This window comes from Ignavibacteria bacterium (genome assembly GCA_025612375.1).
In the GTDB taxonomy this organism is placed as follows: Bacteria; Bacteroidota; Ignavibacteria; order Ignavibacteriales; family SURF-24; genus JAAXKN01.
In genome coordinates, this window is record JAAXKN010000013.1 from 1 (window position 1) to 109,397 (window position 109,397).

Genomic DNA, 109,397 nt, shown 5'->3' on the forward strand with positions numbered 1-109,397 from the left:
ACTTTTTATTTACCTGCAAAAAATTCAGGGGAACTTGACTTTGCACATTTCCTGCATTGTCTGGTTATGCTGTTGCAATTAGTTAAATATTTTTATTTCTTATAGTACTAAAAGAGACACTAAATCAGGAGATTATCTTCATGGAAACTATCAGTGCTCTTATGATCGAAGACAGCCTTGGCGACGGTCATTATATCAGCCAGATTATTCAGGAAGAGGAAAAGATTAAGATAACTGTTGAACAGACCTTCCGGCTTTCTACGGGACTGGATAAGCTGAGTAAGCATAAATATGATGTCATACTCCTTGACCTTTCACTGCCTGACAGTACAGGCCTGGCTACGCTTACACGACTTCTTCAGGATGCAAAGAATACACCGGTTGTTGTGATGACTGGTTTGGAAGACGAGGAACTGGCCCTGAAGGCAGTTAAGCTCGGTGCTCAGGATTACCTTATAAAATATCAGATCGACTGCCGTACACTGGTCCGCTCAATTTGTTATGCTATTGCAAGACAAAATACCTCGAAGATTTCAGCGGAGACCTGCCTCTGAAGAAACTTTTACTTTCCGGGCCTTTATAAAGACTGTTGGCTTAAAAAGAAAAAAGCCCCGCCTTTTAATGACGGAGCTTCTGATTCTTAATGCAAACAAAGCAGAATCTGCACCGCAATAAACCTTCGTTTATGTGCGCCTGCATTCCTGTTTCCTTAGCTGTAAGAACCTGATAAGAAGTACGTTTTCATGGCTATAATACCTCATAGTATGGCCTTCATCAATGTATAAAAATCTCCATTCCCTGATTTGTCTCCTGCTTTTAAGATTCTTGCCTGCCGGATTAAAAAATGGATTATTTGCTATTTAAATTTCAATTTTCCTTTCGATAATAATGCGATATTTACTATTTCCTTGCTTAAATGCGAAAACAACTAATCTGAGCGGAAAATGAGCAGAATCCCCAAATCTGATGTTGAAATCTTAAGCGACCTGTTTAATAATATTCCTATCGGGGTGTATATGACTACACCGGGCGGGAAAATATTAAAAGCAAATAAAGCCCTTATGCAGATGATGGGATATGATTCTTATGAGGACTTTTTAAGATTGGATCTGGAGGATGAAGCGTCTCTTAATCACGGCTATTCGAGGAAACAGTTCCGCGAACTCCTGGAGAAAAATGGGGAAGTGATCGGGCTGGAAAATTCCTGGCGCAAAGAAAACGGCGAACTCATCTATATACGCGAAAATGCCCGGATCATTAGGGACGATGATGGCAGTATTGTTTATCAGGGTACTGTTGAAGATATAACAGAACGCAAAAACCTTGAAATGAATCTTTTGGAAAAAGAGGTCCGTTTCCGTACTTCAATTGAGAACATGCTGGACTGTTTTGCCATTTTCGAGCCTGTAAGAAATGAAAGCGGCTTAATTACAGACTTTATATTTGAGTACGTGAACGAGGCAGCATGCCGCTTCAGCGGAAATTCACGCAGTGAACTTATCAATAGCAGGCTTTTTACAAAATTCCCTGACAGCAAATCTTCAGGCCTTTTTATGAATTACTGCAGCGTGGCCGATTCCGGCAGGCCTTTTATGAAGGATTCCTTTCCTATCGGAAACCCTGCTGAAGGCAGAGCAATCAGGTATTTTGATGTCAGAATAGTCAGACTTGGCTCCGGGATTGCTGTAACCTGGCGTGAGGTGACAGAGAAAATACAGGCTGAGAACAGCCTCCGTCAAAGTGAATCACGCTACAGAACGCTGGCCAGCAACTTCCCGAACGGTGCCGTAGTACTTTTTGACCACGACTTCCGCTACCTCCTTGCTGAGGGAAAAGAAATTGAAAATGCCGGATTTTCGAGGGATAAGCTTCTGGGCAAAACAATGTCTGAAACCTTCAGCCCCAGGGTTTGTGCCATACTTAATGCCCCTTATAGTGCAGCCATAAGGGGTGAAACAAGCATGTTTGAACTGGATGGAATTGCAGGGGACTGCTATCTGGTTTATACTGTCCCGATCAAAGATGATTTGGGTGTGGTTGTGGCAGGTATGGCTATGTTTCAGAATATTACACACATGAAAAACATTGAAAAAGAGCTCAAGGAGATAAACGCCAGCAAGGATAAGTTCTTTTCCATTATATCACACGATCTTAAAAGCCCCTTTAGTTCGCTTCTTGGATTTTCGGAATTCCTGGCCAGCGATTTTGAACAGCTTTCCCCTGAGGAGGTTAAAACATTTGCGCAGAATATTTATAAATCGGCCAAAAGCGTTTTTGACCTGCTGGAAAACCTCCTCCAGTGGTCCAGATTGCAGACGGGCGGCATGGAGTATTCACCCGTAAGATTTAATCTTGAAGAACTGATTGACGACATATATAATATTTACGAAATAAGCGCTATTAGAAAAAAAATCAGGCTTAACATTAATACTTCGGGGCCAGTTGAGGTCTATGCCGATAAGAATATGATTGAAACTGTTTTAAGGAACTTAGTCTCAAACGCTATAAAGTTTACAGGGGCAGGCGGTGAAGTGGAAATTAAAGTTGAAAAGTCGGACCTTAAAGCCCTGGTTTCCGTAAAAGACAGCGGTGTGGGAATAAGCCCTGAAAACCAGAAGAAGCTTTTTGAAATCGGAGAAAAACTTTCCACTCCCGGCACCGACAGGGAAAGGGGAACTGGCCTTGGACTTATAATCAGTAAAGAGTTTATAGATAAAAATAATGGCATTCTGAATGTAAAAAGCGACCCGGATAAGGGCTCCTGCTTTAGTTTTGCCCTACCCGAATTCCGCCGGGAAATAGAACTTAAATTCTGATTAAGAACTCTTCCTGCCGCCACTTTTCTCATCGAAAAATGGGATTGACTATTAACCCCCGAATGTTATTTTTCAAATGTAACATCTCAAATTTCCACATCATCTTGACAAAACCTTTCAATTAAAAAACGGAGGGAGCGATGTCAGAGGAATTCAAATCCACAGAGGAACTGCTTCTTGAATGCAACAGGCTGGCTGAATACCTGGGTGTACATCCTTACTGCTATCAGGATGAAAAGCTGGTCCAGATTAACAGGAGGCCGGATCCCATTTCCACGAGCCATATAGAATGGACGCCCGGAACGCGCAGGATCGTCACAAACATCAAGTACTTTACAGAACTCTTCCCATACTATGAATGGGAGGCAAAGGAGGTCTCGGAGATGTACTTCGAGGAGGCCTTACGCGTGATGTTCCAGCGCATTAAAGCTGACGCGGTAATTAAGGCTAAAAGTGAAATCCCCGATTCTGTCTTAAACCAGATTGCGGCCGACAAGGTGGAACATATCTTAGAGCAGAGGTGAAAATTACAGTGTGAAACCACAACTGCCGGGGAAGCCTTTTGAGAATTCTCCGGCAGCTGCAGTCTTAAAGATAAGTACTACTACTTCAAGAGCATCAGTTTTCTGGAGTAATTGAATTCTCCAGCCTGAATTCTATATATGTATACTCCGCTCGGAAGAAGCGAAGCATTAAACTGAAGAGTGTAGCTTCCTGCTTCTTTATATTCATCTACAAGAGTTGAGATTTCTTTGCCCAGCATATCGTAAATCTTTAGCCTTACAAATTTCCCTTCAGGAATAGTATACGATATTTTGGTCGAAGGGTTAAATGGGTTCGGGTAATTCTGCTCCAATGAAAAATGACCCGTAACTACCTGCTTATGAGGCTTTATATCCGTCAGATTAACTCCAGCCTCATTGAAAGCCGATAACCCGGTTTCAGTTGCAATCCACATGTTGCCAAGCTTATCAATGTCAATTGAATTTATGGAATTACCCGCAATTCCGGAGTTAAAGATATTATAAGCCTTCCAGTTTGTACCGTCAAATTTTACGAGCCCATTTTTACCGGTGCCGATCCATTTGTTGCCCTGCGGGTCAATTTCAATTACTCTGATTAAGTTTTCCGGCAGTCCGGAATTTGACGTGTTGTAGATTGTCCATGATGTATCATCGAACTTTGCAAGCCCCTGGTCAAATGTGCCGATCCATTTAGTGCCATTTTTCTCAATTGCAATGGAAGCAACAGCATCGCTTTTAAGTTCTGAATTATATTTATCATACCAGGTCCAGGTCTTACCGTCATACTTTGTAAGAGCGCCTTTCATCGTGCCAAACCACTTATTGCCGTCGTGGTCTACAGCAATGGCAGTTACCTGATAATCGGGCAAGAGGGAATTCTGGGGAGAATAGATAGTCGATCTGCCTGAAGCATATTTTACAACTCCGCCTGCTGTCCCAATCCATTGGTCCCCATTTAGGTCAAATGCCATTGAAGAAATTCCACCATTGGGTAAAGTTACATTCAGCTGTGTATATGTTTGTCCGTCATATTTAACGATACCCGGCCCACAAAGCCACACGTTCCCCAGAGAATCTGTCATTAAATTATTTATTGGAAAGTAACCCACATGTGGAGTAGTACTTTTGCAATCCGTAAAAGACTGTCCATCGAACTTATAAAGATCGTCATACTCATATCCCAGCCATTTAATTCCCTTATCGTCAGCTGCAACTGCACTTATAGCGTTCCAGGGGAGTCCAGTGCTGGTAAAATAAAAGTCCTTCCACGTCTTTCCGTCAAATTTTGTTATTCCGCCGGGGTGCCCGAAGTACGCATTCCCGTTTTTATCAAATGTAATTGATTTACAGAAGTTGAATTTGGAATCTGTGTTGGAACTGTTAAAGAAACTCCAGGCTGAATCTTTGTATGCCGCAATTCCTTGGTTATGGCCAACCCAAATAGTTCCGTCCGGGCCGATTGATACAGCCATAACAGAAAGCATGGGCAAAGGCGAGTTCTCATGAGTTGAAACGGTCCACGTGGAGTCGTCAAACTTGGAAAGTCCCTCGAGATATGATCCTGCCCATTTGTTTCCCATGGAGTCAATTGCTACAGTCTCCATAAAATCGTATCTCAGGCCGGAATTTAAAGTGTTATAATTTGTCCACGTCGAATCATTGAATTTTGCAAGGCCGTAAGTAGTTGCCAGCCATTTATTTCCCTTACGGTCGATAACAATTGAACAGACATAATCGCCTGGAATCTTTGAATTTGAAGTGGTGTAATTTGTCCAGTTTAATCCATCGAACTTAAATAGACCATGTTCAGCTGTCCCAAACCATTTATTTCCTTTTGCCTCTACGGCAATTGCCAGCACCTGACCAAAGGATAATCCGGATTTTGGACCTGATATGCTATTCCATGACTTTCCGTCAAAGGTAAGCAGGCCTTCTTTTGTCCCAATCCATTTTGTACCGTTTAAGTCAACAGCAATTGCAGAAACGGCAATGCCGCTTTTTATAATTTCCATTCTACATGTCATTGTATTGAACCTGGCTAGGTATTCCGGCGTACCGACCCAGATATAGTTACCTTCCGAGACTTGGCAGGCCGTTGAGGAATTTGCGTAGTAATTGATCCACTGATCCGCCTGCGCCGAAATAAGGCAGGGGAATATGAAAAAAAGATAGAGAATCCTGAAAAATTTCATAATTATCTCTTCATTAGTTGTCGGGGAAGATTATTTAATTAAGATCTATAAATACGGGCTTAATTCTTATGCATAAGAAGGTAATAAATAAAATACTGTGAAAGGATCTTTTCACTCCGGCCCCTTTTATTAATACTGAAATTCCCATAGATGCACTACTTTGAAATTAAACATATGCAAATACGGGTGAAATATCAATTATTGGAAAATGGAAAAGAAAAAATAAAATGGATAAAAAGGAAAATTAAGCTTATAATAAAATAAGCTAAGAACAGATGATTAATTAATGATTGAAGGGCAAAAAGCAATTGTGCAGAGGCAAATGAGGAATGACTGAGGTTACAAATACTGCTAAGAATTCTTTTACAGAAAAAATTAAAAAGCTCCAGGAGTACTCTTTCCTGGTTGCTGATATATTCAGGCTTTCTCCCACTGCAGCCCAAAACCGGAGGACGATTCTTTCTGAAATGTACCTCATTGGTACACAGGCGGTTCTGCTGGTTCTGGTCGGGGGACTATTCACTGGCATTATTCTCGCCATCGAGACAGGGCATAACCTTGAAAAGTTCGGCGCAACGTTTATGATCAGCCGCACTGTTTCATACGGTATGATAAGGGAATTGGGCCCTGCTATTACCGGACTTTTGCTTGCCGCTCGTACGGGAGCCAAAAACACCTCGGAAATAGGAACCATGCAGCTGAGTGAACAGATTGATGCCCTGAGAGCTTTTGGCCTGAACCCCGTGGTTAAACTTGTCATTCCAAGAGTGGCTGCCGCACTCATTATGTTTCTTCCTCTTACAATGATTGCAGATATGGCGGGGATCTTAGGAGGAATGTTTATTACAAAAATGACATTTAATATCGACCTGGCTTACTTCTGGAATACGGCAATTAACATCCTTGCCTTCAGGGATATATTTGTCGGGACCTTCAAACCTATTTTCTTTTCTTTCTTTATCTCAAGCATCAGCTGCTTCTATGGGCTTATAACAAGAGGGGGCACTGCAAACCTGGGGAAAAATGCTATTAATTCCGTCGTGATCTCTTCAATGGTGGTAATACTGCTTGACTTTATTTTCACCAAGGTTATCTGGGAAATTATGTGAAATGATCGAACTGAAAAACATATTCCTCAACCTTAACGGCAAGACGATTCTCGAAGATGTTTCTCTGGAAGTTGAACACGGGCAGACACATGTTATTCTGGGGCCAAGCGGAGCCGGCAAGAGTACAATATTAAAGGTTATTCTGGGGCTTGTGAAAATTGATGGTGGGGAGGTGGTTATTGATGGAAAGGAAATTTCATCGCTTCCGGAAAAGGAGGCCATTGCAGCAAGACGCCAGATGGGCGTCGTCTTCCAGGGAAATGCACTCTTTGATTCCCTTAGTGTCAGGGATAATACCGCCTACTTCCTTAAGGACTCCAACATGTTTTCAAAAAAAGAAATTGATGAAAAAGTTGAACGGGTGCTCTCTTTCGTGAATCTGGACGGGACGGAGGATCTTTACCCTGATCAGCTAAGCGGGGGCATGAAAAAACGCCTCGCTGTTGCCCGCGCACTTGTGAGCACGCCCAAGATAATTCTTTATGATGAACCCACAACCGGTCTCGACCCGATAAACTCAAAAGCTGTACTGCACCTGATTCAGAGACTTAAAGGCACAGGTACAACTTCTGTTGTGGTAACGCATATAATAAATGATGCAATTATGCTCGGCGATACATTGACCATTATAGAAAATGGTAAAATTATTGAATCCGGGACAATTAAAAAAATTCTCCAGTCGGAAAATAAATTTGTTAAGGATTTCTTTTATGAGGTTTTCCAGGATTCTTCGGTATTAAATGAAATTGAAACCAGAAAACAATGAGTAATGAAAAAAACATCAGCTTAAGGGTCGGATTTACTGTACTGGCGGGACTCATAGTGCTTTTTATTTTTGCAATTCTGGTCGGCACCAATGAGTTTCTCTTTTCCAGAACATATACTCTTTATATTAAACTTAGTAATACTGCGGGGCTTGTAGCCGGGGCACCGGTTACTTTGGCAGGTTATAAAGTAGGGGATGTAAGGGCAGTTGAGTTCGTTGTAATGAATAATCAGCCTGTTATACGCGTAAACCTGAGAATTAAAACTGAATACAAAGAACAGATCCGTTCAGATTCAAAAGTAAGAATTACCAGCATTGGAATTTTAGGCGATAAATTTGTTGATGTTTCTCTGGGAAATCCCGGCGCCAGGTCAGTTCCCGAAGGCTCTTTCCTCGAAGTAGAACCAACCTTTTCACTGGACAATCTGGCTAAGAACATTACCCCCAATATTGAAAAGTTTAATTCAATTATTGACAATATTAAATCGGTAACTGATTCAATTTCAAAAGGAAAGGGGACACTTGGCGAACTGATAAATAACCGTTCTGCAATTGCCGGAATAAATGATGCAATAAAAAGAATAGATCTTGCACTTATCGCTCTTGAAAATAAAAAGGGATCTTTAGGCAGGCTGCTTCATGATTCAACACTCTACAATGGCCTTTCTTCAACGGCACTTAACCTGAAAAAGCTCACCGAGGGGTTAAACCGCGGGAAGGGCACGCTGGGAAAAATGATTGCAAGCGACTCTCTTTATAGCAGCCTTGTAAATTCCTCAGGACAGTTAAACCGTTTCATCAGCAAAGCCCAGAACGACAGTACGGTTTTTGGCGGGCTGGTGGGAGACAAAAAACTGTACCGCGATATAAACCTCCTGATCCAGGAACTCAACTCGCTCATCTCGGACATTAAAACTCACCCGGAAAAGTATGTTAAAGTATCAGTATTTTAGAATTGAATGCTTGACCAAAAATCTGGAACATTAATCTCTAGACAGGTGTAGAGAGGAACCTGTCCTTACTTTTTGGGCATGGTAAAATAAAATGTCGTGCCTTTTCCCCTCTCAGATTCCACCCAGATCCTTCCCTGGTGCCTTTCTACAATCTTCTTACATACAGCAAGCCCTATTCCTGTTCCCGGATATTTATCCCTGTCGTGCAGGCGCTGGAAGATAATAAAAACCCGGTCATAAAATTCCGGGTCAATTCCTATTCCATTATCTTTCACAGAGAAAATCCATTCGTTGTCTTTTTCTTCAAGGCCAATATGAATTTCCGGTGTTTTTTTGTCGCAGAATTTGATTGAATTGCTTAAGAGGTTCTGGAAAAGCTGAACGAGTTGTGTTTCATCGCCCCGTATAACCGGGAGGCTGTCAAAGGTAATACGGGCGCCCGATTCTTCAATGCTGATCTGAAGGTTGTCCAACACGTTTGACATTACCTCCATACAGTCAACAGGTTCAAATGGCTTTCCTCTTGTTGTAACTCGTGAATACTGCAGGAGGTCGTTTATCAGCTGCTGCATGCGTTTTGCTCCCCCTGTAATGAAATATAGGAAATCATCTGCACTTTCATCCAGCTTCCCCTCGTATCGTTTTTCTAGGAGCTCGGCGTAACTGTGCATCATGCGCAGCGGCTCCTGAAGGTCATGTGAGGCAACGTAGGCGAACTGTTCGAGCTCAACATTCGACCTTTCAAGCTCTTTAAGCGTTTTTTCGAGTCTTGTCTGAGCCAGCTTCCTCTCGGTAATATCTAAAATAGTACCATATACCTTCAACAGGTTGCCGGAGCTGTCATAAACTGGCTGGCTTATTGTTGCAACATGCCTTATTCTGTTTCTTGCCGTAAAAATCCTGTATTCAGCAGTCATGGCATTCTGTTCTTTAACTGCATCATCAATTGCTTTTAGAACAGTTGCCCGGTCGCCGGGGTAAAGGTGCTCCATCCAGTCATTAATTGAAAGTGCCGGCTGTCCGGGATCCATTTCAAATATCCTGTAGACTTCTTCAGACCACTCCACTTTATTGTTAAGGGCATCAATATAAAAGCTTCCCATATGGGCGAGGCTCTGTGCATTCAGAAGGTTTGTTTCGCTTTCCCTTAATTTGGACAATGCTTGCTGAAGCTCCTGCTGTATAATTTTTTGCTCATTAATGTTTGTTGAACTGCCGAACCATTTTATGATTCCGTCTCCTTCCTTCATTGGAACGCTGCGGGTTAAAAACCAGCAGTATGTATCGTCTTTCCTGCGCAGCCTGTGTTCAATTTCGTAATCTTTCCCGCTTGAAAGCGCGTAAAGCCATATCTCTTTGGTCCTTTGCTGATCCTCCTGGTGGATCAGATCAAGCCATTTCCACCCCTGGCTTTCTTCCAGGCTCAGTCCTGTAAATTCCGTCCACTTTTGGTTGTAATATGTATGCCATCCATCAGAATCTGTTGACCAGATTATCTGCGGCAGGCTGTCTGCCAGAAGGCGGAAGCTTTCCTCACTCTGGCGCAGGTTTTCTTCAATTATCCTGCGGTTTGTAATATCCATTGCCATGCTGATAACAAGACGCCTGCCGTCGGGCAGGTTTCCAAGCGGGGCGGAGTAGAACTGCCATATGAGCTGCTTTCCGAAGCGTGTTCTGACCTTCAGTTCCAGGTCGACATTTTTACCTTTAAGGTTATATAAGCTTTTAATGAAGCTTTCTACCTCATAATTTTTGCTCCCGTATGCTTTTTTCGTCCAATCTGGGATTGTAGGAATATCTTCCCGACTGTAGCCGCTTAACTCCGTCCAGGCTTCATTTACAAGCGTTATCTCACCGTCCTCAGCATGTATCATTATGGGAATCGGGGAATCCTCAATTGCACGTCTGAATCGCTCCTCGCTTTGCCTGAGAGCCTCCTCATAGTTTTTGCGGACAGATATATCCTCAATTGTAGTGATATAAAATTTGAAATTCCCTTCGGAATCGTACGCTCTTGATTTTGTATTAAAGCACCAGAGGAGGCTCCCGTTCTTAAGAACAAATCTTTTTTCAATGGAATATAATTCAATTTCCCCGGACTGCAGCTGGTGAAAGAAGGGGAGTTCTTTTTCCAGATCCTCAGCGTAGGTGATATCATAAAATGTCCGGGCGTAAAGCTCTTCGTGAGTATAGCCAAGTATATCGCAATACTGGCGGTTCAGCCGTAAATACCTGAGGTTTTCCCCAATATGCCCGGTTCCAATATAAGACTGTTCAAAAGTGCTCCTAAAGAGGATCTCGCTTTCTTTTAGCCTGGAATTTGCCTTCTTTCTCTGAATCTGCAGATAGGCTATTGTCCAGATCGTTATAAGATAAAGGGATACATTAAAGAGAATAGAGCCTGGATCATACGGATTAAAGGTAAGCAGAGACTTTATAAGTATAAAAACAGTATCTGCCGCAGCTACTGAAATTACATAAACTACTGTAATATCCTGCGCCGAAAGTACCAGAAGGGGGATTATGTACAAAAGCCAGATGCTGTGTCCAAAAGAAGCATTAATGTCTACGAGAAATACTGCAATAATGAACAATACATTAAATAATATTGTAAAAAAGTAAGCTTTGTGTTTCATACATTATTTTGTCTTTCGGAATTATTTATACTCCTTGCTTCCGGCTAAGAAAGTCCTCTCACTATCAATTTAACTCCTAAATTGTGGGGAAAATAGGGAAATTTTCATTCATGACGGATTTATCCCTTGGGGAATCTCCTTAAAAAGTATACTGAAAATTCTGCCCGGTTATCGCTGCATTGCCAGATCGTGAAGCCCCCAATTTTGAAGACTGTCTTTTCTAAACTACACCTCCAGTCCTATTAATTGTACATACAATTCGTGTTAATATGGAAATGGGGCATTATTTAAGGGATAAAAAAGGGCACGGAAATTGCCCCTATATTAGCGGCAACATAAAGTGTATATTTGCCGGGAGGGAAATCTAAAGGGCGGTTTATGCTTCCGTTATTTGAATACTATTTTTGTAAGTTATTAATTTAGCAGTCTTTAGGAGAGTCGTTATGAAAAGTAAACATCTTATATTCGTCTTTACTTTATGCGCTGGTATAAGTGTAAACGCCCAGCAAATTGATGCCGGAATTTCAATCGGCGGCGGACAGAACAGTTTTTACCTGTCAATCGGTAATTATTTCCGGGTTCCTGAAAGGGAAGTAGTTGTTGTCAGGGAAAGAAGGATTCCGGATGAAGAGATTCCTGTAGTATTTTATATAGCTCAGAGAGCAAGAGTTCCTTATCGCGATATTATCGGATGCCGCCAGAGAGGGATGTCCTGGATGGATATCACATACCATTACAATCTCGGACCGGATATCTATTTCCCCGGAGAGGTACAGGGACCTCCTTATGGAAAGGCCTGGGGACACCGTAAAAAAGAAAGAGCAATGTACAGGGATTATGAGATCGTCAATGCCGTTAATTCAAGATTTATGTCGGACTATCATCACTGCTCGCCCTCTGAAATAACCCGCCTGAGGGGCCAGGGAGTCTCTTACGTCCAGATAAACGACAGATATGTCGGAAAACGGGATCACGGACACGGAAAGGATAAGCATTATGAAGTTATCGACCGCTCAAACGGGCGCGGAAGGGGTAATGGAAACGTGGTAATCGAACGCTCAAATGGAAAAGGGTATGACAAGGTTTTTGACAATGATGAAGGCCACGGACATGGAAATGGTCATGGTAATGGAAATGGTCATGGAAATGGTCACGGAAAACATAAATAACTGTCTCATTTGATGTAATTTGGCTGGAATTTCTTCACCTCCCGGCTTTTGCTCCACAACCAGAAGCCGGGATACTGAACCTTGAGGGCCTCCCCTTACCCTCAAGGTTCTTTTATTTTTAAATAAATTCATATTTTTCCAAAAAAAATTCCGAAAACGTGTGCCGTCACCATATTATATATTAAGAGAAATTTTGGAGCTTTAATGAAGTTAACTCGAAAAAGAGGCAGGCGGTCACGTCTTTTGCTTAAAATAGCACTCCAGGAGCAGCAGATTGCTGAAATGAGGCTCTATATTGAAGAGATGAAGAAGCTTATGCATGAAAGAATGAGAGGCATGAATTGTAGTGATAACTAGGCCTGCAGTCTTATAATCTGCCCGCAGGCTATTTTTCTATAGTCAACTCCGGAAATTTACCGCTAAATTCTGATTAAATGTGAGCTTTATACTCCGAATACTAATTTCTAGCTTTTCATTATTTGTTTCCACAACTGAGTACCATGCTGGTTTTATTGCCAACTATTAAGAGACAGCACAGAGAGGGGAATCTAAATAGCAATAAAAAGCAGATAATAGATCATTCCCGAGATCAGTGTGATAAAAAGAGCGTCAAAAAAGAAATGTTTCAGGGTTTCACGTCTCATAATTTCTCCTTCTTATACATATATATATGGTGACGGAAGGCGAATTCGGAAAAATTTTTGAAAAAAAATGAAAAAAATAAAATTTTCTTTTAAAGTACTAAGATTTTGCACCACTGAGATATATTAAATACCGGTATGAGCTCATTAGGGCTGCACTTACAGCCCGTGACGGGAAATAAAAGCAGGTCTTAATTCTTTACAAGAAATTCCGCTACATCGGCTGTTCCGTTACTCAAACGTGCCTTTTCTATGTTAATGAGGTAGGATTGGTAAAACGCTTCATCTTGGAGTAGCTTTTTCACCACTTGCGGGAGTTTTTTCATATTCTTTTCATACACTCCCAGTCTGTTTTTCACAAGAAATTCTACGTTCCCTTTTTCCTGCTCCCAAATGTAGTCGTTTACAACTGGTATCTTTCTAGTCATCAGTATCTCCATGAACGTGGATGCCCCGCATTTTGTAATTACCACATCCGAAACACTTAAAAGGTTGTAAACAAAACTGATATATCCATAAACCTTCAAATTCTCATAATTTCCTTTCTTCTTCAACTCCAAAGCAAATTCGTACAGGCTTTTATTCTTGCCGCACACAATTGCCAGACAAACCCCCGGGAGCTCCTCAAGCAGGTTTTTCAGTATTATCTCACCCTTTGGGATCCCGTCACCGCCGCCCATAATGAGGACAATTTTTTTAGTTACTTCAAAACCCAGCCTCTTTTTGAGAACCGGTATTTCCTCTCTTGGCATTGGAGCAGAATACTTTTCATCGAGTATGAAAGGGAATACATGAACCTTTTCATGTGGTATATTTTTTTTAAGAGCGTAGTTTTTCAGCTGCTGGCTGAAGACAATCATTGTCTGCTGCTTGTTAAGGAACCATATAGGGTGTGCTATATAGGGGTCTGTAACCACGGTTACAACCGGTATATCAAGCTTGTTTTCCTGCAGAATGTCGTAAACCGGTTTAATTAGAAAAAAATGGAAGATAACAATTTTGCACGGCTTCTCATTTAAGATTTTCTCTTTCAGATATGGTTTTATTCTGTCTGAAACCAGGAGTGAATTGTACTTAGCTATGCCGATAATTTTATTAAGTGCGTACAAAAGTTCATAGTACCACTTTGCTTTGCTTTGGAGTATGCGGTATCCATCCTCAACTATAAACCGTGCATATGAGGGAGCCTCAGCCAGGCCGTCAATCAGTACCGGCTCGATCTTATCTGTATAATTTTGCTGTATGTAATTTGATACAGACTTAGCCGGAGCCAGGTGTCCGCCTCCGGTTTTAAGATAGAGCATCAGGTATTTACATTTATGTTCTTCGTGTTCCATTTTATGCGGCATCAATCCCAAAACTGTAAGTTATTTGTTTAATAATCATTACTTCCCCTAAACCTTGATCTCAACCTGCTTCCTTCTGTCCTTACTTTTTAATTTTTCATTTTTAATTTTTAATTGACTTCACCTGAATACAGGCGATACTTCCTTTTCCATTTTCCCGGTTTCCAGCACCTCCAGAATTTTGTATGTGCCAAGTTTCCTGGCCTTCAGGAATCCGGACCATGCAGCCTCGGCCAGGCGTCCGCTATCCAGAAAGTCGAAGAGCCACTGGTCGGTATAGTCCGGGTCTTCCTGTCTGATCCCGGCATTAATTTCAGTGAGCCACTCCCTGTTGAAAATCTCCTGAGATCCGAGGGCAGGAGTCATAACAATAGGAAGACCAAGTCCGCTGTAGAAGGAGAGTTCGCTCGGCTTTGTCCAAAGTATATCAGTCTTCCTTACAGTATCATTGAACTGCTTGAAGTAGATTTGTATGTCAGGATCATAAATAATTTCAATGCTCTTTCTTGCATCCGGTAGCCGGTCTGCAACGTGATCAAAATATTCTTTTACCTCTTTTCTGATTCCGGCAACGAGGTTAAGTTTAATTTCTCCAGCGGCAAGTTTTTTCCTGAGGCTAAAGGCAATTTTACCCCCGATTTCCTTCTGTGCTCCGGCGCCTCCAACGCCGTAAGTAATTGTCAGCTTGCGGTCCTGCCTGAACTCGCAGTTTTCTTTGCCAAGAAAATATTCCACATTCCTTCCGTGCATATGGTGAAATCTGCCTTTGGGATCCAGATAAAAAAGCCTTTGCCCAAGATCCGACCTTAAAGTAGGAAGGTCTTTACCTCCTAAGAGGTCGTCTGAAACAGGAAAGCCAGTCAGGAATATCCTTTCATCTGGTACGCCATATGCTTTAAGCCTCTGGGCTGCCTTGGCGCAAGGAGCGAAATATTCAATGCGGCTGTCAAAAGGATTTTTTGAAACCCACACCCTGTTCAGGTCCGCATCGCAAATGATGCAGTAAATTTTATCATACCCATTCAGGTCCGCCGCAATAGCAGGGGCATAGAAGGAGGTGAGAAGAGGGAGGTGTTTCTGCCGTATCTTTTCGAACATACCAAGGCACAGACCTTTTCTAATTGCTGACAAGAGCATTGAAACCTGCAGAGTACCCCGCGAAAGGTCTCGCATTGGATAAAAAGAAGGTATATGAAGAAAAGAGTCCAGTATTCCGAAAATTGGTTTTCCGACAACAGGGATGCCTCTTGCACGCGAGAACAGTTCATATGTGCCAAGCATCCTCCTCCAAAGTTTCCTCTCCGATGGCGCAGAGAGATCTGTTGCACCCACTGTAATAATTCCGTTCTCGGCAATATATTTAAAAGGGTATACCGCCCTCTGATGGCCGTAGCCCATATCGGCCGAAACTACCCACGCTTTTACATTTGTATCCAGCATCGCCCTGATTATTTATTTAATCTAAAATACATAAAATATAAAATAATTTTCCCGGATTCTTAAAACAAATATTTTTTGTGAAATTCACCGGCTCAGCTAAAATTTAACCTTGAAATTTGGGCCAAACATCAAAATCTTTATAATAAGAAAGAAATGGAGGAATGGATGAGAAAAGATTTGAAACTCGACAGCGCACAACTGGCATCCAAAATTGAAGCGGATAAATTCATGCTTTACCTGGGTGTTGAATCTGAGCTTGACAGCTTTTTGCATAAACTCATTGAACTGGGTGACCTGAAGAAAGGGGACGATTATATAATCTATGAAGATCCCGTAGAAGGCAGAACTATAAAAGAATATTTTATCGGCTTTAACGCCGTGGAATTCCTTCTCAGGCTTATTAAAGGTGAGGCGGGAATTACAAACGTAGAACTTTACAGGGATATACACTCTAATCCCCGGACAGTTGATAAAATCTCTGATTACTTTAATAATCTCAAAAGAAAATACCCCGAATTAAAGGAGGGCTATATCCCTTCTGCCGGCCAGAAGGAGAGGATTCATGAACTAAAGAGCCAGGCAGTTAAAGAGTTAAGACACATAATCGATATGGAACAGGGCTGATAAGCAGAATAAATTCAAAATTTTTAGGACTAAAATAAAGAACAGCCCCGTTTTACAACGGGGCTGTTCTTTATTTATTTGTCTTTCTAGAACGTTACCCTGTTTCTCAGGTTGTCTATTACGTCTCTTGAGATGCCGGGTACATTGTTCAGATCATTCCAGCTTCTGTATGGACGATGGCTTACTATATCCTGAGCTTTATCCCTTCCTACATTTGGAAGACTTGCTAACTCATCAACACTGCAGTTGTTGATATTGATCATGTTCTGAGAACCTTTTCCTGGTGTTGCCATAGTTTTATCCTCTTTTTGTTAAACAAATAAGTTAACGTTTAGAACTACTGTTGCTCCTGCCAAGGCAAAGAGCAACCTTACGGATGTTTGAGGTATCCGCCGGCCTTTCTAAAGAAAGAATCTCCTGGGGGAGGTTTATTTTTCCGGAGCCTTCCTTAAATCTAAAAGGCACTTTATTTCTTGCCTTTAGAAAAAGAAATACGCCATTAATATTTAAAATTCAAGGGGCAAAATTATTGGGAATGACGGGAAGGGAAAAGAATAAAACAGAATTTTAATTAGCTGATATTAAACATTTTTAATTGAAAAAAATATCCGCCCATCTGACTTAAAATTAAAGGATTGCAAGTACAATTTCCCGCTCTGGAAATGTGAATGAGTACTGCCGCAGAAGACGCAATTTTGAGGTGCATAAATTTTTCCCGGAAAAATCGCATAATTTAATGACGTACCGATATAAATCTCCTCCAAAAAAATCTTCATTTATCAGTACTTGTACTGATTCTTTTTATTAGTTTTTAATTTATATTTGACCGTCCAATTAAAATGTCAAAACAGCCTTATTGCCTTATGGCTGATTGCCGGAAAAAGGATGCTTCTTAATATTTATAGTCTGATGAACGCTGTATTTTTATCTCCTCTGACTATGGAGGAGTCCGGAAATTTATTTTGTATTCAATTCCATAGATAATTTCTGTTTTTTAAGATGTAGTTCAGTATCAGGATTGAGGGGAAAGCAAATGGACAAAAAGCTGCTTAAGAAAGCTCTAAAGGAAGTGCTTAATGAAAATTATGTTTTTTCAGAAGAATACCAGGATAAGTATTATCTCTCAAGAGAAATTTTGGAAAAACTTCCGTCTCTTAATGAGAAGCAGGTGTATGGTGCGATAGATTTTGCAAATGGAGTGGTTAGTCCTCCCAGGAAAACAGGGCGCTTTATTGACGCTTTTATTTCTTTTATACAGGAATAAATATGCTTGCTGCTGTATATGCTATTAACAGCGTTCTGCTGGAAGAATTAAAAGAATACTTCAGTGTATTTAAGGATTTTAACAATCCAGTTTATTCCTCCATACTGGTGGCGTTGATTATAGTAACAGTCCTGTATATTACAATGCGCAGCATCGTTTTTCCGCAGAGGGTAAAACACTCTCTTGAGAAGAAAAATCTCAGCCTGCAGAACACTCGCTTAATGGCTCTATTTGCCGATCTGGATCCCGATCCGGTTATAAGAGTTGATTCCACGGGGAAAATAATTTTTCTCAATCCTGCTGCATGTGCAAACGGGTTTGAGGAATATATGGGGAAGATTGTAACCGAAGTATTTCCTGATCTTTCAATTGGGTGGGACGAATTTATTTCACAAAATGGTGTTATTTCACTTTATGATTGTTTTAAGGATAAGCATTACGCAATCCACATAAATGGCATAAATAACCTGGAGATTGCACAGGTTTATATGCACAATGTTACTGAGCTGAAACTGAACCAGCAGGCACTCGAAAACTCAGAGCGTGAACTAAGAAATTTTTCCAGGTACCTGCAGGTCAAGATTGAGGAAGAGCGGCAGAGAATTTCAAGGGAACTGCACGACGGTATCGGACAAAATCTTATTATCCTAAAAATGAACCTTCAAAAAAGCATTGCGGAACTTACAGGGAAAGAGGATTCTCCTGTCTACCTCAGCAATGCCCATATTATAGAACAGGCCATTACGGACCTGAAGAGTATGGCTTACAGTCTTAAGCCGCGGGTTCTTGAGGAAATCGGCCTCGTGCCGGCTCTTATATCTCTTGTAAGTACAATACAAAAGCAAAGTTCAATACACGGAGCAATCGACTTTATAAACCTAAAAGAAAGGCTTGAGCACGATCTGGAGACGTCAATTTACAGGATTACACAGGAGGCGCTCAGTAATATTGTTAAATATTCGAACGCCGAAGAATTCAACATACAGCTAATAAATAAAAATGACTCGGTCCGGCTGATCATTTCCGATAACGGGGATGGATTTGATGCGGACAATTGTAATAAAGGAATGGGAATTAAAAATATGAAAGAAAGAGCTGAAAGCCATATGGGAAACTTCCGCATCAGTTCTTCAAAAGAAGACGGAACGGTACTGGTAGCCGATTTGACAAAGGAGGCTTTGTATGCCGGGTGATATAAGGATACTGGTTGCCGAAGACCACAATATCGTCCGTGATGGAATAATTGGCCTGCTTGAAAACATGGCCGGACTATATGTGGTCGGCGAGGCGGCAAATGGAAATGATTTGGTTGAGAAGTACTCTATGCTTGTCCCTGACGTCGTAATCTCAGATATTTCAATGCCGGGTATGTCCGGCATTGACGCCGTGATTGAGATCAGTAAAAAGTATCCCGATATAAAGGCTCTTTTTCTCTCGATTCATGAAGGCGAGGAATTTATTTTCCACGTCCTGAAAGCCGGCGGGAAGGGGCTGCTGAGTAAAAATATTATTAAAGGCGAGCTCATCTATGCAATCAAAGTTGTAGCCCAGGGAGGAAAATACTTCGGGAGCGGATATACGGAAGAAAAGCTTAAGGAGATTCTTGAAAGGAATACACCTGCAGATCCGGCTGCTGTTTTCCAGTTTACAGATTTAAGCCGCAGGGAAATTGAAGTGCTGAGACTTGTCTGCGACGGCTACAGCAGCTTTGAAATTGCTGAAGCCCTGGAGATTGGAAAAAAAACTGTGGATACCCACCGCTCCAGTATCATGAAAAAGCTGGGTGTGGAAAACACCTCCCAATTGATCAAGTTTGCCGTTAAGAACAGGCTGGTGATCTGAATGAGCAAAGGAATATTTTCTGTTTTTTTCAAAGACGACTATTTTGCTTTGAATTTAAGGAAATGCATGAGCTGGAGATCAGGAAATCTTCAAACAATTAAAATTCAGGAAATATTTTTCAATAATAAAACACACTATTTATGAATGTCATACAAATAATTAAATATACTTCATCAGTTATATGGGCCCTTCCACCATTCAGACAGTATAAAGGAAATTTCTTTTACTACTTTTTGTTTGTTGCACTTTCTGATCCTATAGTGGTGTTGCTTCGTAGTCACCTGCGCTTGGTGCCTTCAAATATTTATTTTGTAATTACCTTTTTTGCAGCATTGGTTTCTATAATCTCAATTAATAAAAAGATTAAATGGCAACTTGTAATACCTGTTCTTATTGCAGTATTAACTCTTGGCCTTTCTATTCCAAACTGGGATATAGCATATATTGTGTGTATAATTCTTGTCCTTATATTGTATTATTCCATTCGCCATACAATTGTTTATTCTGGAAAAAACAGGTATGTCAGTCTTTTTCATTTCCTTTTTCTCATTTATAATGCATCATTGCTTTTCAAGCTTGTAAATGCAATGATGGATCCCATCAAAGGGGCAACATATTATTTTTCCACAACTATCTTTGAAATTATGCTTGGAATACTCTTCTGCATTTTCAGAGAAGAGGATAAGCGCTTTGCCTTAAAACTGAGTAAATAATAGAGCTCCGGCTCCCAAGGCCCAAAGTAAAAGTAAATAAACTGGGGAAAACTTATGAATATTGGTTATATAATTGTGGATTTAGCATGGTTTGTGTGGCTTCTTCCGCCTTTCAGACAATACAAGGGAAATTTCTTCTACTACTTTCTTATTATGGGGTTGTCTGATCCTGTTGGCATGTTTTTGCGTTACTTGCATATATCATATCCTTATGCATTATATGCATTTGTATCGGGTGTATTGCTGGTCTCTGTGATTGCAATAAATAATAAAATCAGGTGGGCTGTGATACTTCCTTTTCTTGCGGGAACTTTAGCCCTGGGATTATTCTATCGCCAAAGAGATATAGGCCTGATTACAGCAGCAAACTTTATTATTCTATTTTTCTATGTGATTCGCTACGTAACAGTTTTTGCTTCCAAATACAGGTATGTAAGTTTTTTCCATATTCTTTTATTAGTCTATAATGCATCCTTGATTTTCAAGATGATCAATTTTGTTTTAGACTATCAAAAAGGGCTGCTTTATTTCTTTTTTTCATCTGCCTTTGGAATTGCCGTGGCCATTCTGTTCTGCATTTTCAGAGAAGAAGATAAACGATTTTCCGTTAAATTGTCCGGACCTGAAGAAAGTGAAGTAATGTGACATACTGAGCAATAGTAATAAACGGGTAAAGAATGATAAAAGAAAAGGCAGAAGTAAGATTTCTGCCTTTTCTGTTTTAAATTACAAACAGCTTAACATTTATTCCAGAATCAGGCTCATCGTTTCATAGTTTAGCGTCATTCTGTCGAATTGTCCAATTATATCCTTCCCTAGATTGCCGTAAAAATACTGGTCGTTTTCATCCAGCGGTTCGGTAAGGACAGTCACCTGTCCGAGTCCCGCATTCCGGCCTGAAATGTTTATATTGAAGTTCTTAAGCCTGTAAACAGTTAGTTTCCTAGAGCCCCCGGCGCCAGCCAGTTCCTTGGTCTGCATTTCTGAATTTTCTTTAATGCTTTGTTCGTAATTCCGGAAGAACGACTGGTAGAGCACAGAATTCTTGGCTCCCGTATCCAGGTTAAAAGAAAGTTTTTTGCCGTCAAATTCTCCAAGAATTATGGGGGATAGACCCGACAGGCACATATTCTGAAGCATATGCCTTCCGGCCTTTTCCGGAATTATCAGGCTGTCGGTTCTGGTAAGTGTTACTTCACCCAGGCTTTCAATTACAGGGAATCCGATTATACCGTTGCACTGGTAGTTAAATGAAGGAACAGAAAGGTCGCTGTCGTTAAATACCAGAAAAACCGAATTTTCTATTACCGCATTACCGATCTTGATAGCCGGGGCAATACCGAGCGAGGCGTAAACCGTGTTTCCTGTAAAAGCATTTACTGCAATTGAATCACCAACAATTTTGAAATTGAGCATCCGCGCGTAGGATTTTGTTATGCTAGAAATCCCGGCACCAGTGTCAAAAATAAAATCAAGCTTATCGCCGTTTATCTCAACAGGAATATTTGTCAGACCGACCTTATCCTTTTCAGTCTTTATTTTTGTATCGCCCTTTAAGCTTACCGACTGGGGAGGGACCTCACTAAATGCCTTCCAGAGCCTGACGGAATTCCTTATGTCCTCGATCTTTTCCTCTTCAAGAAAGGAGGTAAACCTGTCCAGCATTACCTGGTAGCTTTCAGCTGCTTTTTTGTATTGGTAAGACTTGACATAATTATCGGCTAGTATATCATAGCTTTCTATCATATACTCGGCGTTTGAATTATTGCCCGTTATATCAATGTACTTTTTTATATAACTAATCGATTTGTCGAGCTGATTAAACTTGTTACTTACGGCACCCTTCAAAAATAGTATTAAAGGGGAATCTTCTGAAGTATCCTTTTCCAGAGAATCCCTCAGTTCAAAATATTTTTTGCTTTCAAACAACTTTTTAAGATCGGATAGGATTCAACCCTATGCGGAAGAGCTGCGGACAAAAGGAGTAACAAGAGCCCTGAAAATAAAATCCTTAAGTTCATTATTTCTCCCCCTGAGTTTTGCAGTATAATTTAAGTATTTAATTGCGCTTTGGGTATAGCCTGAAAGCGGAAAAATCCGTACCGTTAAAATTCATTACATCGTGGTTATTTAAAATGCAAAAACCCTGAAGGTTTCTTACATATTTCCTTCAGGGTTTTGCACTTTTCTTGTGAGTACAGTTTCTTACCGTTCTTTCCAGAGTTTGTCGCCTGCAGCTCTTTGGAGCTGATAGCGGCTCATGATGTTTTTATAGATAATCTGCAATTCCGAGAGTCTTGCCTCAGTAAGACCCGTCTGCGCATCTAGAAGGTCCAGGTTGCTGATCACGCCGTCTCTGTACTGAAGTTCTGCTTTTTGCAAAGCCTTCTGCGCGTGAAGCACCTGAATTCTTACAGTTTCAAGCTGCTGCTTTGCCGCATTGATGTCTGAAACTGCACGGTTAACCTCGGCCCTTATGCCAAGTGCAACGTCACTCGTATGGGCAAGTGACGACTGTAAGTTTGCTTCTGCCTCTTCAAGCAGGTAACGCGAGCGTTCGCCGTTATAGATCGGATACCTGAATATGACCGCGGCAGTCCAGTTACCCCTTAATACATCAAGATTTGGGATATAGCCGTTCTTAAAACCGTATGCAGCTCCTAAACTTACCGTAGGTTTATCCGACATACGGGCTACATTTTTCTGCTTGTCTGCACTCATCTGGAGGTCGCGTGCAAGCTTTACTTCGCCTCTTTGATTAATCGCAACATTTATCAGTGAATCGGCTTTAATGGTTTCAGGTACAAAGTTAAAACTTCCTGAAACGTTTACAGGAGCATTCTCCTGAAGCCCCATGAGGCTTCTAAGAATAATTTCCTGTTTGCTGATTTCATTTAAGATGTCTGTTTTCTGATTCATGGCAGACGAAACCCTGACCTCTGTAGTCGAAACGTCGAAATCAGTTGCCGTTCCGGAGGAGACCTTTGCCTGCGTTACCTGCAGGTGGCTGTTCAGATCAGCTATCTGCTGGTCTTTTACGGTCAGGCTCTGCTTCAGGAATAATAGAGAATAAAATGCCTGTACGGTCTGATAGGATAAATTTGTTTTAATGACTTCGAGGTTGTCCTGAGCCGAATATTTATACGAAGCCGTCAGGTCACGCACAGCATCACGCTGTCCGAAATCATAAACCAGGTATTTGCCGCTTAAGTGCGCATCATAATTGTTCTCTGGATAGAGCTTTGCAGAAAGGCCTCCAAACTGGAATGAAGGCACAGGGCCTATCCTGGTGTAAGAGGCATCAGCTTCCACTTCAGGCTGATAGGAAGTAGACTGTTGTTTAATTCTTGCCTCAGCTGTTCCGATAAGGCTTTGGGCCTGTTTAATAGCTGGATGATTCTGCAGCGTAAGCTCAATTGCACTTGTTAAACTAATAGAATCCGCAGAAACACCCTGCGCATTGGTATTATGTGCAAAAACAAAAATTACAAGTAATGCCAAAAGTGTATTTTTCATCAATTTCCTCAAAACTAAAATATTCCGGTTTAAGTAATTAAGGCAGAGGGAGTTCTTATAAATGCTCTTCTTTACCTTTACCTCTTCCTTTACTTTTCTTTATTCCATTGCCGCAACGTGTTCGCCCTTTTCGCCTTTTTTCTTTTTATATCTAAGAAAGAACAGGGGAATGAGGCAAAGAAGTGTTATTCCTGCAGCCAGAAGAAAGTCATCATTTATTGCCTGAACAAATGCCTGATTTGCAATGTGCTGTACGATGAGCGCCTGCGATCTGTTTGCAACTTCACTGCCTGCCCCGCCAACGGACTGTTGTACAAAATGTCCCACGCCATATTGTACCTGCTGAAAAGTTGGGGAATAGCGGTTTACAGATTCTCCAAGTGCCTGTGTATGGAACAGTATCCTGCGTGTGAGCATTGTTCCAAAAATGGCTACTCCGAAACTTCCTCCAATCTGTCTTATAACATTAAACAATCCCGATGCCTGAGCCATTTTTTGCTTTGGTATATCTGCCAGCGCAATAGTGCTTAATGGAGTAAACATCATTCCCATTGCAAGACCTCTTATATAGAGGGGCAGCATTATCTGTGCATGTTCAGAAAAAAGGGAAAGAAAATTGTTAAGATAAAGACTGAAGGCCAAAAGCATGAGTCCAATGAACGCCGGGATCTTTGGATTAATTTTATCGGCAAGAAATCCGGAAATAGGAGACATTACCGCCTGGAGCACTCCGACGGGGAAAAAAACAAGTCCTGCCTGAAGCGCCGTATAGTCAAGCGAATTCTCCAGGAAAAGCGGCAGCAGGAATGTGCTCCCGAAAAGTCCCATACCAAAGATGAACAATATTGCATTAGTAACCGAAAAGTTAAAATTTTTAAGAAGATTTAACTCGATCAAAGGATGCTTCGCTGTTAAATCTGTTGCCAGAAATACAGTAAAGCCAATAATTGACAGGGCAAAACAGATGAGTATAAATGAGGAAGTCCAGCCTCCCGTATTCCAGGATGCATTCCCGTTTGAGAGTGCTAGCAGAAGGAATGTAAGAAACACCGTCATGGAAATAAATCCCAGAAAGTCAAAAGAGCGTGTATGTTCAGTCTTGTATTCTCTCTGGATTATATAAGTTGCAGCCATACCGAGAATTCCAACGGGAATATTCACGTCAAAAATTGAATGCCAGCTGTAATTGTCAATCAGATATCCGCCTATCATGGGCCCTAAGGACACCGAAGCCGCAGCAGCAATTCCCCAGAATCCAAGTGCAATGCCTCTTTTCTCCGGCGGGAATTCGCGCGTTACGATTGCCATGCCAACCGGCATCAGAAATCCTGCACCTGCTCCCTGGACGAGCCGGAAGGCAATGAGCGCGTTTTCATCCCAGGAGAGGCTGCACAAAAACGATCCGAATGTAAAGAGAAACAGAGCCAGAAAGTACGTCCTCTTGTATCCAAAGTGATCTGCAACCCAGCCTGAAGTGGGCAGCATGACGGCAAAAACCAGAAGGTAAGCAGTCAGGACCCATTCAATTTTGTCCACGCTGGTCCCGAATGCCGTCATAATCTTTGTCAGTCCCACGTTCACGATCGTTGAATCCAGCACTGCCATGAAAGTGCCGACCATGATATTTGCAAGTACCCACCATTTATAAGAAGGATGCTCCTGATCAAGCTTCAGGAAGCCTTTCTTCCTGTGTCTAAGCTGATTCTGAGCCATGTTATTTCACACCGCCTTCCTTTATTCTTACCTCAACGCTCATTCCCGGAAGAAGAGAGAGTTTTCCCACAGGGTTCCTGGAATCCTTTGTCCTTCCGTCAATTGAAATCTTGACAGGAACTCTCTGTGTTACTTTTGTAAAGTTACCGGAGGCGTTATTAGGCGGGATTAGCGAAAACTGGCTTGCAGTGTTAGCGCCAATCTGAAATACCTTGCCATTAAACTTCTGATCGGGATAGGCATCAACGTCAATTTCCACATAATCGCCCGGCTTTATGCTTGAAACCTTTGTCTCTTCAAGCTGAGCCGTAATCCAGATATTCTTCGTGTCATATATTGTATAAATCGGCTGCCCGGGTTGTACCACGTCTCCGGCCAGTACCCATCTTTTGGATATTACGCCATTCATAGGGGATACAATTACTCCGTTCTGCAGGTTGGTCTTAATTATACCAAGCTGTGCCTTGGCAGTTCCAACCCTGGAGACTGCAATATTATATTCTGCCTGTGCTGCCTCAAGGGCTCTTGCAGCGTGATCATACTGCTCTTTCGGTATAATGCTGCTCTGGAATTGCGATTTGGCTCTCTGGAAATCGTCCTTTGCCCTTTCAAGATTGACTTTTGAAAGCGTAATGCTTTCCTCGGCATTGTTAATTGTTGCAGCGGCTGAGTTTTCCTGTGCCCTGAGATCTGATGCATCCAGTATAACCAGCTTTTCATCGGCCTTAACAGTATCGCCTTCATCTGCTGCAAGCGAATCTATTCTTCCCAGCATCTTTGAACTTAAGGTTGCCCTGTTGCCGTCAATATAGGCGTCGTCTGTTGATATATAACCCTGCTGTCCCATGTACCAGTAAACGCCTGCTGCGATAAGGACAAGGAAAATGAACAGGGGGATCAGTACTCTTTTCTTTTTATAAACCGGCGTTGACTCTACAGTCTCTTCGCCGTCGTCCTGTATGTTTTGTCTGTGTCTATTTACTTTTACTTGTTGCATATTGTCTTCCAACTCTAAATTCTCCTTCATTCTAAAAAATTATGGCCTGATCCCTGATATAAAAATGTCAATTGTCAGTAGCATTTCATCCCTGAGTTCACGGTACGTCTTATTGTCCATAGTATTTGCCCCTGCAATAGTGCGTACCATTCTGAGCCTCAGTCCGTGGAGGACGTGAAGCAGAATTTCCGGAACGCGTTCATCCATATCTTTTTTGAATTCACCCGACGATCTCCCTTCATCAATGATATACCGCATAATCCTGAGCTCCTGGTCACCGAATTCATCAAAAAGATTTCTGAAAATGGACTTTTTCTCAAGGAACGAATGAACGGTCAGTGTTCCTAAGTTTACCAGTTCCTGGAAGAATTTAAGCCTCTCTTCCACATAGGTGTGGAGTTTACCGACTGCCGAATTCTGTTTTTCAAGTATTTTCTCAACTTTTCTTACAAATTCATCTTTCTCTTCAGCCATTGCGGCCTTAAAAAGACTTTCTTTAGTGGGGAAGTAATAATAAAGCGAGGCTTTTCCCATCTCCACGCCTTCGGCTATGTCTTCCATGGTGGTCTTGGAAAATCCGTAGCGCGCAAAGGTCTGCCTTGCCGCCTTCAGGATCTGCTGTTCTTTTTCTTTTGTTAAAGTTTCATTCATTATGCTATTCGACTATTTTACTTGAATAGTCGAAAAATATAAAATAATTGCCAATTAATCAACAATGTCCGGTTTTGACTCCTGATGGCAATATTCCTGGTGGAAAGCTGTTAAATTAAGTCTTTATTGGGATCTTGAACTATTGTGATTGCAAAGGGGAAGGGATGTTAATATAAAGGCTTATTTCAGAGGGGAAGTCACAGAAGGGCTTCCCCAAAATTCAAACTGGACTAGCCGTGGATTTTATAGCGTTTGCTTTCATGCCCTTCGTGCTCATTGCTTCCGGAAAGATCCGCGGCATAGTGAACAAACTCCGTATAGGCTTTAACATAACTGCGTCCTGCCTCAAGGTCATTTATGTCGAAGTGCTTCTTTGACAGGACTTCTTTCAGTCTATTTTCAATTTCTTTTTTATCCTGCCCCTTTGAGAAATATTTAAGAAGCTCATTCTTGTTTCCTGTCTCAATTGCAAGATCGGCAGCATGAATTACTGGCGGGACATCCTTATCTGTAATCTTAAGACCCTCATACGGCTCTCCCTCGCCATTGCGGTGCAGACGGACGAGAGTTTCAAAGAAGTACATATCTGCAAGTTCACGGGCATCCGTGGAAAGTTTTCTTACTTCCACCGACTTTTGAAAAAGATTCTTTATAGCTTCCTCATTATCCTTTGAAACCCATATCAGGGCATAATTTACATTTCCTGTTTCAAGAGCTTTTTTTGCTGAAATCACAACCGGCCCCTTGATTCCGTCGCAGTGGGCATACAGGTCTTTACTTAAAAAGCTTGAAATCAAGAGCATCATGAATAAACCTGATGCAGCAAATTTTATTATTTTCATTTTCTCCTCCTTTTACATTTAGGATTCCGGCAGCCCCTAAAACCTGACTTAATAAACTTCGTACTTAAAAAACTTTTTGCTTAAAAACTTCATATTAAACTGCCTCATAAATAATTTAATTCCGCAATGGATCAGATCATTTGACTTAAGTCAAAAGAGTCAGGAATCCATGGAACTGGCGGTGCCTTAGTGAATCCGAGCAAATTATCTATAAGTCTTAAGAAGGTTTTTAGCGGCAGAATAAGCTGCATCATAACGGAAAAGTAAAAGTGCTTACATAAAAAAAGCAGGCAATATGTCTGAAACTTTGTCTTCAGCAAAAAAAGAATAAGATACGAGGTTCTGTTGCAATTTAAAGAAGGGATAATTAACTTTAAAACTCGAAATATTACTAAAATCGCTACTAATTTTGGGGATTCATTATGCAGCTTAGACGCGTCTCTTTTGTAGTTGTTTTTTCACTGTTTTTTTGTTCTCTTATCTTCGCTCAGCAGCCATGCACATCGAAGTCCAAGACCACACATAGAAAAAAAACTGTGCTCACCAGATACAAAACTACTGCCAATATTTCTTCATGGCAGATGGAAAAACTCAAATCGCGTGAGAAATTTACCACAGACTGGATTAACCGTCTGGAAAAAGAACTTGCCCGCTACAAGCAGGAAAGGTCCGAAATACGTAAGGATATAAAGAGTCTTATAGCACAGGATGTAAAAGAAAAGCTGGATGCAAAGGCAAAACTGGAAAAAGATCAGAAGGAACAGCTCTACTCCAGGGATAAAGAAATTGAAGCCCTTCAGCAGCTGAGTAGTGAAATAGATACGACGAAGTAAATTTTAATTACCGGCTTTTATGAAACCCCGGGCACCACACCTGGGGTTTTTTTTATCCCGTTATTATCAAAAATCTGATATCTCCATCAGAAATCTGATATCCCTGGAGTGGAAAATTAAAATTATTTCAGATTAAATAAGTCATATCCTCCCGGCACGCATCTTGTACCTCACAGGCTGAATTCTTCTATTCTGCTACAAATATTGGGCACTAAAATGAAAAAGTCTATTGTTTCATCTGTAACTATTTTCATCTTCATTCTGTTCTATAATCCCAATTACGGCCAGGAAGCAGGCATCAGTTTCGGCAACAGTGTCTTCCCGCCTGCCTTTCTTGAGCAGTCCTACTCATACTATGATCTTGTCCCAATGGATCCTATTTACAGTATTGCCGCTGCCCCGGCAAAGGAGCTGATGTTCCATTTCTCTTATTATCTCAATTCAAATGTCAGACTTGATTTTTCAACAGGTTACGGGTTTGGCAATACTAAAAAGGAGTGGAAGACGGTCTATACTAACCAGACACAGGGTAGTGAGATGGTTTTAACAAATTCAAAGGAATTAGATACAGATGGATTCCCGGGACTCATAGAACTGCAGTTTTTTGCACCGTTAAATGAGTCAGGCACGCTGGTCCCTTTTATGGGTATTGGGGTGGGCTACTGTTCCTATAAAACAAAAGTTTCTGATAAGAGCAGCTCTCTTACAACTAAGACCGACCTCAGTACAAAAGGTTTCGGGCAGTACGTTTCGGCAGGATTAAGTATCAAATTCATGGAAAGGGCTTCCGTGTTCTTCCAGATGCAGAAGATTTTAATAAGCAGCGTGAAAACAGAAAAGTCCAACCCTGTGCGCTTCCCACCCGATGCGGGCATTCCTATTGAAACTTCTTCAATTGAGCAACCTGTAAAGCCAGGCTTAGGTGATATTGGCCTGTCGGCCGGGGTAAGGTTTTATATGGGTAAACAATAATATTAATCAGGGAATTTAACAGGACGGTGAAAACATGAAAAAGATATTATTCTTTCTGCTGATCATTCCGGCCTTATGTTCAGCACAATACTATGGGGAAAGGGCGGCCGAAAAAAGCTTCCAGAATTCAGACATGTACTTTAAGAGCCATTATCTCAATACCTTTGCCCTGCCTGCATTTAGGCAGGTAGCAGCTGGCTTTGTGCGCGATCCGTTTCTGGACCTTTTCAATAATCCGGCCAGCCTGCCCGACCTGAACGGGAAGGAAATAAAGTTTTACATGGATTTCAGGGGCGACAGGGAAGTCCCCTCAATTGTAGGCAGCTATGTGCCGCTTAACTTCTATGCTCCTGCCGACATAAGCTTACCGGACCGGCGCTGGATCTCTACGGCAAGAATGGAGCCTGAACCCGTTGTCTCAATCGGGCTCCTGACATACCCTGTCAAGGAGATTAATAAAAGTTTCTTCCTCGGGGCTACTTATCAGCTCATACACAGGGAAGAGAAATATTATTCAATGCCTTATTTTATTTACACTTCACGCTACGGCTACGATGCATTTAATGCAAAGGTTGCATCTCCAGCAAGCGATATTCCAATAATTGACCGCGAGGCTAATACTGACGAGATGCTGACCTCGGGGCATCTTTTCAGTGCGTTTATGGGCTTCAGGGTGCTAAGCAACCTTACTTTCGGGCTTTCCCTAAACGGTGTCTCCCACTCCAGAGCGGGGGAGTATCTTAATCTAAATAATAGCGAGTACGGCAATACGAGCCAGACAAAATACAGTAACTCCAGCTCCGAGGCTAAGGATGAGAAGTACCGCCACCTGGATATTTCTGCGGGCGTAAGCATGGAGGTCTCTCCGCTGCTCACGCTCGGCCTAAAAGGAGGTTTTCTTTCCGGGAAAGCCGACCAGGCATATAATGAGGGAAGTTCATATTTCTACCAGTATAGGGTGACAGGACAGCTCCCGGACTGGTCTTACAATATGTCAAACTCTGTTACAGAGCAAAGCTGGAGCCATAAGGGAACAACAAAATACCTCGGAGTAAACTTTATAAAAAGGCTGCCTGAAGGCAAAGAAATTGCAGGGTTTTACAGGTATAACCATAGCAATATCGATCTTTCCAGCCTGTCGGCGATAAATGATACATCTTACAGCGATTCCAGGTGGGTATATAATTACGACAGCAGCGTCTACATCTCACACGGTTATTCTTTTGTGCACGACAGCCGTACAGGTTCGGGAGAAAAAACAGTGAACTCACACGAGGCAATGATTAATTTTAAGTGGGATCTGACCCAATCAAATACACTGCTTGCAGGGTTTTATTATAATTATTCCAAAAGCTCAGTTTTAGATAATGAGCCGGTTGTGGCCGGCAGGTACTCTGAATATACTTATAACTCCAGGAACTATAATAATTTCTATATTAACGGCCTGAAGGAAAATAAGATCCTGAATTGGAATTATACGGCTGAAGAGTGGACCTTGCAGATCCCTGTCCTCCTCTATTTTAAGCTGCATGAAAAGTTCGGCCTCTGGCTCGGTGTAAACAGAATTCTGCGCGACTGGGAGATTCATGATGTGACGGTAGCATATTTTAACTCAAGGGAGCGCAATGAAAACGGGGTAAATGGAAAGGAGACAAATTTCGGTGAAAGATACACTGAACCGGCAAAAAAGCTGACTGAAAACACCACGGATTTTATTACAAAGTTCGATCTGAATATATCTCCTGACCTGAAAATAAACCTTCTGCTGGATCCTGATTATGAGGGGGCCTTCCATCTGGCACAGTGGTGGCTTAGCTTTGAGGCAAATTTATGATAATACCTCATTTGGCGATATTGACTATTTCGGTTCAAGCTTTTACTTTTAATCTGCATATTAATAAACCATTAAACTTTTTCGGCAAGGATGAGTCTCTTAAAAGGCCTTATTGAAAAATCATACTACAAGATCAGAATTATTTTTACCTTCTGTCTTGTGACTTCAGCCCTCGTGCTGATTACTTCGGCAGTTAGTTACCGCTTTATAAAAGAGCTTTATCTTGGTGAACTCAGCCGGCAGGTAAACGTTTCCACTCAGCTCCTTTCCAGGCAGTTTGATAAAAAATACCTCGACATACTCCACTTCGGTCTTCCGGAGAAAAGCGTGGGGGATTACTTCAGGGACATTTTTCAGCTCTTCCTGGACCCGGACCTGCAGAATGAAGCCTTCATCTTCGACAGGAATTTTACGGTCATGGTCCATTCAGCCTCAAAAGCCTTCGAAGGTACACAGGACGTGCGGCTCATGCTTAACCGCAAAGAAATTTCAGAGATTAAACCGGGCCAGTCCGTCTCTTCTCTCCCTTTTAAGGGGGATGACGGGAACTGGTACCTGTGGAGCTTTTGCCGCCTGGATGATTCCTTCTGGCTTGCCCTCAGGGAAAATGCACTGCACCTTGAGAAGGTTGAGGATTTTTCTTTGATTTTCCTTTATATAGGTCTGGGCGGACTTATTGTCTCCATACTCCTGGGTTTACTGCTCGCAAGGTCGGTTTCAAGGCCGCTTGACCGTCTGGCTGCCTTCAGCCGCCAGATCGGCGGCGGGGACCTGCTGGCTCCGGAGCCTGAGAAAATGTACGGAGAGATAAAGGAGCTTTCCTCATCCATGAATAAAATGAGATACGGCCTGGCCAGAATTCAAAGTGAAAAGGAAGCCATGCTGGCACAGATTGCCCACGAGATCCGTAACCCTTTAGGCGGCATTGAACTCCTGGCGGGACTGCTGAAAGAGGATATGCTGAAGGAGAATAAAAGCCCGGCTTACCCGGATAAAATCCTGGGCGAAATTAACGGCCTTAAGTCTCTTATTACGGCATTTTTAAGCTACAGCCGCCCGATGCCTTCGAACCCCTCATGGGTCAATACTTCTTTGGTATTTGGAGAAATAAGGGACATTTTCTGCACAAAACTAAAAGAAAAAAAAGTATGCCTGAGTATAAGTGATAATCTTGGACGCATATATTTCGACGCTGCACAATTGCGTAACATTATAGTAAACCTGATTGCCAACAGCCTGGAGGCCCTCCCGGAAGAAGGACATATTGATCTTATTGCAGAAAAAGATGGCAGCGCCAGCCTGATCGCAGTCAAAGATGACGGACCGGGCATACCAAAGGAAAATCTGCCTCAGATATTTGAACCCTTCTTCTCTACGAAAAAAGACGGTACAGGCCTCGGCCTTTCAATAAGCAAAAAGCTCTGTCTTGAAAATAATGCCAGGCTCATGGCCGGAAATAACCCTGATAAAGGTTCTGTTTTTACAATTATCAAAAAGAACAGTTTATGAATAGTAACAAAGTAATTGTGGTTGAAGATAATGATATAATGAGGCTTGGTATAACTGAAAGCCTTTCACGCGAAGGCTACGAGGTCCATGCATTCAGCAGCGGCCCCGAGGCGGAGGAATTCTTCAGGAAAGACTCTATTCCAGTTGCAGTTATTGACCTGAAAATGGAACCTATGGATGGAATTGAGGTCCTGAGACGCTTTAAGGAGATTAACCCCTCAGCCGAGGTCCTCATGATCTCGGCATTTGGTACAGTGGAATCGGCTGTACAAGCAATAAAGCTTGGAGCAGCCGATTTCCTGACCAAACCCTTTGCTCCCGAGGAACTGCGGATAAGAGTCAAAAAACTCTTTGAAAAATATACCAGTACGAGCAAGATTACTTTTCTTATGGAACAAAACCGGCTCTTAAGCGATGAGATAAGCCGCGGCTACGAAGAGATAATTGGCCATTCGGCCCCGATGAAAAGTGTATTTTCCATTGTTGACCAGGTGGCCCTCAGCGACTCCACAGTTCTTATCGAGGGGGAGAGCGGAACGGGGAAAGAACTCATTGCAAGGGCAATCCACAGGAAAAGTAACAGGAGCCTAAACCCTTTTATTAAAATAAATTGCGGCGCCTTAAATGAGAATCTGCTTGAAAGCGAACTCTTCGGCCATGAAAAGGGATCTTTTACCGGAGCATATAAGCTTAAAAAAGGGCGCTTTGAGCTTGCCGACAGCGGCACATTGTTTTTAGATGAGATTGGCGATGTTTCTCCTTCGATGCAGGTAAAACTTCTGAGGGTTCTTCAGGAAGGGGAATTTGAACGCGTGGGCGGGGAAGTTACAATTAAGACAGATGTCAGAATAATTGCTGCTACAAACCGCGACCTCAAGAAAATGATTCAGGAAGAGAAATTCAGGCAGGATCTTTACTACCGCCTGAGCGTGATTCCGGTAACACTTCCTCCATTAAGGGAAAGAAAAGAAGATATACCGCTCCTTGCGGATTTCTTCCTCAAAAGGCAGAGCCAAAGGTATAAACAGCCCTTCAAAACTATTTCTAATGAAGGCCTAAGCCTCATGCTTAACTATTCCTGGCCCGGAAATATACGTGAACTTGAAAATTTAATTGAAAGGCTCTTTGTAATTTCCACGGCAGAGGAAATTGATACTTCACTAATAGGGCATTACCTGTGCGGAAATAACCCCCTTAAGGCTCCTTATGAGGCTCTTCCACTTGAAGATGCCCTCTATGAACTTGAAAAAAATATGATTACAGATGCAATGAAAAAAGCCGGCGGGGTTAAAAATCGCGCGGCCAAAATTCTTGGAATAAGTACTAGCGTACTTTATTATAAACTTGAAAAATTTGGGCTCTTATGAAAAATTTTATGATATTTGTATACCTTGCTGCTTTGCTCTTTACCTTTTGCAATCTGAAGGCACAGGACATTCAGTCACTGGAAAAAAAGTACAACTATCTTGCTGAAAAACTTCAGCAGGAGGACTCGATTCTTACAGTGCTGAAGAATTCCTTGAGTGACAGGGCAAGACAGATAGATTACGAAAAAAAGAAAAGCAGCGCCGACAGGAATAAAATTACAAGCCTCATGTCCAACTCCATTAACCTTTCCTCGCAAATCGAACATCAGCAGAAAAAAGTGCAGAATATTTTCACAGAGCTTGAGGCCGTAAAACATTCTCTTAACTCAATTTACGGGGAAAACCTTGAGAAGCTTCAAAGCCGTAAAAAAGCGGCAAAGAATTCACAGGAAATCAGCTCCATAGATAGCGAGATACTGCTTCTCATGGGCAAAAAGCTTGCTGTAATGCCTTATATGCCGAAGTTCTCTTCTGATCCGGGCAGAATTAAGTCTCTGGAAATCAGTGGCTTAAGCGGAAAGGAAAAGGATATTTATGACGCTTATCTGAAGACGGCCTTAAATGAAACTGAGACTCAGCTTAACCAGGTGAATATTGTATACAGGGAAACCGAACAGGTTCTCAAGCTCCGGAAAAAGACGCACAAGTTCCTTCAGGAAGCTGAGATGGAAAGGGGAATCCATCCGGCGGGAAAAGTAAATAATTCAACTGTCGCAGGCGTTTCCGGTGAAAAGGATTCGCACGTTTTCCCCGGCTATGAAAGCTCTTCGGCTCAAAGAAATACGACTGATATGATCCAGTCGCAGGCTTTACTTTTTAGCCAGCTCAATCCGGAACGCTCACGCGAAATTGAGCGAAGCCTGAAGACGATAATCGACACTTCGGGGAAAAAGTTTTCTCTTAACGCGTACTTCAATTTGCTCAAGGATCTAAAACGAAGCCTGGAAGATTACAGAAATATGCTTTTAAGCAAAACCGGCAGCTCTAGATGAGGCTCGCCGTTATTTTTATTGCAGGACTTGTCCTGTTCTCCGGCGCTGCCTTCTGCCAGCTAAACTCAAGGCTGGACCTGGAAGCCGGGTATTTTAACAACCATAACCCGGCTCTTAAGGGCGAGGAAGATATCCTTCTGCGGGCAGAAGGGGAACTCTCATATAACTACCCGGATGCCGGGAACGGCTCTTTTAATGCTAACCTCAGGCTTAGGCCCGAATGGTCAGGCGTTGAAACTGCCCTCAGATCTGTAAAAATGGGCGCCCAGGCGGGGTATTTTTATGAAACAGAAGTATTGGGCCTGGGCTTTACGGCAGCGGCTAAAAGAAACCTGTATAACTCTTATAAGCCTCTTATTACTCACGACCTTTTAAGCCTTCAGGGGGATGTTACTTATAGCCTTCCTTCTGAAGTAACTTTACGCCTCAGCCCCGGCTATTTTAGACAGATAATAAACTTTGAGAACAGGCAGACAACTGACCTGTTGTCACTGAAACTGTCGGCAGGGAATTCTCTTTTAGGCCCGGTTAATGGCGAAGAGGGGATCTATGCGGAATTCTTTACCATAAGGGAATTGCCAGGCAAAATAGCCCCGCAAAAGGAAAGCTCTCTTCCGGGCTGGAAAATCGGGCCTGAACTTAATTTTACGTACTCTGAGGAAAGTATCCTTACCTTTCAGTACCATTTCCTCCTTGTAAATTCAGGAAGTACAAAATTTCCTTCATATGAGCAGATGGTAAGATTTATGGCCGGGATAATGCCTGAAGAAAACATATCAGTTATGCTTATGGCTGACTACTTCTGGCACAATATTAAAGTCCGTAAGAGCGCCTCTTATGAAGAAGCCGCAACTCTGAACTATTCGTCATTAAATTATGAAAACCGTATCCTGCTTAAAATCGGCTACGATGTAACTGAGGATGTTGAGGTATATTTAAGGACAGGTTATTCCAAAGAAAACCTTATTAACGACATTTTCTCGGAAAAATCCTGGTCCATAATGGCTGGTTTCAGTTTTACAAGGTAAGGCCTCAGGCCCCAGTAGGGAAATACTTAATTAAGAATACCACGCGGTATATAGCTTCAATTTCCGACTGCTTTGCAGTAATGGGCTCCTCGTTGAAGTCAGGCGAATAGAACTGTACCCACTCTCCGGGGAGTTTGCGGTAGTACCTGATAAACTGTTTTTGCGCCTTCAGCCTGCAGGCGACAATTGAACCGTTGGCGTATCCTGCTTCAATATCAATAAGGACTTTATCCCCCTTGTTTAAAATGCCGTCCATTCCGCTTTCGGCCATTATTGCAAAGCAGTTTGTCTTTTGTGTATAGGGAAGCCTGATTGTCCCGATGATGTTCTGCGGGTGAAATATATCCTGCCCTGAAAGGATTTCACTGACTATAGGGAATTCATTGCCGTCGATTCTGAAGAGTTCCAGGTTTTTATGTGAAACGTTCTGTGTATAACGGACTCTGTTAGTGTCTGAATCATCAATCTTAATGTCCAGAGCCTCTTCGAGCTTTCTTATTGTAGTCTGACGGGGTCTTAAGGTGGAGCCCTTCTTAAGGCTGTAGATAACGCTTCTGCTGATGGAGGTTTTCTTCTCCAGTTCAGCGCCGCTTATTCTGAATTCCTTTTCCAGACGGAGTATGAAATTCTGCCAGTTCATAGTATTTATAAATTGTTAAGGAAAAGTTATCCAAAAGAATTCTCATTGGCAAGCGTCATTTACCGCTTTTCGTAAAATCCGGCTGCAGCCGGCGATCTCTTTCTTTCTGCCATTTCTTCCTGCCTTGAAAAATAAACCTCTATTCCGTAACTATTTATTAATGCCATTTTTCAGTCATTTAGAAAGGGTAGGGAAATATGAAATTTAGTTTCAAGGGAGCCTGGGAGGTAACAAAACAGGTAATAGATGAATACAGCGACAATAAAACTCCAAAACTTGGGGCGGCACTAGCCTATTATACTGTCTTTTCTCTGGCCCCGCTTCTGGTTATTGCAATTGCTGTAGCAGGCCTGGTATTCGGACCTGATGCCGCTGCGGGCAGAATTAACGAGGAGATGAGGGGGCTTGTTGGACAACAGGGCGCAGAACTGATGCAGACTGCAATTCAAAAGAGTTATAACTCCAGTGCCGGAATTCTGGCTACAATTCTGGGTGTGGTAACACTGGGAATAGGAGCTACAGCGGTTTTTATAGAGCTGCAGGATTCGCTTGACATCATCTGGAAGGTAAAGTCCGTTCCCTCGAATGCCATCTGGGGCTTTGTCAAAACCCGTCTTGTCTCATTTGCGCTTGTTGTTGCAATGGGTTTTCTTCTTCTGGTCTCGCTGCTCATCAGTGCCGCTCTTACGGCCCTGAACCAGTTCATGACAAAGCTCGGGTTTATTCCGGTCTTTGTGCTTCAGATAATAAATATTGTTATCAGCCTGGGCGTCATTTTTGCGCTATTTGCACTTATTTATAAGGTGCTTCCTGATGTTGAGCTGACATGGAAGGAGGTTCGTTTTGGTGCTTTGGTAACAGCTGTGCTCTTTCAGGTCGGGAAATATCTGATTGGGCTCTACCTGGGGAGCAGTTCAATCAGTTCCACCTACGGCGCTGCAGGAAGCCTTGCCGTTCTATTAGTATGGATCTACTACTCCTCACAGATCCTATTCCTTGGAGCTATTCTGACATATGTCTATGCAGTAAGGGCCGGAGCAGGCATTCAACCCTCAGCGCATGCCGTAAAACTGCAGACTGAAACAAAAGAGATCAAACCCGAAGATGTGCAGAAGGATGATGAAAAGCATAACATCAGGTCCAAAGCCAGCTGATAAAAAAAAGAAAAGGCAAGAGTAAGGGGTAAAAATCACCTTGCTCTTGCCCTATTTTCATCAACCTAAATACATTCTGATTGAAGCGCTGTTGGATCTGATTTTCAGTTTCCTGATCGCTTTATCCTTAATTTGTCTTATTCTTTCTCTTGTAAGACCCAGCATGTCTCCGATCTCCTCAAGTGTAAGAGGCGTATCGCGGTCAATCCCGTAATAGCATTTTACAATTAAAGCCTCTCTTTCAGAAAGCCCTTTTAAGGCAAGGCGCAGGTCCTTTTTAAGCGATTCCTTCATAATTGAAAAGTCCGGCAGCGCGTCACCTTCAAGAGGGATCGTATCCATCAGGCTGCTGTTGTTCATGTCGTCCTGGAAGACGGGCATATCAAGAGAGACATAGCGTCCGGAATTTTCCATGATGCTGTCAATATCCTCAACATGCATATTAAGCTCGTTTGCCAGTTCCGACATACTGGGCTTGCGCTCCATTTTCTGCTCCATTGTATTGGCTGTCTTTAAGACCTTGTTCAGGTCGCCAATCCTGTTGGCCGGAAGCCTTACGATCCTGGCCTGTTCTGAAATGGCCTGCTGTATTGACTGTCTGATCCACCATACAGCATAAGAAATGAATTTGAATCCGCGGGTCTCATCGAACCTTTCTACGGCTTTGATCAATCCCAGGTTTCCCTCACTGATAAGATCGGGCAGGGAAAGGCCCTGGTTTTGATACTGCTTGGCTACGCTGACTACAAACCTTAAGTGCGATTTTATAAGTGCGTCAATTGCATCCTTATCACCATTCTTTATCCTCATGACAAGCTGTAGTTCTTCCTCTGAGGAGATAAGTTTTGCTTTACCAATTTCCTTTAGATAGGTATCGAGAGAGTGATCTCTGTGCAGGGCATACTGTCTTCTTATCTTCATCTACTCCCCTCGCTGTTAATTATTCAATTTGTATTTAAAAGAACAATAATATTAACGGACAATAACCAGAGTACGAGAGCCTCTATACTATTTTAATTTACTAATTTTCAGCTGAGATGCCATTAAATTCTGACGGATAATAGTAAAAAAGCTCACGTTTTTGAAGAATAAATTACAGCAGTAAAATATATCACAATTTTATGCACGGGCAAGTCATTTACCTACCCACTTTAGGCTTAAAAATGGGATTGAATGCCACTGTTCATTGCAGTATAATATATATTAGCCCAGGGAATTAAAACATAGTTTGAGCCTGGAATTTTTCTCCGGTTTATCAAATAGCAAGAGACAAAAATGTTATTCTTCAATTCCGGCATTTTTTTGTGCAGCGGATTGTATAACATGAAAGGATAACGTGTCATGTGGTTCATAATTATAGCGTCATTAGTTGTTCTGATTGCAGCTGGTTTAACGGCTTTTTATATCATAGGCAAGAAAACATTTGAAGATGAATACCCGATAATATGATCATAAAGGTTCTTACAGACCTTCACCTATGGATTAAAGAAAGGCGGAAAGTATCTGACTACTTTCTGCCTTTGCTTTAATTGTTCTCTTTCTTAGATTTGCTCCGTGTTCTGACCTTTTACTTTTTAATTTTTAATTTATAATTTTTAATTGTACTGATTTTAGGTTTTACTTAACGCATAACTTTGAGTAAATTTGTGTATTAATCCATAATTTGATTTAAGGAGTCAGTTTAAGTGCCAGACAGCAATGATATGTTGGAACAGAAGAACAGCGGCAATTCAGATTCTATGAGCAGGGCGGGTGAGAACCAGGAGAATTTCCAGCCCCAGACTAATACGGATGCCGAGGGAAAAAAAATGCTCGTCTTCCAGGATCCTCTTTATTCTCGTGAGAAGAAAAGCGTCGTCAATTACGCAGTTTTCAGGGGAAAATGGGAATTTGAGAATATGGAAGAACCGGATGACATAGATCCTGAAAAATGTGCCGTAAAATTCACCCCTACGACCGAGGGGGCACAGTTTATTATTACTTTCAAGTCCTATAAAGACAGGCTTGAATTTATGGATTCCATATATAGTGAAAAGGAATTAAAGCAGACTGGAAGCGGCGTTCAGCTTGAAAACCTCGCCAATTCAAAGGTTCTTAAAACTACAGGAGGCCTTATAGGTCTTTCAATTGCAGGTTATGGCCTCTATAAACTCTTCGGTAAGAAAAACAGCGATTAATTCAGTTTAAGATAAAAAGGGAATAGTACCGGATCCGGACTTTCCCTTTTTTAATTTTTCCTTTATCTTACTTTTAATTTTTAATTGACTCTGCCTCCGGCCTAAGAAAGTTTCATCAGCGTCTTTCTTAAGAAAGATTTGACAATTGAATTAAAATAATTTATATTTGTGTGTCGTAACACGGAAAAATAACTCTAATGGGCGAAAAGCTTAAACAAAGACTAAAGCAGGATAAATTCACGGGTATAGAGCACGAAGCGCTGCTGAACCTGTTCCTGGCAAACAACTTCATTAAGAAAAAGATGGATGACGTATGCCAGGCCTCCGGTATTACCAGTGCACAGTATAACGTCCTCCGCATTTTAAGGGGAGCGTACCCCGAGGGTTATCCGCGCTGCGAAATAATCGTCAGAATGATCGACCAGGCACCTGACGTTACAAGAATAATAGACAATCTTGAGAAGCAGGACCTTATTTTAAGGGAAAATTCTCCTGAGGATAGGAGACTCTCTATAACCAAAATTACAAAAAAGGGGCTTCTTCTTATCGAGAATATGGGGCCTGAGGTCGATTCGCTGAATAAATATTTACGGGATTCCTTATCGGAAGCAGAAATAATTCAGCTCTCTGAAATTTGTGAGAAAATTTACCCCCACGGGAAATAAAAAAATTTAACAATGTGTGTGTTATAACACTAAAAATATATAATAAAGAAAGGTTCAATACATGTTATCCAGGTCAATTAACAAACTTTTTAATACAGATGAAAACAATTATTCACTCCTGTTTTTGAGGATTATCGCCGCTATAGCAATTTTCCCGCATGGGGCTCAGAAACTCCTGGGCTGGTTTGGGGGAGCTGGGCTCCAGACCACATTAAATACATTCTCTGCTTACCTTGGAATACCTCCATATCTGGCAGTCCTGGCCGTACTGGCTGAATCAGTCGGCGCAATACTCCTTGTCCTGGGACTCTTTAGCAGGGTCTCTGCTTTCGGCCTTGCTGTGACAATGATTGTTGCCGTTTTTACAGCACACATCCATAACGGATTTTTTATGAACTGGGCAGGAACCGCAAAAGGTGAGGGTTTTGAATACCATTTAATCTATTTTGCCATCGTAATGGTAATTGCGGTTAAAGGCGCTGGTGCCTTTGCTCTGGATTCTCTGCTTTCTAAAAAAACAGCAGGTGAAAAAAGAAAGGAATTTGAACTTCAGGGAAGCAACTGATTTTTTACTAACGAAGTAAACTAAAAAGGGACTTTACTGCATTGAGCTGTAAAGTCCCTTTTTTTTAATTTCAAATGACCTTTTCTGTTTTTATGATCCGATCAGCTGAAGCGAGTTTGTGGTTTCCATGTCGTCATTTCTTACAGCCTTCATAGGGCCGCGCGGGCCTCTTGAAGTCTTTACTGTAACAGACATCTTCATCTTTGTGGATGTTTTGGAATTCTGCACGCAGCCTTTTGAAAAGTTAAAATAGATCTTTCCGCTTCCCTGAGCCTCAGGGTTCTTAAAATCGTAATCAATGCCCCTGTCGCTTACCTTATTTTTTCCTTTAGGGACAATCTGCAATCCTGCCTCAATTACGGCCAGCTTATTGTCGTTGCTCAGCATTTTTTCAAAATTGACCAGCTTATACTGCGCTATATTCTTAATATCAAATACTCCCATTCTGCTGGGATAGTCAAAGTGCCAGGTCGAATCCTTTGCTACTTTATTCTGCGGCAGTGTCCTGAATACCTGCTGGATAAGAGGCTTTAAGGCCCCTTCAGAGATATTTCCCTGGAACTGGTGCTTCTGTTCATTGTTAACTGAATCTTTTATTCCCTGAATTTCCAGGTATTTGTCCACTATTTTGTCTACGCGGTAGATCTCAAGAATCTCTCCCTTGGGGTTCATTCTGAAGTAGAACGGATTGTTGAGCACGGCTTCATAATCAACGAACTTTGCAATTTCCTTGGGATCTTTCAGTTTCCCCGATTCATAGGATAGCTTCTGTCCGTTAGCCTCACCGTCAAGCTTTGCCCATTTGATTGTGGCTTTTATATCCATGACGTTATCATTGTCTACTTCTCTGACATCCATATCGATAATGTATGATACCGTCTGCTTTGCAACCTGCTTTAATGTTGTGTCGGATACAACAGACTGTGTTTGTGAAGAAGTGCTCGTAAGCTTATAGGAAAGGTGCTGATCCTTCTTCAGCATATAAACCAGGTTCACATCTTTAGGCGGTGCATCGTCAGGCACTGTTTTCAGTACGGAAGACGTATCATTCATTGCGGCAGTCTGTTTATTTTCGTCTTTTTTCCCGCAGCCGAAAACGAAAAGTGAAATAAACAATAATAAAAAGATATTTTTCATTTAACCAATTCCTTAAAAATTTTACAAAATCCGGATGACCTCAAAAATCCGTTCTTTCTCTTTCTTTCTGTGCATCCACGGGTTTTCCGGTCAGTTAAACATTATATTATCCGGTATTGTTTCAGATAAATTGCCGGGACTAATAAAGCAGGTACTTCTTTCTTAATCCCTTAAACTGATTTAATTCCTTCTGCCAGCCTTTAATTATCTCATCGGCAGTTTTATTTGCTAAGATTTCTTCTCTTATAGACTTGTCTCCCGAGAGGCGGTCAAATCTCGCATCGCTGAATTTGAATTTACCGGGATAAAGCTTATGCACGGCATAGATCAGCTTTATGCCGAACTGCACCGGTTCAAATTCATTCCTATCGGTTACCCTGATCTGAAGGCCGTTTACATTCTCTCCCTGAAACTTGGGCTGGCTGGCCATATTGGGTATTTCAACCGGTTTATATTCTGCTTTCTCAAATTCGGCCCCTTTAATCCCCAGCTTCTTTAACTCACTGGTCAGCTCTTCGGAATTTATAAAAGGAGCTCCGAAGGTAAGAAAAGGCTTATGTGTGCCGCGCCCTTCCGAAACGTTTGTCCCTTCAATAAGGCACATGCCGGGGTAAACGATTGCGGTTTCAAGATCGGGAATATTTGGTGAAGGCCTTACCCATTTTAGGCCTGTTTCATCGTAGTAGTAATCTCTTTTCCAGTTCTCCAGCTTAACAACGGTCAGTTTAGCCTTAAGATTTTTTCCCAGCATACCTGATTCGTTAAAAAGCGTGGCCAGCTCGCCTATTGTAAGCCCGTGCATAACTGGAATAGGAGCTATGCCTACGAATGATGAAAGTTCTTCTTTCCTTATGGGGCCGCCAACCTTAATGCCTGTAATCGGGTTTGGCCTGTCCAGCACAATTACAGGAATATTGTTCTCAGCCCCGGCCTGTACGGTATAAAAAAGTGTTGAAATAAACGTATAGAACCTGGCTCCCACGTCCTGGATGTCATAAATAAGTACATCAACATCCTTAAGCATATCCTTTGTAGGTTTATAGACTTTTCCATACAAAGAGTAGACTTCAAGACCCGTTTTTGCATCTTTGCCGTGTGATATTGTTGTGCCGTCAGGAGCATCGCCCCTTATGCCGTGTTCCGGGCCGAAGAGAGCCGATATTTTAACGTCTTTTCTGTGGAAAAGTGTATCTACCAGGTGTGTCCCGTTTGAAAGCAGGGCAGAATGGTTGGTAACAATGCCAAGCCGTTTGCCCTTAATAAGATTCATGCGTTTGGCCAGCAGTACGTCCGCTCCCGCAACTGTTTTATTTTTTTGTGAAGGTACTGCCGGATAAATAACAGATGTAATGAATATTGAAACAAAAACATAAAGCCAAATTTTCATGTTGAATGAGCCTTCTAAAAGAACTAAAAAAAAGTGAATTTGTATACTATTATTTTGTTAAATACTTTCTTGCAAGCATCCATGCCGAAAGGCTTAATCCGTCCCAGATGAAATTACTTTCAATGAGCTCCTCAATTTCGGAGTACGTATTCTCTACAAGCTCAAACTCCTCTGTCAGATCCGCCTGCAGGGGGGCAGGGGAGAGTCCGCGTGCAATAAAAACCGTGCACATTTCATCGCTTGCACCGGTATAGGGAGAAAATTCGCCGGCTTTTTCGAGCCTTTCGGCCGTAAATCCGGTTTCTTCTCTTAATTCCTTGATGGCATTCTCTTCAGCTGTCAATCCTTCTTCAACCGAGCCGCAGGGAAATTCAAGGCTTTCCTTCTGGTTCAGGTACCTGAACTGCTTTACCATCAAAATCCTGCCTCCATCAGTAAACGGAATGACCATCGAAGAGCCGCAGGTGTGTACATAGTGATATTCCCCGCGGCTGCCGCCTTCAATTTGAAACTCATCCAGGCGGTAACTCCAATGGTCATTTTTTATTACTGTTCTTTCGGAAATTTTCTTCCAGCGTTTAAGAGGCATCAGTCGTTATAATTTTCCAATAATTCTTTTCTTGAAAAGAAATGCGCAATTTCCTTTGCTGCATTCTCGTCCGAATCAGAACCGTGCACTATATTGAACTGCTTGCTCTCGGCAAAGAGCTTTCTGATTGTGCCCTCGGCTGCTTCTGCCGGATCGGTTGCACCGATCAGTTTTCTAAAATCGGCAACTGCATTTTCTTTTTCAAGCGCAATCGGAACGCATGGGCCGGAGATCATAAACTGCACGAGGTCGTTAAAAAACCCGCGCTCTTTATGTACTTCATAAAAGCCTTCAGCTGATTCTTTTGTCAGGCGCGTCATCTTCATCGCTTTTACCTTAAAACCAGCTTCAGTGATTTTTGTAATTACTTCACCAATAAGATCCTTCCTGACGCAATCAGGCTTCAATATGGCAAGTGTCCTGTTAGTCAAATTAACTCCTTTTTATATAGGTTTCTTCTTTTTGTTATAGGTCGCTTATTTCTTTCTTGAAACTGCTTTAGGCTTTAAGGCTTTCTTTGCTTGTCCTGCCGGCTTTGACTTTGCCCTGGCAACTACCGCAGTTTTGGGCTTTGCCGTGGCTTTTGAGGCTGTTTTGGCCTTAGAGACAGTTTTAGGTTTCGCCGGTGCTTTTACTGCTGCCTTAGCTTTTACAGCAGTCTTAGCTTTTGCTGCAGGTTTTGCCTTCAGGCCGCCTTTGGGAGTACTCTTTAAGGGCGATTTAGAAACCTGCTTTGCCTGTTCTAAAGCCTTCTGCATTGTAATGCCAATTTCTGCAGGGGATTCAACGACTTTAATTCCTGCTTTTTTCATAACTGCCATCTTTTCAGCTGCAGTGCCCTTGCCGCCGGAGATGATGGCGCCTGCGTGTCCCATTCTTCTGCCTGCCGGCGCGGTACGCCCTGCAATAAAACCGACAACTGGTTTTTTAACAAATTTCTTTATGTACTGAGCCGCTTCTTCTTCTGCGCTTCCGCCGATTTCACCGATCATTATTATGCCTTCGGTTGCGGCGTCTTCATTAAAAAGTTTGATTATATCAATAAACTGGGAACCAACAACGGGGTCTCCTCCTATTCCAACGCATGTAGACTGCCCGATCTTAAGGTCAGTCAGCTGCTTTACGGCTTCATAAGTCAGAGTGCCGCTGCGTGAAACAACGCCTACTTTACCGGCTTTATGGATAAAACCGGGCATAATACCGATCTTTGCCTTTCCAGGTGAAATGACCCCGGGGCAGTTCGGACCGATAAGGCGGACATCCTTGTTTTTTATGGAATTGTATACTTTGACCATATCTGCGGCAGGAATTCCCTCGGTAATGCAGATGATCAGTTTAATACCGGCCTGTGCAGCCTCCAGAATGGCATCTGCTGCAAATGCAGGCGGAACAAATATCACTGATGCATTTGCTTTCTGCGCTTTAACTGCATCTTCAACTGTGTTATAAACCGGAATATTATCAAATTTCTGTCCTCCCTTTCCGGGTGTTACTCCAGCCACTACATTGGTACCATACTGAACCATTTGCTGTGTGTGGAATGAGCCTTCACCCCCGGTTATTCCCTGAACTACAAGACGTGTTTTGTTATCAACAAGTATACTCATTTTGTTTCCCTTATTATGTATAACAAACTTGTATTTGATTTCAGTAAAGATAATGATTATCAGACATAAATGCTAAAGGTTCTGCGCAGTGATTGGGACGAAAAACTCCCGGATTCTTATAAAAACCGGGCTTAATCTTCATCCTGGGCCCCTTCTGATATTCAATTCCCGGTAGTGCACTTATCCCTTGCAGCACTGCATTTTAAGGCTCCGCATAAAGAAGAGCAGGGCCAGGGTGATTTACATCAAGAGAAATTTTATTTTGAAAAAAAATAGTCCATGTAAGAATATCTTCTTGCATTTTATTCAATAAATACTAATTTACTAAAGGGAAAGCAGCCGGTTCATGTTTTATTATTAAATTAACCAATTCACTAGTTTTTGAGGGGAGTAATGAGTGAGGTAGCAGCTGGTGTGGAAAAGGGGGGATCTGAAATTCTGCATTATTACTATTTCAGAAGCACCTCTGTTAAGCTTGTCAGAAATGACGGCAAGTATTTAGTTATAATGAAAAAGTATATTCTTTATCTTTTCAAAAAGATAAAAAGATTTGAATATTCAAGCTACAGCGATGCTGAAGACAAATACCTTGAAATTAAGTCGATGCTTCAGTATCAGGGGAGGCTTAATTAGCTCAAAGGCTTGAATTAAAAAAAGCTTTATTTCTGTCTGATAATTCCGGACAGGGAGTATTCTTCGTCTGTGTTTTCTTTCGAAGGCAGAGATTTTTTTATCACAAAGTTAAATTTCTTCAGATATATAACGGCACATCTTCATAATCGTCAATTCATCAAACTGATTGGCCATGAGCTGCATTCCAATGGGCAAACCCTGGCTGTCAGACCCTACAGGTAAACTAATTCCTGGAATGCCTGCAAGATTTGCCGAAGTGGTGTAGATATCGTTTAAATACATTTCGAGGGGATTACTCGATTTCTCTCCCAGCCTGAACGCCGTTGTCGGGGCTGTGGGGGTTAAGATCAAATCTGTTTCACTAAAAACCCTGTCAAAGTCATTCTTCAAAAGCCTGCGCACCTTTTGTGCCTTCCTGTAATAGGCATCATAATAGCCGGCTGAAAGAACGTAGGTCCCGAGCATAATGCGCCTTTTCACCTCGGTTCCGAACCCCTTGGACCTTGAATCGGTGTACATATCCTGAAGTGTGCGGCTCTCAGGGCTTCTAAAGCCGTATCTGGCTCCGTCAAAACGGGCAAGATTTGAGGATGCCTCAGCCGTAGTTAAGATATAATATGTAGCAATTGAATAGGGAGTATTGGGAAGACTTACTTCCCGGACATCAAAGCCGTGCGATTTTAACTTTGAAATCACACCTTCAATTACACTTTTAACCTCGTCATTTAAGCCTTCAGAAAAGTATTCCTTTGGAATTCCGATGCGCGGCTTCCCCGAATAGCCATCTTCGGTAATATCCACTTCAGACAGAAGACCTGAATACTCAGGGACTTCTGCTCTTGCACTTGTTGCATCGTTGATGTCACGGCCCGAAATTACTTCCATAACAAGAGCTATATCTCTGATGTCTTTCCCGATGGGGCCTATGGAGTCAAAAGATGAAGCAAAGGCGGTTAGCCCGAACCTGGATACTCTGCCATAAGTTGGTTTCAGTCCCATAACGCCGCAGAATGATGCCGGCTGGCGTATGGATCCTCCGGTATCGGTGCCTATTGAAACGTCACACAGCCCTGCTGCCATGGCTGCTGCCGCCCCGCCGCTGGAGCCGCCCGGGACGCGTGATGTGTCGGCTGGATTTAAGACCGGTCCGAATGCGGAATTTTCATTTGAGGAGCCCATGGCAAACTCGTCACAGTTAGTCTTGCCAATAATTATTGCGTCTTCTTCAATAAGTTTTTTTACTGCCGTTGCAGTATATAAAGAGGTGAAATCCTTCAGCATGCCGGAAGAGCAGGTAAGAGGCCTGTCCTTAAGGGCCAGAACGTCCTTTATGGCTATAACCATCCCTGCAAGCTTCCCGAAGGAGCCTTGCTTAATCTTTGCTGAAACTTTTTCTGCCTGCAGGAGAGCATCTTCATGAAAAACAAAATTAAATGCATTAAGATGTTTTTCTTTTTCGATCCTGTCGAGGAAATAAAGCACGTTCTCTTTAAGAGAAAGCTCTCCCTTTTTCAGCTTTTCGATTTTTTCGAAGTAGTTCTTATATTCTATTGAGTCTGATGTCATAATCGGGAAATGAAAATCAGGATTTTTTCTCTTCTTTGTTTTCCGGGGTGCTCTTTACATCCTCGTCAACATCCTTCAGCGCCTTCTTGAATTCCTTCATCCCTTTACCGACACCCTGTGCCAATTCCGGAATCTTCTTTGCCCCGAAGAATATGAGAATAACCAGGACAATAATTATTATTTCGCCGGTCCCTAAATTGCCAAACATCTTTTTGCCTCGTTTTGTTTGATTTGGAAATACCGCAAAAGGTAAAACACTTCGCAGTATACCCCAGTTAATAAATTAAAACTGCCTGCTTCTGAAAAGATATATTTTTTCTTGCAAATATCTTCGTCTTATTTTTCTTCGGGAGCTTTGGTTTGCTCTTTCTGTATTGCAGGAATCTGTACACCTTCAGATTTTGGCTCAAGAGTTTTTGCAGGGGCAGGAGCCGTGTCGTTTTTTAAGCCATCTTCCACGTCACGCATTGCTTTTTTAAACTCCCGCATTCCTTTACCGATTCCCTGTGCAATCTCGGGGATTTTTTTAGGTCCGAAAAATATTAGTATTACCAGTACTATAAGTATTATTTCGCCAGCGCCAAGATTACCAAACATAATTCTTAGTTCCTTAACTTGTAAGTTATTTTTATATGGCGGCAGTTCCGGTTTTTGTTCCTTGAATCAGCGCATTACTGCAGCCCTCGGTTGATTTTTGCTAAACGTTCACCATGTGTTCAGCTACTGATTGAAATATAAAAGTTCCGTCAGTCTTCCCGAGCAGGGGATCGCAGGCCCTTTCAGGATGAGGCATCATGCCCAGCACGTTGCCGCGCTTGTTTATGATTCCGGCTATGTTAAGCTGGCTTCCATTGGGATTTAATTCTTCTGAAACCAGGCCATCGGCTGAAGAGTATCTGAAAACTATCTGATTATTCTCCTCAAGCTCCTTCAGTGTATCCGTCTCGGCAAAATAATTACCCTCGCCGTGTGCTACAGGGATTTTTAAGGCTCTTTTTTCAGCCTGAAAACTTGTAAATATAGTATCCGGGTTTTCAACCTTAAGATATACATCTTTGCAGACAAATTTCAGTGAATTATTCTTTACCATAACGCCGGGAAGCAGACCTGCCTCAAGCAGTATCTGGAATCCGTTGCATATGCCGATTACAATGCCGCCGTTTTGAGCAAAGGAAATTACTTTTTCCATAATAGGGGAAAACCGCGCAATTGCGCCGGTCCTCAGATAGTCGCCGTAGGAAAAGCCTCCCGGCAGAATAATGGCATCGCTGTTCTCTAAATCCCTGTCTTTATGCCAGAGGAAAGTAACATCGTATCCAAGCTTTTTTTTCAAAGCGTAATATGCGTCATGGTCACAATTAGAACCCGGAAACACCACTACACCAAATTTAGGTTTCATTTCACCTCTTCTAAAGTAAACTCAAAGTCTTCCATTATCGGATTTGAAAGCAGCTTCGTCGAGTATTCATTAAGCTCTTTTTCTGCCGTCTGTCTGTCATCCACATTAACAAAAAATTCAATATATTTTCCAATTCGTGTCTGCTGTATGTTATTGAATCCAAGCATTTTTGCGCCCTGTTCGACGGCTTTTCCCTGCGGATCAACAATCGAAGGCCTTCTTTTTACTATAACAGTCGCTTTATACAATTTGTTTCCTCATTTGTTATACTGTTTTGTCCGGAATAGGTATTTTCGGCGCATTTCAGTCCAGCTTATCTCTTAGTTCTTGCCGGCTGTTTCCTTAGGGCTTACCTTGTGCCCTTTGCCGGTCCTGAAAGCCAGTGAAAATGCATGTCTGAAAATACCAATAAGAATCATCAAAATAAATACATAGAAGAGGGCTTTCCCTTCAGTGGCAATAATAATTATAAGAGAAATTACCACAAATGCAAAAGAATAAGGCCTCTCTTTTATCCCTTTCCCTGAAAATTTCGGAAGAGTCTCATACCTGATCTTACTTACCATGAGCAGTGAAAGCAATATGACGAGCGGGATTATATATGTATCGAAAGGCTCCTGATAGGAATTTCCGTTGAAGTATACCAGAACGTAGGCCGCAATTGTAATAGCTGAAGAGGGGATTGGCAGCCCCGTAAAATATGATTTGTCGAAGCCTACGAGCTGCACGTTAAAACGTGCTAGGCGGAGCCCGCCGAAAACCATCAGAAGTGAGCTTATTACGATGCCCAGAGCCCCCAGATGGTTTAAATAGGAGTGGTAGATCAGAAAAGCAGGGGCAACGCCAAAGCTAACCAGATCAGAAAGAGAGTCAAGCTCAACTCCAAACTCACTGCTTGAATGTGTCAGACGCGCCATGATTCCGTCAAGTGCGTCAAAAACGGCTCCAATAATTATAAACATTGCCGCCTTTATGTAATCCTGTTCGCTGGAGTAAATTACTGACACAAAACCGCTGAACATGTTCAGCGAGGTAAACAGGTTAGGGATTACAGAGCGCGTTATTCTGATATTTCTCATTACTTTTGATACTCAAATAAAATTGTTTGACCGGCAGTGACTTTGTCACCTTTTTTTACCTTCACCTGCCATTGTTTCGGGACCACAACGTCCACACGGCTGCCAAAACGGATCATGCCGAACCGCTCTCCCATTTTAACATCGTCGCCCGGCTTTAATTCATAGACAATCCTGCGCGCAACATATCCGGCAACCTGTGTGAAGAATATCTTCCCGAACTTTGAATTAATGCCGAACTCGGCCCGCTCGTTTTTCTCTGAGGCTTTGTCGTGGCTTGCAATCAGGTACTCGCCATGTATGTACCTTAAGTATTCAACCTTGCCATTGACCGGAATACGGTTAACGTGCACGTTCAAAGGCGACATAAAGATCGAGATCTGCCAGGCTTTGTCCTTAATGTATCTGTCGTCAAAAACTTCCTTTACGAGCAGAACAGTCCCGTCGGCAGGCGAAACCGCAACATTGTCCTTATTTGGGGAGACCCTTTCCGGATCCCTGAAAAAATACAACGTAAATATAAGCAGCAGAGCGCCCAGGGCAATAAGAAAAAACTTAAAGAAGTTATTGTTTATTAAAATTCCTGCTCCGGCCAGTATAAAAACGATAATGGACACAACACCAATTGTGGAATAACCGTACTTAGTCATAATGCTAGTATTTTGTTAAGCTTAAAATAAATTCTGCGTAATCCTTGTAATCAGCTGATGTCTTTATCTTGTAGGGATTTATATTCTTTAGGCCCGGATCCAGCGGCAGGACTTTCAGGCTGACAGGTGTGAAATCATCCACAATAAATATCTTCTCCTCATCTTTTCCAAAATAACAGCTTACCTCGGCTAAAAATGAGTTTCTCCTTTCAAAGTAAGACTTTAGGACAGCATTGACTTTTGTACAGATCCTTTTAATTACTTTCAGTTCCTCTATCGGAAGAATATCAAGCGATATCAGATGGCTTTCGGTTATAAGATTATCTTTAGAGCTCCCGTACCTGTATTCAAAAACAGGCAGAACCAGAAACGTGCCATCCGGCTTGTCAAAGATTTTACTTGTGCGCTTGTCTATAATGTTTGAAATTGTAATTGAAAACGGATAAGTGCTGTGTTTTTGCAGCACAAGGCTGTTGTCTTCAACCTTCTTGTAGCCCGTAGGCACATTATAGGCATTCAGGTAGTCCAGAAAAAAAGAATTAATGATTAAATGCTTTTCCCCCAAATCCTTGATCTTTGCTTCGGTACGGCTGCTGAGGCTTACAGAATCCCTGTATTCTATCAGTATAGAACTGTCTTCTTTTGCCTGAAAGACAACCTTCCCGCTTTTTTCCTGAACAATATTTTTGCTGTATTTCAAGACCTGATTACAAAAATTGTTTAACGCCCCGAAATTATAGAAATAGGCGTTCAAAGTCAAATACCAACTTTTTGCTCTATTGTCCAAATTCAGCTTATTTTTATCATTTTTAGCCAGTATCCTCCTGCTAACCTTGACTTTGCCGCTGAAGCGGGCTACATTTTATTAATAACTGGGGTGACGTATATGGCTAAGACAGCAACAATCAGAGCAAGAATTGAACCGGAATTAAAATCCGAGGTGGAAAATATCTTCAAGAAGCTGGGGGTTTCAACTACTGAGGTGATCAGTATGCTCTACAGCCAGGTGAAGCTCAACAAGGGCCTGCCTTTTGAGGTGAAACTGCACCACAAGGCTGCTCAAGCTCAGCCTAAAGGAGTGCATACTCAGCCAAAGGGCGTGCATTCTCAACAGGGTGCTCAGAAAAGAAAAATGAAACGCGGAGTAAAATAATTTATTGCCCTGAAACCGGCCCTGAATAAAAGGCAATTAAACACTGGCTTCCGGCCTGAATTCTCAGGCGTAAATTTTATTTTAATAGAACTTTTTCTTTTCCCGGCTTATTTTTTACGGGGAACCTGCAGATCATTACACCGGTTAATAATGAAAAGATACTAATTTCTGTTTAGTGTTTTTTCTTATTTTTTTGTAAATTTTACACTTAAAAATCGAGCCTTTAGCCAGGGCCGGAAGTATAATTTATCTTAGATTCAGGAGGCAAAATGAAAGGCGGAATGCAGGGCATGCTAAAACAGGTACAGAAGATGCAGGCCGAAATGGAACGCGTTCAAAACGAACTGGGCAATAAAACCGTTACTGAGGAATCGGGCGGCGGTATGGTAAAAGCTACGGTTAACGGAAAAAAAGAACTTATTTCAGTCAACATAGATAGTGAAGTTATTTCAGGCGGCGATAAGGAGATGTTAGAAGATCTTGTTGTGGCTGCCGTAAACAAAGCTCTGGAGTCAGCTGGCAAAATGGCTGAGGACGAAATGGCCAAAGTCACAAGAGGCATGCTTCCTCCGGGCATGAATATACCAGGATTTTAATTGTGCAGATAGCTGAACCCTTACAAATTGCAATTGATGAATTAAGCAAACTGCCGACAATAGGGAAAAAAACGGCACAGAGACTTGCTATGTACCTCCTTAAAAGTGATAAAAGCGAGGTCGAGAATCTTACGCGCGCTCTGGGCGACCTGAAGAGCAAGATCCGCTTCTGCAAGAACTGCTTTAATTTGTCGGTGGAGGAGCTATGTGATGTGTGCCGTAATCCCAAAAGGGATCACAGCCTTATATGTGTGGTTGAAGAGGCAAGCGACGTTATTGCTATAGAAAAAACAAACGAGTATAACGGCCTTTACCACGTGCTTGGAGGCGTGCTTTCACCTCTTAGCGGTACAAGCGCCGAGTCGCTTAAAATTAAAGAGCTCATTAGACGCCTTGAGAACAGTGAAGTTAAAGAGGTGATCCTGGCCCTTAACCCTGACACGGAAGGGGAAACCACCTCTTTGTACCTTGCCAGACTCATTAAACCTTTGGGCATAAAGGTCTCCCGTATTGCCCGCGGAATTCCTGTCGGAGGCGACCTGGAGTTTACAGACGAAGCTACCATAGGAAGGGCCGTAATTTCAAGAAACGCAATCTGATATGGCTGAATGGTTTAAGGACTGGTTTGATTCCAGCGAATATCTCGAAGTTTATAAACACCGCAACGATGAGGATGCCCGCAGACTTTTTAAGCTCATTCTTAACAATGTTTCACTGGCCCCCGGCAGCGATGTGCTCGATATAGCCTGCGGCGCCGGAAGGCACTCGGTCCTTTTTGCATCTGCGGGCTATAATGTGACAGGCTTCGACTTAAGCCGCAACCTCTTAAAGGCTGCCTTTAAGAAAAGCCTTGAGATGGGGCTTAGTATTAACTTTTTTAATGCGGACGTCAGGCGTCCTGCATTAAAAAAACAGTTCGGACTCATTATTAATCTTTTTACCAGCTTTGGCTACTTTGATTCCGACAGCGAGAATTTTGCACTTTTCCACGACGCCAGTGAACTGCTTTGTGAAAAGGGGTTCTTTGTCTTTGATTATTTTAATATCTCTTTCCTGAAGAATAACCTCGTGCCCGAGACGAGCGACAGCGCAAACGGCAGAACCGTAATACAGAAGCGCTCTATAAGGGATAAAAGGGTAGTTAAGGAAATTAAGCTTATTAACGCTTCGGGAGAAAAAAACTACGTGGAATCTGTGCGCCTTTACAACGATAATGAAATATTCGGCGCCTTAGGCAGGGCGGGCCTGAAGGTCACAAAAGTGTTCGGTGACTATGCAGGGGGTGCATTTTCAAATGAATCTTCGCCAAGGCTTATTATCATAGCCCGCAAATAAAAAACTTATTGCAAATGAAAATTAAATTTTCATGAAAAAATACTTTTTCATACTGCTCCTTCTTACACTCTCTTCCTGTGACGTTTTCCATACGAGAAGCTCAGAACCCCCTATTACGCAAAGGGGGAACTTTCAGCCTGCCACTACCACAGATATCCTTTTACAGAACCTGCAGAACTCATTCAAGGATAAACTGATGGATAACTACTTGGCCTGCTTTTCGGATAAGATTTTTTCTTTTTCTCCTTCTGCCGGCTCGGTCTCCAGGTACTCCATACTGCAGAACTGGACGAGGCAGGACGAAGGGCAATTTTTTAACAACCTCATAAACTCCGTCCCGCAGAATTCGATAATCACATTAAGTTTTTCTAAAACCGAACTGATTCCTCAGGGCGACAGCACATCCTATTCGGCCAAGTACACCATTACTGTGCCGTTTTTGGATGAACAGAAGCCTAAATTATATCAGGGCAACCTGCATTTTACTATGATCAGGGACAGCAAACTCCAGTGGGTCATAAGCTACTGGATGGATATTAAGGATGAACAATATCCCAGCTGGAGCGAACTAAAAGGAAGTCTAAATTAAACGCATTTTAACATATTGCCTCGTTCTTCTGGGGCTGGCCGGATGCGTTAACCCGTTCGCACCGGCTTTGGACGAGAACCTGAATACCGGAAGTTCTCCCGTTGCCGACCAGTCTAAGGTCGAAGGCGTCTTCCAGAATATGCAGTATGCCTATACAATGAGAGACACTACAATCTATGGACAATTGCTTAGTCCCGATTTTACATTTACATACAGGGATTATGACAAGGGCTTTGATGTTACCTGGGGAAGGGACGACGAAATGAGGGCTACATACGGACTGTTTCAGAATTCAAAGCGCCTGGACCTGATCTGGAATAATATACTCCTCATTTCGGGTGATTCGACTAGTATTGTTAGGAGCTTCAATCTTACCATCACTTTTAGCCCTACCGATGTGCAGTCGGCAGACGGAAAAGTCAGCCTCACGCTGAAGAAAAACCCATCTACAAAATTCTGGCAGATCCAGCGCTGGGTGGATGAGTCGAGTTTTTAGAAAAAAAATCGTATTTTTCCGAAAAAAATTAAAAAAAGTTAAGAATTTTTAAAAAAATTTTCCGAAAACCGATGTCGTCACCATATATATATATACAAGAATCTTTCAGATCTTTTGGAAGAGCAAAATTGTCGTTCATAATGTCGCTTTTTATGACGTGTATTTCAGTCTTGCTGGTCCTCAGCTCCCTGATACTCATAAAATTCTCAGGTATGCTTGAAAAAAGGATCAAGGAAAAAGTGGCCATTAACGTCTTCCTTAAGGATGGACTCTCCGAGGAAGACAAATTGCTGCTTAAGGAGAAATTTGAAGGACTTTACTGCGTGAGGTCTTCAAAGTTTATTTCACGGGAGGCTGCAGAAAAAGATTTTCTGAAGGAAACAGGGGAGGATTTTAAGGAAGTACTTGAATATAACCCGCTTCCTGAGAGTTTTGTCCTGAACCTAAAGGATGAATATGTGACTCCTGATTCTCTGGGGAAACTGAGCAGGGCCTTGAGCTCGCTTCCCGGTGTAGACGAGATTGTCTATCAGAGCGGGACAGTGTACCAGGCTTTGAATTCACTGAAGACTCTGAAAAAATACGTTTTTTCTGCCGCCATCGTGCTCGTTTTGATTTCTCTTTACATAGTCTATTCAACAAACAGACTTGTAATAAACGGCAAAAGGCTGCAGCTGGAGACGATGAAACTCGTTGGAGCCAGGCTCTCGCTCATTAGGCTCCCTATAGTCATGAACGGAGTCATAATAGGCCTTGCTGCCTCATGTGTCTCATTTGGGCTGTTCAGAACAGTAAACTGGTGGCTCATTAAATATGCAGGACTGCCGGATTTCGGCTTTGTAGACGACATTTTCTTGAACGCTGCAATTCTCTTTAGCGGCCCTGTTATCGGATTAGTTGCAGGAGTATATGCGGTACAAAAAATTACCCTGAAAGTACAGAAGATTCTATTTTGATATGTTAGTCTTATTTAAGTAAATTTAGGTTCCAAATTTTGGGACTCTTTTCAAACCAAAGGAACATCTTAATGAAACAATTTCTTTACCTACTTTTCCTGGGACTCTTACTTACTACTACAATGTTCGCTCAGGAAGGCAATATAAAGATTGGTGCCGATCTAAACCAGCTCAGGAACACACAGGGCGGGTTTTTCGATTATTCTGATCCCGAAGCCGTAAACATTAAAGTCTCTGTCTGGGGCTTTGTCAGATACCCGGGCCGCTACCTCGTCCCGAGCTACGTCAACGTCCGCGACCTCATGTCATATGCAGGCGGGCCTACAGATGAAGCTCACCTTGACGACCTGAGGCTCTTCAGGGTTAATCAAGATTCATCACAGTCACTTATAAAGTTTAATTATAATGACCTTCTGTGGGGTGAAAAACTTACGAAAAACAAGGAACAGATTCCTAACCTTACTGTCGGCGATGTGCTCTTAGTTCCCGGTGAACCGAGGATGTATTTCAGGGATTATTTTAATATGACTTTGTCTGTTGTCTCGACGCTGATATCGCTAAGCATTTTAGTCTTAAATATTGCAAGAAAATAAAGGGAAATATACACGGTGGAAAAATTAAAACTCAGTGACAGGGAACCCGAAAGTAATTCGTTTAAAGATTATATAAATCTTATCAGGAATAATATAATTCCGATTACCCTGATAAGCCTGACAGGACTGGTGGTTGCTATTATTTATGCTATTAAAGCTCCCGATATCTTCAAATCAACCACAGTGCTTAAAGTGTCGAAACCTCAGGGCAGTATCCTTGAGTCTCCGCTAATGCCTGACTTCCAGGACTTCGGAAGCGACCGTTTCATTGCAAATGAAATTGAAATTCTCAAAAGCTATACAGTGCGTGAAAACGTTGCAAAGGCACTTATTGCAGACTACAACCTGGAGAAAAGGAAAGACTTTTTTAACATAATTCTGGATAAGAAGCTCCTTCAGAAGGGTAAGACCACACCGGTTAAATCGGTATCGGTCCTGGCCGAGATGCTCGAGAAAACCGCTGCCATAGACCAGAAAAGAGGGCTTGATATTGTTGAGATCTCCGTTGAGTCCCCATCGCCTTACGAGGCTTCACTCATTACAAACGAGTATGCAAAGGCTTATAAAGATTATAACCTTCAGAACAGCAGGATGCAGCTTACTCAGGTAAAAGAGTTTCTCCTGGGGCAAAGAAAAGAAAAGCAGGATGAGCTCCTTAAATCCGAAGAGAGCCTTCGCCAGTACCAGCAGGCAGGCGGCATTGTTGCACTCGATGAACAGGCAAAGGCCCTGATCGAACAGCTCAGCAAGTTTGACGCTGATAAAAATGCGGCTGACATCGACATGAAAGTCTCTGAAAAAAATCTTTCCAAGTACAGGGATGAGCTTAAGAAGCAGGATCCGCGCCTTGCTGACTATGTAGAAAGCTTTGTAGCGGAACCTTATGTAAAGGCCCTCCAGGAACAAATTGCAAAAATCGAGATCCAGAAGGCAATTGCGCTTTCAAGTAAAGATGCCGGTGCGGTCGACAAAAAGACCTTAAATGAATATGATGCAAAAATAAAATATCTGAAGAGCCAGGTTGAGCAGAAAAAGGCCACTTATAAGGCGGGCATTCTTGCTTCAAGTCCTGAGGAGGTTAAGCTCCTTACTAAAAGCGTAATTGAGGAAGAAGTTAAGTCTCAGGCCGCTAAAAGCTCATATCAGGAACTCTCGAAGATAGTTGGCAACTACGAGAAGAAATTCAACTCGCTTCCTTCGGCAACAATTGAATACGCAAGGCGCGAACGCGAAAGAGCAGCTCTTGAAAAGCTTTATCTTCTTGTAGAAGAAAAATACCAGGAATCAATGATCAACGAACAGAGCAAGCCTGGTAACGTTTTAATCGTTGATCCGGGCAGAATTCCTGAAAAACCTGCCAAGCCGAACAGGCCGCTCATTGTCCTAATAGGACTGGTGCTGGGCGTCGGTATGGGTGTCGGTTTTGCATTTGTACGTAATTACTTCGACAATACTATTAAGACTCCAGAGGATATCGAACGCAGAAACGTCAACGTCCTTGCCTGGATTCCGAAAATTGAAGGCCTTGGCCCGGGCGGAAACAAGGATCTGGAATTTATTGTTGCCCGTAAACCGGATTCAATACCGGCTGAAGCCTACAGGGCATTAAGAACAAGAGTCCAGTTCTCAAAGTTTGAGAATGACGGAATAAAAACAATTCTTGTTACTTCTTCAGCTCCTTCAGAAGGTAAAACCACTACGGCGGTTAACCTTGCCGGAAGCTTTGCACAGGCAAATAAAAAGACCATCATTATAGATTCTGACTTAAGGAAACCCAGACTTCACAACGTCTTTAAGGCTGAAAGATATCCAGGCTTTACAGACTACGTCTTTGGTGAGGCTGAATTTGAGCAGATCATAAGAAAGTCTGACGTCAATAACCTTTACTTTGCTACGGCTGGTACCATTCCGCCGAACCCTTCAGAACTTTTGGGATCAAGCCATTTCGATGATTTCCTAAGGCGCCTGAAGTCTGAATTTGATATGATCATCGTCGATTCACCGCCAATTATTGCGGTTACAGATTCCGAGATATTGTCCAGAAAGGTCGATGCCTCAATACTTGTGGTCTCGGCTGAGAAAACTGAAGCAGACCTGATGTCGAAATCTATAGAGCTTCTGACGCACGAAGCCAATACATTTATCGGCGTTCTGCTAAATAACTTCAGCTACAGGGCAGGCTACGGATCATATTATAAGTATTACTACTATTACTCACGTCCTGCAGACGGAAAAAAGGGACTCAAAGGGGTCTCAAAAAGCAGGGTGCTAGGTAAGTAATAAACTGTAACCCATAAATATTAAAAACCCGGTAATAAATTTTATTATCGGGTTTTTTTATTTACTTTTATATAAACGGTTATTCTTCAATAAGCTTAATAATTTTTGGCATAAGAACATTTATAGAGGATTGGAATGTATAAGCCTGTTGCTGTTGTTACCGGCGGGGCCGGATTTCTTGGCTCCCACCTTTGCGACCGCCTCCTGGAGGAGGGATTCAGGGTTCACTGTATCGATAACCTGGTTACCGGCAACCTTGAAAATATAGAACACCTTTTTGGCAATGAAGACTTTAATTTTATAAAACACGACGTCACAAACTACGTTCACGTGCCTGGCAATGTGGATTACATCCTCCATTTTGCATCCCCGGCAAGCCCGATTGACTACCTGAAACTTCCCATACAGACCCTTAAGGTCGGCTCACTTGGGACGCATAAGGCTCTGGGGCTGGCAAAAGAGAAGAAAGCGAGATTTCTGCTTGCTTCAACCTCAGAGGTCTATGGCGACCCGACCGTCCACCCTCAGAGGGAGGATTACTGGGGCAACGTAAACCCAATCGGGCCCAGGGGAGTCTACGATGAGGCCAAGCGCTTTGCTGAGGCCATGACGATGGCTTATCACCGCTTTCACGGCGTACAGACAAGGATAGTTAGAATATTCAATACCTACGGTCCAAGAATGCGCTTAGATGACGGGCGTGCACTCCCGGCGTTCGTAGACCAGGCACTAAGAGGCAAGGACCTGACAGTCTTTGGCGACGGTTGCCAGACCAGGAGCTTCTGCTTTGTAAGCGATCTGGTTGACGGCATCTTCCGCCTCCTCATATCCAACGTTACAGAACCCGTAAATATCGGCAACCCCTCGGAAATTACTATCAAGGAATTTGCCGAAGAGGTAATAAAGCTTACAGGGACAAAAAAAAGTAAAATAGTTTATAAGGAGCTTCCTGTAGACGATCCCCGTGTAAGACAGCCCGATATTACAAAAGCCCGTACGCTTCTTGGCTGGGAGCCCAGGGTGGACAGGGAAGAGGGCCTGAAAATTACAATTGACTTCTTTAAGAAAAAGGTCAGCTACGGCAGTTAAAAAAGAAGGGAAATAAAGGATATAAAAAAAAGCGGAGACATTGTGCCTCCGCTTTTTTTTGATGAATCTATTAATACATTCCTTCCATGCCGCCCATACCAGCTGGTGGCATTGCAGGAGCTTTTTCAGCTTCTTTCTTCTCAAAAACAACAGCTTCTGTTGTAATGAGCAGAGAGGAAACTGAAGCTGCATTCTGAAGGGCTGTTCTTGAAACCTTGGTTGGATCAATAACGCCTGCTTTCAGCATGTGTTCATATGTTTCTGTTGCAGCGTTGAAACCGTAGTCGTCTTTACCTTCCATTACCTTATTGAGGACGACTGAGCCTTCAAGGCCTGCATTGGTTACGATCTGCTTTAACGGCTCCTGGAGAGCTTTCTGTATGATCTTGATGCCTGTTGTCTGATCCAGGTTCTGGCCTTCAAGGTTATCCAGGGCTGAAATTGCTCTTACAAAAGCAACACCGCCGCCGGGTACTATACCTTCTTCAACTGCTGCACGTGTAGCATGAAGGGCATCTTCAACGCGGGCTTTCTTTTCCTTCATTTCAACCTCGGTTGCTGCACCGATCTTCAGAACTGCAACGCCGCCTGAGAGTTTAGCAAGGCGTTCCTGTAATTTTTCCTTATCGTAGTCGCTTGTGGTCTTCTCAATCTGAGCCTTGATCTCGTTGATTCTCTTCTTGATGTCTTCAGTTTTACCTGAACCTTCAACGATTGTTGTGTTGTCCTTGTCCAGAACAACTTTCTTTGCTGTACCGAGATAGGAGACAGTAGCGTTTTCAAGTTTGAATCCGCGTTCTTCAGAAATCACTGTACCTGCAGTAAGAACTGCAATGTCTTCAAGCATAGCTTTTCTTCTGTCGCCAAAACCCGGAGCCTTAACAGCAGCGATCTTAAGAGTGCCTCTTAACTTGTTGACAACCAGTGTAGCAAGGGCTTCACCTTCAAGGTCCTCAGCAATGATCAAAAGAGCGCGTCCCTGCTGGGCAACTTTCTCTAAGACAGGAAGCAGATCCTTCATGGCCGAGATCTTCTTGTCGTGGATTAAGATATAAGGATCTTCAAGCACGGCTTCCATCGATTCAGCGTCAGTTACAAAGTAAGGTGAAAGATATCCGCGGTCGAACTGCATACCTTCAACAACTTCCAGTGAAGTATCTGTACCCTTTGCTTCTTCAACTGTAATAACGCCGTCTTTGCCTACTTTTTCCATTGCATCTGCAATCAGGTCGCCGATTGTCTTGTCGTTGTTTGCAGAAATTGAGCCAACCTGTGCTATTTCATTGCGGCTTTCAACATCCTTGCTCATAGTCTTCAGGACATCGATAACTTTTTCAACTGCCAGGTCAATTCCCCTCTTAAGGTCCATCGGGTTAGCGCCGGCTGTAACGTTTTTGAGGCCTTCGCGGTAGATTGCCTGTGCAAGAACTGTAGCTGTTGTTGTACCGTCGCCGGCAACGTCGCTGGTCTTGGAGGCTACTTCGCGAACCATCTGTGCACCCATGTTTTCAATAGGGTCTTCCAGTTCAATTTCTTTGGCAACGCTTACGCCGTCTTTTGTTACTGTTGGAGCACCGAACTTTTTATCTAAAATTACATTTCTGCCCTTGGGGCCGAGTGTAGCTTTTACTGCATTAGCCAGTTTATCAACGCCTTTTTTCAGGCCGCTTCTTGCTTCACTGTCGAACACGATTAATTTAGAAGCCATTTTCTTTCCTCCTTAAATTATTTTTTTATAATTCCAAAAATATCGCTCTCGCGCATAATTAAATATTCTTCGCCGTCAATTGAAACTTCAGTTCCTGAATATTTACCGTATAAAACTGTATCTCCAACCTTTACTGTCAGCGCGGTTACTTTGCCATCTTCAGAGACTTTACCCTGACCGACTGCAACAACTGTTCCTTCAATAGGTTTTTCTTTTGCAGTATCAGGTAATATGATTCCGCCTTTGGTCTTTTCTTCTGCCGCCATCGGTTTTACGACAACTCTGTCAGCTAAGGGTTGAATTTTGAAATTTGCCATTTTTAATCCTCCTTAAATTTAACAAAATATGTAATTAGCACTCTCTATAGCTAAGTGCTAATTTAATAAAGTTTGAAGTATCTGTCAAGATTTCATGCACGAAATTATACAAAAGCAGCGTGTTTGCCATGAATTTTGCCCGGAAATGCTCTAATAATTTGGGAAAAAAGCAAAAAAATTACATTTTTAGGTATTCAGAAATAACTTACTTGAGAACTGGTGCCGGATGAACTTTAGAACTGAGCTTAAAAATCTCCTCGTCATAATAAAAGGCCTGGATAAAAAAGTAGTAATCGTGTTCATCTCGGTGGCAGTTCTGCAGACAATTTCCTGGTATTATACCTCCGGGCGCTTTTACCAGACGGCTATTAGTGAAAGCCCCCTGGTTTCCCCTGAGACAGCCTCCCCTGAGGCGGAATTAAGCCGGTTTATTTACTGGTTCCTGGGCGATTTTGGGCTCTTATTCCTGATCCCGGCTTTTATAATAAAGTTCTTCTTTAAGGAGAAGCTTTCACAATATGGCCTAAGAAAAGGGGATTACACCTTCGGGCTTAAGGCCTCAGGCTTTGCTCTGGTCTTAATGCTGGTTATTGTCTGGTTTATTTCAGCCTTGTCTTCCTTTTCGGAGAGCTATCCCACGCTTTCTTCAGCCAGGGATGACTGGAATATGTTCTTTCTCTTCGAGGCCGCACTGCTTTTATATATGCTCGCCTGGGAGTTCATATGGCGGGGATTTATGCTCTTCGGACTCGAGGAAAAATTTAATTACTATACTGTACTTGTTCAAATGCTCCCATTTGTTATTTTACATAATGGAAAGCCTGTGCTTGAAACGTTCGGTGCAATACTTGGCGCCCTTATGCTTGGCGTTCTGGCCTTGAGAACGCGGTCACTATATTATGGAATTATTATACACTTCAGCACGCTTTTTTCCATAGATGTTATTTCTATTCTTAGATACAGAACGGGGGAGTACGGTACAGGACTAAACTCTATATTGAATATTATTAGAAATTTATAGGAGAATAAAATGAGATTTTGCCTTAATGTTGACCACATAGCAACTCTGAGGAATGCCAGGGGGGAAAATCAGCCCGATCCTGTCACCGTGGCCCTGATTGCAGAACAGGTGGGCGTCGACGGTATTGTTGTACACTTAAGGGAGGACCGCCGCCACATCAACGAGCGCGACCTGAGGCTGTTGCGTGAGCTTGTAACCACAAAGCTTGACCTTGAAATGGCTGCAGTGCCGGAGATCATTAACATTGCCTGCGACGTCCAGCCTGAACTTGCAACGCTCGTTCCGGAAAAAAGGCTTGAGCTTACAACTGAAGGGGGCCTGAACGTCATTGATAACATAGAAAAGGTCTCCGGAGCAATTAAACAGCTTCATGAGGCGGGAATAGCGGTTTCACTTTTTATTGAACCCGATATCAATCAGATAAATGCCGCGGCCGAGATCGGAGCCGATATAATTGAAATCCATACGGGCCACTACGCCAATGCTGCTACTGAGGACGAACAGCTCGATGAACTTGAAAGGGTGAGAATTGCAGCTAAACAGGCCAAAAAGCTGGGCCTCGGCGTAAATGCAGGCCACGGCCTCGACTACCAGAACATAAAGCAGTTTATTGAGGTTACGGATATTGACGAGGTCTCAATTGGCCACGCCGTTATTGCCCGGGCCGTAGTCGTCGGTATAAAGGATGCTGTAGAAGAAATGAAAAGAATCCTTAGAACGCTCTGAATGAACCCCCTTAAGAAAAAGCTCGACTATCATTACAGATTCTTTGACAAGCGTCAGATTTCACCTGACCCCTTGGAGTTTCTGCACTTGTATTCTAACCCCAGGGATATAGAAGCCATAGGCATAATCTCTTCGGTTTTTGCCTATGGCAGGGTAGAGCAGATTATTTCTACTCTGAACCGGCTTTCTGAAGTTATGAACAAAAGCCCCTATGACTTTATCGTGAACTATAATTATGATGAAGACGCCTCTTTGTTCAGCGGCATAAAACACAGGTTCTATACCTCAGAGGACATTGCACTTTTATTCTTCATTCTGCACCGCGTCTATACGGGATACGCTTCCCTAAAGGAACTCTTCCTCCTTTACTATTTTGAAATGGATAAGAACATTAAGGAATCCCTCTCATTTTTTTCGCGTAACCTCCTGTCCTTGTCGGGCTTAAAGGAAAAAGAGATTTCTCCGGGACTTAATTTTATGTTCCCGGACCCCATGACAGGCAGCGCCTGCAAGAGAATGAACCTTTTCTTAAGATGGATGGTAAGGCATGATGAACTAGACTTCGGCCTCTGGCCCGAAATTCCAAAAAGCAGGCTTGTAATTCCTGTAGATACGCATGTAGCCAGAATATGCCGGGATCTGGGCCTTACAAAAAGGAAGAACGTCTCCTGGCTCATGGCTGAAGAGATAACTGAAAACCTTAAAAAGTTTGACAGCGTGGATCCCGTAAAGTACGACTTTGCCATATGCCACATCGGAATGCGGAAAATGGAGTTCTGAAAGCTTCCCCCTTGTGTTCTAATGTGTCTTTAGTCCAAATATTTGGCCTCAGACGTATCGCAATTCCCTCTGAATGCATATTCCTTAATATGCATAAAAACCCCAAAAATCGGTTTTCTTTCTGATTTTTAATTCAATTCCTTGTTGACCCCATTATAAAACATAGTTATATTGAAGGGCATTTTTTAAGTTCTACAACAGTTTTTTATATCAGATTTTATAGGAGCGAAAATGTCTGAACAGAAAAAGTTTGTGCCTTTCGTTTCTCCTGAGACAAATATGGCTGAATTTACGGTCCGCGCACTCATAATTGGACTTGTAATGTCAGTTGTACTCGGTGCTGCAAATGCATATCTCGGGCTGAAGGCAGGCATGACGATTGCTGCTACTTATCCGGCAGCAGTTATAGGTATGGCCCTCTTGAAGATTATGAAGGGCTCCATACTTGAAGAAAATTTTGCAAGAACAGTAGGTTCTATTGGTGAATCTGTTGCGGCCGGTGCAATCTTCACCATCCCGGCATTTTTAATATCCGGCGTTTGGACAGAATTTTATTCGGTTCGCCATTATCTTGAAGCTACGGCAATTATGTTCGTGGGCGGTGTTGTTGGTATACTGTTTGTTACCATTCTCCGCCGTGTCATGGTCGAAGACGCAGAACTCCCTTTCCCGGAATCAGTTGCCGCTTCTGAAATACATAAAGCAGGCCGCTCCGGAAAAAGCGGTGCTAAATTCCTTTTCTGGGCCATGGGCCTAGGCGCCCTCATTCAGGCATTAAAACAGTTCCAGGCTTTTGCAGCCAGCTGGGAAAAGTTCATTCCCTTCTCAAGCAAGAGTATTGCCGTTGGCGGCGGAAGTTCAGTGCCTGTATCAGGCGGTGCCATGCTTTCAACTCCAGGTGTAAGCCCGGCTTATATGGGCGTAGGCTACATCATAGGCCCGCAGCTTGCGGCCTTGAACTTCACGGGCGGACTTCTGGCCTGGGGCCTTTTTGTCCCGCTCCTTTTGTATTTCCTTGGTCCTGAAATTGCCACTTCACTGCAGGCACAGGGCGTGGACGTCAACTCTGAATCCACTTGGATTGCCCAGGCTGTCTTTGTATGGAAATCTATCGTAAGGCCTATTGCTATAGGCGGTATGCTTATGAGCGCTGCTTTTACTCTTTATAAAATGCGTAAAAGCTTGCTGGCAGGCCTTACAAGGGCAGTTGGTGACGTAAAACGCGCCGCAACGGGCGGTGTTTCTGAAGACCGTACACAGAAGGATATGAACTTCAAATATGTATTTATGGGGCTTATTGCAGCTTCTATAGCTACATTCTTCGTGTATTACTATTTCTCACAGGATCTTGTTGCCGCAGTTGTAGCTACAGTTGTTATGATTATTGCAGGCTTCTTCTTTGCTGCCGTTTCGGGCTACCTCGTGGGCCTTATCGGTTCAAGCAACAACCCGATAAGCGGTCTTACAATTTCAACACTCATCATTGCCGCAATCTTAATGGTTGCCCTTGGTGTTAAAGGTATGCCGGGCATTGCTGCCGTCTTGGGCGTTGCAGCCGTTATATGCGTCGCTGCCGCTGTTGCAGGCGAAATGCTGCAGGACCTTAAAGTAGGTCACATCTTAGGCGGTACACCCTGGAAAATGCAGGTGGGTGACTTATTTGGTATCCTCCTGGCTACATCAGTAATGTACTTCCCGCTTCTTATCCTCCATCAGGGAGATATCAACATGGGCGGTACAGGTCTTGGCGGTAATGCTTATCCTGCCCCTCAGGCAAGCCTCATGGCTATTCTGGCTAAGGGTATTGTAGGCGGCGACATGGCATGGCCTCTTATCATTGTTGGTATACTCATGGCAATCGGCTTTATTCTTCTTAAGGTTAAAAGCCCGATGCTCGTTTGCGTAGGCATGTATCTTCCTCTTGAAACATCCTTTGCCATCTTTATCGGCGGCCTTATACGCGGCATACTAGACAAGCTGGCTGCAAAACGTAAATTCAACTCGGCACAGATGTCCCGCATGGAAAATAACGGCGTCCTCCTGGCCTCAGGCCTTATAGCCGGTGAAGCCCTCATTGGACTTCTCTTTGCTTTCTTTGCCGTTGTGGACTGGAAGATTCCTGTAATATTCCAGAATCCGACATTCTTAGTCAGCCTTGTGGTATTTGTTATCATTGGCTACATACTCGTTCGCATACCGTTAAATAATGCCGGTGACCCGAACGAACCTGCTCCGCCATCAGCAATGTTCTAATAAATCTTAAGCTCCGGGGCTAAAGCCGTAATTTGCTTTAGCCCTTCCGGGGCTTTTTCATATTTCATCATTATCAAAAAATTATCCGGATGCCCTTAAGTTTTAAAGAAAGAAAAAAAATCCTGAAAGAAGCCAATTATCTGGAGCTTACACCTTACCGTGTCTACAAGGAAGAGATTGACGAGCAGGGGATAGTAACAGTCCTTGTTCCCAAGTTCACAAACCGCTTCCTGGCTAAATATTTACTGCCCAGATTGAAATCCACCCATTTTAAGATTAAATTGGATGAAATTGGCTCCGAAACCTGGAAGCAGATAGACGGGAAAAAGAATGTGGAACAGATTGCCGAAGTCTTAAGTGGAATTTTCGGCGATAAAATTCAGCCAGTACACGACCGCCTGACAAGGTTTTTTACAAGAATGTATATGGAAGGTTATATTTCTTTCAACGAAATTAAAAAAGAAGGAGAATAATATGGGAAAAGTTCTTGGCAGCTTAAAGCCTGAATTGCTTTGGAATCACTTCGAGGAAATCTGCATGAGGCCTCATCCTTCAAGAAAAGAAGAAAAACTTGCAGAGTATATCGTCTCGGTTGGTAAAAGAAACAACCTTGAAACCCTAAGAGATGAGTTCGGTAACGTCTTAGTTAGAAAACCCGCTACACAGGGAAAAGAAAACCTTAAGACCGCGGTTCTGCAGGGCCACCTCGACATGGTGCCTGAAAAGAACAACGACGTTAAACACGATTTTGAAAAAGATCCCATTCAGCCTTTTATAGACGGCGAGTGGGTAAAAGCTAAAGGCACAACCCTGGGCAGCGATAACGGAATAGGCGTTGCCGCGGCACTGGCTGTAATGGAATCAAAAGACCTCGAACATGGTCCGCTTGAATTCCTTTTTACTCTTGACGAGGAAACAGGCCTTAACGGCGCCTCAAGCTTAAAGCCGGGCTGGCTTAAGGCCACCGTACTCTTAAACCTCGATTCAGAAGAAGACGGAGCGCTTTATATTGGATGCGCCGGCGGCAAGAATACATTTGCCAAGTTTACATTCTCAACTGAAAATGTCCCTTCCGGTTCAGCAGCCTACAGCATTAATGTTACCGGACTAAAGGGCGGACACTCAGGCCTCGATATTGCTGAAGGGCGCGGTAACGCTGTAAAAATCCTCTCACGCCTCCTCTGGAACCTGTGCAATAAATTTGATGCCCGTCTGTCTTTAATCAACAGCGGCAGCAAGCATAACGCAATTTCGCGCGAAGGCTTTGCCACAGTTGCTGTTCCTTCATCCAGGGCTTCCGAGCTGGAGAATTTCGTTAAGGAATTTAACAGCACGGTTAAAAAAGAACTGGCTACAAATGAACCGGGCCTTACAGTTTCGGCCTCCAAAACCGACGTTCCTAAAGGCGTTATGGATAAAAAGACACAGGATAACCTCCTGAACGCCCTTTATGCTGCTCCTCACGGTGTCCTTACAATGAGCCCCGACATTAAAGGCCTCGTTGAAACCTCTACAAACCTCGCAATTGTTGCATCCGGGGACTCTACAGTTTCAATTACAACAAGCCAGAGAAGCTCTGTTGAAAGTGAAAAAGACGACGCGGCCGACATGGTTGGCAGCATCTTTACGCTTGCAGGTGCGGAAGTCACTCATGGCGACGGGTACCCGGGCTGGAAGCCTGACGTAAAATCCCCGATACTTGGCGTGCTTAAATCTGCATACGAAAGGCTTTATAAAGGCGAACCTGAGGTTAAGGCCATACACGCCGGTCTTGAATGCGGCATCATAAACGAGCGCTATTCAGATATGGATATGATCTCTTTTGGTCCGACTATCATAGGAGCGCATTCACCTGACGAAAGAGTGAAAATTGATACGGTTGAAAAATTCTGGAACCTTCTTAAGGAAGTCCTGAAGAATATTCCTGTAAAATAAATCCCGGATCGTTATATTTGGAGCCCGGAGAAATCCGGGCTCTTAAGCTATTTATCAGAATTTAATCTGCCTTTGTTTATCTTGAAGGAGATTTAAATTGCTTTTTTTGAGACATTTGAAAAGGTCGCTATGGAAACAACAGCAACAACTATAGTTAAACCGGAACCATCAAAGCTCTACCGTTGGGGAGTGCTCGTTTTTGTAAGTCTTGCCATGTTCGGCAATTATTACGTTTATGACTGCATAAGCCCGCTGGCCGACTTACTGGCCAAACAGCTTAATTTTTCAGACAGCAATATTGGCCTCCTTCAGGCAATCTACAGCATCCCGAACGTATTTATGGTCCTTATTGGCGGAATTATTATTGACCGCCTGGGAACAAGGATATCAACTTTTATATTCTCGGCACTCTGTCTTTTAGGGGCAATTGTTACAGCCTCATCCTCAAGCCTTACATTCATGGCGGCAGGAAGGCTCATATTCGGCCTTGGCGCAGAAAGCCTTATAGTTGCAATTACAACCATTATCGGGCGCTGGTTCAAGGGAAAAGAGCTCTCATTTGCATTCGGCCTTAATCTCACCATTGCGCGCCTCGGGTCATTTGCAGCCCTTAATTCACCTTCTTGGGGAAGGGCATTCTTCGACAACTGGCAGACTCCGCTCCTTATTTCCGTTGCTGCCGGCACCATTTCTGTTGCCTCTGTTATTATTTACATATTCATGGACGTACATGCCTCCAAAGCTTTTGCCCTGCGCGAGGTGCCAAAACAGGATGAAATTAAAGTTAAGGAAATATTTAAGTTTAAGCCTTCTTTCTGGTTTATAACGCTCCTTTGTGTAACATTTTATTCGGCCATGTTCCCGTTCCAGACCTTTGCCGTAAAGTTCTTTATGGAAACTCACGGCACCACGAGAGAATTCGGCGGATTTTTGTCCAGCCTCCTTACTCTTTCGGCAATGGTTCTGACTCCACTTTTCGGACTTTTATCCGACTATATAGGCAAACGTTCTTTGCTTATGATGTTTGGCTCTCTTCTGATCATACCGGTATACCTTTTAATGGCCTATACTTCAATAAACCTCATTATACCAATGGCAATGATGGGCATATCGTTTTCACTGGTGCCTGCGGTCATGTGGCCTTCGGTTGCCATTATTACAGACGAGTCGCGCCTTGGCACGGCATACGGCCTGATGACAATGATACAGAATATTGGGCTTTCCGGTTTTAATTTGCTTATCGGATGGGCGTATGATACCACCCATGGCTATAATCTCGGGATGTGGATCTTTTCTTCTCTGGGATTATTCGGACTTCTGTTTGCTTACTTCCTGAGGAAAAGCGAACTTGGCCATCAGGGACACGGCCTGGAAGAGGGGATAAAGGATAAAAAACTTCAAACTAACGGCTAGGAACGCTGCCTTTACTTAAGGGCAGAATGTGCAAAGGCATATGTGGTAGAGTAATTTGTTGTTGAATTTTAGAGGGGAATTAAAGATTTTGGAACAGGTATTGTTTTTTATTTCGAACTCTCTTTTCTGAGCGATTAATATGGCGGCATTAAAACTTAATATTGCCTTCATGGCCGTCCTGATGCTTTTATTCAGCCTCAGGACTCAGGCGCAGACCTGCGGTTTTGGATGCCTCGGGCTGGGAGGTTTTTATGCCGGCTACAGCATTCAAAACTATAAGGCACAGGGCTTCAACAATTTCATCCGGCAGGCACTCCTTAATTCCAATCAGCAGCTGCCTGAATTTGGTAAAGCAAAAGGCTTCCGTGTGGGAGCCAATATCTTCCGTACTAAGTATAACAATTTTGTCTTTTCAACCAAAGGTTACTACCAGTTCCTGAGAGAACAAAACCAGATGTCACAGCCCGCAGAAGGTGACGGGGGAGGCAGTACCAGGTATACGCTCGACCTGAACTACTACGGTCTGGGTGTGGATTTTGGCTATTCCTTGGGTAAACTTATAGCCATTAAATTTATTGATGCCGAGGTTACCTTCCATTCGGCAAATCTGACCTCTGATGTATCTACCACCTCATCTACTCTGAAGGAAAGCGCTTATTCCAATGATAAACTTGCTGTAGGTTATACGCTTGGAAGCGGCGTCATATTCCGGATTGTAGGGGAATATATAAGCCTGGAAGCTACTGCCGGATATACTAAATTCTCGTTCGACAGCCTCGTAAATAACGATGAAAACAGCAAACCCGACCAGGTCTCATCAATAAACAATTTTATCACTGACGGCGGACTCTTCGGCCTGATACAGCTGAACGTCGGAATACCACTTTACTAAAACTAACAAAATCCTTTAACCTTATAATCCCACACAAAAATATCATGGCAAAAACTAAACTCGACAAAGCGGCAGTAATTGCAATTAAGGATTGCATGGGTGCAAAGAAAAAAGAAAAAATTCTTGTCGTTACAGACGAAGTAAAAAGAGATATCGGTTATGTATTATATAATAATGCCCTCAGCCTGGGCTATGAGGCTCTCTTAGTTGAAATGAAATCGCGCCAGTTTAACGGTGAGGAACCCCCGGCTGAAGTGGCAGAACTCATGCAGAAATACGACGTTGTTTTCTGCCCCACGGCAAAATCACTCACTCATACAGATGCCAGGCGCCAGGCTTCTGATAATGGAGCCAGAATTGCAACTTTCCCCGGCATTACGCCTGAAGTAATGATACGCGGCTTAAACGCAGATTATAAAAAAATTGCAGCTTTGACTCTTAAACTGAAAAAAGTATTTGAAAAAACCAGAACCGTAAGGGTTACTTCTCCGGCCGGGACCGACATTACAATGGATATCTCTGGGCGAACGGCTTATGCCAGCAAGGGGCTTTTCCATAAAAAAGGGGAAAGCGGTAACCTACCTACGGGTGAAACCTTTGTGGCCCCCCTGGAAGGAACCTCACAGGGCGTTGTTGTCGTTGACGGCTCCATGGCGGGCCTTGGCATGATGAAAAACGCCAATATCAGAATTAAGGTCGAAAATGGCTATGCCACTGAAATTAAAGGCGGCCCCGAGGCTAAAAAACTCATTAAATTGCTGGACGCCCACGGAAAAGATGCCCGCAATGTGGCTGAATTCGGAATCGGTACCAACGATAAGGCAAAGTTAAGCGGCATACTCCTTGAAGACGAGAAGGTCATGGGAACAATTCACATAGCTTTCGGGGATAATAAATCAATGGGCGGAAGTGTCCGCGTGGCAAGCCACCTGGATGGACTGGTTAAAAAGCCTACGGTTTATTTTGACGGAAAAATTATTATGAAAGACGGGAAACTGCTCCTTAAATAGCCCCGCTGAAAGTCAATTGAATGGGAAAAAGGCATGCCTCTTTGAGGCATGCCTTTTCTTTTGGGGGAATATTTATCCCCATAAAAACATTCTTGCTTTTTCTTTATGGATGATGTATAATTGTATCGTCAAAGTAGTCGAAAATCTTCCAAATCAGGCCCCAATTTAGCGGAAAAATGCATTTCGCGGGTAGTTTTTGAATTTTAGCCTAATTTTTAGTATATTTGCAAACTAAATATTAGACTACTTGCATGACATTACTTAAGACCTTAAATTTAGAGCAAAAAGAAGCTGTTGAGTATCTTGACGGCCCGCAAATGATTGTTGCCGGAGCAGGATCCGGGAAAACCAGGGTGCTGACTTATAAGATCGCATACCTGATTGACCAGGGATTCGAGCCTTCTTCTATCCTGGCTCTCACTTTTACAAACAAGGCAGCAAACGAGATGAAACAGCGCATCCGCTCACTTATAGGCGAAAGCGCAAACCACCTCTGGATGGGTACTTTCCACTCCATTTTTGCCAAAATACTCCGTATTGAAGCCGAAAAAATTAACTTTAAGAGCAATTTCTCGATCTATGACACCGAAGATTCCTCGGCTCTTGTAAGCACAATACTCCAGGAAATGAACTGGATGATGGAAGGCGTTACGGCAAATTCAATCCACCATAAGATCAGCTTCCTGAAGAACCAGATGATCTATCCTAAAGAATATGCCGATAATATCGCATCTTCCGTGCTGGAGAGGAAAATTGCCGATATATATGAAGAATTCAACAAGCGCCTGCACGAGAATAACTCTATGGACTTTGACGACCTGCTCTTAAAGCCTATTGAGCTTTTTAAGGAAAAGGAGAAGGTCCTTCAGAAGTATAAAAAGAAATTTACATATATACTGGTAGATGAATACCAGGATACCAACCGTGCTCAGTACGAACTCTTAAGACTCCTTGTCTCGTCTAAAAGAAACATTTGTGTCGTCGGCGATGACGCTCAGAGCATTTACGGCTGGAGAGGCGCCGATATACGCAATATGCTCGACTTTGAAAGGGATTTCCCGAAAGCTAAAATATTCCGCCTCGAGCAGAACTACCGCTCAACCAAGACCATTCTGGCTGCAGCAGGTTCAGTTATAAAGAACAACCAGGAACAGATAGCCAAGACGCTCTGGACAGAAAACAATGACGGCGAAGAGCTTGCTCTCGTCAGGTGCTCGGATGAAAAGGACGAGGCTTACCAGCTTACAAAGCTTATAAAAGAGGAAATCTCGCAGAAGAAGCTTTCATATAAGGATTTTGCAATACTCTATAGAATTAACTCACAGTCCAGGGCCCTTGAAGACGCCTTCAGGCGCGAGAGGATTCCATACAGAATCATCGGCGGAATAGAATTTTATAAGAGAAAAGAAGTAAAAGATGTAATTGCATACCTGAGGGTCCTGGCAAACCAGGCCGATGAGGAAAGCCTGCTCAGGATTATGAACTTTCCGCAGCGCGGAATAGGCAATACTTCCATCTCCAAGATGATTGCTTTTGCCAGAAAGCATCACCTTACACTCTTCGATACAATGATGAGGGTCTTCGAGGTAATTGAGGTAAAGGAAAGAATTCAGAAGAACGTCAAGGCATTCAAGCTCCTTCTGGATAAATATATTACACTCAATGAAAAACTCTCCTTAAGCGAGCTTATTTCGGCCCTTATTGATGAACTCGGTATACTCAGGGTTTATAAGGAGGAAAACACTCCCGAGTCGCTCGTAAGATATGAGAACATTCAGGAACTCCTTAACGCAATAAGCGACTACTCCAAAAGTGTCCCAAATGCTACTATGGAACAGTACCTGGCCGAGGTCTCTCTTGTCTCGGGAGTCGATCAGATGGAAGACGAGAATAACAGCGTTACAATGATGACTGTCCACAGCGCAAAAGGGCTGGAATTCCCGGTCGTTTTTGTCTCGGGCCTTGAAGAGGATATATTCCCGCTTGCCCCCAAATTTAACTCCGACGCCAGAATTGAAGAGGAAAGACGCCTTTTCTATGTCGCACTTACACGCGCACAGTCGAAAGTTTTTCTAACCTACGCCCGTTCACGCTACCGCTTTGGAGAGGTTGCATACCAGAGCAAATCCAGGTTCATCGAGGAACTGGACCCGGCAACTTATGTCGAGCTTAACGGTGCCGCGGGGCGCAAGGGCTCCAGCCGCCGCACTAAGAAAGATTTTATGTACGATGAGCATTACCAGGAGGACTATGATGACTTTAACCAGGAGCAGAAGTCTCTCCGTATGGGCTCAAAGGTAATGCATGAAAAGTTCGGTCTCGGAAAGGTCCAGCAGATCAACGGCATCGGCGAGATGCAGAGAGTTACAGTAGCCTTCGAGGAGGCAGGTGTAAAACAGCTCCTTGTGAAATTTGCAAAATTAAAAGTTCTTTAGGAAATAGCGGAAGTAAAAGAACCAGTGTCCTTTAACTGGATAATTATGTTCTTTTTTCTGCTTTCCACGTGTTCGCTAAAGGGGAAAAATCCCCTTGAATTAGATAAATTAAGTTGTATACCTTAAATGGATATTATTAAACCGGAGGAAAAATGAAAATTGGAGTGTTGACTGGCGGGGGAGATTGCCCAGGTCTGAATCCTGTTATCCGTGCAGTTGTTAGAAAGTCCATTCAGAATGGCCATCAGGTTGTTGGTTTTACAGAAGGGTGGAAAGGTTTACTTGAGAATAAATATATTAATCTGGATGTCGATGCAGTTTCAGGTATTTTACATCGCGGTGGTACTATTCTCAGAAGTTCACGCACAAACGTTTATAAAGTGCCGAACGGCGAAGCTACTATAATTAAGAATATGAAGGACAGCGGCATAGATGCGCTCGTGGCTATCGGCGGCGAGGATACACTCGGTGTTGCAACAAAATTATACAAGGCAGGCGTTAACGTTGTTGGCGTTCCCAAGACAATCGACAACGATCTTAACGCAACAGATTATACCTTCGGATTCGATACAGCTGTTAATATTGCAATGGAAGCCATTGACCGCCTCCACACAACAGCCGAATCACACAACCGCGTAATGGTAGTTGAAGTAATGGGCCGTCACGCCGGATGGATAGCACTTCATTCAGGTATGGCCGGCGGAGCTGACATTATTCTTATCCCTGAACAGCCTTTCAAAATGGACGAAGTTTGCGACGTCCTGAAGAAAAGACACGCAAGAGGCAAAAACTTCTCTATAGTCGTTGTTGCCGAAGGCGCACAGTGGGATACATCTGATGAAAAAGAGAGTATGATTTTGCAGAGCCAGGAACTCGATTCATTCGGCCACGTAAGACTTGGCGGAATCGGAAACCTCCTTGCAAGCGAAATTGAAAAGCGTACAGGCTTTGAAACAAGAGCAACAATTTTAGGCCACGTTCAAAGAGGCGGATCTCCAACAGCTTTCGACAGAGTACTCGGTACACGCTTCGGCGTATTTGCCGCTGAACTGGTGGAAAAGGGTGACTTCGGTAAAATGGCTTCACTCAGGGGTGTTGACATAGTTGCCGTTCCTCTTGAAGCTGCTACAGGAGAACTTAAGACTGTTGATGCAAAGCTGATGGATGTTGCTGCAACATTCTTCGGATGATATTGTCCTTAGTTTGATTAAAAGCCGGCAGCCTTTATGGCAGCCGGCTTTTTTTATGGCTTAATTCTTTTATGGCTTAATTCTGTTGTAGGTTGCCAGCAGTTTATTTCTGTAGGTCTCTTTTATCTTTTCTTCCACGTCCCCGATCGGCTTAATGGGAATTAGATCCATTACTTCTTCCGAAGTCATACCCGAAAACATCGTCTTTAAGGCCCCTTCGGCCATCTTCTTTATGCCTTCTTCTGCTTCAGTTTCGCTGAGGCCGAATTCCTTCATGATGTTTCCTAATTCATAAAGCTGGAACCATAAATACGTGGGCCCCATTGCGGTAAGGACTGCAAAGGCCTCCAGCTTTTCCTCGGGCACTACAGGGCAGTCGCCAAGTGGCTTAAGCAGATCAAGAACTGCCGCCTTTTCCTTTCCAGTAATTCCGGAAGAAAAACTTACCGGGTTATAACCCGCATTTACAATTGAAGGAGCATTCGGAATTACTCTTACAATCCTGCTAAAGCCTCCCAGAGCCTCCTGCATTTTTGATATTGTTATCTTTGGTGCCAGTGAGACAAGGATACTGTTCTTACTGAGCTCAGTCCTTATTTCTTTCAAAATGTCACATATAAGCGGGGGATGAAGTGAAAGGAAAACAATATCCTGCCTTGCCGGGAGCTTGTCGTCATTGTATGAAATACAAATTTCCGGATAAGTCTGCTTCAGCTTTTCCAGATATCCCGCTATAATATCACTGACCACGACATTTGGAAAAGTCAGCCCGGTATTGCTAAGGCCCTTCAGGATTATGCGGGTAATCCTGCCCCCGCCAATGAAACCGTAAGAATTTGAATCCATATACACTCCGGACAATTATTGTAAATTTAATGCAACTGATATCTCGAATGTCTTGAACTCTAGAGATTAAAATATGGGCGAACTCCTCTCAGGAAGATGTGCCGCCTCTTAAGAGAAAGAGAAACAGGCGGGGAGTCTCACCTCGAGCGCTCACTGTTCAGAATTCTTGTGGATGCACAATGAGTCTTTTAATGCAGACAATACTGAAAAGACAACATTTCTTTGAACTTTAGTCACGGATTTAGTCGGTTTTTACGCTTTCTTTTGAAATGCACAATATTATACTTACACAAAATACAAGAAGCGGCATAAAAAGCAAGACTTTTCCTCTGTGGGCGCAAAAATCTTTAATTTATTGCTGCTAAACGTGTTATGGCGCAAAATGAGGGCTGTATAATGTTAATTCATATAAACTTAAGTGCATTTCTGCTTGGATTTTATTCTTTATTTTTTAATATTTACCGTTAACGGAAATTTGAGGGGTTAAATGAATACAGGCAAAATGCCGCTAATCTTAATTGCAATTTTTACTTTTCTTTTTGCTCAAAGCGCCTCTGCTTTTTCAACAGGAGCAGACAGCGCCGCCTATAAACAAAATCCGAACTACTGGCTGCAGACAGGTTTATATAACATATACAGGACACAGCACTCAAACGTCGTAATGCTCGGAAACTCCATAACGCACGGCGTCAACTGGAATGAACTGCTTGGAAGAAATGATGTGGCCGAAAGAGGCATACCAAGCGATATGGTTGAAGGCTTCCTAAGCCGCCTGGACTATATCTACAAACTCAACCCAAAAGTCTGCTTTATTATGGGCGGAATAAACGATATCTATTCGGGCTTCAGTGTAGACACGGTTTTTAATGAATATGTAAGGGTGATAAGGGGACTTCAGAATCATAACATTATCCCTGTCATACAGTCAACACTTTTTGTCTCACAAAAATGGCACAACGCACGCGACAAAAATCCCGAAGTAAATAAGCTTAATATGCTCCTGAAGGATTACGCCGCGAAGAACAATATTACTTTTGTTGACCTCATTCCACAAATGACATACGATGGGCTCTTGAAGGATGAACTGACTTACGACGGCCTGCACCTGAATGCCAATGGCTATGCCATTTGGCGTGAAAAGCTGGATCAGATCCTGAATAAAATGATTCAATAGGCAATTCTATTACTCATAATTAAAACAAGGTTTCAAGGAAGGTAATTCCTGCCTGATAAAGCGTTATTCAACATCAAGAAGGAAAATTTATATGACTTCAATCAAAGATAAGAACAGGCCGGTAGCTGTTATAGGTCTGGCAATTCTGTTCTCATTTGTTCTTTCTTACATCCCTGAAGGTGTAAACATTGTTTTCTTTAAGACAAAACCCGTCAGCTTATTTTCTGACATTAAACCCGACTCGCTTTTAAGCCTTGGGACTTCACAAAATACAGAAGTTCTCTCTGCCATAAAGCCTGACGGCAGAATGGTATATGCCTCTTTCCCGGGGCAGTTCCTTTTTGAATCTCTTAGCCGCATTTTAAGCGCTGATCAGTTTTCACCTGAGGGTAATTCATCTCAGCCGGCTCAGACAAACGTTGGACTTTCAGGTAATGTGGCCCAGATGAGGAACTTCTTTGATGCACTCAAGCAGTCCCGCTCAAAAAGCGTCAGAATAGCCCACTATGGCGATTCAGGGCTTGAAGGCGACCTTATTGATGCCGATATGAGACAGGACCTCCAGAAGAATTTCGGCGGCATGGGCGCGGGATTTCTTCCTGTTACATCACAGGACGTTTCATTCAGGGTTTCTACGGGCATTTCTTTCTCGGGCGACTGGAAGACTTCTTCTGTGATAATTGGAAAAGAAGCCAATATTCCTCTCGGAATCAACGGTTTTGCATTTATTCCAAAGGCCGGAAGCTGGGTTAAATACGACTGCTACAACCGCTATTCTTCGGCAAGCGGCTTTAGAACAATTAAAATATATTATTCCGACGCAAAAAATTCATCCATTAAGTATTCCTTCAATAACGGAAGCGAGCAGATGGCTCCTCTTCAGACCGGTAAAGGCGTTAAGGAGCTTCTCCTTACAGTGCCTTCAAACGGCAAATCTTTTAAGATGACTGCAACCGTTTCTGAACAGGCTAAATTCTACGGCATCAGCATGGAATCAGGAGCTGGCGTCTACCTCGACAACTTCGCCTGGAGGGGAAACACAGGAACCTCATTCAGGGACATTTCATCTGAGGTGATGAGAGACTTTAATAAGTACCTTAACTATAAGTTAATCATACTCAGCTTCGGGCAGAATATGGTCTCAACCGGCAGCGTCAACTTCGGCTGGTACGAAAACCAGATGACTAATGTAATAAATGACCTTAAGCGCGATTTCCCGCAGGCAAGCATTCTCCTGGTCAGCGTTGGCGACAGGGCAATAAAGAGGGGAACAAAGTTTGCTACGGACCCGAACGTAATTAAAATGGTGGAATCACAGAAGAAAATTGCCAATTCAACTGGCATTACTTTCTGGAATATGTTTGAGGCTATGGGAGGTGAGAATTCTATAGTCGCATGGGCAAGCTCAGGACTGGCATTCAAGGACTATGGCCACATTTCTCTCGACGGCTCAAAGAAGGTGGCAAATATGTTATCTAAGGCCATTACGAATGCTTATTATTCACATAAATAACGGCAGCAGCCCTGCTTAAAAATGCAGGATCTATTAGCCGCCTGTAATTAAAAAAATTTCCAGAGAGTGAGAGGAAATATTATGATCAACAGATATAATCCGAATGAGACCATCTGGGAACGCTGGAGCCTCAATGCGGCATTGTTCCCCGAGAAAGAGGCTATTGTTCACTGGGATGCCGAGGCTGAACCTTACAGGTGGACATTTGGCAGCCTGCTTCAAAACGCTGACAGGGTTGCCCTTGCACTCATGCGAAAGGGAATCTCAAAAGGTGACGTGTGCGCCATAATCGTTCGGCATAATGCCGGATTCTATCCTCTCTACCTCGCAATTGCAAGCATAGGCGCAATTCCTGCTGTACTGGCATACCCGAACGGAAGACTCCATCCGGAGAAGTTCAGACAGGGGCTTGAGGGAATGGCAAGACATTCGGGACTGGACTGGATAATGACTGAAAGGGAGCTTGAGCACATCATAGCTCCCCTTACACTCAGCCAGAACAGCATGATAAGGGGGATCATTTTCCCTCTGGAACTTCATGAGGACGTTCCCGTAAGTAATGATGAGTATAAGGAAATCCTCAATATACGCAATAACATGAAATCCACAGACCCATTTCTTCTGCAGCATTCCTCGGGCACAACCGGGCTGCAGAAGCCGGTCCTCCTTACGCATAAAGAGATACTGCTTCAGATTGCTAACTATTCAGAGGCAGTAAAGCTTACGGATAAGGATAAGATTGCAACCTGGCTCCCGTTGTACCATGATATGGGCCTCATTGCGGCTTTTCATATGCCCCTGGCCTCAGGTATAACGGCAATTCAGATGGATCCTTTCCAGTGGGTCATGGTGCCGGAAATACTTCTGGACGCCATTTCAAAGGAGAAGGCAACACTTTCATGGCTCCCGAACTTCGCTTTCAACCTGATGTCCGACAAGATACGCACCGAGGACCTGGAAGGCATTTCTCTTGAATCTGTAAGGATGCTCATAAACTGCAGCGAACCTGTAAGGTACGACAGCTTTATGAAATTCCTCGCCTCCTTCGGCCATCTCGGAATCACAAAGGAAAAGCTCGCGGCCAGCTATGGAATGGCTGAAATTACTTTTTCTGCAACACAGACAGAGCCTGGTGTGGAACCAAGACACCTTGAGGTCGACAGGCAGCTGCTTTCAAAGGGGACTGTAAAGCTGGCCAATAGCTCTACACAGGTCGTCCGCGTTTGTGTATCTTCCGGTAAACCGATCGGAAAGACTAAAATAAAGATTCTCGGCCAGGAGGGAAGCGAGCTCCCGGAAGGAATGGTTGGCGAAATTGTAATTAAATCGGAGACAGTTTTTGAAGGCTACAGGAACTATCCGGAAAAAACCGCTGAAGTTCTTAAAGACGGGTGGTATTATAGCGGCGACTACGGATTCTTGTGGGAGGGCTATTTATATGCTATCGGACGCAAAAAAGATATTATTATTGTCGCGGGAAATAATATTTATCCCGAAGACGTCGAGGACCAGGTCATGCAGGCCGGGGGCGTCATACCAGGCAGGGTAATTGCCTTCGGTGAGGAGGACCCTGCAATCGGAAGTGAACAGATCTCGGTTATTGCTGAATCCCACTTTACAGAGCCTGAAATGCTGAAAAAACTCCGTCTGGATATAATTAAAACAGGAATGCAGATAGACGTTACTATAAAAAATGTTTATATTGTGCCTCCAAGATGGCTCATTAAGAGCTCGGCCGGAAAACCGGCCCGCAAGGCAAATATGGAAAGAATATTAAAAAGCAAAGAAGAAGTTTTATGGGGGTAATATGATTTCAGACAGACTGAAAAAAACAATCCTGAATGTCCTTCACCTGGAGGATTTTGAAATTCAGGACGACACCAGAGCCGACGAGGTGCCGGGCTGGGATTCATTAAACCATATTAACGTTATACTGGCAGTCGAAAATGAATACAAGGTCCGCTTTAAGAATATTGAGGTTCTGAAGCTGAAAAATATAGGGGACCTTCAAAAGCTGGTTGATTCAAAAACCAACTGATGGAAATTTAACAACCTTTTCTTAAGTTATTAAAAATTTATAACGGCAAATATCAGGCGGCTTAAAAGAAATGTTACACAATATTGATCTTAATAAGTTTCTCTCACTTTTTACTTATGTCCCGGATGATCCGCTTTTATTCAGCACCGCGGAATTCTTGTTCTTTTTCTTCGCTTTCCTGATATTCTACAGCGCATTTTCAAAAAGCAGAAATTTCCGCGTATACATTCTGATCATATTTTCACTTTTCTTTTACTATAAGGCGGCAGGACTTTATTTCCTCCTACTTATATTCAGCTCTCTGTTTAACTTTTCGGCCGGAAAATTTATAGGGCAAAGTGAAAGCCCCCTGAAGAAAAAAACGGCGCTGATAGCATCAATTGTCGTGAATATTGGCGTTCTGTTCTACTTTAAGTACACGAATTTTTTTATTGAAATAATTAACCATATTGGCTCTTCGGCCATTACTCCTCTGGATATATTCCTTCCCGTCGGAATATCCTTTTTTACTTTCAAGGCGCTCAGCTATGTGCTTGACGTCTTCCTGGAGAAGATGGAACCCGAAGGTAGCTTCAGGGATTTTCTCCTTTATGTTTCCTTCTTCCCAAGTATTCTGGCCGGACCAATTGACCGTGCACCTGAATTTCTGCCTCAGGTTAAAGGTGACGTGAAAATCCCGGAAAACTATATCGGACGGGGAATATTCCTTATCATTGCAGGACTCTTTAAGAAAGCCGTCATTGCCGACTACATCGGGGTAAACTTCGTGGACCGCATTTTTGAAATGCCCACGCGTTATACAGGGGTTGAAAACCTGCTCGCCGTTTATGGCTATGCACTAAAGGTTTACTGCGATTTTTCAGGCTATTCTGATATCGCTATTGGTGTGGCTCTTCTTATGGGCTTTAAGCTCATGGATAACTTCAACTCTCCTTATCAGGCGGCTTCAATTGCTGAATTCTGGAGACGCTGGCATATATCTCTTTCAAGCTGGCTCCAGGATTATCTCTTCCGCCCGCTTCAGATGAAATTCAGAAACCTCAGAACTCTGGGCAACGCTTCAGCTCTCGTAATTACTTTCCTTATCTGCGGACTCTGGCACGGTGCATCATATACATTTATACTCTGGGGCGCAGTGCACGGCCTTATGATGGCTTTTGCCCTCTTTACAAAAAAGCCAAAGCAGATGCTATATGAAAAGCTGGGTATCAGTAACTCTAAGGTACTCCACGTCCTCCAGGTTATTATTACGTTCCATCTCATTGCAGTGACGTGGGTTTTGTTCGGGGCAACTAGTTTCTCTTCGGCAATGGACATGTTCTCGCAGATATTTAACTATTTCAAGGGTGGCGTATTCGTACAGTTTGTACAGGCTTTCCCTTCGGTCTTCGCACTGATTATTGCGGGCTACGTACTGCATTTTATTCCGAAATCGTTTGAGGTGAAATCTGCCGGGCTTCTTACAAAGACACCTCTTTGGGGTAAGGCTTTAATTCTTGCCGTTATGATATGGGTTGTCGCACAGGCTAAATCGGCAGACCTGCAGCCGTTTATATATTTTCAGTTCTGACAGTGGCTAAAAATGATGGTAACATTTTAATCAGGTGAATTAAGATGAAAAGGGAAGTATGGATTCTTTCGTTTTTCTTCTTTTTCTTTTTTGCTTCGGAGCTCTGTGCCCGTGCTGATTCAACTTACTACAACGGGACACTGGATCACCGCCTTCAGGTTGGGCTCTACAGCATATATAAAACCGAGCACGCCGAAATTGTCATGCTCGGAAATTCCCTTACTCACGGCGTTAACTGGAATGAGCTCCTTGGCAGAACCGACATTGCTGAACGCGGCATCCCGGGTGACGGCATAAGGGATTACCTGAGCCGCATGCAGTATGTCTTTAGGCTTAAGCCCAAAATATGCTTTATCATGGGAGGCATCAACGACCTTTATTCGGGCTATCCCCCTGAACTGATCTCAGCCAACTACATAAAGGTAGTTGAGGCTCTTAAGGAAAATGGCATTATCCCTGTTATGCAGTCCCCTTTATATGTCGCTTCAAAATACATGCTCGCCTCAAAGAAAAATCAGGAAATTGCAACCTTAAACAACCTCCTTAAATCATATGCAGAAAAAAAAGGAATATTGTTTATCGACCTCAACTCCAAAATGAGCCGCGGGGGATATCTTAGAAGCGAACTTACATTTGACGGCATCCACCTGAATGCAGATGGCTATCTTATCTGGCGCGATGAGATTGCACCAGTAATAAACAGGCTCCTGGAACCGGGCTCCGGATAGCTCAAGCTGAAATTTCCTGAATTTTTTCTCTCCCTGGGTGAACTATCTTCTCTCAGAAAATTACACCATAATTTAGTGCAATTACCATGGATTGGGCCCTTTTGGGCTGCAAAATTATTCCTAAATGTCTTCCCGGGGCTTGACAATGAAAATTCCACCTGTTAACTTAAAAAGCGTTATTTGTTTTTATAAATGCAGTGACCGCGCTCATTGCTTTTTTTGTGATACGGTAAATTTTGCTTCTCTTTTTGAAATAACTGGCATAAATATAGATTTTTTCTCCGGCCTTTGCCTGGGCCGGGTTTTCTGGTGTAAGTTATTTTTCTGTCTTTGCACAGACTTCTACTTTTATTATTAAATTGAGGGGAAAATGAGAAGAGTTATTTTTACTAAGCTTCTGCTTTTGTGTCTGCTGCTCCTTCCTGCAGCGCTCTATGCACAGGCACCTGCGGCGGTTACTTTGATTGCTCCTGAGAATAAGGCTGCCGGCGTTTCAATTCAACCGATGCTATACTGGAATATTTCTGCCGGAGCAACAACATACTGGCTCCAGATTTCTACGGATAAGGATTTCTCCAAAATATTTTGTGAAGTCGGCTTAAGTGCTGCTTCGCAGCTGCCAAATAATTTTGCTGCGTGGATGCCTTTAACTGCTGCACAACGCTTTGAAAACAATAAGCAGTACTACTGGCATGTTAAGGCTGGCAATGAATCATGGGGACCTTACTCCGAAACGAGAAGTTTCTACACAATGGCCGAGGTTAAACCTCTGCTGACATATCCGGTAAACAATACGGTGATTTATACAAAATCAGTGAATTTTTCCTGGTATACTATTCCTAACAGCCCGGGTGTGAAATATGACCTCATCTTTTCAAGGACAGCTCCTGTCGACAATCAGCTCGTTGCTCCTGAAGGATTTCCCGATTTGGAACAGACATATTATACAATCTATAATCTTGAAAGAGGTAAAACCTACTACTGGCTGGTCCGCTCTAAGTCCGCGGCCGGCTATATAATTTCCTACTCCAAAATTGAAAGCTTTTCAATTCCCGCTGACCCGGGACCTATAACTCCCACTCCAAGCTGGCCCGTTGGAGGCGCAACTGTTTATACTTCATCGCCTGAGTTCCTGTGGTATCTTGGTTCTGCCGACCCGGGACTGGAATTTAACGTATACTATTCTGCCACGCCGAACTTTGTAATTGACGGTACTACGCTTAACACTGGCTGGAGCCGGGATTCATATGCAAAGGTTACATCCGACCTGGCAGCCGGAGACTACTACTGGAAAGTAAAATCCAGACTTATTAGCGACAACTCGAAAGAAAGCGCTGCGTCAGATGAAGCGCATTTTAAGATTTATTCCGGACTGGCTCAGACTGCACCGGTGCCCGTCCCATCATGGCCCGTTGGCGCGGCCACTGTGTATTCAACTTCAGTACAGTCCTGCTGGTATCTGAATACATACTTCCCGGGCCTTTACTATCAGATACAGTATAAAAAATTAACCGACGCTTCCTATACAAAGACAGCCTGGACTCAGAATAGTTATTTTGCTCTTGAAGGCTTAACTGCCGGTGAAAGCTATCAGTGGCAGGTCAGATCCTCAGTGGATAGTTCTGAAGCTAAAGCTTCCGCCTGGTCCACCGTAGAGGCTAAGTTCAAGATCGACGGAGGAATTATTCCAACAGCAATTATACCCACTCCGTCGTGGCCCATAGGGGGTACAGCTGTTTATTCAAAAACCCCTAACTTTTCGTGGTATGTGGGCGGAGATGGAACAGGGCTTCAGTACCAGGTTCAGTATGCTGAGGACAAGGATTTTACATCAGGGGTGGTTACTCTTTCTCCTACTTCGGACTTGTCCACTTCAGGAGCTGAAAATTCTCTCTTGGCCGGCAAAGTATACTACTGGCACGTTCAGTCGAGGCTGGGCTTAAACGGTTCGTGGACAGCGCCTTCGGCCCCGGCGGAGTTTAAGGTAGTTGCAGAGGCTGCGGTTAAGCCATTAAAGCCTATTATATCTTCACCATGCCCCGGAGAGCAGTTAAGTTCCAATACTGCAAAACTGCAGTGGTTCCTGCCAGGTTCACCCGAAGGCCTGAAGTTCTGCGTGGTGATTTATAAACAGACATTCAGCCCCGAGAACCAGTTCATAAGACAGGAAGCTATTACAGAGATGAATGCAACTTACACTGGTTTTGTTCCCGGCGCTACTTATGCATGGGTAGTTTACTCATATGAAGCCGAGCATCCGGAAAATATTTCTGAACATTCAGATGTGGCTACTTTTACGGTAACCCCCGGAATTTTGTCCATCATTCCGATTACAGGAAGTCCGGTAAGAGGAGTTAGGATTTCTACAGATTCACCTGTTTTAAGCTGGTTTGTCCCAGCCGCAACTTCACCTTTGAAGTATGAGGTCCAGTATTCGCTTAATAAGGATATGTCCGATGCCAAAACTGTAACAGGCATAGAATCAACAAATAAAACACTGGACGGCCTTAGTGAAGGAACTACATATTACTGGAAGGTGAGATCATTTAATTCAGAAGGGAAAGCCTCCGCATTTTCAAACGTGGAAAGCTTTGTTGCAGCTTCAGTAACCGGCGTGGAAACGGGAAGCAACTCAGTTATTCCTGAAAAGTTTGAGGTTTCTAAGAACTATCCCAACCCGTTTAACCCGTCTACTGCAATCAGGCTGAGCCTGCCTGCGGCCTCTTTTGTGACGGTTAAGATTTACAATATGCTGGGACAGGAAGTAAAAACACTTCTTCATGGACAGACTGCTTCCGGCCTGCACACTCTGCTCTGGCATGGAGAGGACAACGCGGGCAGCATTCTTCCAAGCGGATCCTATATCTACAGGGTTACGGCAGGGGAGAATGTGACTACGGGAAAAATGATGTTCCTGAAATAACCCTCTCTGACGTGTAAAAGTAATTTGGGCCCCCTTAAAAGTAATATACTTGCAAGGGGGCCTGTTTATTCATTGCAGCTTGTTTTATGCAATTTACCCTTATATACCGGTATTTTTATTCATGGCTCATACCTTTTATTCTCTCTTCCTAAGGCTTTTGCCTTTTTGCATTATAATTCGTTTCCCATTTTAAATTATTTTGTTAACTTTGGATGATAAAAATTGCGGTTTATTTATTATCGGTCTTTTCGGGGCTAATATGGACGATCATAATAATACAGGATCTGATCCGGTAAAGAAAACCTTGAGACAGCCTGGAGATTGTGAGGCTTCACTCGATATGAAAGACTTTACCTTGAAGCATGACCCGCCGGGAATTTCCAGCTCAAGTCTGGAAATAATACTCGACTCCGTACCATCCTACATTTTTTATAAAGATGAAGACGACAGGTACGTAAATGTCAATAAGGCTATGGCTGAGGTTTGCGGAATCCAGAAGGAAAACTGGACCGGTAAGACAACCGCTGAACTGTTCCCGGACTTCTCGGCTGACTTCCTCCTGCTCGACCAGGAGGTAATCAGTAGCGGCAAGGCATTTAGAAATATCGAACAGCTTTTCCATACCCCTGAGGGGATTAAATGGCTTCAGACCGATAAGATCCCGCATATTGATGAAAATGGAAAAGTTAAAGGCGTAGTTTCAATTTCAACTGATATTACCAAACGCAAAGAAGTTGAAACTTCACTGAAGGTGTCTGAAACAAAGTACAGAATCGTTGCTGAAAATACATACGACTGGGAATTCTGGATAAGTCCCGATGGGTGCTTTATCTATTCATCCCCGTCCTGCATGAGAATTTCCGGCTACGGAGCTGAAGAATTTGAAAACGATCCTAAACTTTTTGAATCCATTATTTATCCTGAGGATTTGGACTTCTATCTGTCTCATACATGCGACAAAAAAAGCTACCATGAGCAGACTGAAATAGAATTCAGGATCGTAAAAAGAGGCGGGGAAGTGCGCTGGATTGCTCACCTCTCTCAGCCGGCCTATGGCCCGGAAAACGTGCTCCTGGGCAGACGCGGCAGCAACCGCGACATTACCGAAAGGAAAATTGCCGAAGAGGCCCTCTCCATGAGCGAAAAACGCTACAGGATTCTGGCTCAGAATTTTCCGAATGGATGCGTTATTCTCTTTGATAAAAATCTGCGCTACATAGTAGCCGACGGTAATGAAATTGCCAGAACCAGTCCTTACCTCGACTCTGTCGTAGGAAAAACTATATGGGAACTATATCCGCCTGAAACGTGTAAACTGATTGAGCCATTTTACCGCGCGGCTTTGGATGGCAAGGAAAATATTTTTATTCAAAAGCTCTTTGACAGGTTTTACGAATTCCATACTCTGCCAATAAAGGAAAAAGACGGCCTCGTCTCGGCTGGAATGTGCCTCATGCTGGACGTTACAAAAAAGATTCAAGACGAAGAAGAGCTAAAAGCCATTAATGCGGGCAAGGATAAGCTTTTCTCAATTATCGCACACGATCTTAAAAGCCCCTTTACTGCACTGCTGGGGTTTTCTGAATATATGACTAATTACCTGGAGGACCTCAACCCGGATGAAATTAAAGAGTTCGCAGGCAGCATCTATAAATCCGCCAGCGGCGTATATAAACTGATTGAAAATCTTTTGCAGTGGTCGCGCCTCCAGCTTGGAAGAATTGAGTTTGTACCCCAGGCATTTAACTTTTATGAGCTGGGTGACGAGGTCGTTCAGCTCTATCAGGCTAACGCCTGTAAAAAGAAGATAACGCTCTGCTATGAAATCGAACCGGCACTTATGGTTTATGCAGATAAGCAGATGACTGATACCATTTTGCGTAACCTCATCTCTAATGCAATTAAATTTACAGGGCAGGCCGGAACGGTCAGCCTAATGGCACAAAGGGATAAGGACGTCGTCAAAATTTCAGTAATCGATACAGGCAAGGGAATGGACAGCCTCCAGCTTTCAAAACTCTTCAGCTTAAGTGAAAACCGCACTACTCCGGGCACTGAGCAGGAGAAGGGAACAGGACTGGGACTTTTAATCTGCAAGGAATTTGTTGAAAAAAACGGAGGAACGCTTGCCGTCGAAAGCCTGACTGGCCATGGCAGCAGCTTTACTTTTACACTGCCTTTGGCCTTGAAATAAATGTGTGTTCATGAAATAAATAATCTGTTACAAAATTCTTTAATTGAACCTTAAATTAATCTAAAAAACGTGAGCTATATGAAAAAAATATTTTATGTATTGTTTGCCGGTTTTTTAATTGGATCATTGACATTCACAAGTGCACAAGAGAACAAAAAAATGACAGAATTACTCGATAAAGTAAAACAGCAGTTTGCTCCTGATAAGCGTACGGCAATTTTTAATGTTCATACGGTGGAAGAAAACGGGGCTGTAACTCTAAAAGGAGAAACAAACCTTCCGCATGCAAAAGATAAACTCCTCGCAGAACTGAAAAAAAATAACATTAAAGTTAAAGATGAAATTTCCATGCTCCCTTCAAAGGATCTGGAAGGAAAAACTTTCGGCGTTGTAGACCTTTCAGTTGCAAACCTCAGAACAAATCATGAACACTCGGCGGAAATGGCTACGCAGGGACTGCTTGGCACTCCTGTAAAGGTTCTTAAAAAAGATCACGGATGGTATCTCATTCAGACTCCCGATGAATATATTGCCTGGGTCGATGGCGACGGCGTTGAGACTATGACAAGAAGTGATTATGATAATTGGAATAATGCATCAAAAGTTATCTATACCGCTTTCTACGGCTTTACGCTCTCTGAACCCGATCTTAATGCGGCTCACGTTTCAGACATCGTTAAAGGAAATATCCTGAAATATATGGGCGAAGAGAAGGGTTTTGTAAAGGTTGAATATCCCGACCAAAGGATTGCTTTTATACCCAAAGATGAATGCACAGATTTTAACGGCTGGCTCGAGAGCCGTGACCCAAGTGCAGAAAACCTTATTAAAACCGGAAAGTCACTCATGGGCCTTCCTTACCTCTGGGGCGGTACTTCTGTCAAAGGAGCCGACTGCAGCGGCTTTACAAAGACGGTTTATTACTTAAACGGCGTTATTCTGCCGCGTGATGCCTCACAGCAGGTTTATTCAGGCGATCCTGTAGATACTAAAGACAGTTTCGATAACCTTAAACCGGGCGACCTGCTTTTCTTCGGAAACAAGGCAACGGCTACTACTAAAGAGAAAGCAACTCACGTTGCAATGTACATAGGTAACGGCGAGTATATTCATTCTTCCGGAAGGGTTAGAATAAATAGCCTCGACATGTCAAAGAAAGACTTCAACTCCCACAGGTTCGATACATTCCTGAGGGCAAGGAGAATTCTTACCTCACTGGATAAAAACGGAATATCACTCATAAAAAGCAACAATCTTAAACTGAAGGTTGAAAATGAAACAAAATAGAAGAGATTTCCTTAAAACATCCGGCCTAGCTGCCGGGACCGCTCTTTTAGGCGGATTCTCAAATAATATTTTTGCAAACAAATACATTAACACTATGAAATCCGGAAAAATGAAATTCAGGTTCAGACCCTATACTCTTGAACTTAAACACGTCTTTACAGTTGCCGAAGCCTCACGTTCAACTACACCTATCATGCTGACAGAAATTGAGTATGAAGGCGTTACCGGCTATGGAGAAGCCTCAATGCCTCCGTACCTGGGAGAGTCTCACGCCACGGCTACAGAGTTCCTTTCAAAGGTTGATTTATCCAGATATTCCAACCCTTTCGATCTTGACGACATACTTTCTGATATTGACGCAATTGCTCCGGGAAACCCCGCTGCCAAGGCTTCTGTTGATATCGCGCTTCATGACCTCATTGGAAAACTCATGAACCAGCCATGGTTTAATATCTGGGGTTACGACAAGAATAAAACGCCTAATACAACATTTACCATCGGCATCGATAAGCCCGACGTGGTAAGAAAGAAAACTCAGGAGGCTGTCTCAGGTTCCGAAGGCTTTAAGATCCTGAAGGTGAAGTTAGGCCTCGATAACGACAAGGAAATGATTGAAACCATCCGCTCGGTTACAAATGTACCCCTTACCGTCGACGCCAACCAGGGATGGAAGGATAAAGAGAAAGCAATTGATATGATCCATTGGCTTAAGGAACATAACGTCGTTTTTGTTGAACAGCCGATGCCCAAAACCATGATGGATGAAAATGCCTGGGTTACCGAACACAGCCCTCTTCCTACAATGGGCGATGAGGCGGTTCAGAGGCTTGTAGACGTACCTAAGGCTCACGGAGTATATTCCGGCATTAACATAAAGCTGATGAAAAGTACGGGCATGAGAGAAGCCCAGAAAATGCTCATCCTCGCACGCTCACTCGGAATGAAGGTTATGATAGGCTGCATGACTGAAACCTCTTGTGCTGTTTCTGCTGCCTCACAGCTTTCTCCCAAAGTCGACTGGGCTGATCTGGATGGCAACCTTCTTGTCAGCAACGATATCTATAAAGGTACAACCGTTGTTAACGGCAAAGTTACACTTACCGATCTGCCGGGCGTTGGTATTACAAAAATCTAATTGTTTTTTCAGGAAAGGTGAAGTGTTACTGAATGCTTCACCTTTCCCTTGCCAATTTTACTTGAGTCTTCCTATCAAAGGAGAGAACAAAATGCTTAAGACTTTTCTCACAGGAATTTTAATACTTTTTGCAGGAGTATCTATGGCTCGTACGAAAGCAGAAAAGATATTTCCTTATAATTATACAACAACAAAACTGGATAACGGATTGACGGTTATCCTTGTTCCCATGGACAGCCCCGGACTGACTTCATATTATTCAGTCGTCAGAACCGGGAGCAGGGATGAGTGGGAACCCGGCAAATCGGGCTTCGCCCATTTTTTCGAACACATGATGTTCAGGGGCACCGATAAATACCCGGGACCCGTTTATGACGGCATTATTACAAGCCTTGGTGCAGATGCAAACGCTTATACAAGCGATGACCTTACGGTCTACCACCTGAACTTTGCATCGGACGACCTGGAGAAGGTAATTGAACTTGAATCGGACCGCTTTCAGAACCTGAAGTATGACGTCCGCGAATTCCAGACTGAAAGCGGCGCGGTATACGGCGAATACCGCAAGGGCAAGACCAGCCCGTGGGAAGTTGCATTTGAAAAGCTCCAGGATATGGCTTTTGACAAGCACACCTATAAGCATACAACTATAGGCTTTGAGCAGGATATAAAAGACATGCCTAACATGTATGACTACAGCATTAGCTTCTTTAAGCGCTATTACCGCCCTGAAAATGTGGTCGTTCTTGTAGTGGGCGATTTCAAAAAGGATAACGCTCTTAAGCTCATTAAGAAGTATTATTCATCCTGGAAACCGGGCTATGTCAATCCTGAAATTACACCGGAGCCTCCACAGACAGCTGAACGCTCTACTGTTGTAAACTATCCCGGCAAAACATTGCCCCTTTTAATTGTATCCTATAAGGGTGATGCCTTTGACGTTAAGAATAAAAACATTTTGTCTTCAGTCCTGGTAGGCGATCTTGCCTTCGGCGAGACAAGCGACATTTATAAAAAACTTGTCCTTAAGGAGCAGAAAGTACAGTTTATTCAGGCCGATTTCGGCTTCAGCCGCGACCCTAAACTCCTTTATATCTACTCCATGGTTAAGGACCCGAAAGATGTTGAGTACGTCAAAGAGGAGATTTATAAGACACTTGCTGATTTTCAGAATACTCTGGTCGAAAAACAAAAACTCAGCAACCTGAAGAAAAAGGAAAGATACTCTTTCCTTATGCATCTGGATACTCCTGATAATGTGGCCGGATTCCTTCCGCAGTTTATTACACTTACAGGCGGAATAGACGTTGTTGATGAGCTTTACTCAGGTCTTGATAAGATCACTCCTGAGGATATACGCCAGGCAGCCAGGTTTTACTTTATGCCTGAGAAGAGAAATGTAGTTTTAGTCAGGGGAGAAAACTAATGACCAGATATTTCTTATTTTATATTTTAATCCTGTTTTCTGTCACTTCAATGGCAAAAACAAAAAATGGGAACCCTATGAAAGAGAGCCTTGTGCTGCTGCCGGTGAAAAATGATCCGACCGTCTCTTTGAAGATCTGGTTTAAGGCCGGGTCACAAAATGACCCCAGGGGTAAAGAAGGACTTGCCTATATTACGGCACGCCTTATCTCCGAAGGAGCCACTAAGAAAAACAGCTATGAACAGATCCTGGAAAAACTTTTCCCCCTGGCCGCAGGCTACAGCGCTTCTGCTTCTGCGGAAATGACGGTCTATTCGGGCAGGGTGCATAAGGATAACCTTGAGGTTTATTATCCTCTTTTCCTGGATGGAATTCTTCACCCCAGCTTCAGCCAGGAGGACTTCAGCAGAATTAAGGACGAGACAATTAATTATCTTACTACAACTCTTAAGTATTCCAGCGACGAGGAACTGGGCAAAGCTGTCCTTTACCAGTATATATTCCAGGACACCCCCTACGGCCATATTGAACAGGGGACAATAAGCGGTGTAAAGAGTATTACGCTCGAAGACGTCAGAAACTTCTATAACCAGTATTATAACAGGAACAATTTTGTAATTGGCCTTGCAGGCGGATATTCCAAAAAATTTGCCGACAGACTGCAGAAGGATCTACTCAGGCTTCCGGAAGGAACCCCCGGGACTGCCCCTGCAATTAACTATGAGCCCATCAAGGGCGTAAATGTTACAATGGTTAATAAGGATGCCCCTGCTACGGCAATTTCTTTCGGATTCCCCATTGATCTAATCAGGGGAGAAAAGGACTGGTACGCTCTGGCCATTGCAAACTCATGGCTTGGCGAACACAGAAACTCAAGCTCGCACCTCTATCAGGTAATTAGAGAAGCCAGGGGCTTGAACTACGGAGACTACAGCTACATAGAAAACTTCCCCAACGGCGGGCAGCGCCAGATGCCTCCTGTAAACGAAGCAAGGCGCCGGCAGATATTTGAAGTCTGGATTCGCCCTGTCCCAAATGAAACCAGGCACTTTGTGCTGAGAGCTGCAATGCGCGAGCTTAAAAATTTTATAGATAAGGGGCTTACGCCCGAAGAGTTTGAGCTTACAAGAAAATTCCTCAGGAATTATGTTCTGCATTATGCACCGGAGACTGAAATGCGTTTAGGTTACGCACTTGACGACAGGTTCTATGGCATTCAGGGAAGCCACCTGGAAACTTTCAGGAAAATGATGGACCAGCTGACAGTTGAAGACGTCAACCAGGCTATCAGAAAATATCTCAATTACGATAATATGAAGGTGGCTATAATTACCAAAGATGCCGAGGGCTTTAAGGAAGCTCTGGAAAACAACACAACTTCTCCAATTACCTATTCAACTCCAAAGGCTGACAAGGTTTATGAGGAGGATAAAGAGATTCAGGATTATAAGCTGAACATCCCGAATGGGAACATTAAAATTACAAACCTTGAGGAGCTCTTCAGATAAGCTATAAAAAAAAAGGCGGGAAAAAGTATTCCCGCCTTTTTTTACTTCCTGCTATTTCGGGCATCCCCAGCCTGAATGTGTAAGCTTTCCCTTGTACTTCCCGAACTGAGGTGGATTGTAGAAGAGATCAATTCCTTGTTTTGCAGCTTTCGAGTCAAAGGAGGCCTCTCTGGAACAATCGATGCATCCGGCGGCATCCAAAGCCGGAGTTATACGCGGCGTGGAACCTGTCTCATCCTGTATGTTCCTTTCCGCAGCTTTTGCATATTTGTACATGTTTAAGAAATCCTTAACCCTGTCGGCATCGTAAATGGCTATTGTAATCATTGTTCTGGTATCTTCCTTTAACCTCGTGAAAGCAGCCTCGGCAAAGCTTTTTAAGTATGAGTGCAGATCTTCTGTCTGGCCTGCCTGCGGAAGTTTCTTTAAGTGCTCACTGCTGATATAAGAAAGGTGCAGGTATTCAGGCGAGGCCATTATATAGCTGGCGTAAGGGGCAAGCTTTTCTATAACGCCGGGCGTACCGTTATAACACGTTGAAAGGAGCAGAAAGTCAAACTTCGCATCTCCTATCTGCGAAGCGTTCTTAAAAAGAGAAAGCGCTTTTGAGAGGTTGTCTATACTGAAGGGCTTTTCCGGATAAGAGGGATTATATCCCATTCCGCCTGATTCCGGTATCTCATGCCCGTAATAGAGGAAGAAGTTTCTTACTATTTTGCCCGGTAAGTCAGGAACATAAGAGGCGTACTCACGGAAAAACGTCGCCTCAATGTCGAGGTTTTGAAGTGACGCGTTGCTGTTATACGATTCATTCTCTATAAGCTGCCCGCTCCTGTAGTAGTAAAATTCCCCATCTTTTAAAGGGAAGAAGAAAAGAAAATGCCTCTTTGATTTCTGATGGAAAATAAATACTTCTGAATTAGGCAGCCCTTCGGCTACGGAAATTGCCTGACTGACCATCCTTTCATCAGCCTGAATTTCGTTCCCGTCATTGTCATGGTAAAGATAGCTCCCGTCGCCGTGTATATAATAAACGATTCTGTATTTTATACTGTCGGCCTGGACATGGTCTTCTTCCAGCTTTGACACATTACGGCATGAAAAAAACGAAATGCAGGCCCAAAAAAGCAAAATATAGATCCCAGGTTTCCCCATTCGAAACTCCAATACTTCAAAATAATCATAAGTCCGGGAACAGATGCTTCCCCGGACTTTATTTCTTTCATCTTTATCTTAAAGGATTATCTTACAAGAAGCAGTACCAGAATAACAATCAGCAGCAGGGTAGTAACGCTTATTGTTACCCACTGATCAGCCTGTTCCATATCCTGTTTTACGTAATCTGCAAAGTTATTCAGCTGATTATCCTGCACTTTTGTGTATCCCTTAAGGCCGTTTAACTCGTTATATTTATCTGCAACCGAAGCTTTGAGGGAATTTATTGCCTTTACGTCACCGGCAGGGATGCCCCGCATGTTTAAAATTGTAGTCAGTGCGTTATTGAACTTCTCAAATGAATTATTCAGAATCTCACGTTTTTCTGCAGGAGTCTGTGCCTCTTTAACCTTTACCGAAATGCTGTTGAAGTACTGTTTGAATTTATCCTGGATTTTAGCTGATTCTCCGCTTCCGGCAAAGGCTGCCTGCGAGAAGATAAATGCTAAGAGTAGCGCAGCAACTAACCGAATCCTGAACATATATTCCTCCTTCGTTATGTAAAGTATCTCTCTCGTTTTAAGTATGCCTACATATTTATATTATTATATTCATCATGCTTTTTCAAGAGCAATCACCAGTGTATATTCCTCAAAGTGCAGCCTCGGGCAGGAAATTTATAATTTAACTTGTTTTCTTGATTTTTCACTCCATTATCTTCATATTTACATATGATTATTAAAGATTTTTCACTCGCAGCCGGCATGAGCGACACTATCAGAATTACCGGCTACGGTCTTGAAAATATCAGCTCCCGGGCCTGCCTGATTTTTGTGCACGGCTTCAAGGGCTTTAAGGACTGGGGCTTCGGACCTTATCTTGCCAGGTATTTTGCTGAGAAGGGTTTGTGTGTTCTTACCTTTAATTTTTCGCATAATGGAATTGGGGAGAATCCTCTGGAATTTTCCGAAATGGATAAGTTCGCTGCTAATACCTATTCCCGCGAAGTCCGTGAACTCTCCGCTATAATTGATGCTTATAAAACAGGTTATTTTGGGGCCGTGGAGTCTCCTAAGGCTGTACTCCTGGGCCATAGCAGGGGCGGGGCAATAGCCCTCCTTACGGCTGCCCTGAGGCCTGAGGTTAAGGCAGTTGCACTTTGGGCATCAATTTCCAGGCTGGACCGCTATTCCAAAAGGCAGAAGAAAGAGTGGCGTGAAAAAGGCTTTATGGAAGTTAAAAACCAGCGTACCGGCCAGGTGATGAGATTAAATTCCTCACTGCTGGATGACATAGAAGAGAATTCATCTGACCTGCTGAACATAAAAAAAGCCGTTGAGACTCTCGGCAGGCCGCTTCTTATTGCTCACGGCGAGCAGGATCTTGCGGTCCCGATAAGGGAAGGGGAGGAACTTTATTCCTGGTCCGATAAGAGCAAAACGGAACTCTTTAAGCTTTATGCTGTGGGGCATACTTTCGGCATAAAGCACCCTTTTGAGGGAAGTAATGAAAAGTTTGAGAGATTATTAAATAAAACGTACGATTTCATCAATACTAATGTAAAATAAACTGAGGTAGAAATGTCAGTAAATGAGAGTGTAAAAAGTAATGTAGTATTTGGACCTTTAAGCAAAGTCTTTTCTTCAGATATATTCTGGGTCGCAAGCTTTACAGCAATGACCTTCCTTGCTGCTCAGGTTGAAGTTCCGGTTCAGCCCGTTCCTTTTACTCTGCAGACAATGCTTGTCATTCTTGCAGGCGCATTCCTGGGAGCTAAAAAAGGCGCCTATAGCCAGCTGCTTTATCTCTTCGTCGGCGCAATCGGCCTTCCGGTCTTCGCAGGTTTCAGCTCAACGGCCAGCCTGTTTGGACCTACAGGCGGCTATCTGCTTGCTTTCCCTCTGGGAGCATGGGTCTCAGGCCTTTTTCTTGAAAAAAGAAGAAGCTTCCTCGTTACATGGCTTGCAATGGCCTTGGCTGCATTCGTAATTGTCCTTACCGGAGCCAGCTATCTCAGCCTCCTTTTCCAGAGAGGTTTTTCAAATGCTTTCTTTGTTGGCGCACTGATCTTTTCTGTTTGGGATATAATTAAAATTTCAGCAGCAGCAAGCATATACTTCTCTTTGTCAAAGAAGTATTCTAAACTGCCTTTATAAAATTTGTTCTTTCTTGAAGGAAATTCTGAAGCTGTCTGTTCCTTAAAACAGTCAGAGCTTTGGAATTTCCTTAATTGCCGGATATGTGTTAATTGGACTCTTGGTTGGCGAATTTTTTAACTAATTCATTTTATTTGTTAATTTTTCGGGGATTGGTCTTTCGCTCATGGGAATTAAAAACATTATCTTTGTTATCGTTTTTCTGGCTGCTTTTGTTTTTTTCGGCTATAATGTCAGGAGGCTTATCAGTTACCTCAAGCTTGGTAAAAAAGAAGACAGATTTCAAAACGTTTCGGCGCGTATTAAAAACGTACTCTTAATTGCTTTCGCTCAAACTAAAATCCTTCGCGATCCTGTTGCAGGCCCTATTCACTCTTTTATATTCTGGGGCTTTGTGCTTTTCCTTTTTGCTGTGCTGGAGAGCATCATCCAGGGATTTTATACTCCTTTTGAACTTTCATTTTTAGGCTATCTTTACAGCCTTATTACACTTGTTCAGGACCTGTTCGGCATTTTTGTTTTAGCTGCCGTTATTATGGCCTTATACAGGAGATTTGTTGTGCATGTGCCCCGCCTGGAAGTAGGGAAAAAGGGGAAACAGGACGCGGCAGCAGTCCTTTTAATGATCTTTGTCATTGTTGCCTCCATGTACGGCATGAATATGGCCTCAGTTGCAAAAAATAGTTTTGTACTGAAGCCTTATGAATATAGACCGATTGCAAGCGCCTTGAGCCCGTTGTTCTTTACCGGGGGATCACAGGCCGCAGCAGCAGCTTATGAAGTTTTCTGGTGGATACATATAGTTTTTATACTCGGATTCTTAAATTTCCTCCCTTATTCAAAGCACCTGCACGTTTTAACTTCAATTCCCAACGTTTACTTCTCAAAGACCGGGGAGAAGAAAAATATGCTTAAACCTCTCGACCTTGAGGATGAGACACAGGAGGTTTTTGGTGTGCAGGATATTGAGCACCTTACGTGGAAGGAAATGTTCGACGGCTTTACTTGTACTGAATGCGGCAGATGCACCGCGGCTTGCCCGGCTGCAAATACGGGGAAAATTCTTTCTCCAAGAAAAATTATAGTAGACATCCGCCACAGGACTATGGAAAAAGCCCCCGTCCTTTTGGCAATGGCTAAGGGAACTGAACTTTCTGCCGAAGAGGAGGCTCACAATAAAGAAGTCCTCGATAAGCACCTTATTCACGATTATATAGATCCTGCAGAACTTTGGGACTGCACAACGTGCATGGCCTGTATGCAGGAGTGCCCCGTTACAATTGAACACCTTGACTCAATTATAGACATGAGGCGCAGCCTTGTTCTTACTGAGTCGGATTTCCCCGCAGAACTTAATGCTACATTCAGAAACATGGAAACTAACTTCACCCCGTGGGCATTTAATTCGCAGGACCGCGCCAACTGGGCCGAGGATATGAATATTAAAACCATGGCTGATGACTCAAATTGCGACCTCCTTTTCTGGGTCGGCTGCGCAGGCTCTTTCGACGCCAGATACCAAAAAGTAACAAAAGCATTTGCAAATTTGATGCAAAAAGCTAATATTGACTTTAGAATTCTTGGAATTGAGGAGAAATGCAATGGCGATTTTGCCAGACGCCTGGGCAACGAATACCTGGCTCAGATGCTGATGCAGGAAAATATACAGACCCTAAACGGCTACGGCGTTAAGAAAATTGTAACTGCATGCCCCCATTGCTTTAATTTTATTAAAAAGGAATATCCTCAGTTCGGCGGTAATTTCGAGGTCATACACCATACTGAGCTGATCCATCAGATGCTTGAAGAGGGTAAATTCCAGCTTAAAGATGAGGCTTCAGCCGGGAAACTGACCTATCACGACTCCTGCTACCTGGGAAGATATAACGGGGTTTATGATGCCCCGCGTGAAGACTTAAAAAAACTTGGACAGGTGGATCTCGTCGAAATGCAGAGAAAACGCGACAAGGGATTCTGCTGCGGCGCCGGAGGCGGACGCATGTTCCTCGAAGAAACTGAGGGTACAAGGGTTAACGTGGAACGCACACGCGAAGCCCTCGAAACCGGTGCCGATACCATTGCTGCAGCATGCCCGTTCTGTATGACTATGCTGACCGACGGCGTTAAGGCATTCGACAAGACCGAGGAAGTCCAGGTTAAGGATATTGCAGAAATTGTACTGGAACATATTAAATAATCTAATTAACTTTTAAATATCTTGTTAAAAACTTAAGGAGGATCTCATGAAAGACAAGTATGAAGAATTATTAAAGTTTGTCCAGGGTCTTGAAACAGACGTGACTAAATTTACTGAAAAAGGGCAGGCTGCTGCCGGAACACGTCTGCGTAAAAGTCTTAGTGAGCTCAAGAAATTAGCTCAGGAAATGCGTAATCAGATCCAGGATATAAAGGCCGAAAGAAAGGGCGGTGCTGAAGCAAAGGCCGAATAATATCGTTCCCTGATTATATATTTAGAAGCCCTGAGGCTTTTTGGGCCTTCAGGGCTTCCGCTTTTCCTCCTGAAAAGAGCGGCATACTAACAGCCTGTCCTTCAAATAAAACCAGTCTTGTGACTTTTTATTGTTTTGCCTTATTAATAATTACTTTTTACTTTTCAATTCAAAAATCATTTTAATTTGAACTATATGCAGTACGAGAGAAACTATTTCGTCCACTATTACGATTCCGACTTAAAGAAAAGAGCCCTTATTACAAGCCTAATGGCGTATTTTGAGGATATCGCAATCCTCCAGAGCGAGGACGCCAGTGTGGGGCTGGACTACTATTCCAATAATAAGGTCGCCTGGGTACTCTATAAGTGGGATATTGAAATACTGGACTTCCCAAAATTCAAAGATACAATCAGGGTCGTAACATGCCCTATGGCATTTGCAAAGTTTTATGCTTTCAGATCCTTTGACATATACTCCCTTAGCGGAGAGCACCTGGTAAAAGGAGGCTCCATGTGGTTCTTTGTGGATATGAATACACGCAGGCCATCAAAAATTCCACAGGAAGTCTACGACAGCTATCAGATTACCCCTGCCAATACAAAACCGCTTGAGATTCAGGACCCGAAAGCTCCTGTAGACATTCAGTACAGCACTAACTTCCGCGTGCGGCAGAGCGATATTGACACAAACGGGCACGTAAATAACATAAAATACATTGAATGGGCGCTTGAAGCCCTGCCGCAGGAGATATTCTCCGGCTCTAAACTCAGCCGCATTAAAGTGGTTTATAAAAAAGAGACCATGTACGGAAGAATGATCAGTTCCTCGGCCTCGGGCACTAAAGAAGGGGATAAAACAACCTTCAGCCACAAGATTACTGACGGAGATGTGGACCTGTGCATTATTGAAACTCAGTGGGTAATGGAAAAAAGTTGACCGTTGTCACGCTTATGCCTATCTGTGCCCTGGTAATTATGAAGTTCGTCATAAATTTGCGATTTTACTTTTATACTTTTTCATTTCCCGGGAGCAGGGGATTAAATTTTCAAAAGATGCCCTGCTAAGTAATTAAAAAGATGGAGCCGGATTATGTTTGTCAGGTTTTGGGGCGTCAGGGGCTCAATACCTACACCTCCTGATAATCTTCAGATAAAAGAACAGATGCTTGCACTCCTGGAGTACGCCTCTGTAAAGGATATTTCCGATAGTTACAACAGGGAGCAGGTCCTGCAGGATTTCCTGGGTGAAAAGCCGCCCCTTGTAGGAGGTAATACCTCATGCGTGGAACTCAGGACTGACGGCAAAATTATTATTTTCGATATGGGTACGGGCCTAAGAAAACTGGGGCACCATCTGTTAAATGAACTCCCCCGGGAAGGCTCAGAATACCATATATTCCTTTCCCATTCACACTGGGACCATATACAGGGTTTCCCATTCTTTGCCCCGGCATACCTTCCCGGCAATAAAATCTTTTTCTACAGCGTGCACCCGGATCTCAAAAAACGCCTGGAACGCCAGCAGGACTTTCAGTTCTTCCCGGTCAGGCTGGAGAATATGCAGGCCCGTATGGAGTTTATTCAGATGCAGGAAAACTGCCATATTGAGCTCGGCAGCCTTGTTATAGAGAACAGGGAACTCTACCACCCCGGAAAAAGCTTTGCATACAGCGTGAAAAAGGGGAATAAAAAGTTTGTCTTTGCCACAGATTCGGAGTATAAGGATACCACGCCGTCTGCAGCTCAGAAATATATCTCATTTTTCAAGGACGCGGATTTTCTTGTCTTTGATGCACAGTATACTTTCTCCGAAGGGATACTTAAGGAAGACTGGGGACACAGTACTTCAGTTGCCGGAATTGATCTGGCCGTTGAGTCCGGGGTTAAACGCATTGCACTGTTTCACCACGAGCCCGACTATAACGACACAAAACTTTATTCCATGCTTACTCAGGCACAAAGGTACAGAAGAATCAATTACCCTGATTCCGCCCTTGAAATTATTCTTGCTTATGAGGGACTGGAACTGGAAGTCTGACGAAAAGGCTTAAAAAAAGACAAGGTTTTAGCTCAAATTGAAGCTTCCTTTTGAGCTAAAACCTGTTGGCGGGTCTATACTCCTCGCCTTCGGTTTTGTGAACACCCGGCGGGGTAAAGCTTATTAAATCAGAAATTTCTTTCGCCTTAAAATTTACTCCTGTGCCTTTGAACTATTCTTCACTTTCGTTTTCTTCTTCCATCTCCATCATTACCTTTACGGCATCCTGGTTCTCTGTGTCTCTTGTCCAGAGATATTCATCGTAGAATTCAGCATAATTTCCGTTTAAGGACTCGATATAATTATCCATATACTTTGAAAGTATCCTGTCCGCATCATTGAAAAGCTCCTGTAAAGGAGTCATAGTACTTGTAGAAACAAAACTTGCCACCTTGCTGCCCAGTGAAGCCCTGTAAAGAGCCATCTTTTCCTGCAGCTCAGAAAGCCTTTGAGCGCTGACATTATATTTTTTCAGCTTATGAATATTTTCTTTGGCTAATATCCTGAGAACCTCGGCCTTTTCAAGAAGGTCGCGGTCGAGCATTCTTACAAAGTTACTCTGTGTAATTCTGCATTTCTCCTTCAGCTTCAGGTCCCCGTTTTCTCTTGCATAATTAAAAAGTGCCGAAGCAACCGGGACCAGGCTGAAGATAAGTTCATCTTTCAGTTTGGATGTCTGTATTGTTATTTCAAATGCTTCAGAAGAGATTGCCCTTTCTTCCCGTCTGATTTCGTCGATAACCTTACGGAATCTGCTGATTGCAGAAACCAGTGCCGGAATGTTGGAAATTATCTCTTTGTTGTCTGATAGCAGAGATAAAACTGCATCGTACATATCAAGTTTTTTTTGTTCTTTGTCGCTCATGGCGTTCTCTTTCTCTCTTTAAAATTTTTAATTCCTTTAAATGACAAACCAGTAAATACTGTTTTTTACTGTGGGAAACTTAATATCCTGCGTAAGATTATTCTATAGGATTCCGTCTGATATTTTTGTAGTCCTTTGTCCTACAGTGAAGGTCTTACTGAAGGTAAATTTTACATGTAAGATTTTCATCACTTCCTGAATATTGTGCACATTTATTAAATGTGCCTCAGATAAAAACTTTATTTTCGTCAAAAATACGTGTTTCTGCCGCCTGAAAACTTCAGGCATGTTTTTTGTGCATGAATCCCTGTCACCATTAAAAGAAAAATCGAAAAAAACAGGGAGGAATAATGCTCAGGATTATGATCAACAGAAAGTATCTATATTATGGCTGGCTTATCTTTAATTGTGTCCTTCTCATCCTTTCGGGTTATTTTCAGACACTTGGTACAGCATTTTTAAATAATGACTGGAGCCGGTTTCTGGAAGTTCATACCAGGCTGTATCCATTCGATACAGACAGTCTGGCATACTATGATTTAATGGAATTCTGCCTTTATGTAGGAATACCTCTTTTCGCCATGAAAATAATAAATAAATTAAAGCCTTCGCCCAGACGCAGCAGCTACAGTGTGGCAAGCTTAAGAAAAAGAATATAAAAAATTGAATTTAAGAATAAGAATACGATAAGGAGAAAAACTATGGAGATTTTATCGGCTGTGCTTTTGATTTCCGGATATTTTGCAGGGTTGCTTCTTGTTTGCAGGTACATCGGCAATTATTTATCAAAAATTTAGTTTAACTGCTTAGTACTCACACGTCATATTCATCTTAAGCCTCTTAGAATCCGGAAGTGCTTACCCCCAATTGGCATTACCGCTCTGAGAGGCCTCCATTTTTTAAGCTGATTATTTTAACAAATCCCGTTTTTAGAAGTATACTTCAGTACTCAATTCTTGATTTTTCCGCTTAATATAAATATTTTTAATACGGTAATTATCCTATTACGGTGCAGTTTTAAAGACACAGTTTTTTGGGGCTATAGCTCAGTTGGGAGAGCGCTTCGTTCGCAACGAAGAGGCCACCGGTTCGATCCCGGTTAGCTCCACCACTCTTTTCCGGACGCCCATTTATCCACTTTTCTATAGGCATACTTAATGAAACTCTCTCTCTTTTTCGCCCTATTGCTTCTGTGTGGCTCCCTCTGGGCTCAAAGCACTCCCGACTCATCAGGAAAGACCTCCGCGTGGGCTCACGCAGGTTTTGGCCTCTCATATGCGAAATTCCAGAATTCAAAGGCTGGAATTCTTTTAGGACTTGGCGCTACACTTAAGGCAGGAGGTAACCTCTTTTCCTTTCGCTTTAACCGTAATATGGAACTTGTGCTGTTCAGAGCTCCCGTTGGTGAAATTTGGACTCTTGAAGCACTCTATGGCAGATCTTTCGCATTTTCAACCGAAAGGCTGATAATTCCTGTTTTGTTTCCCCTGGGACTCTTTTATAAGGGTAAATTTGATTATCTGTTTAACATCTCTGCAGGATTCAGCTATGTGGAAATTAAAGAGAGAACGACCCCAATTGAGTATGGCTATTTTGACCACGCATATAATTACACAAAAACTAACAGGTACGGCTTACCAATTGAACTGGAACTGATGAACATATTTTCAAACAATGTTGCAGTTGGAACGGGTATCTATTCCAATTTCAACGGCGGAAAATTTTTCGTGGGCCTAAGAGGCAACGTGTACGTCGGAATTTTTTAAGATTTGTGCTGATCTATAGGGGACCGGAGCTTGCCGATCCCGCTTAATTTTTCACTAAAACTGACATCCCAGATTTAACCTTGCAATTGTCTGCCTGCGCGTTTCTGCCGAGAGGAGATGACTGTCTGAGACCGAAAGGCCGAGGGTGTAATTCCAGAGCTTTACATCTGTCCCAAGCGTAAGAAACAGTGCATCATTGTCGGAAAGATCACTGTAATAGTTATTTACATACCGTCTGTCAGTCATAAAAGCTCCCAGAAAAACAGAAATCATGTCTGAGGCTTTATAGTTAATGCCGGTGTTAAAATCGATGTTATTTCTGTAATCCTTAAGAACCGGATGCCAAAAGATTTGGGACATTTCAGCCATAACCTGAACTTTTTCAAGATCCAGTATGAAGTCCAGCCTTAACGCATCCGGAGTACTAACGTCAACCTGTACTTCTTCATAATGCTCACTGCCTAAACCTTTAATTGGAATAGTACCCTGGAAATCAAATCCTTTCTCAAAATATGCCCCGATATTTAAATCACCTTTACCAAATGCTAGTTCATAATCGGCTCCGAGGGCGAAAGTTGTTGAATTAATTGAATAATTAGAGGTCATTAAAAGAAATGCAGAATCAAAGTGATCGTCATAATCTAACACACCCAGAGAAAATCTGAAGCCTAAGGATAATGAATTCCCCTCCGGCAAACTGCTAATGGTGTAAGAAGAAAGAAGTGAATAATCATGTATATCACTTTCAACACGATAATTGACCGGGATATTTGTTCCGTCAGGATTATTAATAATGCCGTCTATTCCGTTTACAGACTCAAGCATTAAATTATACCTTTGCGAAACGGCTGCCGCTATGTGAAAACCCCCTAACTGATAGGATAATGCTGCCGAATAGGGAAGTCCGTTTAGCAGGCTTTTCCCAATAAATCCACTGTAAGACTTCTCAATGCTCGAACCATACTGGTAAGATAATCCAGCAGAGATACCATTAAAACGGCTTAAGAAAGATGGATTATAAAACCCAATGTTTGAAACGTTATTAAAAGGAGGCTGAATGGAAAAACCTTCAGGAAGAAGTATTTCAGAATTTGTCTGTGCTAAAGAAACAGCAGAACAAAAAAGGATAAAACAGAACAGGATAATTGGTTTCATCAGGAGATCCACTTATGTTTATGAAAAATGCTGCTTTAAAACTTGTATTCCAGTGATAAAAAGCCAATAGTCTGCTTTCTTGTTTCTGCCGAAAACAAATGACTGTCTGATATCGAAAAGCCAACGGTGTAACTTCCAAATACTGCATCTGCCCCGGGTGAAATAAAAAATGCGTCGTACTCAGGCATTAAAGGATTGAATTTTGCGTACTTCCTGTCGTTCATATAAGCATTTAAGAAAAGCGAAAGTCTATCACTTGCCTTATAGCTGACTCCGGCACCTATATCCAGGTTATTTTTATAATTTTGCATTACAGAGCTCCAGAATACTTCCGCGAGGCTTGCTGTTACCTGAACTCCTGGAAGATCCATTGCCAGGTCGAGCCTCAGTATGTCCGGGGTTATTACTTCAATCCTAAACGTACTGGCTAATTGGTTTCCCTGCCCGATGTCTCTATTTGTGTATGTAACGTATGTGCTGGCAGGAGTTTCTACCATTATATCTTTATTGAATTTGGCGCCCTTCTCAAATGAAGCGCCTAAATGTAAATCACCCGGTCCTGTTGAAAGCATATAATCTGCACCTACTGCAAAGCTGACAGCATAGGCTGAGGCATCTATCTCTGGAATGGTGATTGAACCATTATCGTAATAGCTGAGCCGTTCTAAAGACATCCTGATTCCCAGAGACAGGGAATTGTTTCCAGACAATTTGTTTATCCGGTAAGCCGAAATTAACGAATAATCATGTATGTCCCTGCTCTCAAGAAATTTTATGGACTTTCCGATACCATCAGGATTTTCAGCTGTGGTTATTTTGATATCGGGATTTTCAAGTTTCAGGTTATATTTTTGTGCTATTGCTGCACCAATGTAAAACCCGCCTGAATGAAACGAAGCTCCGGCAGCATAAGGCATTCCGTTAATCAGGCTTTTGCCCTGCAGACCTCCAAAGTAAACTTTTTTTATCTGCATGCCATACTGGAAGGAAAGTCCTGCAGATATTTCTTCAAAACGGCTCAGGAAAGATGGATTCCCAAACCCTATAGTTGAGGAATTAAGATGAGGCTGAAGTGAATAGCCTTGAGGGAGCAGCTCATGGTCCCAATTAAAAGTAATTTGCTGGGCAAAAGAATTTATTGAAAAAAATAAGATAAAAACGTACAGGTAAATAGCTTTCATTGTTAACCCTGTAAAATCTGGAATAATCGGTGCAGCTAAATATAGCTGAATAAAATAAAAACAAAAAGATGGATATCCTTATTTGTAAGCTTGAAATTATCGCGCGGAATAGATATATTTGTAGTCTTAAATCCTTTAGCGGGCAAAACGATTTTTAGATTTTCCAGGCCCGGCTAATGAGTCAGTGCCCAACCCCACCAGGTCCGGAAGGAAGCAGTGGTAAGTACGAAGCTTGTGTAGCCGGCAGCCTGGATTTTTTGTTTTAAAACCTCTCTAGGCTCCGAAGGCTTTTACCGGTATCAAAAACTCAAGCGTGCCTGCTGAAAGCCTGGCGCGTCCGTGGAAAACAATCTTTGCAACTGCGCCTTTCTTGAAGTCAATTTCAGCCCCTGAATTTGAAATGAGCCTTGAGACGTGCGTCGAAAAATCAGGCTCATGCCCGAATATGGCTACGTCGTCTCCCGGCATCTCATTAATAAGCGAAATTATGTCTTCAGTCCTGCTCCCCGGGCTTAGGCGGTTATCCTGAATTACCTCATCTTTCAGCCCGTATTCTTTCCTTACAATTTCTGCCGTCTGAAGCGCCCTTGCAAGAGGGGAGGAGACAAGCGTGTCCAATTCCGGTATTACGCTCTTCCAGCCTTTGGCGGCCGTCAGCATCTTTTTTTTGCCTTCCTCTGTCAGCTCCCGGTCAAAATCCCTCCCGCCCGGCTTTTTGTCTTCAGCCGCACCGTGCCTTACAAGGTATAGGTTCACTTTTATTCTCCGAAATCTGCATAAAATACGGAAATGTAACTGCCGAAGCCTGCAATGTCCTTATTGAATTCCTTGCCCTCAGGAGTCTGCATCAGCCGGTCCAGATCTTCTCTTTTTGAAAACACGGCTTCACAGTATTTGAAAAATTTCTCCTGGCTCAAGGAAGCGCCCTCAATTTCAGCTAAGGTAATCTTCTGCCCCGTAAGGCTTTCAAGCTTTGGTATAGCGCTCTGCATGAAGCGCGCTAAAACTGATTCGTCATCTGTTTTCTTCAGGAAAATCAGGATCTTGTACATAATTAAATAAATAAAATTATTAATACATTTTCAGGAATAAATTCTTACTTGGACTGCGAGATTTCTTTGGCCGATTTCTCGTCTTTTATTTCCGGCAGGGAGGCAGGAAAGTTAAAATCTTTAACCTGCTGCTTTATAATTTTATCAAAATAGTTGTTTTCGCTTCTGTAGCGCTCATCTTTGGGAGAATATATGAACCTGTCACTCTTAACTGTCGAGACGTTTTCCGGAACGCTGATCTCAGTTACAATGGTATCTTTGGTAATTGTCCCCAGCTCCTGCGAAAAGAATGCATCGGGCTTGTTCAGCGAATAAAATGAACGGAACGCCAGCTTTATATTATCCTGACCTACTTTATATAATGAAAGCCTTTTTATGCTGAGAGCCTCTTTCGAAATGAAACTTTCTGCCAGCTTTATGAAAGTAATGTCATCCTTTACAAAAAAGTCCATTGCCACGTCCCCGTTGAGCGATTTATCCAGCAGTAAAAGATTGAATTTGCTGTTATAAACTGCGTAACGGTTATATACAGGATTTGAGTATTCAAGCATTACATAGTAATACCTCTGGCCGTTGGACTTGAAACTGTCGGCCAATAGTGTATTGTATGAGGTGTTAACTGGAAGATCCTGGTCAACTAAACCCTGCAGGGCGTTGTTTGCCTCCTCATTGCCGGAGATTGCCTGCACTACCAGTTGCTTGAAATTACCGGTAGTTAATTTCTTTGCTTTATTATCTTTTGAACAGCCTGCAGCTAAAACTAAAATAAGGAATAATGGAATAATAATCTTTTTCATACATTTCCAGGGACTTTATTGAAATTACAAGGCGAAAGTTACAAATTTATAACCTAAAAGAAAAAGCGAAAGTCCTCCTCTACAGGACCTGTGCAAAGTCATTGAAAAAGGTATTGAAAAAGTTTAAGATAGAAGGA

Annotated in this window: 105 protein-coding genes, 1 tRNA gene and 1 other RNA gene; 70 read left to right on the forward strand and 37 right to left on the reverse strand. The window is 42.9% G+C overall.

The window, feature by feature from the left end:
- Positions 1 to 161: 161 nt before the first annotated feature.
- From HF312_10110 to HF312_10120, 3 genes are all read left to right on the forward strand, one after another.
- The gene (locus HF312_10110) at positions 162 to 554 is read left to right on the forward strand and encodes a response regulator (GenBank protein ID MCU7520556.1); all 393 of its coding nucleotides are present in this window, start codon (positions 162 to 164) and stop codon (positions 552 to 554) included.
- A gap of 390 nt (positions 555 to 944) precedes the next feature.
- Positions 945 to 2,816 carry a PAS domain S-box protein gene (locus HF312_10115; protein ID MCU7520557.1) on the forward strand — a complete coding sequence of 624 codons (1,872 nt, stop codon included), beginning with the start codon at positions 945 to 947 and terminating at the stop codon, positions 2,814 to 2,816.
- Positions 2,817 to 2,956: 140 nt separating this feature from the next.
- Positions 2,957 to 3,340, forward strand: a complete 384-nt coding sequence (locus HF312_10120; GenBank protein ID MCU7520558.1) for a hypothetical protein — start codon at positions 2,957 to 2,959, stop codon at positions 3,338 to 3,340.
- An 80-nt stretch (positions 3,341 to 3,420) separates the two neighbouring features.
- Here the strand turns inward: HF312_10120 and HF312_10125 are convergent, their stop codons facing one another.
- Positions 3,421 to 5,532, reverse strand: a complete 2,112-nt coding sequence (locus HF312_10125; GenBank protein ID MCU7520559.1) for a T9SS type A sorting domain-containing protein — start codon at positions 5,530 to 5,532, stop codon at positions 3,421 to 3,423.
- Between the two features lie 329 nt (positions 5,533 to 5,861).
- On the opposite strand from HF312_10125, the gene HF312_10130 reads away from it, so the two are divergent.
- Genes HF312_10130 through HF312_10140 form a run of 3 tightly spaced genes read left to right on the forward strand, consistent with a single transcriptional unit; the run spans position 5,862 to position 8,360 of the window.
- Positions 5,862 to 6,641 (forward strand): ABC transporter permease, encoded by a 780-nt coding sequence (locus tag HF312_10130; protein MCU7520560.1) that lies wholly within the window; start codon positions 5,862 to 5,864, stop codon positions 6,639 to 6,641.
- A gap of 1 nt (position 6,642) precedes the next feature.
- Positions 6,643 to 7,407, forward strand: coding sequence for an ATP-binding cassette domain-containing protein (locus HF312_10135; GenBank protein MCU7520561.1), 765 nt, complete (start codon positions 6,643 to 6,645; stop codon positions 7,405 to 7,407).
- Positions 7,404 to 8,360, forward strand: a complete 957-nt coding sequence (locus HF312_10140) for an MCE family protein (GenBank protein MCU7520562.1) — start codon at positions 7,404 to 7,406, stop codon at positions 8,358 to 8,360. Before HF312_10135 ends, HF312_10140 begins: the two co-directional genes overlap by 4 nt.
- A 65-nt stretch (positions 8,361 to 8,425) precedes the next feature.
- On the opposite strand, the gene HF312_10145 is transcribed toward HF312_10140, so the two are convergent.
- On the reverse strand, positions 8,426 to 10,996 hold the full coding sequence (locus HF312_10145) for a PAS domain S-box protein (protein ID MCU7520563.1): 2,571 nt from the start codon (positions 10,994 to 10,996) through the stop codon (positions 8,426 to 8,428).
- A gap of 443 nt (positions 10,997 to 11,439) precedes the next feature.
- On the opposite strand from HF312_10145, the gene HF312_10150 reads away from it, so the two are divergent.
- Together HF312_10150 and HF312_10155 are read left to right on the forward strand one after the other, a co-directional pair.
- A complete protein-coding gene (locus HF312_10150) occupies positions 11,440 to 12,165 on the forward strand; it encodes a hypothetical protein (GenBank protein MCU7520564.1) in 726 nt (241 codons plus the stop codon).
- Between the two features lie 204 nt (positions 12,166 to 12,369).
- A complete protein-coding gene (locus HF312_10155; protein ID MCU7520565.1) occupies positions 12,370 to 12,522 on the forward strand; it encodes a hypothetical protein in 153 nt (50 codons plus the stop codon).
- 475 nt (positions 12,523 to 12,997) lie between these two features.
- Here HF312_10155 and HF312_10160 read toward each other — a convergent pair whose 3' ends face one another.
- Both HF312_10160 and HF312_10165 read right to left on the reverse strand, forming a co-directional pair.
- Positions 12,998 to 14,143, reverse strand: a complete 1,146-nt coding sequence (locus HF312_10160; protein ID MCU7520566.1) for a hypothetical protein — start codon at positions 14,141 to 14,143, stop codon at positions 12,998 to 13,000.
- 129 nt (positions 14,144 to 14,272) lie between these two features.
- On the reverse strand, positions 14,273 to 15,592 hold the full coding sequence (locus HF312_10165) for a hypothetical protein (protein ID MCU7520567.1): 1,320 nt from the start codon (positions 15,590 to 15,592) through the stop codon (positions 14,273 to 14,275).
- A 165-nt stretch (positions 15,593 to 15,757) separates the two neighbouring features.
- On the opposite strand from HF312_10165, the gene HF312_10170 reads away from it, so the two are divergent.
- The gene (locus tag HF312_10170) at positions 15,758 to 16,216 is read left to right on the forward strand and encodes a hypothetical protein (GenBank protein MCU7520568.1); all 459 of its coding nucleotides are present in this window, start codon (positions 15,758 to 15,760) and stop codon (positions 16,214 to 16,216) included.
- Positions 16,217 to 16,302: 86 nt separating this feature from the next.
- Here HF312_10170 and HF312_10175 read toward each other — a convergent pair whose 3' ends face one another.
- Positions 16,303 to 16,509 (reverse strand): hypothetical protein, encoded by a 207-nt coding sequence (locus tag HF312_10175; protein ID MCU7520569.1) that lies wholly within the window; start codon positions 16,507 to 16,509, stop codon positions 16,303 to 16,305.
- An 83-nt stretch (positions 16,510 to 16,592) separates the two neighbouring features.
- Between HF312_10175 and HF312_10180 the strand changes: the two genes are divergently transcribed.
- From HF312_10180 to HF312_10205, 6 genes are all read left to right on the forward strand, one after another.
- On the forward strand, positions 16,593 to 16,787 hold the full coding sequence (locus tag HF312_10180; GenBank protein ID MCU7520570.1) for a hypothetical protein: 195 nt from the start codon (positions 16,593 to 16,595) through the stop codon (positions 16,785 to 16,787).
- A 462-nt stretch (positions 16,788 to 17,249) separates the two neighbouring features.
- Positions 17,250 to 17,480 (forward strand): hypothetical protein, encoded by a 231-nt coding sequence (locus HF312_10185; protein MCU7520571.1) that lies wholly within the window; start codon positions 17,250 to 17,252, stop codon positions 17,478 to 17,480.
- Positions 17,481 to 17,482: 2 nt separating this feature from the next.
- On the forward strand, positions 17,483 to 18,673 hold the full coding sequence (locus HF312_10190; protein MCU7520572.1) for a hypothetical protein: 1,191 nt from the start codon (positions 17,483 to 17,485) through the stop codon (positions 18,671 to 18,673).
- Entirely contained in the window at positions 18,663 to 19,322 is a 660-nt protein-coding gene (locus HF312_10195; GenBank protein MCU7520573.1) for a response regulator transcription factor, read from the forward strand. Before HF312_10190 ends, HF312_10195 begins: the two co-directional genes overlap by 11 nt.
- A 140-nt stretch (positions 19,323 to 19,462) precedes the next feature.
- Positions 19,463 to 20,035, forward strand: coding sequence for a hypothetical protein (locus HF312_10200; GenBank protein MCU7520574.1), 573 nt, complete (start codon positions 19,463 to 19,465; stop codon positions 20,033 to 20,035).
- 54 nt (positions 20,036 to 20,089) lie between these two features.
- Positions 20,090 to 20,680, forward strand: a complete 591-nt coding sequence (locus tag HF312_10205) for a hypothetical protein (protein MCU7520575.1) — start codon at positions 20,090 to 20,092, stop codon at positions 20,678 to 20,680.
- A 99-nt stretch (positions 20,681 to 20,779) separates the two neighbouring features.
- Here the strand turns inward: HF312_10205 and HF312_10210 are convergent, their stop codons facing one another.
- The 6 genes from HF312_10210 to HF312_10235 form a co-directional block, all read right to left on the reverse strand.
- The gene (locus HF312_10210) at positions 20,780 to 21,964 is read right to left on the reverse strand and encodes a hypothetical protein (GenBank protein MCU7520576.1); all 1,185 of its coding nucleotides are present in this window, start codon (positions 21,962 to 21,964) and stop codon (positions 20,780 to 20,782) included.
- Positions 21,965 to 22,240: 276 nt separating this feature from the next.
- The gene (locus tag HF312_10215) at positions 22,241 to 23,551 is read right to left on the reverse strand and encodes a TolC family protein (protein ID MCU7520577.1); all 1,311 of its coding nucleotides are present in this window, start codon (positions 23,549 to 23,551) and stop codon (positions 22,241 to 22,243) included.
- 99 nt (positions 23,552 to 23,650) lie between these two features.
- Positions 23,651 to 25,264, reverse strand: coding sequence for a DHA2 family efflux MFS transporter permease subunit (locus tag HF312_10220; GenBank protein MCU7520578.1), 1,614 nt, complete (start codon positions 25,262 to 25,264; stop codon positions 23,651 to 23,653).
- Position 25,265: 1 nt separating this feature from the next.
- A complete protein-coding gene (locus HF312_10225; GenBank protein ID MCU7520579.1) occupies positions 25,266 to 26,261 on the reverse strand; it encodes an HlyD family secretion protein in 996 nt (331 codons plus the stop codon).
- A gap of 39 nt (positions 26,262 to 26,300) precedes the next feature.
- On the reverse strand, positions 26,301 to 26,912 hold the full coding sequence (locus HF312_10230; GenBank protein ID MCU7520580.1) for a TetR/AcrR family transcriptional regulator: 612 nt from the start codon (positions 26,910 to 26,912) through the stop codon (positions 26,301 to 26,303).
- A 230-nt stretch (positions 26,913 to 27,142) separates the two neighbouring features.
- On the reverse strand, positions 27,143 to 27,754 hold the full coding sequence (locus HF312_10235; GenBank protein MCU7520581.1) for a hypothetical protein: 612 nt from the start codon (positions 27,752 to 27,754) through the stop codon (positions 27,143 to 27,145).
- A gap of 422 nt (positions 27,755 to 28,176) precedes the next feature.
- Here HF312_10235 and HF312_10240 point away from each other — a divergent pair, with 422 nt between their 5' ends.
- The 7 genes from HF312_10240 (at position 28,177) to HF312_10270 (ending at position 36,289) form a co-directional block, all read left to right on the forward strand.
- On the forward strand, positions 28,177 to 28,587 hold the full coding sequence (locus HF312_10240) for a hypothetical protein (GenBank protein ID MCU7520582.1): 411 nt from the start codon (positions 28,177 to 28,179) through the stop codon (positions 28,585 to 28,587).
- A gap of 216 nt (positions 28,588 to 28,803) precedes the next feature.
- A complete protein-coding gene (locus tag HF312_10245) occupies positions 28,804 to 29,559 on the forward strand; it encodes a hypothetical protein (protein MCU7520583.1) in 756 nt (251 codons plus the stop codon).
- A 34-nt stretch (positions 29,560 to 29,593) separates the two neighbouring features.
- A complete protein-coding gene (locus HF312_10250; protein ID MCU7520584.1) occupies positions 29,594 to 31,393 on the forward strand; it encodes a hypothetical protein in 1,800 nt (599 codons plus the stop codon).
- A 90-nt stretch (positions 31,394 to 31,483) separates the two neighbouring features.
- A complete protein-coding gene (locus HF312_10255; GenBank protein MCU7520585.1) occupies positions 31,484 to 32,902 on the forward strand; it encodes a HAMP domain-containing histidine kinase in 1,419 nt (472 codons plus the stop codon).
- On the forward strand, positions 32,899 to 34,269 hold the full coding sequence (locus tag HF312_10260) for a sigma-54-dependent Fis family transcriptional regulator (GenBank protein ID MCU7520586.1): 1,371 nt from the start codon (positions 32,899 to 32,901) through the stop codon (positions 34,267 to 34,269). Before HF312_10255 ends, HF312_10260 begins: the two co-directional genes overlap by 4 nt.
- 8 nt (positions 34,270 to 34,277) lie before the next feature.
- Positions 34,278 to 35,261: a hypothetical protein gene (locus HF312_10265; protein MCU7520587.1), complete on the forward strand. Its 984-nt coding sequence runs from the start codon at positions 34,278 to 34,280 to the stop codon at positions 35,259 to 35,261.
- The gene (locus HF312_10270) at positions 35,258 to 36,289 is read left to right on the forward strand and encodes a hypothetical protein (GenBank protein ID MCU7520588.1); all 1,032 of its coding nucleotides are present in this window, start codon (positions 35,258 to 35,260) and stop codon (positions 36,287 to 36,289) included. The genes HF312_10265 and HF312_10270 overlap by 4 nt, the downstream gene beginning before the upstream one ends.
- A gap of 4 nt (positions 36,290 to 36,293) precedes the next feature.
- Here the strand turns inward: HF312_10270 and HF312_10275 are convergent, their stop codons facing one another.
- Positions 36,294 to 36,929: a helix-turn-helix domain-containing protein gene (locus HF312_10275; protein ID MCU7520589.1), complete on the reverse strand. Its 636-nt coding sequence runs from the start codon at positions 36,927 to 36,929 to the stop codon at positions 36,294 to 36,296.
- Positions 36,930 to 37,126: 197 nt separating this feature from the next.
- Between HF312_10275 and HF312_10280 the strand changes: the two genes are divergently transcribed.
- Positions 37,127 to 38,083 carry a YihY/virulence factor BrkB family protein gene (locus HF312_10280; protein MCU7520590.1) on the forward strand — a complete coding sequence of 319 codons (957 nt, stop codon included), beginning with the start codon at positions 37,127 to 37,129 and terminating at the stop codon, positions 38,081 to 38,083.
- Positions 38,084 to 38,143: 60 nt separating this feature from the next.
- On the opposite strand, the gene HF312_10285 is transcribed toward HF312_10280, so the two are convergent.
- The gene (locus tag HF312_10285; GenBank protein MCU7520591.1) at positions 38,144 to 39,004 is read right to left on the reverse strand and encodes an RNA polymerase sigma factor RpoD/SigA; all 861 of its coding nucleotides are present in this window, start codon (positions 39,002 to 39,004) and stop codon (positions 38,144 to 38,146) included.
- Between the two features lie 764 nt (positions 39,005 to 39,768).
- On the opposite strand from HF312_10285, the gene HF312_10290 reads away from it, so the two are divergent.
- The 3 genes from HF312_10290 to HF312_10300 all read left to right on the forward strand — a co-directional run bounded on the left by HF312_10290 (position 39,769) and on the right by HF312_10300 (position 41,490).
- Positions 39,769 to 40,260: a hypothetical protein gene (locus HF312_10290; protein MCU7520592.1), complete on the forward strand. Its 492-nt coding sequence runs from the start codon at positions 39,769 to 39,771 to the stop codon at positions 40,258 to 40,260.
- Between the two features lie 197 nt (positions 40,261 to 40,457).
- Positions 40,458 to 40,925 carry a MarR family transcriptional regulator gene (locus tag HF312_10295; GenBank protein MCU7520593.1) on the forward strand — a complete coding sequence of 156 codons (468 nt, stop codon included), beginning with the start codon at positions 40,458 to 40,460 and terminating at the stop codon, positions 40,923 to 40,925.
- 61 nt (positions 40,926 to 40,986) lie between these two features.
- Positions 40,987 to 41,490, forward strand: a complete 504-nt coding sequence (locus tag HF312_10300; GenBank protein MCU7520594.1) for a DoxX family protein — start codon at positions 40,987 to 40,989, stop codon at positions 41,488 to 41,490.
- A 90-nt stretch (positions 41,491 to 41,580) separates the two neighbouring features.
- Here the strand turns inward: HF312_10300 and HF312_10305 are convergent, their stop codons facing one another.
- From HF312_10305 to sucD, 5 genes are all read right to left on the reverse strand, one after another.
- The gene (locus HF312_10305) at positions 41,581 to 42,627 is read right to left on the reverse strand and encodes a hypothetical protein (protein ID MCU7520595.1); all 1,047 of its coding nucleotides are present in this window, start codon (positions 42,625 to 42,627) and stop codon (positions 41,581 to 41,583) included.
- A gap of 139 nt (positions 42,628 to 42,766) precedes the next feature.
- Positions 42,767 to 44,014: a DUF1343 domain-containing protein gene (locus HF312_10310; protein MCU7520596.1), complete on the reverse strand. Its 1,248-nt coding sequence runs from the start codon at positions 44,012 to 44,014 to the stop codon at positions 42,767 to 42,769.
- Between the two features lie 49 nt (positions 44,015 to 44,063).
- Entirely contained in the window at positions 44,064 to 44,603 is a 540-nt protein-coding gene (locus HF312_10315; GenBank protein MCU7520597.1) for an NUDIX hydrolase, read from the reverse strand.
- On the reverse strand, positions 44,603 to 45,034 hold the full coding sequence (gene ndk, locus HF312_10320; protein MCU7520598.1) for a nucleoside-diphosphate kinase: 432 nt from the start codon (positions 45,032 to 45,034) through the stop codon (positions 44,603 to 44,605). The genes HF312_10315 and ndk overlap by 1 nt, the downstream gene beginning before the upstream one ends.
- A gap of 45 nt (positions 45,035 to 45,079) precedes the next feature.
- On the reverse strand, positions 45,080 to 46,210 hold the full coding sequence (gene sucD / locus HF312_10325; GenBank protein ID MCU7520599.1) for a succinate--CoA ligase subunit alpha: 1,131 nt from the start codon (positions 46,208 to 46,210) through the stop codon (positions 45,080 to 45,082).
- Positions 46,211 to 46,603: 393 nt separating this feature from the next.
- On the opposite strand from sucD, the gene HF312_10330 reads away from it, so the two are divergent.
- Positions 46,604 to 46,843 (forward strand): hypothetical protein, encoded by a 240-nt coding sequence (locus HF312_10330; protein MCU7520600.1) that lies wholly within the window; start codon positions 46,604 to 46,606, stop codon positions 46,841 to 46,843.
- Between the two features lie 108 nt (positions 46,844 to 46,951).
- Here HF312_10330 and gatA read toward each other — a convergent pair whose 3' ends face one another.
- The 8 genes from gatA to HF312_10370 all read right to left on the reverse strand — a co-directional run bounded on the left by gatA (position 46,952) and on the right by HF312_10370 (position 52,234).
- A complete protein-coding gene (gene gatA, locus HF312_10335; GenBank protein MCU7520601.1) occupies positions 46,952 to 48,409 on the reverse strand; it encodes an Asp-tRNA(Asn)/Glu-tRNA(Gln) amidotransferase subunit GatA in 1,458 nt (485 codons plus the stop codon).
- Positions 48,410 to 48,425: 16 nt separating this feature from the next.
- A complete protein-coding gene (gene tatA, locus HF312_10340) occupies positions 48,426 to 48,617 on the reverse strand; it encodes a twin-arginine translocase TatA/TatE family subunit (GenBank protein MCU7520602.1) in 192 nt (63 codons plus the stop codon).
- A 128-nt stretch (positions 48,618 to 48,745) separates the two neighbouring features.
- A complete protein-coding gene (locus tag HF312_10345) occupies positions 48,746 to 49,006 on the reverse strand; it encodes a twin-arginine translocase TatA/TatE family subunit (GenBank protein MCU7520603.1) in 261 nt (86 codons plus the stop codon).
- A 100-nt stretch (positions 49,007 to 49,106) separates the two neighbouring features.
- On the reverse strand, positions 49,107 to 49,808 hold the full coding sequence (gene purQ, locus HF312_10350; protein MCU7520604.1) for a phosphoribosylformylglycinamidine synthase subunit PurQ: 702 nt from the start codon (positions 49,806 to 49,808) through the stop codon (positions 49,107 to 49,109).
- Positions 49,805 to 50,056 (reverse strand): phosphoribosylformylglycinamidine synthase subunit PurS, encoded by a 252-nt coding sequence (gene purS / locus HF312_10355; protein MCU7520605.1) that lies wholly within the window; start codon positions 50,054 to 50,056, stop codon positions 49,805 to 49,807. Before purS ends, purQ begins: the two co-directional genes overlap by 4 nt.
- A gap of 72 nt (positions 50,057 to 50,128) precedes the next feature.
- Positions 50,129 to 50,887 carry a CDP-diacylglycerol--serine O-phosphatidyltransferase gene (gene pssA / locus HF312_10360; protein ID MCU7520606.1) on the reverse strand — a complete coding sequence of 253 codons (759 nt, stop codon included), beginning with the start codon at positions 50,885 to 50,887 and terminating at the stop codon, positions 50,129 to 50,131.
- Positions 50,887 to 51,537, reverse strand: coding sequence for a phosphatidylserine decarboxylase family protein (locus tag HF312_10365; GenBank protein ID MCU7520607.1), 651 nt, complete (start codon positions 51,535 to 51,537; stop codon positions 50,887 to 50,889). The genes pssA and HF312_10365 overlap by 1 nt, the downstream gene beginning before the upstream one ends.
- A gap of 1 nt (position 51,538) precedes the next feature.
- Positions 51,539 to 52,234: a hypothetical protein gene (locus tag HF312_10370; GenBank protein ID MCU7520608.1), complete on the reverse strand. Its 696-nt coding sequence runs from the start codon at positions 52,232 to 52,234 to the stop codon at positions 51,539 to 51,541.
- 186 nt (positions 52,235 to 52,420) lie between these two features.
- Here HF312_10370 and HF312_10375 point away from each other — a divergent pair, with 186 nt between their 5' ends.
- The 10 genes from HF312_10375 (at position 52,421) to HF312_10420 (ending at position 60,621) form a co-directional block, all read left to right on the forward strand.
- Positions 52,421 to 52,687, forward strand: coding sequence for a type II toxin-antitoxin system RelB/DinJ family antitoxin (locus HF312_10375; GenBank protein MCU7520609.1), 267 nt, complete (start codon positions 52,421 to 52,423; stop codon positions 52,685 to 52,687).
- A gap of 269 nt (positions 52,688 to 52,956) precedes the next feature.
- Positions 52,957 to 53,283: a YbaB/EbfC family nucleoid-associated protein gene (locus HF312_10380; protein ID MCU7520610.1), complete on the forward strand. Its 327-nt coding sequence runs from the start codon at positions 52,957 to 52,959 to the stop codon at positions 53,281 to 53,283.
- 2 nt (positions 53,284 to 53,285) lie between these two features.
- Complete coding sequence (gene recR, locus HF312_10385; GenBank protein ID MCU7520611.1) at positions 53,286 to 53,882, forward strand: recombination protein RecR; 597 nt, start codon at positions 53,286 to 53,288, stop codon at positions 53,880 to 53,882.
- Position 53,883: 1 nt separating this feature from the next.
- Positions 53,884 to 54,618 (forward strand): class I SAM-dependent methyltransferase, encoded by a 735-nt coding sequence (locus HF312_10390; protein MCU7520612.1) that lies wholly within the window; start codon positions 53,884 to 53,886, stop codon positions 54,616 to 54,618.
- Between the two features lie 31 nt (positions 54,619 to 54,649).
- On the forward strand, positions 54,650 to 55,207 hold the full coding sequence (locus HF312_10395) for a hypothetical protein (GenBank protein MCU7520613.1): 558 nt from the start codon (positions 54,650 to 54,652) through the stop codon (positions 55,205 to 55,207).
- Between the two features lie 34 nt (positions 55,208 to 55,241).
- Entirely contained in the window at positions 55,242 to 55,703 is a 462-nt protein-coding gene (locus tag HF312_10400) for a hypothetical protein (GenBank protein MCU7520614.1), read from the forward strand.
- 128 nt (positions 55,704 to 55,831) lie between these two features.
- Complete coding sequence (locus HF312_10405; protein MCU7520615.1) at positions 55,832 to 56,659, forward strand: hypothetical protein; 828 nt, start codon at positions 55,832 to 55,834, stop codon at positions 56,657 to 56,659.
- Positions 56,660 to 56,730: 71 nt separating this feature from the next.
- Positions 56,731 to 57,252: a hypothetical protein gene (locus HF312_10410; GenBank protein ID MCU7520616.1), complete on the forward strand. Its 522-nt coding sequence runs from the start codon at positions 56,731 to 56,733 to the stop codon at positions 57,250 to 57,252.
- A gap of 15 nt (positions 57,253 to 57,267) precedes the next feature.
- On the forward strand, positions 57,268 to 59,532 hold the full coding sequence (locus tag HF312_10415; protein MCU7520617.1) for a polysaccharide biosynthesis tyrosine autokinase: 2,265 nt from the start codon (positions 57,268 to 57,270) through the stop codon (positions 59,530 to 59,532).
- A gap of 135 nt (positions 59,533 to 59,667) precedes the next feature.
- Positions 59,668 to 60,621 (forward strand): SDR family oxidoreductase, encoded by a 954-nt coding sequence (locus HF312_10420; GenBank protein MCU7520618.1) that lies wholly within the window; start codon positions 59,668 to 59,670, stop codon positions 60,619 to 60,621.
- 70 nt (positions 60,622 to 60,691) lie between these two features.
- On the opposite strand, the gene groL is transcribed toward HF312_10420, so the two are convergent.
- Together groL and HF312_10430 are read right to left on the reverse strand one after the other, a co-directional pair.
- Positions 60,692 to 62,329: a chaperonin GroEL gene (groL, locus tag HF312_10425; protein ID MCU7520619.1), complete on the reverse strand. Its 1,638-nt coding sequence runs from the start codon at positions 62,327 to 62,329 to the stop codon at positions 60,692 to 60,694.
- Between the two features lie 17 nt (positions 62,330 to 62,346).
- Positions 62,347 to 62,646 carry a co-chaperone GroES gene (locus tag HF312_10430; GenBank protein ID MCU7520620.1) on the reverse strand — a complete coding sequence of 100 codons (300 nt, stop codon included), beginning with the start codon at positions 62,644 to 62,646 and terminating at the stop codon, positions 62,347 to 62,349.
- 226 nt (positions 62,647 to 62,872) lie between these two features.
- Between HF312_10430 and HF312_10435 the strand changes: the two genes are divergently transcribed.
- The 11 genes from HF312_10435 (at position 62,873) to HF312_10485 (ending at position 76,301) form a co-directional block, all read left to right on the forward strand.
- The gene (locus HF312_10435; protein ID MCU7520621.1) at positions 62,873 to 63,667 is read left to right on the forward strand and encodes a CPBP family intramembrane metalloprotease; all 795 of its coding nucleotides are present in this window, start codon (positions 62,873 to 62,875) and stop codon (positions 63,665 to 63,667) included.
- A 9-nt stretch (positions 63,668 to 63,676) separates the two neighbouring features.
- Entirely contained in the window at positions 63,677 to 64,393 is a 717-nt protein-coding gene (locus tag HF312_10440; GenBank protein MCU7520622.1) for a pyridoxine 5'-phosphate synthase, read from the forward strand.
- Positions 64,394 to 65,173, forward strand: a complete 780-nt coding sequence (locus HF312_10445; protein MCU7520623.1) for a TIGR02757 family protein — start codon at positions 64,394 to 64,396, stop codon at positions 65,171 to 65,173.
- A 231-nt stretch (positions 65,174 to 65,404) separates the two neighbouring features.
- Positions 65,405 to 67,426 (forward strand): oligopeptide transporter, OPT family, encoded by a 2,022-nt coding sequence (locus HF312_10450; protein MCU7520624.1) that lies wholly within the window; start codon positions 65,405 to 65,407, stop codon positions 67,424 to 67,426.
- A gap of 89 nt (positions 67,427 to 67,515) precedes the next feature.
- A complete protein-coding gene (locus HF312_10455) occupies positions 67,516 to 67,899 on the forward strand; it encodes a PqqD family protein (protein MCU7520625.1) in 384 nt (127 codons plus the stop codon).
- Position 67,900: 1 nt separating this feature from the next.
- Positions 67,901 to 69,361, forward strand: coding sequence for an aminoacyl-histidine dipeptidase (locus HF312_10460; protein ID MCU7520626.1), 1,461 nt, complete (start codon positions 67,901 to 67,903; stop codon positions 69,359 to 69,361).
- A gap of 129 nt (positions 69,362 to 69,490) precedes the next feature.
- Positions 69,491 to 70,774: a major facilitator superfamily domain-containing protein 1 gene (locus HF312_10465; protein MCU7520627.1), complete on the forward strand. Its 1,284-nt coding sequence runs from the start codon at positions 69,491 to 69,493 to the stop codon at positions 70,772 to 70,774.
- 139 nt (positions 70,775 to 70,913) lie between these two features.
- Positions 70,914 to 71,666, forward strand: coding sequence for a hypothetical protein (locus tag HF312_10470; GenBank protein ID MCU7520628.1), 753 nt, complete (start codon positions 70,914 to 70,916; stop codon positions 71,664 to 71,666).
- 44 nt (positions 71,667 to 71,710) lie between these two features.
- Positions 71,711 to 72,676 carry an aminopeptidase gene (locus tag HF312_10475; GenBank protein ID MCU7520629.1) on the forward strand — a complete coding sequence of 322 codons (966 nt, stop codon included), beginning with the start codon at positions 71,711 to 71,713 and terminating at the stop codon, positions 72,674 to 72,676.
- Positions 72,677 to 72,927: 251 nt separating this feature from the next.
- A complete protein-coding gene (locus HF312_10480; protein ID MCU7520630.1) occupies positions 72,928 to 75,111 on the forward strand; it encodes a UvrD-helicase domain-containing protein in 2,184 nt (727 codons plus the stop codon).
- Positions 75,112 to 75,263: 152 nt separating this feature from the next.
- On the forward strand, positions 75,264 to 76,301 hold the full coding sequence (locus HF312_10485; protein ID MCU7520631.1) for a 6-phosphofructokinase: 1,038 nt from the start codon (positions 75,264 to 75,266) through the stop codon (positions 76,299 to 76,301).
- A gap of 69 nt (positions 76,302 to 76,370) precedes the next feature.
- On the opposite strand, the gene HF312_10490 is transcribed toward HF312_10485, so the two are convergent.
- On the reverse strand, positions 76,371 to 77,147 hold the full coding sequence (locus tag HF312_10490; GenBank protein MCU7520632.1) for an NAD(P)-binding domain-containing protein: 777 nt from the start codon (positions 77,145 to 77,147) through the stop codon (positions 76,371 to 76,373).
- 487 nt (positions 77,148 to 77,634) lie between these two features.
- Here HF312_10490 and HF312_10495 point away from each other — a divergent pair, with 487 nt between their 5' ends.
- The 12 genes from HF312_10495 to HF312_10550 all read left to right on the forward strand — a co-directional run bounded on the left by HF312_10495 (position 77,635) and on the right by HF312_10550 (position 94,643).
- A complete protein-coding gene (locus tag HF312_10495) occupies positions 77,635 to 78,321 on the forward strand; it encodes a GDSL family lipase (protein MCU7520633.1) in 687 nt (228 codons plus the stop codon).
- A 91-nt stretch (positions 78,322 to 78,412) separates the two neighbouring features.
- Positions 78,413 to 79,834: a hypothetical protein gene (locus tag HF312_10500; GenBank protein ID MCU7520634.1), complete on the forward strand. Its 1,422-nt coding sequence runs from the start codon at positions 78,413 to 78,415 to the stop codon at positions 79,832 to 79,834.
- Between the two features lie 81 nt (positions 79,835 to 79,915).
- On the forward strand, positions 79,916 to 81,640 hold the full coding sequence (locus tag HF312_10505; protein ID MCU7520635.1) for a fatty acyl-AMP ligase: 1,725 nt from the start codon (positions 79,916 to 79,918) through the stop codon (positions 81,638 to 81,640).
- A 1-nt stretch (position 81,641) separates the two neighbouring features.
- Positions 81,642 to 81,872, forward strand: a complete 231-nt coding sequence (locus tag HF312_10510) for an acyl carrier protein (GenBank protein ID MCU7520636.1) — start codon at positions 81,642 to 81,644, stop codon at positions 81,870 to 81,872.
- 70 nt (positions 81,873 to 81,942) lie between these two features.
- Positions 81,943 to 83,442, forward strand: a complete 1,500-nt coding sequence (locus tag HF312_10515; GenBank protein ID MCU7520637.1) for an MBOAT family protein — start codon at positions 81,943 to 81,945, stop codon at positions 83,440 to 83,442.
- 44 nt (positions 83,443 to 83,486) lie between these two features.
- The gene (locus HF312_10520; protein ID MCU7520638.1) at positions 83,487 to 84,170 is read left to right on the forward strand and encodes a GDSL family lipase; all 684 of its coding nucleotides are present in this window, start codon (positions 83,487 to 83,489) and stop codon (positions 84,168 to 84,170) included.
- A gap of 370 nt (positions 84,171 to 84,540) precedes the next feature.
- Complete coding sequence (locus HF312_10525) at positions 84,541 to 87,093, forward strand: T9SS type A sorting domain-containing protein (protein MCU7520639.1); 2,553 nt, start codon at positions 84,541 to 84,543, stop codon at positions 87,091 to 87,093.
- Between the two features lie 259 nt (positions 87,094 to 87,352).
- Entirely contained in the window at positions 87,353 to 89,287 is a 1,935-nt protein-coding gene (locus tag HF312_10530) for a PAS domain-containing sensor histidine kinase (protein ID MCU7520640.1), read from the forward strand.
- A 78-nt stretch (positions 89,288 to 89,365) separates the two neighbouring features.
- Positions 89,366 to 90,574 carry a C40 family peptidase gene (locus HF312_10535; protein MCU7520641.1) on the forward strand — a complete coding sequence of 403 codons (1,209 nt, stop codon included), beginning with the start codon at positions 89,366 to 89,368 and terminating at the stop codon, positions 90,572 to 90,574.
- Positions 90,561 to 91,709 (forward strand): twin-arginine translocation signal domain-containing protein, encoded by a 1,149-nt coding sequence (locus tag HF312_10540; protein ID MCU7520642.1) that lies wholly within the window; start codon positions 90,561 to 90,563, stop codon positions 91,707 to 91,709. The genes HF312_10535 and HF312_10540 overlap by 14 nt, the downstream gene beginning before the upstream one ends.
- A gap of 142 nt (positions 91,710 to 91,851) precedes the next feature.
- Complete coding sequence (locus HF312_10545; protein ID MCU7520643.1) at positions 91,852 to 93,135, forward strand: insulinase family protein; 1,284 nt, start codon at positions 91,852 to 91,854, stop codon at positions 93,133 to 93,135.
- A complete protein-coding gene (locus tag HF312_10550) occupies positions 93,135 to 94,643 on the forward strand; it encodes an insulinase family protein (protein MCU7520644.1) in 1,509 nt (502 codons plus the stop codon). The genes HF312_10545 and HF312_10550 overlap by 1 nt, the downstream gene beginning before the upstream one ends.
- Before the next feature lie 51 nt (positions 94,644 to 94,694).
- Here HF312_10550 and HF312_10555 read toward each other — a convergent pair whose 3' ends face one another.
- Positions 94,695 to 95,732, reverse strand: a complete 1,038-nt coding sequence (locus HF312_10555; GenBank protein ID MCU7520645.1) for a hypothetical protein — start codon at positions 95,730 to 95,732, stop codon at positions 94,695 to 94,697.
- Between the two features lie 152 nt (positions 95,733 to 95,884).
- A complete protein-coding gene (locus HF312_10560; protein MCU7520646.1) occupies positions 95,885 to 96,340 on the reverse strand; it encodes a hypothetical protein in 456 nt (151 codons plus the stop codon).
- 222 nt (positions 96,341 to 96,562) lie between these two features.
- Between HF312_10560 and HF312_10565 the strand changes: the two genes are divergently transcribed.
- The 6 genes from HF312_10565 (at position 96,563) to HF312_10590 (ending at position 102,444) form a co-directional block, all read left to right on the forward strand.
- On the forward strand, positions 96,563 to 97,366 hold the full coding sequence (locus HF312_10565) for an alpha/beta hydrolase (GenBank protein ID MCU7520647.1): 804 nt from the start codon (positions 96,563 to 96,565) through the stop codon (positions 97,364 to 97,366).
- A 12-nt stretch (positions 97,367 to 97,378) separates the two neighbouring features.
- The gene (locus HF312_10570; GenBank protein MCU7520648.1) at positions 97,379 to 97,954 is read left to right on the forward strand and encodes a biotin transporter BioY; all 576 of its coding nucleotides are present in this window, start codon (positions 97,379 to 97,381) and stop codon (positions 97,952 to 97,954) included.
- Between the two features lie 166 nt (positions 97,955 to 98,120).
- Positions 98,121 to 100,151 (forward strand): (Fe-S)-binding protein, encoded by a 2,031-nt coding sequence (locus tag HF312_10575; protein MCU7520649.1) that lies wholly within the window; start codon positions 98,121 to 98,123, stop codon positions 100,149 to 100,151.
- A 46-nt stretch (positions 100,152 to 100,197) separates the two neighbouring features.
- The gene (locus HF312_10580) at positions 100,198 to 100,404 is read left to right on the forward strand and encodes a histone H1 (protein MCU7520650.1); all 207 of its coding nucleotides are present in this window, start codon (positions 100,198 to 100,200) and stop codon (positions 100,402 to 100,404) included.
- Positions 100,405 to 100,599: 195 nt separating this feature from the next.
- The gene (locus tag HF312_10585; GenBank protein MCU7520651.1) at positions 100,600 to 101,343 is read left to right on the forward strand and encodes an acyl-ACP thioesterase; all 744 of its coding nucleotides are present in this window, start codon (positions 100,600 to 100,602) and stop codon (positions 101,341 to 101,343) included.
- Between the two features lie 153 nt (positions 101,344 to 101,496).
- Positions 101,497 to 102,444: an MBL fold metallo-hydrolase gene (locus HF312_10590; GenBank protein ID MCU7520652.1), complete on the forward strand. Its 948-nt coding sequence runs from the start codon at positions 101,497 to 101,499 to the stop codon at positions 102,442 to 102,444.
- A 172-nt stretch (positions 102,445 to 102,616) separates the two neighbouring features.
- Here HF312_10590 and HF312_10595 read toward each other — a convergent pair whose 3' ends face one another.
- Entirely contained in the window at positions 102,617 to 103,309 is a 693-nt protein-coding gene (locus HF312_10595; GenBank protein MCU7520653.1) for a hypothetical protein, read from the reverse strand.
- A 350-nt stretch (positions 103,310 to 103,659) separates the two neighbouring features.
- On the opposite strand from HF312_10595, the gene HF312_10600 reads away from it, so the two are divergent.
- The 3 genes from HF312_10600 to HF312_10610 all read left to right on the forward strand — a co-directional run bounded on the left by HF312_10600 (position 103,660) and on the right by HF312_10610 (position 105,075).
- Positions 103,660 to 103,968 (forward strand): hypothetical protein, encoded by a 309-nt coding sequence (locus HF312_10600; GenBank protein MCU7520654.1) that lies wholly within the window; start codon positions 103,660 to 103,662, stop codon positions 103,966 to 103,968.
- Between the two features lie 376 nt (positions 103,969 to 104,344).
- Positions 104,345 to 104,420 (forward strand) — tRNA-Ala (locus HF312_10605).
- 46 nt (positions 104,421 to 104,466) lie between these two features.
- Positions 104,467 to 105,075 carry a hypothetical protein gene (locus HF312_10610; GenBank protein MCU7520655.1) on the forward strand — a complete coding sequence of 203 codons (609 nt, stop codon included), beginning with the start codon at positions 104,467 to 104,469 and terminating at the stop codon, positions 105,073 to 105,075.
- Between the two features lie 54 nt (positions 105,076 to 105,129).
- Here HF312_10610 and HF312_10615 read toward each other — a convergent pair whose 3' ends face one another.
- On the reverse strand, positions 105,130 to 106,230 hold the full coding sequence (locus tag HF312_10615; GenBank protein ID MCU7520656.1) for a hypothetical protein: 1,101 nt from the start codon (positions 106,228 to 106,230) through the stop codon (positions 105,130 to 105,132).
- Positions 106,231 to 106,265: 35 nt separating this feature from the next.
- The gene (locus HF312_10620) at positions 106,266 to 107,411 is read right to left on the reverse strand and encodes a hypothetical protein (protein MCU7520657.1); all 1,146 of its coding nucleotides are present in this window, start codon (positions 107,409 to 107,411) and stop codon (positions 106,266 to 106,268) included.
- A 160-nt stretch (positions 107,412 to 107,571) separates the two neighbouring features.
- Here HF312_10620 and ffs point away from each other — a divergent pair.
- Positions 107,572 to 107,669, forward strand: an RNA gene (gene ffs / locus HF312_10625) — signal recognition particle sRNA small type.
- Positions 107,670 to 107,684: 15 nt separating this feature from the next.
- Here ffs and sixA read toward each other — a convergent pair.
- From sixA to HF312_10640, 3 genes are read right to left on the reverse strand one after another with little or no spacing between them, the layout of a single operon-like run.
- Positions 107,685 to 108,167 carry a phosphohistidine phosphatase SixA gene (gene sixA, locus HF312_10630; GenBank protein ID MCU7520658.1) on the reverse strand — a complete coding sequence of 161 codons (483 nt, stop codon included), beginning with the start codon at positions 108,165 to 108,167 and terminating at the stop codon, positions 107,685 to 107,687.
- A 2-nt stretch (positions 108,168 to 108,169) separates the two neighbouring features.
- Entirely contained in the window at positions 108,170 to 108,463 is a 294-nt protein-coding gene (locus HF312_10635; GenBank protein MCU7520659.1) for a hypothetical protein, read from the reverse strand.
- 44 nt (positions 108,464 to 108,507) lie between these two features.
- Positions 108,508 to 109,260 carry a hypothetical protein gene (locus HF312_10640; GenBank protein ID MCU7520660.1) on the reverse strand — a complete coding sequence of 251 codons (753 nt, stop codon included), beginning with the start codon at positions 109,258 to 109,260 and terminating at the stop codon, positions 108,508 to 108,510.
- Between the last annotated feature and the right edge of the window lie 137 nt (positions 109,261 to 109,397).

Coding starts and splice junctions, on each gene's coding strand:
- HF312_10615 (MCU7520656.1), bottom strand. CDS start 106,230: ATGAAACCAATTATCCTGTTCTGTTTTATCCTTTTTTGTTCTGCTGTT.
- HF312_10510 (MCU7520636.1), top strand. CDS start 81,642: ATGATTTCAGACAGACTGAAAAAAACAATCCTGAATGTCCTTCACCTG.
- HF312_10170 (MCU7520568.1), top strand. CDS start 15,758: ATGAGAAAAGATTTGAAACTCGACAGCGCACAACTGGCATCCAAAATT.
- HF312_10600 (MCU7520654.1), top strand. CDS start 103,660: ATGCTCAGGATTATGATCAACAGAAAGTATCTATATTATGGCTGGCTT.
- HF312_10115 (MCU7520557.1), top strand. CDS start 945: ATGAGCAGAATCCCCAAATCTGATGTTGAAATCTTAAGCGACCTGTTT.
- HF312_10140 (MCU7520562.1), top strand. CDS start 7,404: ATGAGTAATGAAAAAAACATCAGCTTAAGGGTCGGATTTACTGTACTG.
- tatA (MCU7520602.1), bottom strand. CDS start 48,617: ATGTTTGGCAATTTAGGGACCGGCGAAATAATAATTATTGTCCTGGTT.
- HF312_10145 (MCU7520563.1), bottom strand. CDS start 10,996: ATGAAACACAAAGCTTACTTTTTTACAATATTATTTAATGTATTGTTC.
- HF312_10240 (MCU7520582.1), top strand. CDS start 28,177: ATGCAGCTTAGACGCGTCTCTTTTGTAGTTGTTTTTTCACTGTTTTTT.
- HF312_10575 (MCU7520649.1), top strand. CDS start 98,121: ATGGGAATTAAAAACATTATCTTTGTTATCGTTTTTCTGGCTGCTTTT.
- HF312_10305 (MCU7520595.1), bottom strand. CDS start 42,627: ATGAAAAATATCTTTTTATTATTGTTTATTTCACTTTTCGTTTTCGGC.
- HF312_10440 (MCU7520622.1), top strand. CDS start 63,677: ATGAGATTTTGCCTTAATGTTGACCACATAGCAACTCTGAGGAATGCC.
- HF312_10155 (MCU7520565.1), top strand. CDS start 12,370: ATGAAGTTAACTCGAAAAAGAGGCAGGCGGTCACGTCTTTTGCTTAAA.
- HF312_10185 (MCU7520571.1), top strand. CDS start 17,250: ATGGACAAAAAGCTGCTTAAGAAAGCTCTAAAGGAAGTGCTTAATGAA.
- HF312_10435 (MCU7520621.1), top strand. CDS start 62,873: ATGAACTTTAGAACTGAGCTTAAAAATCTCCTCGTCATAATAAAAGGC.
- HF312_10280 (MCU7520590.1), top strand. CDS start 37,127: ATGAAATTTAGTTTCAAGGGAGCCTGGGAGGTAACAAAACAGGTAATA.
- pssA (MCU7520606.1), bottom strand. CDS start 50,887: ATGAGAAATATCAGAATAACGCGCTCTGTAATCCCTAACCTGTTTACC.
- HF312_10570 (MCU7520648.1), top strand. CDS start 97,379: ATGTCAGTAAATGAGAGTGTAAAAAGTAATGTAGTATTTGGACCTTTA.
- HF312_10150 (MCU7520564.1), top strand. CDS start 11,440: ATGAAAAGTAAACATCTTATATTCGTCTTTACTTTATGCGCTGGTATA.
- HF312_10430 (MCU7520620.1), bottom strand. CDS start 62,646: ATGGCAAATTTCAAAATTCAACCCTTAGCTGACAGAGTTGTCGTAAAA.
- HF312_10505 (MCU7520635.1), top strand. CDS start 79,916: ATGATCAACAGATATAATCCGAATGAGACCATCTGGGAACGCTGGAGC.
- HF312_10205 (MCU7520575.1), top strand. CDS start 20,090: ATGAATATTGGTTATATAATTGTGGATTTAGCATGGTTTGTGTGGCTT.
- HF312_10580 (MCU7520650.1), top strand. CDS start 100,198: ATGAAAGACAAGTATGAAGAATTATTAAAGTTTGTCCAGGGTCTTGAA.
- HF312_10270 (MCU7520588.1), top strand. CDS start 35,258: ATGAGGCTCGCCGTTATTTTTATTGCAGGACTTGTCCTGTTCTCCGGC.
- HF312_10190 (MCU7520572.1), top strand. CDS start 17,483: ATGCTTGCTGCTGTATATGCTATTAACAGCGTTCTGCTGGAAGAATTA.
- HF312_10410 (MCU7520616.1), top strand. CDS start 56,731: ATGAAACAATTTCTTTACCTACTTTTCCTGGGACTCTTACTTACTACT.
- HF312_10560 (MCU7520646.1), bottom strand. CDS start 96,340: ATGTTCAGGATTCGGTTAGTTGCTGCGCTACTCTTAGCATTTATCTTC.
- HF312_10245 (MCU7520583.1), top strand. CDS start 28,804: ATGAAAAAGTCTATTGTTTCATCTGTAACTATTTTCATCTTCATTCTG.
- HF312_10110 (MCU7520556.1), top strand. CDS start 162: ATGATCGAAGACAGCCTTGGCGACGGTCATTATATCAGCCAGATTATT.
- HF312_10345 (MCU7520603.1), bottom strand. CDS start 49,006: ATGTTTGGTAATCTTGGCGCTGGCGAAATAATACTTATAGTACTGGTA.
- HF312_10295 (MCU7520593.1), top strand. CDS start 40,458: ATGGGCGAAAAGCTTAAACAAAGACTAAAGCAGGATAAATTCACGGGT.
- HF312_10620 (MCU7520657.1), bottom strand. CDS start 107,411: ATGAAAGCTATTTACCTGTACGTTTTTATCTTATTTTTTTCAATAAAT.
- HF312_10550 (MCU7520644.1), top strand. CDS start 93,135: ATGACCAGATATTTCTTATTTTATATTTTAATCCTGTTTTCTGTCACT.
- HF312_10585 (MCU7520651.1), top strand. CDS start 100,600: ATGCAGTACGAGAGAAACTATTTCGTCCACTATTACGATTCCGACTTA.
- HF312_10130 (MCU7520560.1), top strand. CDS start 5,862: ATGACTGAGGTTACAAATACTGCTAAGAATTCTTTTACAGAAAAAATT.
- HF312_10125 (MCU7520559.1), bottom strand. CDS start 5,532: ATGAAATTTTTCAGGATTCTCTATCTTTTTTTCATATTCCCCTGCCTT.
- HF312_10520 (MCU7520638.1), top strand. CDS start 83,487: ATGAAAAGGGAAGTATGGATTCTTTCGTTTTTCTTCTTTTTCTTTTTT.
- HF312_10525 (MCU7520639.1), top strand. CDS start 84,541: ATGAGAAGAGTTATTTTTACTAAGCTTCTGCTTTTGTGTCTGCTGCTC.
- HF312_10285 (MCU7520591.1), bottom strand. CDS start 39,004: ATGAAGATAAGAAGACAGTATGCCCTGCACAGAGATCACTCTCTCGAT.
- HF312_10175 (MCU7520569.1), bottom strand. CDS start 16,509: ATGGCAACACCAGGAAAAGGTTCTCAGAACATGATCAATATCAACAAC.
- HF312_10225 (MCU7520579.1), bottom strand. CDS start 26,261: ATGCAACAAGTAAAAGTAAATAGACACAGACAAAACATACAGGACGAC.
- HF312_10445 (MCU7520623.1), top strand. CDS start 64,394: ATGAACCCCCTTAAGAAAAAGCTCGACTATCATTACAGATTCTTTGAC.
- HF312_10490 (MCU7520632.1), bottom strand. CDS start 77,147: ATGGATTCAAATTCTTACGGTTTCATTGGCGGGGGCAGGATTACCCGC.
- HF312_10540 (MCU7520642.1), top strand. CDS start 90,561: ATGAAACAAAATAGAAGAGATTTCCTTAAAACATCCGGCCTAGCTGCC.
- HF312_10260 (MCU7520586.1), top strand. CDS start 32,899: ATGAATAGTAACAAAGTAATTGTGGTTGAAGATAATGATATAATGAGG.
- HF312_10455 (MCU7520625.1), top strand. CDS start 67,516: ATGCCCTTAAGTTTTAAAGAAAGAAAAAAAATCCTGAAAGAAGCCAAT.
- HF312_10165 (MCU7520567.1), bottom strand. CDS start 15,592: ATGCTGGATACAAATGTAAAAGCGTGGGTAGTTTCGGCCGATATGGGC.
- HF312_10460 (MCU7520626.1), top strand. CDS start 67,901: ATGGGAAAAGTTCTTGGCAGCTTAAAGCCTGAATTGCTTTGGAATCAC.
- HF312_10220 (MCU7520578.1), bottom strand. CDS start 25,264: ATGGCTCAGAATCAGCTTAGACACAGGAAGAAAGGCTTCCTGAAGCTT.
- HF312_10610 (MCU7520655.1), top strand. CDS start 104,467: ATGAAACTCTCTCTCTTTTTCGCCCTATTGCTTCTGTGTGGCTCCCTC.
- HF312_10310 (MCU7520596.1), bottom strand. CDS start 44,014: ATGAAAATTTGGCTTTATGTTTTTGTTTCAATATTCATTACATCTGTT.
- HF312_10180 (MCU7520570.1), top strand. CDS start 16,593: ATGTTTGAGGTATCCGCCGGCCTTTCTAAAGAAAGAATCTCCTGGGGG.
- HF312_10475 (MCU7520629.1), top strand. CDS start 71,711: ATGGCAAAAACTAAACTCGACAAAGCGGCAGTAATTGCAATTAAGGAT.
- HF312_10160 (MCU7520566.1), bottom strand. CDS start 14,143: ATGGAACACGAAGAACATAAATGTAAATACCTGATGCTCTATCTTAAA.
- gatA (MCU7520601.1), bottom strand. CDS start 48,409: ATGACATCAGACTCAATAGAATATAAGAACTACTTCGAAAAAATCGAA.
- HF312_10500 (MCU7520634.1), top strand. CDS start 78,413: ATGACTTCAATCAAAGATAAGAACAGGCCGGTAGCTGTTATAGGTCTG.
- HF312_10635 (MCU7520659.1), bottom strand. CDS start 108,463: ATGTACAAGATCCTGATTTTCCTGAAGAAAACAGATGACGAATCAGTT.
- HF312_10250 (MCU7520584.1), top strand. CDS start 29,594: ATGAAAAAGATATTATTCTTTCTGCTGATCATTCCGGCCTTATGTTCA.
- HF312_10465 (MCU7520627.1), top strand. CDS start 69,491: ATGGAAACAACAGCAACAACTATAGTTAAACCGGAACCATCAAAGCTC.
- HF312_10315 (MCU7520597.1), bottom strand. CDS start 44,603: ATGCCTCTTAAACGCTGGAAGAAAATTTCCGAAAGAACAGTAATAAAA.
- HF312_10135 (MCU7520561.1), top strand. CDS start 6,643: ATGATCGAACTGAAAAACATATTCCTCAACCTTAACGGCAAGACGATT.
- purQ (MCU7520604.1), bottom strand. CDS start 49,808: ATGAAACCTAAATTTGGTGTAGTGGTGTTTCCGGGTTCTAATTGTGAC.
- HF312_10195 (MCU7520573.1), top strand. CDS start 18,663: ATGCCGGGTGATATAAGGATACTGGTTGCCGAAGACCACAATATCGTC.
- HF312_10395 (MCU7520613.1), top strand. CDS start 54,650: ATGAAAAAATACTTTTTCATACTGCTCCTTCTTACACTCTCTTCCTGT.
- HF312_10485 (MCU7520631.1), top strand. CDS start 75,264: ATGAAAATTGGAGTGTTGACTGGCGGGGGAGATTGCCCAGGTCTGAAT.
- HF312_10535 (MCU7520641.1), top strand. CDS start 89,366: ATGAAAAAAATATTTTATGTATTGTTTGCCGGTTTTTTAATTGGATCA.
- HF312_10590 (MCU7520652.1), top strand. CDS start 101,497: ATGTTTGTCAGGTTTTGGGGCGTCAGGGGCTCAATACCTACACCTCCT.
- HF312_10450 (MCU7520624.1), top strand. CDS start 65,405: ATGTCTGAACAGAAAAAGTTTGTGCCTTTCGTTTCTCCTGAGACAAAT.
- HF312_10200 (MCU7520574.1), top strand. CDS start 19,463: ATGAATGTCATACAAATAATTAAATATACTTCATCAGTTATATGGGCC.
- HF312_10330 (MCU7520600.1), top strand. CDS start 46,604: ATGAGTGAGGTAGCAGCTGGTGTGGAAAAGGGGGGATCTGAAATTCTG.
- HF312_10530 (MCU7520640.1), top strand. CDS start 87,353: ATGGACGATCATAATAATACAGGATCTGATCCGGTAAAGAAAACCTTG.
- HF312_10120 (MCU7520558.1), top strand. CDS start 2,957: ATGTCAGAGGAATTCAAATCCACAGAGGAACTGCTTCTTGAATGCAAC.
- HF312_10640 (MCU7520660.1), bottom strand. CDS start 109,260: ATGAAAAAGATTATTATTCCATTATTCCTTATTTTAGTTTTAGCTGCA.
- HF312_10265 (MCU7520587.1), top strand. CDS start 34,278: ATGATATTTGTATACCTTGCTGCTTTGCTCTTTACCTTTTGCAATCTG.
- groL (MCU7520619.1), bottom strand. CDS start 62,329: ATGGCTTCTAAATTAATCGTGTTCGACAGTGAAGCAAGAAGCGGCCTG.
- HF312_10375 (MCU7520609.1), top strand. CDS start 52,421: ATGGCTAAGACAGCAACAATCAGAGCAAGAATTGAACCGGAATTAAAA.
- HF312_10470 (MCU7520628.1), top strand. CDS start 70,914: ATGGCGGCATTAAAACTTAATATTGCCTTCATGGCCGTCCTGATGCTT.
- HF312_10480 (MCU7520630.1), top strand. CDS start 72,928: ATGACATTACTTAAGACCTTAAATTTAGAGCAAAAAGAAGCTGTTGAG.
- HF312_10380 (MCU7520610.1), top strand. CDS start 52,957: ATGAAAGGCGGAATGCAGGGCATGCTAAAACAGGTACAGAAGATGCAG.
- sucD (MCU7520599.1), bottom strand. CDS start 46,210: ATGAGTATACTTGTTGATAACAAAACACGTCTTGTAGTTCAGGGAATA.
- HF312_10565 (MCU7520647.1), top strand. CDS start 96,563: ATGAGCGACACTATCAGAATTACCGGCTACGGTCTTGAAAATATCAGC.
- HF312_10255 (MCU7520585.1), top strand. CDS start 31,484: ATGAGTCTCTTAAAAGGCCTTATTGAAAAATCATACTACAAGATCAGA.
- HF312_10515 (MCU7520637.1), top strand. CDS start 81,943: ATGTTACACAATATTGATCTTAATAAGTTTCTCTCACTTTTTACTTAT.
- HF312_10495 (MCU7520633.1), top strand. CDS start 77,635: ATGAATACAGGCAAAATGCCGCTAATCTTAATTGCAATTTTTACTTTT.
- HF312_10215 (MCU7520577.1), bottom strand. CDS start 23,551: ATGAAAAATACACTTTTGGCATTACTTGTAATTTTTGTTTTTGCACAT.
- HF312_10545 (MCU7520643.1), top strand. CDS start 91,852: ATGGCTCGTACGAAAGCAGAAAAGATATTTCCTTATAATTATACAACA.
- HF312_10420 (MCU7520618.1), top strand. CDS start 59,668: ATGTATAAGCCTGTTGCTGTTGTTACCGGCGGGGCCGGATTTCTTGGC.
- HF312_10230 (MCU7520580.1), bottom strand. CDS start 26,912: ATGAATGAAACTTTAACAAAAGAAAAAGAACAGCAGATCCTGAAGGCG.
- HF312_10275 (MCU7520589.1), bottom strand. CDS start 36,929: ATGAACTGGCAGAATTTCATACTCCGTCTGGAAAAGGAATTCAGAATA.
- HF312_10595 (MCU7520653.1), bottom strand. CDS start 103,309: ATGAGCGACAAAGAACAAAAAAAACTTGATATGTACGATGCAGTTTTA.
- HF312_10390 (MCU7520612.1), top strand. CDS start 53,884: ATGGCTGAATGGTTTAAGGACTGGTTTGATTCCAGCGAATATCTCGAA.
- HF312_10300 (MCU7520594.1), top strand. CDS start 40,987: ATGTTATCCAGGTCAATTAACAAACTTTTTAATACAGATGAAAACAAT.
- HF312_10235 (MCU7520581.1), bottom strand. CDS start 27,754: ATGAAAATAATAAAATTTGCTGCATCAGGTTTATTCATGATGCTCTTG.